At 71.3% G+C, this 111,039-nt stretch carries 108 protein-coding genes, 1 tRNA gene, 1 other RNA gene and 1 pseudogene (2 of these 111 cut by a window edge); 71 read left to right on the top strand and 40 right to left on the bottom strand.

The annotated features are described in order from the left end of the window. Positions 1-317, bottom strand: partial view of an aminopeptidase N gene (pepN, locus tag HGN31_RS03510; RefSeq protein ID WP_168782344.1) — the beginning only. It extends 2,245 nt beyond the left edge of the window; the window shows 317 of its 2,562 coding nt (coding positions 1-317); it begins with the start codon at positions 315-317; the stop codon falls past the left edge of the window. A gap of 168 nt (positions 318-485) precedes the next feature. Here pepN and HGN31_RS16280 point away from each other — a divergent pair, with 168 nt between their 5' ends. The 5 genes from HGN31_RS16280 (at position 486) to HGN31_RS03485 (ending at position 5,251) form a co-directional block, all read left to right on the top strand. After that, a complete protein-coding gene (locus HGN31_RS16280; RefSeq protein WP_156114346.1) occupies positions 486-1,043 on the top strand; it encodes a hypothetical protein in 558 nt (185 codons plus the stop codon). 216 nt (positions 1,044-1,259) lie between these two features. Then, entirely contained in the window at positions 1,260-2,834 is a 1,575-nt protein-coding gene (locus tag HGN31_RS03500; protein WP_168782343.1) for a Re/Si-specific NAD(P)(+) transhydrogenase subunit alpha, read from the top strand. Between the two features lie 15 nt (positions 2,835-2,849). Further along, on the top strand, positions 2,850-4,370 hold the full coding sequence (locus tag HGN31_RS03495; RefSeq protein ID WP_081969133.1) for an NAD(P)(+) transhydrogenase (Re/Si-specific) subunit beta: 1,521 nt from the start codon (positions 2,850-2,852) through the stop codon (positions 4,368-4,370). Positions 4,371-4,488: 118 nt separating this feature from the next. Further along, on the top strand, positions 4,489-4,863 hold the full coding sequence (locus HGN31_RS03490) for a MerR family transcriptional regulator (RefSeq protein ID WP_036701442.1): 375 nt from the start codon (positions 4,489-4,491) through the stop codon (positions 4,861-4,863). After that, positions 4,844-5,251, top strand: coding sequence for a carboxymuconolactone decarboxylase family protein (locus tag HGN31_RS03485; RefSeq protein WP_168782342.1), 408 nt, complete (start codon positions 4,844-4,846; stop codon positions 5,249-5,251). Before HGN31_RS03490 ends, HGN31_RS03485 begins: the two co-directional genes overlap by 20 nt. A gap of 18 nt (positions 5,252-5,269) precedes the next feature. On the opposite strand, the gene HGN31_RS03480 is transcribed toward HGN31_RS03485, so the two are convergent. Continuing rightward, the gene (locus HGN31_RS03480) at positions 5,270-5,779 is read right to left on the bottom strand and encodes a L,D-transpeptidase family protein (protein WP_036701437.1); all 510 of its coding nucleotides are present in this window, start codon (positions 5,777-5,779) and stop codon (positions 5,270-5,272) included. Between the two features lie 160 nt (positions 5,780-5,939). On the opposite strand from HGN31_RS03480, the gene HGN31_RS03475 reads away from it, so the two are divergent. Both HGN31_RS03475 and HGN31_RS03470 read left to right on the top strand, forming a co-directional pair. Further along, entirely contained in the window at positions 5,940-7,268 is a 1,329-nt protein-coding gene (locus HGN31_RS03475) for a DUF3422 family protein (RefSeq protein ID WP_168782341.1), read from the top strand. Positions 7,269-7,406: 138 nt separating this feature from the next. Beyond that, positions 7,407-7,760: an arsenate reductase family protein gene (locus HGN31_RS03470; RefSeq protein WP_211096326.1), complete on the top strand. Its 354-nt coding sequence runs from the start codon at positions 7,407-7,409 to the stop codon at positions 7,758-7,760. A gap of 20 nt (positions 7,761-7,780) precedes the next feature. On the opposite strand, the gene HGN31_RS03465 is transcribed toward HGN31_RS03470, so the two are convergent. From HGN31_RS03465 to sciP, 4 genes are all read right to left on the bottom strand, one after another. Beyond that, the gene (locus tag HGN31_RS03465) at positions 7,781-8,398 is read right to left on the bottom strand and encodes a YitT family protein (RefSeq protein WP_244961122.1); all 618 of its coding nucleotides are present in this window, start codon (positions 8,396-8,398) and stop codon (positions 7,781-7,783) included. A 70-nt stretch (positions 8,399-8,468) separates the two neighbouring features. After that, complete coding sequence (locus tag HGN31_RS03460; protein WP_168782340.1) at positions 8,469-9,413, bottom strand: nucleoside hydrolase; 945 nt, start codon at positions 9,411-9,413, stop codon at positions 8,469-8,471. 630 nt (positions 9,414-10,043) lie between these two features. Beyond that, the gene (ctrA, locus tag HGN31_RS03455) at positions 10,044-10,757 is read right to left on the bottom strand and encodes a response regulator transcription factor CtrA (RefSeq protein WP_036705087.1); all 714 of its coding nucleotides are present in this window, start codon (positions 10,755-10,757) and stop codon (positions 10,044-10,046) included. Between the two features lie 96 nt (positions 10,758-10,853). After that, on the bottom strand, positions 10,854-11,129 hold the full coding sequence (gene sciP, locus HGN31_RS03450; RefSeq protein WP_036705088.1) for a CtrA inhibitor SciP: 276 nt from the start codon (positions 11,127-11,129) through the stop codon (positions 10,854-10,856). Positions 11,130-11,300: 171 nt separating this feature from the next. Here sciP and mnmA point away from each other — a divergent pair, with 171 nt between their 5' ends. Both mnmA and HGN31_RS03440 read left to right on the top strand, forming a co-directional pair. Further along, the gene (mnmA, locus tag HGN31_RS03445) at positions 11,301-12,482 is read left to right on the top strand and encodes a tRNA 2-thiouridine(34) synthase MnmA (RefSeq protein ID WP_244961121.1); all 1,182 of its coding nucleotides are present in this window, start codon (positions 11,301-11,303) and stop codon (positions 12,480-12,482) included. After that, on the top strand, positions 12,479-13,024 hold the full coding sequence (locus tag HGN31_RS03440) for a glutathione peroxidase (protein ID WP_036710465.1): 546 nt from the start codon (positions 12,479-12,481) through the stop codon (positions 13,022-13,024). The genes mnmA and HGN31_RS03440 overlap by 4 nt, the downstream gene beginning before the upstream one ends. A gap of 195 nt (positions 13,025-13,219) precedes the next feature. Here the strand turns inward: HGN31_RS03440 and HGN31_RS03435 are convergent, their stop codons facing one another. Continuing rightward, entirely contained in the window at positions 13,220-13,627 is a 408-nt protein-coding gene (locus HGN31_RS03435; RefSeq protein ID WP_036710463.1) for a SufE family protein, read from the bottom strand. Between the two features lie 136 nt (positions 13,628-13,763). Between HGN31_RS03435 and HGN31_RS03430 the strand changes: the two genes are divergently transcribed. Then, positions 13,764-14,258, top strand: coding sequence for a hypothetical protein (locus tag HGN31_RS03430; protein WP_168782338.1), 495 nt, complete (start codon positions 13,764-13,766; stop codon positions 14,256-14,258). A gap of 46 nt (positions 14,259-14,304) precedes the next feature. Here HGN31_RS03430 and HGN31_RS03425 read toward each other — a convergent pair whose 3' ends face one another. The 5 genes from HGN31_RS03425 to HGN31_RS03405 all read right to left on the bottom strand — a co-directional run bounded on the left by HGN31_RS03425 (position 14,305) and on the right by HGN31_RS03405 (position 18,931). Then, a complete protein-coding gene (locus HGN31_RS03425; protein ID WP_036705091.1) occupies positions 14,305-14,850 on the bottom strand; it encodes a GNAT family N-acetyltransferase in 546 nt (181 codons plus the stop codon). Between the two features lie 155 nt (positions 14,851-15,005). Beyond that, positions 15,006-15,275, bottom strand: coding sequence for a 50S ribosomal protein L27 (gene rpmA / locus HGN31_RS03420; protein WP_036705093.1), 270 nt, complete (start codon positions 15,273-15,275; stop codon positions 15,006-15,008). Between the two features lie 3 nt (positions 15,276-15,278). Further along, the gene (rplU, locus tag HGN31_RS03415; RefSeq protein ID WP_036705094.1) at positions 15,279-15,797 is read right to left on the bottom strand and encodes a 50S ribosomal protein L21; all 519 of its coding nucleotides are present in this window, start codon (positions 15,795-15,797) and stop codon (positions 15,279-15,281) included. 214 nt (positions 15,798-16,011) lie between these two features. After that, positions 16,012-17,838: an ABC-F family ATP-binding cassette domain-containing protein gene (locus HGN31_RS03410; protein ID WP_168782337.1), complete on the bottom strand. Its 1,827-nt coding sequence runs from the start codon at positions 17,836-17,838 to the stop codon at positions 16,012-16,014. Between the two features lie 61 nt (positions 17,839-17,899). Further along, complete coding sequence (locus tag HGN31_RS03405) at positions 17,900-18,931, bottom strand: serine hydrolase domain-containing protein (protein WP_168782336.1); 1,032 nt, start codon at positions 18,929-18,931, stop codon at positions 17,900-17,902. Between the two features lie 120 nt (positions 18,932-19,051). Here HGN31_RS03405 and HGN31_RS03400 point away from each other — a divergent pair, with 120 nt between their 5' ends. The 4 genes from HGN31_RS03400 (at position 19,052) to HGN31_RS16640 (ending at position 24,866) form a co-directional block, all read left to right on the top strand. Next, complete coding sequence (locus tag HGN31_RS03400; protein ID WP_168782335.1) at positions 19,052-20,068, top strand: Fe(3+) ABC transporter substrate-binding protein; 1,017 nt, start codon at positions 19,052-19,054, stop codon at positions 20,066-20,068. A 156-nt stretch (positions 20,069-20,224) separates the two neighbouring features. Continuing rightward, a complete protein-coding gene (gene ligA / locus HGN31_RS03395) occupies positions 20,225-22,456 on the top strand; it encodes an NAD-dependent DNA ligase LigA (RefSeq protein ID WP_168782334.1) in 2,232 nt (743 codons plus the stop codon). Continuing rightward, on the top strand, positions 22,432-24,645 hold the full coding sequence (gene recG, locus HGN31_RS03390; RefSeq protein ID WP_244961120.1) for an ATP-dependent DNA helicase RecG: 2,214 nt from the start codon (positions 22,432-22,434) through the stop codon (positions 24,643-24,645). The genes ligA and recG overlap by 25 nt, the downstream gene beginning before the upstream one ends. 89 nt (positions 24,646-24,734) lie before the next feature. After that, a complete protein-coding gene (locus HGN31_RS16640; RefSeq protein ID WP_269429082.1) occupies positions 24,735-24,866 on the top strand; it encodes a hypothetical protein in 132 nt (43 codons plus the stop codon). 138 nt (positions 24,867-25,004) lie between these two features. On the opposite strand, the gene HGN31_RS03385 is transcribed toward HGN31_RS16640, so the two are convergent. Next, positions 25,005-25,460, bottom strand: a complete 456-nt coding sequence (locus tag HGN31_RS03385) for an iron-sulfur cluster assembly scaffold protein (RefSeq protein ID WP_168782333.1) — start codon at positions 25,458-25,460, stop codon at positions 25,005-25,007. A 95-nt stretch (positions 25,461-25,555) separates the two neighbouring features. On the opposite strand from HGN31_RS03385, the gene hisI reads away from it, so the two are divergent. Next, the gene (gene hisI / locus HGN31_RS03380; protein WP_168782332.1) at positions 25,556-25,912 is read left to right on the top strand and encodes a phosphoribosyl-AMP cyclohydrolase; all 357 of its coding nucleotides are present in this window, start codon (positions 25,556-25,558) and stop codon (positions 25,910-25,912) included. Here hisI and gluQRS read toward each other — a convergent pair. The 3 genes from gluQRS to HGN31_RS03365 all read right to left on the bottom strand — a co-directional run bounded on the left by gluQRS (position 25,858) and on the right by HGN31_RS03365 (position 28,812). Further along, the gene (gene gluQRS, locus HGN31_RS03375; protein ID WP_168783789.1) at positions 25,858-26,745 is read right to left on the bottom strand and encodes a tRNA glutamyl-Q(34) synthetase GluQRS; all 888 of its coding nucleotides are present in this window, start codon (positions 26,743-26,745) and stop codon (positions 25,858-25,860) included. The genes hisI and gluQRS overlap by 55 nt on opposite strands. Further along, on the bottom strand, positions 26,742-28,079 hold the full coding sequence (trmFO, locus tag HGN31_RS03370; RefSeq protein WP_168782331.1) for a methylenetetrahydrofolate--tRNA-(uracil(54)-C(5))-methyltransferase (FADH(2)-oxidizing) TrmFO: 1,338 nt from the start codon (positions 28,077-28,079) through the stop codon (positions 26,742-26,744). The genes gluQRS and trmFO overlap by 4 nt, the downstream gene beginning before the upstream one ends. 82 nt (positions 28,080-28,161) lie before the next feature. Next, complete coding sequence (locus HGN31_RS03365; RefSeq protein ID WP_168782330.1) at positions 28,162-28,812, bottom strand: 50S ribosomal protein L25/general stress protein Ctc; 651 nt, start codon at positions 28,810-28,812, stop codon at positions 28,162-28,164. A gap of 196 nt (positions 28,813-29,008) precedes the next feature. Here HGN31_RS03365 and HGN31_RS03360 point away from each other — a divergent pair, with 196 nt between their 5' ends. Continuing rightward, positions 29,009-29,845: an alpha/beta fold hydrolase gene (locus HGN31_RS03360; RefSeq protein ID WP_168782329.1), complete on the top strand. Its 837-nt coding sequence runs from the start codon at positions 29,009-29,011 to the stop codon at positions 29,843-29,845. Here HGN31_RS03360 and HGN31_RS03355 read toward each other — a convergent pair. Beyond that, positions 29,836-30,999 (bottom strand): alpha-hydroxy acid oxidase, encoded by a 1,164-nt coding sequence (locus HGN31_RS03355; protein WP_168782328.1) that lies wholly within the window; start codon positions 30,997-30,999, stop codon positions 29,836-29,838. The two genes, HGN31_RS03360 and HGN31_RS03355, sit on opposite strands and share 10 nt — an antisense overlap. Positions 31,000-31,040: 41 nt before the next feature. After that, a complete protein-coding gene (locus tag HGN31_RS03350; RefSeq protein WP_168782327.1) occupies positions 31,041-31,568 on the bottom strand; it encodes a hypothetical protein in 528 nt (175 codons plus the stop codon). Between the two features lie 330 nt (positions 31,569-31,898). Here HGN31_RS03350 and HGN31_RS03345 point away from each other — a divergent pair, with 330 nt between their 5' ends. The 10 genes from HGN31_RS03345 to ribD all read left to right on the top strand — a co-directional run bounded on the left by HGN31_RS03345 (position 31,899) and on the right by ribD (position 41,514). After that, entirely contained in the window at positions 31,899-32,498 is a 600-nt protein-coding gene (locus HGN31_RS03345) for a TetR/AcrR family transcriptional regulator (RefSeq protein WP_036708884.1), read from the top strand. Positions 32,499-32,589: 91 nt separating this feature from the next. Continuing rightward, positions 32,590-34,479 carry a DNA primase gene (gene dnaG, locus HGN31_RS03340; protein WP_168782326.1) on the top strand — a complete coding sequence of 630 codons (1,890 nt, stop codon included), beginning with the start codon at positions 32,590-32,592 and terminating at the stop codon, positions 34,477-34,479. A 147-nt stretch (positions 34,480-34,626) separates the two neighbouring features. Next, on the top strand, positions 34,627-36,615 hold the full coding sequence (rpoD, locus tag HGN31_RS03335; RefSeq protein ID WP_168782325.1) for an RNA polymerase sigma factor RpoD: 1,989 nt from the start codon (positions 34,627-34,629) through the stop codon (positions 36,613-36,615). A gap of 10 nt (positions 36,616-36,625) precedes the next feature. After that, positions 36,626-36,985: a hypothetical protein gene (locus HGN31_RS03330; RefSeq protein ID WP_168782324.1), complete on the top strand. Its 360-nt coding sequence runs from the start codon at positions 36,626-36,628 to the stop codon at positions 36,983-36,985. 129 nt (positions 36,986-37,114) lie between these two features. Beyond that, positions 37,115-37,522, top strand: coding sequence for a BLUF domain-containing protein (locus HGN31_RS03325; RefSeq protein WP_168782323.1), 408 nt, complete (start codon positions 37,115-37,117; stop codon positions 37,520-37,522). A gap of 125 nt (positions 37,523-37,647) precedes the next feature. After that, positions 37,648-39,060: a DNA recombination protein RmuC gene (locus HGN31_RS03320; RefSeq protein WP_244961118.1), complete on the top strand. Its 1,413-nt coding sequence runs from the start codon at positions 37,648-37,650 to the stop codon at positions 39,058-39,060. 48 nt (positions 39,061-39,108) lie between these two features. Next, positions 39,109-39,474 carry a hypothetical protein gene (locus HGN31_RS03315; protein WP_168782322.1) on the top strand — a complete coding sequence of 122 codons (366 nt, stop codon included), beginning with the start codon at positions 39,109-39,111 and terminating at the stop codon, positions 39,472-39,474. Continuing rightward, the gene (locus tag HGN31_RS03310; RefSeq protein WP_168783787.1) at positions 39,471-39,890 is read left to right on the top strand and encodes a secondary thiamine-phosphate synthase enzyme YjbQ; all 420 of its coding nucleotides are present in this window, start codon (positions 39,471-39,473) and stop codon (positions 39,888-39,890) included. Before HGN31_RS03315 ends, HGN31_RS03310 begins: the two co-directional genes overlap by 4 nt. Before the next feature lie 110 nt (positions 39,891-40,000). Beyond that, positions 40,001-40,465 (top strand): transcriptional regulator NrdR, encoded by a 465-nt coding sequence (nrdR, locus tag HGN31_RS03305; RefSeq protein ID WP_036703784.1) that lies wholly within the window; start codon positions 40,001-40,003, stop codon positions 40,463-40,465. 65 nt (positions 40,466-40,530) lie between these two features. Then, positions 40,531-41,514 carry a bifunctional diaminohydroxyphosphoribosylaminopyrimidine deaminase/5-amino-6-(5-phosphoribosylamino)uracil reductase RibD gene (gene ribD, locus HGN31_RS03300; protein WP_168783786.1) on the top strand — a complete coding sequence of 328 codons (984 nt, stop codon included), beginning with the start codon at positions 40,531-40,533 and terminating at the stop codon, positions 41,512-41,514. Positions 41,515-41,628: 114 nt separating this feature from the next. Here the strand turns inward: ribD and HGN31_RS16415 are convergent, their stop codons facing one another. The 3 genes and pseudogenes from HGN31_RS16415 to HGN31_RS03285 form a co-directional block, all read right to left on the bottom strand. Continuing rightward, entirely contained in the window at positions 41,629-43,935 is a 2,307-nt protein-coding gene (locus tag HGN31_RS16415; protein ID WP_244961116.1) for a capsular polysaccharide biosynthesis protein, read from the bottom strand. After that, positions 43,925-45,100, bottom strand: a complete 1,176-nt coding sequence (locus HGN31_RS03290; RefSeq protein ID WP_081962617.1) for a polysaccharide biosynthesis/export family protein — start codon at positions 45,098-45,100, stop codon at positions 43,925-43,927. The genes HGN31_RS16415 and HGN31_RS03290 overlap by 11 nt, the downstream gene beginning before the upstream one ends. 93 nt (positions 45,101-45,193) lie before the next feature. Beyond that, a pseudogene (locus HGN31_RS03285) lies at positions 45,194-46,482 on the bottom strand (capsule biosynthesis protein). Between the two features lie 386 nt (positions 46,483-46,868). Between HGN31_RS03285 and HGN31_RS03280 the strand changes: the two are divergent. From HGN31_RS03280 to HGN31_RS03255, 6 genes are all read left to right on the top strand, one after another. Continuing rightward, complete coding sequence (locus HGN31_RS03280) at positions 46,869-47,462, top strand: riboflavin synthase (protein ID WP_168782321.1); 594 nt, start codon at positions 46,869-46,871, stop codon at positions 47,460-47,462. Between the two features lie 224 nt (positions 47,463-47,686). Next, positions 47,687-48,808, top strand: coding sequence for a 3,4-dihydroxy-2-butanone-4-phosphate synthase (ribB, locus tag HGN31_RS03275; RefSeq protein WP_036708896.1), 1,122 nt, complete (start codon positions 47,687-47,689; stop codon positions 48,806-48,808). Beyond that, the gene (locus HGN31_RS03270) at positions 48,808-49,377 is read left to right on the top strand and encodes a 6,7-dimethyl-8-ribityllumazine synthase (protein WP_168782320.1); all 570 of its coding nucleotides are present in this window, start codon (positions 48,808-48,810) and stop codon (positions 49,375-49,377) included. The genes ribB and HGN31_RS03270 overlap by 1 nt, the downstream gene beginning before the upstream one ends. Next, the gene (nusB, locus tag HGN31_RS03265; RefSeq protein WP_168782319.1) at positions 49,374-49,844 is read left to right on the top strand and encodes a transcription antitermination factor NusB; all 471 of its coding nucleotides are present in this window, start codon (positions 49,374-49,376) and stop codon (positions 49,842-49,844) included. The genes HGN31_RS03270 and nusB overlap by 4 nt, the downstream gene beginning before the upstream one ends. A gap of 119 nt (positions 49,845-49,963) precedes the next feature. Next, entirely contained in the window at positions 49,964-50,278 is a 315-nt protein-coding gene (locus tag HGN31_RS03260) for a hypothetical protein (protein ID WP_036704240.1), read from the top strand. 343 nt (positions 50,279-50,621) lie between these two features. Next, positions 50,622-51,575 (top strand): DUF481 domain-containing protein, encoded by a 954-nt coding sequence (locus tag HGN31_RS03255; RefSeq protein ID WP_036704238.1) that lies wholly within the window; start codon positions 50,622-50,624, stop codon positions 51,573-51,575. Positions 51,576-51,696: 121 nt separating this feature from the next. Here the strand turns inward: HGN31_RS03255 and ssrS are convergent. After that, positions 51,697-51,855: non-coding RNA, 6S RNA (gene ssrS / locus HGN31_RS03250), on the bottom strand. Between the two features lie 109 nt (positions 51,856-51,964). Here ssrS and HGN31_RS03245 point away from each other — a divergent pair. Then, positions 51,965-52,441, top strand: a complete 477-nt coding sequence (locus HGN31_RS03245) for an MmcB family DNA repair protein (protein ID WP_168782318.1) — start codon at positions 51,965-51,967, stop codon at positions 52,439-52,441. A 4-nt stretch (positions 52,442-52,445) separates the two neighbouring features. Here HGN31_RS03245 and HGN31_RS03240 read toward each other — a convergent pair whose 3' ends face one another. Beyond that, positions 52,446-52,676: a DUF6324 family protein gene (locus HGN31_RS03240; RefSeq protein ID WP_036708899.1), complete on the bottom strand. Its 231-nt coding sequence runs from the start codon at positions 52,674-52,676 to the stop codon at positions 52,446-52,448. Between the two features lie 151 nt (positions 52,677-52,827). Between HGN31_RS03240 and HGN31_RS03235 the strand changes: the two genes are divergently transcribed. Then, positions 52,828-52,904, top strand: a tRNA-His gene (locus HGN31_RS03235). Positions 52,905-52,927: 23 nt separating this feature from the next. Here the strand turns inward: HGN31_RS03235 and HGN31_RS03230 are convergent. After that, the gene (locus HGN31_RS03230) at positions 52,928-54,439 is read right to left on the bottom strand and encodes a phospholipase D-like domain-containing protein (protein ID WP_168782317.1); all 1,512 of its coding nucleotides are present in this window, start codon (positions 54,437-54,439) and stop codon (positions 52,928-52,930) included. A gap of 130 nt (positions 54,440-54,569) precedes the next feature. On the opposite strand from HGN31_RS03230, the gene aroQ reads away from it, so the two are divergent. The 6 genes from aroQ (at position 54,570) to HGN31_RS03200 (ending at position 59,333) form a co-directional block, all read left to right on the top strand. Continuing rightward, the gene (gene aroQ / locus HGN31_RS03225; RefSeq protein ID WP_036708903.1) at positions 54,570-55,013 is read left to right on the top strand and encodes a type II 3-dehydroquinate dehydratase; all 444 of its coding nucleotides are present in this window, start codon (positions 54,570-54,572) and stop codon (positions 55,011-55,013) included. Further along, on the top strand, positions 55,010-55,774 hold the full coding sequence (locus HGN31_RS03220) for a LamB/YcsF family protein (protein WP_168782316.1): 765 nt from the start codon (positions 55,010-55,012) through the stop codon (positions 55,772-55,774). The genes aroQ and HGN31_RS03220 overlap by 4 nt, the downstream gene beginning before the upstream one ends. 7 nt (positions 55,775-55,781) lie before the next feature. Further along, complete coding sequence (locus tag HGN31_RS03215; RefSeq protein ID WP_168782315.1) at positions 55,782-56,477, top strand: 5-oxoprolinase subunit B family protein; 696 nt, start codon at positions 55,782-55,784, stop codon at positions 56,475-56,477. Then, positions 56,470-57,441, top strand: coding sequence for a 5-oxoprolinase subunit C family protein (locus HGN31_RS03210; RefSeq protein WP_168782314.1), 972 nt, complete (start codon positions 56,470-56,472; stop codon positions 57,439-57,441). Before HGN31_RS03215 ends, HGN31_RS03210 begins: the two co-directional genes overlap by 8 nt. Positions 57,442-57,535: 94 nt before the next feature. Beyond that, positions 57,536-58,546: an NAD-dependent epimerase/dehydratase family protein gene (locus HGN31_RS03205; protein ID WP_168782313.1), complete on the top strand. Its 1,011-nt coding sequence runs from the start codon at positions 57,536-57,538 to the stop codon at positions 58,544-58,546. Between the two features lie 10 nt (positions 58,547-58,556). After that, positions 58,557-59,333 carry an alpha/beta hydrolase family protein gene (locus HGN31_RS03200; RefSeq protein WP_168782312.1) on the top strand — a complete coding sequence of 259 codons (777 nt, stop codon included), beginning with the start codon at positions 58,557-58,559 and terminating at the stop codon, positions 59,331-59,333. Positions 59,334-59,340: 7 nt separating this feature from the next. Here the strand turns inward: HGN31_RS03200 and HGN31_RS03195 are convergent, their stop codons facing one another. Beyond that, positions 59,341-61,044 (bottom strand): hypothetical protein, encoded by a 1,704-nt coding sequence (locus HGN31_RS03195; protein WP_168782311.1) that lies wholly within the window; start codon positions 61,042-61,044, stop codon positions 59,341-59,343. Further along, on the bottom strand, positions 61,041-62,057 hold the full coding sequence (locus tag HGN31_RS03190; protein ID WP_168782310.1) for an alpha/beta hydrolase family protein: 1,017 nt from the start codon (positions 62,055-62,057) through the stop codon (positions 61,041-61,043). Before HGN31_RS03190 ends, HGN31_RS03195 begins: the two co-directional genes overlap by 4 nt. Positions 62,058-62,433: 376 nt before the next feature. Between HGN31_RS03190 and HGN31_RS03185 the strand changes: the two genes are divergently transcribed. Next, the gene (locus tag HGN31_RS03185; RefSeq protein WP_168782309.1) at positions 62,434-64,425 is read left to right on the top strand and encodes a calcium-binding protein; all 1,992 of its coding nucleotides are present in this window, start codon (positions 62,434-62,436) and stop codon (positions 64,423-64,425) included. Here the strand turns inward: HGN31_RS03185 and HGN31_RS03180 are convergent. The 4 genes from HGN31_RS03180 to HGN31_RS03165 form a co-directional block, all read right to left on the bottom strand. Next, a complete protein-coding gene (locus tag HGN31_RS03180) occupies positions 64,422-66,464 on the bottom strand; it encodes a glycosyltransferase family 2 protein (protein ID WP_052176625.1) in 2,043 nt (680 codons plus the stop codon). The genes HGN31_RS03185 and HGN31_RS03180 overlap by 4 nt on opposite strands. Further along, complete coding sequence (locus tag HGN31_RS03175; protein ID WP_052176626.1) at positions 66,464-67,360, bottom strand: glycosyltransferase family 2 protein; 897 nt, start codon at positions 67,358-67,360, stop codon at positions 66,464-66,466. The genes HGN31_RS03180 and HGN31_RS03175 overlap by 1 nt, the downstream gene beginning before the upstream one ends. A 31-nt stretch (positions 67,361-67,391) precedes the next feature. Continuing rightward, positions 67,392-68,942, bottom strand: a complete 1,551-nt coding sequence (locus HGN31_RS03170; RefSeq protein ID WP_168782308.1) for a glycosyltransferase family 32 protein — start codon at positions 68,940-68,942, stop codon at positions 67,392-67,394. 95 nt (positions 68,943-69,037) lie between these two features. Further along, positions 69,038-69,781 (bottom strand): CatB-related O-acetyltransferase, encoded by a 744-nt coding sequence (locus tag HGN31_RS03165; RefSeq protein ID WP_168782307.1) that lies wholly within the window; start codon positions 69,779-69,781, stop codon positions 69,038-69,040. 161 nt (positions 69,782-69,942) lie between these two features. Between HGN31_RS03165 and HGN31_RS03160 the strand changes: the two genes are divergently transcribed. Genes HGN31_RS03160 through HGN31_RS03145 form a run of 4 tightly spaced genes read left to right on the top strand, consistent with a single transcriptional unit; the run spans position 69,943 to position 75,446 of the window. Then, positions 69,943-71,478: a hypothetical protein gene (locus tag HGN31_RS03160; protein ID WP_168782306.1), complete on the top strand. Its 1,536-nt coding sequence runs from the start codon at positions 69,943-69,945 to the stop codon at positions 71,476-71,478. After that, entirely contained in the window at positions 71,471-72,241 is a 771-nt protein-coding gene (locus tag HGN31_RS03155; protein WP_168782305.1) for a hypothetical protein, read from the top strand. Before HGN31_RS03160 ends, HGN31_RS03155 begins: the two co-directional genes overlap by 8 nt. Next, the gene (locus HGN31_RS03150) at positions 72,241-74,562 is read left to right on the top strand and encodes a sulfatase-like hydrolase/transferase (RefSeq protein WP_168782304.1); all 2,322 of its coding nucleotides are present in this window, start codon (positions 72,241-72,243) and stop codon (positions 74,560-74,562) included. Before HGN31_RS03155 ends, HGN31_RS03150 begins: the two co-directional genes overlap by 1 nt. Continuing rightward, entirely contained in the window at positions 74,559-75,446 is an 888-nt protein-coding gene (locus HGN31_RS03145) for a glycosyltransferase family protein (protein ID WP_168782303.1), read from the top strand. The genes HGN31_RS03150 and HGN31_RS03145 overlap by 4 nt, the downstream gene beginning before the upstream one ends. A 122-nt stretch (positions 75,447-75,568) precedes the next feature. Here HGN31_RS03145 and HGN31_RS03140 read toward each other — a convergent pair whose 3' ends face one another. The 3 genes from HGN31_RS03140 to HGN31_RS03130 all read right to left on the bottom strand — a co-directional run bounded on the left by HGN31_RS03140 (position 75,569) and on the right by HGN31_RS03130 (position 79,456). Further along, entirely contained in the window at positions 75,569-77,377 is a 1,809-nt protein-coding gene (locus HGN31_RS03140; RefSeq protein WP_244961114.1) for a glycosyltransferase family 2 protein, read from the bottom strand. A 64-nt stretch (positions 77,378-77,441) separates the two neighbouring features. Continuing rightward, positions 77,442-78,260: a hypothetical protein gene (locus tag HGN31_RS03135; RefSeq protein ID WP_168782302.1), complete on the bottom strand. Its 819-nt coding sequence runs from the start codon at positions 78,258-78,260 to the stop codon at positions 77,442-77,444. Positions 78,261-78,409: 149 nt separating this feature from the next. After that, positions 78,410-79,456, bottom strand: a complete 1,047-nt coding sequence (locus HGN31_RS03130) for a glycosyltransferase family 2 protein (protein WP_168782301.1) — start codon at positions 79,454-79,456, stop codon at positions 78,410-78,412. A gap of 259 nt (positions 79,457-79,715) precedes the next feature. On the opposite strand from HGN31_RS03130, the gene HGN31_RS03125 reads away from it, so the two are divergent. From HGN31_RS03125 to HGN31_RS03110, 4 genes are read left to right on the top strand one after another with little or no spacing between them, the layout of a single operon-like run. Next, the gene (locus tag HGN31_RS03125) at positions 79,716-81,008 is read left to right on the top strand and encodes an adenylosuccinate synthase (RefSeq protein WP_036734443.1); all 1,293 of its coding nucleotides are present in this window, start codon (positions 79,716-79,718) and stop codon (positions 81,006-81,008) included. Positions 81,009-81,012: 4 nt separating this feature from the next. Then, the gene (locus HGN31_RS03120; protein ID WP_168782300.1) at positions 81,013-81,651 is read left to right on the top strand and encodes an NAD(P)H-dependent oxidoreductase; all 639 of its coding nucleotides are present in this window, start codon (positions 81,013-81,015) and stop codon (positions 81,649-81,651) included. Next, the gene (locus HGN31_RS03115; protein ID WP_036712147.1) at positions 81,648-81,866 is read left to right on the top strand and encodes a DUF2842 domain-containing protein; all 219 of its coding nucleotides are present in this window, start codon (positions 81,648-81,650) and stop codon (positions 81,864-81,866) included. Before HGN31_RS03120 ends, HGN31_RS03115 begins: the two co-directional genes overlap by 4 nt. Next, entirely contained in the window at positions 81,863-82,522 is a 660-nt protein-coding gene (locus HGN31_RS03110) for a thiamine diphosphokinase (protein WP_168782299.1), read from the top strand. Before HGN31_RS03115 ends, HGN31_RS03110 begins: the two co-directional genes overlap by 4 nt. A 52-nt stretch (positions 82,523-82,574) precedes the next feature. Here the strand turns inward: HGN31_RS03110 and HGN31_RS03105 are convergent, their stop codons facing one another. The 3 genes from HGN31_RS03105 to HGN31_RS03095 form a co-directional block, all read right to left on the bottom strand. Beyond that, positions 82,575-83,609 carry an ABC transporter permease gene (locus HGN31_RS03105; RefSeq protein ID WP_168782298.1) on the bottom strand — a complete coding sequence of 345 codons (1,035 nt, stop codon included), beginning with the start codon at positions 83,607-83,609 and terminating at the stop codon, positions 82,575-82,577. Beyond that, the gene (locus tag HGN31_RS03100; protein ID WP_036699563.1) at positions 83,602-84,609 is read right to left on the bottom strand and encodes an ABC transporter permease; all 1,008 of its coding nucleotides are present in this window, start codon (positions 84,607-84,609) and stop codon (positions 83,602-83,604) included. The genes HGN31_RS03105 and HGN31_RS03100 overlap by 8 nt, the downstream gene beginning before the upstream one ends. A 69-nt stretch (positions 84,610-84,678) precedes the next feature. After that, positions 84,679-86,379, bottom strand: a complete 1,701-nt coding sequence (locus HGN31_RS03095; RefSeq protein ID WP_036699566.1) for a peptide ABC transporter substrate-binding protein — start codon at positions 86,377-86,379, stop codon at positions 84,679-84,681. 386 nt (positions 86,380-86,765) lie between these two features. On the opposite strand from HGN31_RS03095, the gene HGN31_RS03090 reads away from it, so the two are divergent. Beyond that, positions 86,766-88,637, top strand: coding sequence for an ABC transporter ATP-binding protein (locus tag HGN31_RS03090; protein ID WP_168782297.1), 1,872 nt, complete (start codon positions 86,766-86,768; stop codon positions 88,635-88,637). Here HGN31_RS03090 and HGN31_RS03085 read toward each other — a convergent pair. Beyond that, positions 88,634-89,245 carry an AbiU2 domain-containing protein gene (locus HGN31_RS03085; RefSeq protein ID WP_168782296.1) on the bottom strand — a complete coding sequence of 204 codons (612 nt, stop codon included), beginning with the start codon at positions 89,243-89,245 and terminating at the stop codon, positions 88,634-88,636. The genes HGN31_RS03090 and HGN31_RS03085 overlap by 4 nt on opposite strands. 98 nt (positions 89,246-89,343) lie before the next feature. On the opposite strand from HGN31_RS03085, the gene HGN31_RS03080 reads away from it, so the two are divergent. Together HGN31_RS03080 and HGN31_RS03075 are read left to right on the top strand one after the other, a co-directional pair. Beyond that, positions 89,344-90,510 carry a M20 aminoacylase family protein gene (locus HGN31_RS03080; RefSeq protein WP_043130649.1) on the top strand — a complete coding sequence of 389 codons (1,167 nt, stop codon included), beginning with the start codon at positions 89,344-89,346 and terminating at the stop codon, positions 90,508-90,510. 29 nt (positions 90,511-90,539) lie between these two features. Beyond that, on the top strand, positions 90,540-90,902 hold the full coding sequence (locus tag HGN31_RS03075) for a hypothetical protein (RefSeq protein WP_168782295.1): 363 nt from the start codon (positions 90,540-90,542) through the stop codon (positions 90,900-90,902). A 21-nt stretch (positions 90,903-90,923) separates the two neighbouring features. Here the strand turns inward: HGN31_RS03075 and HGN31_RS03070 are convergent, their stop codons facing one another. Further along, complete coding sequence (locus tag HGN31_RS03070; protein ID WP_168782294.1) at positions 90,924-91,460, bottom strand: hypothetical protein; 537 nt, start codon at positions 91,458-91,460, stop codon at positions 90,924-90,926. A 159-nt stretch (positions 91,461-91,619) separates the two neighbouring features. Here HGN31_RS03070 and moaA point away from each other — a divergent pair, with 159 nt between their 5' ends. Then, complete coding sequence (gene moaA / locus HGN31_RS03065; protein WP_168782293.1) at positions 91,620-92,636, top strand: GTP 3',8-cyclase MoaA; 1,017 nt, start codon at positions 91,620-91,622, stop codon at positions 92,634-92,636. Positions 92,637-92,641: 5 nt separating this feature from the next. Here moaA and HGN31_RS03060 read toward each other — a convergent pair whose 3' ends face one another. Then, positions 92,642-93,121, bottom strand: a complete 480-nt coding sequence (locus tag HGN31_RS03060) for a hypothetical protein (protein WP_168782292.1) — start codon at positions 93,119-93,121, stop codon at positions 92,642-92,644. A 248-nt stretch (positions 93,122-93,369) separates the two neighbouring features. After that, complete coding sequence (locus tag HGN31_RS03055; protein ID WP_168782291.1) at positions 93,370-94,968, bottom strand: bifunctional metallophosphatase/5'-nucleotidase; 1,599 nt, start codon at positions 94,966-94,968, stop codon at positions 93,370-93,372. 209 nt (positions 94,969-95,177) lie between these two features. Here HGN31_RS03055 and uvrA point away from each other — a divergent pair, with 209 nt between their 5' ends. The 18 genes from uvrA to nuoI all read left to right on the top strand — a co-directional run. Continuing rightward, positions 95,178-98,081 (top strand): excinuclease ABC subunit UvrA, encoded by a 2,904-nt coding sequence (gene uvrA, locus HGN31_RS03050; protein WP_168782290.1) that lies wholly within the window; start codon positions 95,178-95,180, stop codon positions 98,079-98,081. Beyond that, entirely contained in the window at positions 98,078-98,845 is a 768-nt protein-coding gene (locus HGN31_RS03045) for an alpha/beta fold hydrolase (protein ID WP_036731009.1), read from the top strand. Before uvrA ends, HGN31_RS03045 begins: the two co-directional genes overlap by 4 nt. Positions 98,846-98,862: 17 nt before the next feature. Continuing rightward, entirely contained in the window at positions 98,863-99,204 is a 342-nt protein-coding gene (locus tag HGN31_RS03040; protein ID WP_036707122.1) for a hypothetical protein, read from the top strand. Between the two features lie 244 nt (positions 99,205-99,448). Then, a complete protein-coding gene (locus HGN31_RS03035; RefSeq protein WP_036699587.1) occupies positions 99,449-99,814 on the top strand; it encodes an NADH-quinone oxidoreductase subunit A in 366 nt (121 codons plus the stop codon). After that, the gene (locus HGN31_RS03030) at positions 99,805-100,338 is read left to right on the top strand and encodes a NuoB/complex I 20 kDa subunit family protein (RefSeq protein WP_172645167.1); all 534 of its coding nucleotides are present in this window, start codon (positions 99,805-99,807) and stop codon (positions 100,336-100,338) included. Before HGN31_RS03035 ends, HGN31_RS03030 begins: the two co-directional genes overlap by 10 nt. Positions 100,339-100,341: 3 nt before the next feature. Then, positions 100,342-100,989: an NADH-quinone oxidoreductase subunit C gene (locus HGN31_RS03025; RefSeq protein ID WP_052171604.1), complete on the top strand. Its 648-nt coding sequence runs from the start codon at positions 100,342-100,344 to the stop codon at positions 100,987-100,989. After that, the gene (locus HGN31_RS03020; RefSeq protein ID WP_168782289.1) at positions 100,986-102,227 is read left to right on the top strand and encodes an NADH-quinone oxidoreductase subunit D; all 1,242 of its coding nucleotides are present in this window, start codon (positions 100,986-100,988) and stop codon (positions 102,225-102,227) included. The genes HGN31_RS03025 and HGN31_RS03020 overlap by 4 nt, the downstream gene beginning before the upstream one ends. A 112-nt stretch (positions 102,228-102,339) precedes the next feature. After that, on the top strand, positions 102,340-103,215 hold the full coding sequence (nuoE, locus tag HGN31_RS03015; RefSeq protein ID WP_168782288.1) for an NADH-quinone oxidoreductase subunit NuoE: 876 nt from the start codon (positions 102,340-102,342) through the stop codon (positions 103,213-103,215). Between the two features lie 27 nt (positions 103,216-103,242). After that, positions 103,243-104,115, top strand: a complete 873-nt coding sequence (locus HGN31_RS16275) for a hypothetical protein (RefSeq protein WP_211096325.1) — start codon at positions 103,243-103,245, stop codon at positions 104,113-104,115. Further along, on the top strand, positions 104,112-104,423 hold the full coding sequence (locus HGN31_RS03005; protein WP_168782287.1) for a DUF5337 domain-containing protein: 312 nt from the start codon (positions 104,112-104,114) through the stop codon (positions 104,421-104,423). Before HGN31_RS16275 ends, HGN31_RS03005 begins: the two co-directional genes overlap by 4 nt. 12 nt (positions 104,424-104,435) lie before the next feature. Then, the gene (gene nuoF / locus HGN31_RS03000) at positions 104,436-105,731 is read left to right on the top strand and encodes an NADH-quinone oxidoreductase subunit NuoF (RefSeq protein ID WP_036699595.1); all 1,296 of its coding nucleotides are present in this window, start codon (positions 104,436-104,438) and stop codon (positions 105,729-105,731) included. 110 nt (positions 105,732-105,841) lie between these two features. Continuing rightward, the gene (locus HGN31_RS02995) at positions 105,842-106,252 is read left to right on the top strand and encodes a DUF5333 domain-containing protein (protein ID WP_036699597.1); all 411 of its coding nucleotides are present in this window, start codon (positions 105,842-105,844) and stop codon (positions 106,250-106,252) included. Positions 106,253-106,257: 5 nt separating this feature from the next. Continuing rightward, positions 106,258-106,713, top strand: coding sequence for a hypothetical protein (locus HGN31_RS02990; protein ID WP_139305957.1), 456 nt, complete (start codon positions 106,258-106,260; stop codon positions 106,711-106,713). Positions 106,714-106,819: 106 nt separating this feature from the next. Beyond that, complete coding sequence (gene nuoG / locus HGN31_RS02985) at positions 106,820-108,841, top strand: NADH-quinone oxidoreductase subunit NuoG (RefSeq protein WP_036707129.1); 2,022 nt, start codon at positions 106,820-106,822, stop codon at positions 108,839-108,841. A 5-nt stretch (positions 108,842-108,846) separates the two neighbouring features. Further along, a complete protein-coding gene (locus HGN31_RS02980; protein ID WP_036707130.1) occupies positions 108,847-109,635 on the top strand; it encodes a hypothetical protein in 789 nt (262 codons plus the stop codon). An 18-nt stretch (positions 109,636-109,653) separates the two neighbouring features. Further along, on the top strand, positions 109,654-110,718 hold the full coding sequence (gene nuoH / locus HGN31_RS02975; protein WP_052171606.1) for an NADH-quinone oxidoreductase subunit NuoH: 1,065 nt from the start codon (positions 109,654-109,656) through the stop codon (positions 110,716-110,718). Between the two features lie 2 nt (positions 110,719-110,720). Next, positions 110,721-110,897, top strand: coding sequence for a hypothetical protein (locus HGN31_RS02970; RefSeq protein WP_168782286.1), 177 nt, complete (start codon positions 110,721-110,723; stop codon positions 110,895-110,897). Between the two features lies 1 nt (position 110,898). Further along, positions 110,899-111,039: the 5' portion of an NADH-quinone oxidoreductase subunit NuoI gene (nuoI, locus tag HGN31_RS02965; RefSeq protein WP_036699605.1), read on the top strand. 351 nt of this gene lie beyond the right edge of the window; 141 of the gene's 492 nt are visible here — the first part of the coding sequence; its start codon is at positions 110,899-110,901; its stop codon lies off the right edge, out of view.

The following is a 111,039-nucleotide window of genomic DNA, read 5'->3' as shown; positions in this document are numbered from 1 at the left end:
GTGGTGTTGGCCTCGGGGTCGATCTCGACGGTGGCCGACAGGGTGAACGGCCCCTCGGGCAGCGCCGCGGCGGCGATGGTCATCGTCTCGTCGGCGAGCGCCAGGGCCGTCTCGGGGACCGGCGTGCCGTCGATCGCGACCGCGATCGTCCGCAGCCCGGCCCCGCCGTCGAGGGTCAGATCGCCGGCGGAAACCCGCTCGAGCCGCAATTCGGACTGCACCCGCGTGCCCCGCGGGGCCAGCGTCACGTCGAGCCGCGTTTCGTGCAGGCGGAAGGGCCAGGGGCGGTATTCACTGAGGAATCGGGTCTGGGACATCTCGGGCCTTGCTGACTGCATACGGTGCGGGGAAAAATGTTGAGGCAGCGGAACTTGTGCTTGTGGCGTGTGTTAAGCGCAGGATAAGCGGGTCGCAAGCCGGGCCTAATTCCCCTCGGGGTGGCCGCAGGCGGTCCGACGATCGACCGATTTACTATGGAGACCATCATGGCCAACTACGATCCGAACGATCCGCGCCGCACCGACGCGACCGACCCCCACCGCCCGGTGGATCCGAGCGGTCGCAGCACCGTCGTGACCGAAACCTATGTCGAGCCGGTCGAGAAGAAAGCCTCGCCGCTGCCGCTGATCATCGGCATCCTGCTGGCGCTGGCGCTCGCCTGGTGGCTGCTGTCGACGTTCATGGGCGGTGACCGCACCACGACCACGACCGACACCACCACGACCAGCACCACCACGGCGCCGGCGACCACGACCACCACCACGCCGACGACCACCACGACCGAGCCGGCGACCACCTCGTCGAGCACGACCGCCCCGGTGACCACCACCGAGCCGGCGACCACCGCGCCCGCGACGACCACCACCACCACCGAGCCGGCGACCACCGCCCCGGCGACCGGCGCGGCGACGACCGAGACCACCACGACCGAGACCACGACGACCGCCCCGGTGACCGACACGGCCACCACCCCGGCGACCGACTCGGCCACCACCTCGACCACGACCACCACGCCGGTGACCACCCCGGCCCCGTCGAACTGATCGGTTCGACCGCCGGCCTGACACCTCGGGCCAGACTGACCGCCGCGCAGCCTCTGCGCGGCGGTTTCCGTTTGCGCCGCCCAGCACGGTGAGCGCGGGACCGCAGCCCGCACTGACGTCCCGTCCTGCCCCGCGAAAGCCTGACAAAACCTTGTGATCCCGCGCCCGCCGATGATAATGCGACCCGGATTGCGGCCTGCGGGGAGAGGAAAACCGGTGAAGATCGGCGCGTTGAAGGAAACATTCGACGGCGAGGCGCGGGTGGCGATCACGCCCTCCTCGGCCGGCCATCTGCAGAAGCTGGGCCACGCGGTCCACGTCCAGTCCGGGGCCGGCGCACGGGCCGGGTTCTCGGACGCGGCCTATGAGCGGGCGGGCGTGACGGTGCATCCGACCGCCGCCGCGCTTCTGGGCGCGGTCGACGTGGTGGCCAAGGTCCGCCCGCCGACCGAGGCGGAAATGGCACAGATGCGCGAGGGGCAGACGCTCATCTCGTTCTTCTACCCGGGCCAGAACCCCGAGCTGCTCGAGGCGGCGCGCGACCGCGGCGTGAACGCCATCGCCATGGACATGGTGCCCCGCATCAGCCGGGCGCAGAAGATGGACGCGCTGTCCTCGATGGCCAACATCGCGGGCTACCGCGCGGTGATCGAGGCGGCGAACAACTTCGGCCGCTTCTTCACCGGCCAGGTCACGGCCGCGGGCAAGGTGCCGCCAGCCAAGGTGCTGATCGTCGGCGCCGGCGTCGCGGGGCTGGCCGCCATCGGCGCGGCCACCAGCCTCGGCGCGCAGGTCTATGCCTTCGACGTCCGCCCCGAGGTCGCCGAGCAGATCGAATCGATGGGCGCCGAGTTCGTCTATCTCGACTTCAAGGAGCAGGCGCAGGACGGGGCCGCGACCGGCGGCTATGCCGCCCCCTCGAGCCCCGAGTTCCGCGAGGCGCAGCTTGCGCGCTTCCGCGAGCTGGCGCCCGAGATGGACATCGTCATCACCACCGCGCTGATCCCCGGCCGGCCCGCGCCGAAGCTGTGGACCGAGGACATGGTCGCGGCGATGAAGCCCGGCAGCGTCATCGTGGACCTCGCCGCCGAGCGTGGCGGCAACTGCGAGCTGACCGTGCCGGACGAGAAGATCGTGACCGAGAACGGCGTCACGATCATTGGCTACACCGACTTCCCCTCGCGCATGGGTGCGCAGGCGTCCGAGCTTTACGGCAACAACGTCCGCCACATGATGGCCGACCTCACGCCCGCCAAGGACGGCGCGCTGGTCCACAACATGGAGGACGACGTGATCCGCGGCGCCACGGTGACGCGCGACCACGACGTGACCTGGCCGCCACCGCCCCCCAAGGTGCAGGCGATCGCGGTGCAGAAGCCGAAGGAAAAGGCCCGCGAGCTGACGCCCGAGGAGCGGCGCGCCAACGAGCTGGCCGAGTTCAAGCGCCAGACCCGCAGCCAGGTCGGGATGCTCGTCACCGGCGGCGTGCTGATGCTGCTGGTGGGTCTGTTCGCGCCCGCGAGCTTCCTGTCGCATTTCATCGTCTTCGTGCTGGCCTGCTTCGTGGGCTTCAGCGTGATCTGGAACGTGGCGCACTCGCTGCACACGCCGCTCATGGCGATCACCAATGCGATCTCGTCGATCGTGATCCTCGGCGCGCTGCTGCAGATCGGGTCGGGCTCGGCCTGGGTCGTCATCCTCGCGGCGCTCGCGGTGCTGATGACCGGCGTCAACATCTTCGGCGGCTTCCTGGTCACGCGCCGGATGCTCGCCATGTTCCAGAAGTCGTAAGGGTAGGGTGAGCGCATGGAAACCACTGTGATCACCACTGAGCCCGGCCTCGCCCCCGTCGTGTCGCACGGCGCGGGCGTCCTCGACGCGGTTCCGGTCTTCGGCTTCACCACCGCCGCCTATGTCGTGGCCGCGGTCCTCTTCATCCTCGCGCTGGGCGGGCTGTCGGGCCAGGAAAGCGCCAAGCGCGCGATCTGGTACGGGATCGTCGGCATGGCGCTGGCGGTGCTGGCCACGCTGTTCGGGCCCGGCCTCGGGCACTGGTGGCTGTCGCTCATCATGATCGCCATCGGCGGCGGGGTGGGCTACGTGCTCGCCACCCGCGTGCAGATGACCGAGATGCCGCAACTGGTCGCCGCGATGCACAGCCTCGTGGGCCTTGCCGCGGTGTTCATCGGGCTCAACGCGCAGATCGAGCTGGGCCGGGTCCTGCACGCCCGCCTGAGCGGGCTGACCGAGTTCTTCCACGGCTTCGCCGCCGTCCTCGCCCACAAGACCCCGGCCGAGATCGCCATGCTCAAGGTCGAGGTCGCGCTTGGCGTGTTCATCGGCGCGGTGACCTTTACCGGCTCGGTCGTGGCCTACGGCAAGCTGGCCGGCAAGGTGGACGGCAAGCCGAAGAAGCTGCCCGGCGGGCACATGCTGAACGCGGGCGCGGCGGCGTTGTCGCTGCTGCTGACCATCCTCTACGTTGCCGGCGTCGGCCCGGCGATGCTGTGGCTGCTGCTCTTGACCGTGATCGCGGGCTTCATCGGCTGGCACCTGATCATGGGGATCGGCGGGGCGGACATGCCGGTGGTCGTCTCGATGCTGAACAGCTACTCGGGCTGGGCGGCGGCTATGATCGGCTTCACGCTCTCGAACGACCTGCTCATCGTGGTGGGCGCGCTGGTCGGCTCGTCGGGTGCGATCCTCAGCTACATCATGTGCAAGGCGATGAACCGCTCGTTCATCAGCGTGATCCTCGGCGGCTTCGGCGGCGAGACGGGCCCGGCGATGGAGATCGAGGGCGAGCAGATCGCCATCGACGCCGAGGGCGTGGCCGCAGCGCTGAACGAGGCCGACAGCGTCATCATCGTGCCGGGCTATGGCATGGCGGTGGCCCAGGCCCAGCAGTCGGTCAGCGAGCTGACCCGCAAGCTGCGCGCCGCCGGCAAGAACGTGCGCTTCGCCATCCACCCGGTCGCCGGCCGCCTGCCCGGGCACATGAACGTGCTGCTAGCCGAGGCCAAGGTGCCCTATGACATCGTGCTCGAGATGGACGAGATCAACGAGGACTTCCCCTCGACCGACGTGGCGATCGTCATCGGCTCGAACGACATCGTGAACCCGGCGGCGCAGGAAGACCCGAACTCGCCCATCGCCGGGATGCCGGTGCTCGAGGTGTGGAAGGCCAAGCAGGTGTTCGTCAGCAAGCGCGGTCAGGGCACCGGCTACTCGGGCATCGAGAACCCGCTGTTCTACAAGGAGAACACGCGGATGTTCTACGGCGATGCCAAGAAATCGCTCGACGCGCTGCTGCCGATGATCGACTGACCGGACCCCCGGTCCCGTGACCTCAAACCCCCGCCCGACCCGGCGGGGGTTTTTTTCATGCTTGAGCTGGAGTGCGCTCCAGCCGCTAGAACCCCTCTCGTCCCATCGGAGGCAGGCCATGAAGATCGGCGAACTGGCGCGGCAGACCGGGCTCAGCGTGGACACGCTGCGCTTCTACGAGCGGATCGGCCTGATCCAGCGCCCGGCCCGCGACGGGGGCGGGCGGCGCGACTATGACCCGGCGGTGCTGGACTGGATCGCCTTCCTCGCCCGGCTGGCGGCGACGGGGATGCGGCAGGCCGACCGGGTCCGCTACGCCGCGCTGCGCCGGCAGGGCGACGCGACCCTTGCCGCCCGCCGGGCGATGATCGAGGCGCACCGCACGGCCATTGCCGCGCGCGTGGACGAACTCAACGCGGCGCTGGCGCTGATGGACGACAAGATCGAGACCTATCGCCGCATGGAGGCAGAGCATGACCGACCGACATCTTGAGGCAGGCGCCGCGGTGGCCGCCCGGCTGAACCCGACGCTGCACGAGGCGCTGTCCGCCCGCTATGACGGGCTGCTGCCGGGGATGGCCGACAGCCTGATCGAATGGGCCTACGGTCACCACTACGCCCGCCCCGGGCTGGACCTGAAGACCCGACAGCTCTGCACCGTGGCGGCGCTGGCGGCGATGGGCGGCGGGACCGCGCCGCAGCTTCGGGTCAACGTCGCCCATGCGCTGGCGGCGGGGGCCTCGCGCACCGAGATCACCGAGGCGATCTGGCAGATGGCGGTCTATGGCGGGATGCCGGCGGCGATCAACGGCCTGAACGCCGCGGTCGAGGTGTTTGCCGCGGCCGACGAAGCCGCCGCGGCGCAAGGCGGGGCGGGGTGAGGCGGGGCCTGCCCGCCCTCAGGGGTTGATTTGGATCGGCGTGCCGTCGCGGACCATCGCATAGATGTCCTCGGCCTCGGCGTCCGTCACCGCGATGCAGCCCGCCGTCCAGTCCCGGCGGATGCGCGACAGCGCCCGCCCCTCGGGCCCCTGGCCGTGGATGAAGATGTCGCCCCCCGCCTGCTGCCCCAGCGCAGCCGCATAGGCGCTGTCCACCGGGTTCGGATACGAGATCCCGATCGACAGGTGGTAGCGACTGTCGGGGTTGCGGCGGTCGATGTAATAGAGCCCCTCGGGCGTCTTGCCGTCTCCCGAGAACTGCTTGTGGCCCCGCGGCTCGTTCCCCAGCCCGACGTTGTAGGACTTGATCACCGTGTTGCCCGACAGGAACAGCATCTGCCGGGCCGACTTGTTCACCACGATCTGGGTGACAGGCGGGCCGCTGTAGCTTTTGAACTTGCTCGGCGCGCAGGACGCGACGAGCGCCAGCAGCAGACCCGCCGTGATGAGCTGGAGGAGACGTGACATGACGGATTCCCTGATTCTGGCCCAACCCTGCCGAATGGCTGGCCCCGGTGCAACCGGCCCGGGCATCACATCCCGCTGACAGGAGGGCCGCCGGCGAAGCCCCACCCCCCGCCCAAGGGACGGCTTGCGCGCCGCCGCCATTCTCGCGTGAGATGCGGCCATGAGCCAGGACGCTTCCCCCATCGACACGTCGCTCGACCACCCGCTGCGGTTCGAGATGGTCAACGAGCTGCACGCCCGCCCCTCGCCGCGGCTGACCGCGCCGTGCAAGGTCGTCTACCTCGCCTTCAAGGAACCGCGCGACGCCGCCAACCGCGACCGCGCGCAGGACTTCGCTCATCTGGCCGAGCTGGCGCGCCGCCACGGCGCCCCCGCGCCGCAGCCCGGCATCGGCCACTACGCCGCCGTCATGGGCCGCCACGAGCTGCGGTGGGAGGGGCATACCGAGTTCGTCAGCTACACGAGCTTCACCCCCGGCCGCCCGGTCCGCCCCTTCGACCCCGGCATGGCCGAGCTGTTCCCGACCGAGTGGCAGGCCCGCGCGCCGGGCAAGCGCCTCGTCGCGGCGCTGATCGACGTTGAGCCGTTCCCCGACACCGACGCGGCGCTGGCCGAGCGGCTGGACGAATGGTTCGTCGTGGACGGGCTGACGGCGGTGCAGGTGCTCGACGGGGCGGCGGTGATCGCCACCGACTTCCGCATCGACGCGGCGGGCTGGATGCGCTTTGCCGTCTTTGCCCGCGAGGGCGTGGGGCCGGGGCGGCTCGGGCGCGTGGTGCAGCGGCTCACCGAGCTTGAGACCTATCGCGCCATGGCGATGCTGGGCTTTCCCCGGGCGCGGTCGCTCAGCGCCACGCTCAATGCGCTCGACACCCAGATGGCGGCGCTGGTCGAGGGCTTGGGCGACGACGCCCGCCCGGCCGAGGCGGTGCTGCAGGACCTTCTCGCGCTGTCGGCCCGGCTCGAGACCGCGGCCACGCAGCACAATTTCCGCTTCGGCGCCACCCGGGCATACGAGGCGATCGTCCACGACCGCATCGCCGCCCTGCGCGAGAAGCGGTTTCAGGGCCGCCAGACGCTGACCGAGTTCATGTCGCGCCGCTTCGAGCCGGCGATGCGCACCGCGCGCTCGGCCGAGGCGCGACTGGTGGCAATGCTCGACCGGGCGGCGCGGGCGGGCGAGTTGCTGCGCACCCGTGTCGACGTGCAGCGCAGCGAACAGAACCAGGAGATCCTGTCGCGGATGGACCGCCGGGCCGACCTGCAGCTGCGCCTGCAGCACACGGTCGAGGGGCTGTCGGTGGTGGCGATCAGCTATTACGCCGTCGGGCTGCTCGGCTATGCCGCGGCGCCGCTGGCGCACGCGGCGGGGATCGACAAGACGCTGCTCGTCTCGGCGCTGACGCCGCTGGTGGTCGTCGCGGTGTGGCTGGGAATGCGTCGGGTGCGGGCGCGCCTGCACGATGCGGCGGGGCACGGCGATCTCTGACGGGGTTGCGCTGCCCCCCGCGCCGCGGGCAGTCTGCGGCCGACCGTTCCAGAGGAGAGTTCCCATGCGCCTTGCCCTGTCCCTCGCCGCGCTGCTGGCGCTTGCCGGCTGCGGCGTGCCGTTCGTGCCGTTCATCTGATGGCCGAGGACGCGCGGCGGCTGACGCTTTACGGGCTTTCGCATTGCTCGACCTGCCAGAAGGCGCAGGCGGACCTAAAGGCCGCGGGTTGGGAGGTGGCGTTCCGCGACGTGGCGGCCGAGCCGCTCTCCGAGGCCGAGCGGGCGCGGCTGGTCGATGAGTTCAGCGACAAGCTGGTGAACCGCGCGAGCCTGACGTGGCGGGGGATGTCCGAGGCCGAGCGGTCGATGGCGCCGGTGGCGATGCTCGGCACGAAACCCTCGGTCATGAAGCGCCCGGCGATCGTCGCGGGCGAGGCGCGGCTGCTCGGCTGGACGGCGAACGTCAAGCGGGCGCTGGGCGTGCCGGCCTGAGCCGGGGGCGCGGGGCGCGATCAGACGATGTAGCGGTCGCGGCGGTGGTTGATCGCGATCACGAGGTTCAGCACCGCCGCGCCGAGCGCCGACCAGGCCACCCGCTCCCACGGCATGAGGGCGAGGGCGGCGGCGAAGACGAGCGCGTCGCAGCCCATCTGCACCCAGCCGGCCTTGATCCCGAAGCGGTCCTGCACGTCGAGCGCCACGGCCCCGATGCCGCCGAGGCTCGCCCGGTGGCGGAAGAGCGCGAGCAGCGCCGCCCCGCAGACGAGCCCCGCGAGCACCGCGGCGGCCCCGGGGTGGATCGCCTGGAAGCCGATCAGCCGGGGCAGGGCGAGGCTGGTCGCCACCATGATCAGCACCGCCGCGACCGTCCGGCGCAGGAACCCCGCGCCGAGGCGGCGGTAGCCGAAGCCGTAGAAGGGCAGGCTGAGGGCGAGGTAGACCGGCCCGAACGGAACCCCGGTCGCCTGCGCGACGAGCAGCGCCAGACCGGCGAGCTGGCCGGTGATGAGCCCGGCCGAGGCCAGCAGATGCGCGCCGAACGCGGCCATGACCCCGCCGAAGAGGATGCCCTGGGCATCCTCGGCGCGGCTGTGGGGATGGGCGATGGCGGCGGGCGAGGTGGCGCTCATGGCCCGCGCGATGCCCCATCGGCGCGCGGTTGTCCAGCCGGGGGGCGAGGCTGCCCCGCCGGGCGTTCCCTCAGCCGCGGGCGTCGAGCCGCCCGATCCGCTCGGTCAGCAGGTCGAAGAACCGGGGCGCGTCGAGGTCGCGGATGAAGAGCGCGTTCGCCGGCCGCCCGGACACGCCCCACCAGTCGGCGACGGTCATGCCGCGGGTGAAGCGGCCCTCGGTCTCGATCTCGACGTTGATCCGACGGCCCGAGAACAGCTCGGGCGCGATGAGATAGGCGACCGCGCAGGGGTCGTGCAGCGGCGCCCCGTCGTGGCCGTATTTCGCCCGGTCGTAGCGCTCGAAGAAATCCGTCCAGCTCGCCACGACCTCGCCCACCCGGCCGCTCGCGCGCATCCCCTCGACCCAGGCGCGGCTGGTGAGCGCGCGGTGGGTGACGTCGAGGGGCACGACGACGAGATCGGCGCCGGCGGCGAAGACCTCGGCCGCGGCGAGGGGGTCGACGAAGATGTTGAACTCGGCCGCCGGGGTGACGTTGCCGACCTCGAAATAGGCCCCGCCCATCATGACGATGCGGCCGACGCGGGCGATGACGTCGGGTGCCTGCCGAAAGGCCGCGGCGATATTGGTGAGCGGGCCGATCGGGACGAGGGTGACGGTGCCCGCAGGTTCCCGGCGCAGCGTCTCGACGAGGAAATCGACGGCGTGGCGGTCCTGCACCGGCATGGTCGGCTCGGGCAGGGTGATCCCGTCGAGGCCGGTCGCGCCGTGGACGTTCTCGGCGGTGACGAGCCGCCCCTCGAGCGGCGCGTCGCAGCCGGCGTAGACGGGGAGGTCGGGGCGCCCGGCCAGCTCGCAGATCGCGCGGGCGTTCCGCAGCGTGAGCGGCAGCGGCACGTTGCCCGCCACCGCCGTGATCCCCAGCACCTCGAGCTCGGGCGAGGCGAGCGCCAGCAGGATCGCCACGGCGTCGTCCTGGCCGGGGTCGGTGTCGATGATGATCTTCTGCGCCATGCGGGGGTGGTCCTGTCGGTGGTGCCGTCGTGTCGGCGGCGCGGGCAGCATGGCGTGATGGGGCGGCGGGGGAAAGGGGGGGCGGGGGAAGGGTGTGGCTGAAGGCGCCGGGCAAGGGGGTGTCGCGCGGTGCGGAGGATCGGGTTGGAGGCTTACCCGCGAAGGGGAACCGAGCACACCATGCGCAAAGCGCGCCCTCTCGTAAGAGGCGCTCACCTCAACCGGGCCGCGCACCCGCGCTCTCTTGCGAAAACCCCGCCCGTCCGGCGCCCACCGCGAATGGCCGCGACCCCGCGCCCTGCAGGGGGATCCCCACCGTCCGGCGGTCATCGCGACCGGGCAGTCCCCCCGTGCCGTGCTGCGGATACCCCGCCTGTGCGGCGCTTATGGCGACCGGGGCGCGCTCGTCACGCACCGCTGCACAATGTCCCGCCGGTCCGGCGGTCACCGCGACCGGCCGTGCCCTGCGCCTTGCGGCAGAGAGCTCCGCCTGTCCGGCGGTCGCTGCGACCGGGCCAACCCTCGCGCTCTGCTGCGGAAAGCGCGGCCTCCGGCCACGCGGCGCTCAAGCCCCGAGGCCAACCTCCACCGAATCCGCTCCCACCCGCGCGGAAGCCCTCGCGCGCGCGCTCACGCCCCCATCGCCATCCGCTCGGCGTGCACGGACTCCTGCGGGTCGCGCAGGACGTAGCCGCGGCCCCAGACCGTCTCGATGTGGCTGTCGCCCTTGAGCGCTTCGGACAGTTTCTTGCGCAGCTTGCAGATGAACACGTCGATGATCTTGAGTTCGGGCTCGTCCATGCCCCCGTAGAGGTGGTTCAGGAACATCTCCTTGGTCAGCGTCGTGCCCTTGCGCAGGCTCAGCAGCTCGAGGATCTGGTATTCCTTCCCGGTCAGGTTGACCGGCTTGCCGTCCACCTCGACCGAGCGGGCGTCGATGTTCACCACCATCTTGCCGGTGCGGATCACCGCCTGGCTGTGGCCCTTGGAGCGACGGATGATCGCTTGGATGCGCGCCACAAGCTCTTCGCGGTGGAACGGCTTGGTCATGTAGTCGTCGGCGCCGAAGCCGAAGCCGCGCAGCTTGATCTCGGTATCGTCCGAGCCGGTGAGGATCAGGATCGGGGTGTCGATCCGCGAGACGCGGATCTGGCGCAGCACGTCGAGCCCGTTCATGTCCGGCAGGTCGAGGTCGAGCAGGATCAGGTCGTAGTCGTAGAGCTTGGCCAGATCGACGCCTTCCTCGCCCATGTCGGTCAGATAGACGTTGAAATTGGCATGGTTCAGCATCAGCTCGATGCTGCGCGCCGTCGTCGGGTCGTCCTCGACCAGCAAGATTCGCATTTCCGTCCCCTTTCGGTGCCCTCTCTTTCCCGGCACCCTGCCCGAGGAATCGTTAATTTACGGTTAGCAGGTCAACAGAAATCTACCGCAGGTTGATCAATCCGGCGATTTGCGGCGGATGGCCTTGACCTTGAGCGCCGCCGCCCCCTCGCGCGCCACGGCGGCGATCCAGCAGTCGAGCTCCTCTTCGGTCAGGGCGTAGCGGTCGCTCGCCTCGTCGCGGCTGAGCAGCCCGTGTTCCACCGCCTGCACCACCACCGCCTTGCGCCGCGCCACCCAGCGGTCGGTGGTGCGTGGCAGGTCCGCGCGGCTGAGGATCGAGCCGTCGGGGAGGGTCACGGTGCGCGGGCCGGGGGTTTTGCGGACGAACATGGCGGGCCTTTCGGATCGGGTCGTGAGGCGTTTCTGACACGGGCGCCGTTAAGGCCGGGTGAAGAACGGCCGTGGGGTTCGGTTGAAAAGCCGGGCATTTTCGCTATATCCACCAGTTGGTGCGGCCCGCGCGGGCGCGTGCCCGATCTGCCGACAGCCCGGACCATCCCCGTGACCAGCCTTTCCCCGCGCCCCCCGGCGCCGCATCTCAATTCCCTGGGCTTCGCCCGCCCGCCCGCCGAGACGCGGGTGGTGGTGGCGATGTCGGGCGGGGTGGACAGCTCGGTCGTGGCCGCGATGCTCAAGGCCGAGGGCTACGACGTCATCGGCGTCACGCTGCAGCTTTACGATCACGGCGCGGCGCTGAGGAAGAAGGGCGCGTGCTGCGCCGGGCAGGACATCCACGACGCCCGCCGCGTGGCCGAGCGCATCGGCATCCCGCACTACGTGCTCGATTACGAGAACAAGTTCCGCGAATCGGTGATCGAGGAGTTCGCCGACGCCTATCTCGCGGGCGCCACGCCGGTTCCCTGCATCCGCTGCAACGAGCGGGTGAAGTTCCGCGACCTGCTGCAGACGGCGCGCGAGCTCGACGCCGACTGCATGGCGACCGGCCACTATATCCGCCGGTTCGAGGGGGCCGCAGGCGCCGAGCTGCACATGGCCGCAGACCCCGCGCGCGACCAGAGCTATTTCCTGTTCTCGACCACGCAGGAGCAGCTCGAGTTCCTGCGCTTTCCGCTCGGCGGCCTCGCCAGCAAGGCCGAGACGCGGGCGCTGGCGCAACAGTTCGGGCTGGTGGTGGCCGACAAGCCCGACAGCCAGGACATCTGCTTCGTGCCCGAGGGCAACTATGCCGCGGTGATCGAGAAGCTGCGTCCGGGCGCGGCCGAGCCGGGCGACATCGTCGATCGCGAGGGCCGGGTGCTCGGCCGGCACCGGGGCGTGATCCACTATACCATCGGCCAGCGCCGGGGGCTCGGGATCGGGGGGCTGGGCGACCCGCTCTATGTCGTGCGGCTGGACGCCGAGACGCGGCAGGTCGTAGTCGGGCCGAAGGCGGCGCTCGCCACGCGGCTTGTGCCCGTGGCCGAGGTGAACTGGATCGGCGGCGGCGCGCTCGGCGACGTGGCCGAGCGCGAGATCATGGTGCGCATCCGCTCGACCCGGCCGCCCGCGCCGGCGATCCTGCGCCCGACCGGGCCGACCACCGCGACGGTGGAACTCGCCACTGCCGAAGAGGGGGTCAGCCCCGGGCAGGCCTGCGTCTTCTACGCCGCCGAGGGCACGCGCGTGCTGGGCGGCGGCTGGATCACCATCACCGAAACCCGCAGATCGGAGAGCCGCGGATGAGCGAGATCGGACGGATCGACCTGACCATGAACGACGGCAGCCATGGCTCGCTGGACGACTGGCGGGGCAAGGTGGTGCTGCTGGTGAACGTCGCCTCGAAATGCGGGCTGACGGGGCAGTACGAGGGGCTCGAGGCGCTCTATCGCGCGCGCAAGGACGACGGGCTCGTGGTGCTGGGCGTGCCCTCGAACGACTTCAAGGAGCAGGAGCCGGGGACGGACGCCGAGGTGCTGGCGTTCTGCCAGGGCACCTACGGGGTGACCTTCCCGCTGGCCGCCAAGACCCCGGTGAGCGGCGTGGCGCGGCATCCGTTGTATGCGGCGCTGATCGCGGCCGAGCCTGCGGCCGAGGGCGAGGGGCCATGGCGCGAGAAGCTCGCGGGCTACGGGATTACCGCGAACCCTGCGCCTGAAGTGCAGTGGAATTTCGAGAAGTTCCTGATCGGCCGGAACGGGCGCGTGGTCGGGCGGTTCGCGCCGGACGTAGCGGCGGATGACCCGCGGCTGACGGCGGCGATCGACCGGGCGCTAGCCGAAGCCTGAGGGCAGGAGGGGGCGGTGCCCCCTTTGGCCTTTCTGGGCTTTCTGGGCTTTTGTCCCGAAATAACTCAGCGCGACGGGATTCGAGGTGTCTGGAAGCCCCTGTATTCCCGAGTGAAGAAGGGCACGAACAGAGCGCCCGCGGCGTCCGCTCGGGGTGGCAACCGTTCCGCGCAGGGGCGCGAGCAACGTCCCCCCTCAGGCGGCCGCGGCGCTCTCCCGGATCCGGGCCACCATCGCGCGCACCCCGTTCGAGCGTTGTGCCGACAGATGCTCGTCCAAGCCCAGCCGCGCCAGCTCGGCGGCGGCATCGATGCGGGTGACCTCGGCCACGGGCACCCCGGCGTAGAGCGCGTGCAGCACCGCGATCAGCCCGCGCACGATCAGCGCATCGCTGTCGCCCTGAAAGTCGAAGCGCCCGGCCTCGATGCGCGGCAGGATCCAGACCTGGCTCGCGCAGCCCTCGACCTTGGTCGCCGGCACCTGCAGGGCGGGGTCCATCGGCGGCATGGCGCGGCCCAGCTCGATCAGGTGGCGGTAGCGGTCCTCCCAGTCGTCGAGGAACTCGAAGGTCTCGGCAATCTCCTCGAAGGCGGCGGTGGCCATGGGCGGTCCTTTCGCTGGTTCCGGGCTGTTAGCGCGCGGCGGCGCCAAGGTCAAAGCGGCGGCCAAGCTTTCCCTTGAGGCGCGACGGTCCGATCGCCTAAGACTGGCGCGACGCTGAACATGAAAAGGCCGCGCGATGACCCGTCCCCTCTGGATCCTCTGTCTTTGCGCGGTGCTGGCGGGATGCGGCGACAGCAGCCTCAACCCGATGCGGTGGTTCGACCGCGGCGGCGCCCCGCGCGGGCCGCAGACGCTCGAGCCGCGCGGCGGCTATGCCGACACCGACCAGCGGCTGCCGGTCCCGCAGGTCCTCTCGGCCCGGTGGGAGCCGACGGTCGAGGGGCGGCTGCTGGTGGTGACCGCCATAGCGCCGACCAAGGGCTGGTGGGACGTGGCGCTGGTGACCGAGACGCCGCAGCCGGCGGGCCGGGTGCGGCCCGGGCCGGACGGGGTGCTGCGGCTGAAGCTGGTCGGCGCGCCGCCCCTGGCCGAGGACACCGCGGCGCGGATGCCGGCCCAGCCGGGGGCGGACACGCTGACCGTGGCGTTTCCGCTGAGCAACGCGGCGCTGGAGTGGATCGAATCGGTCACGATCAGCGCCGGGCTGAACGGGATCTCGCTCAAGGTCTGAAGCAGGGCGCCTTGCCGGCGGGGCGGGGCGGCGGGGCCGCCCGCGCTCAGGCCATCTGGCGCAGATAGGTCCAGGTGGGCACCCGGGCGTTGCGGGCGACTGACCAGCTTTCGGCGTCGCCGAGATAGGCGAAGCCCGCGTTGGTCAGCACCTTGGCCGAGCCGGGGTTGTCCTGAAACGCCTCGGCAAAGAGGGTGCGCGAGCCGTGCGGGTTGGCGTTGACCAGCGCCTGTACGGCCTCGGTCGCCAGCCCCGTGTTCCAGAAGCCCGAGCCGATCCAGAACCCGAGTTCGGACTGCTCGGGCTCGATCCGGGTCAGCGAGACCACGCCCAGCAGCTCGCCCAGGCCGGATTCGCTCGCGTCGATCGCCCACACGTCCTCGTGGCGGTCGGGCGACATGGCGCGGGCGACGTATTGGGCCGCGGCCCCGGGGGGCAGGGGGTGGGGGATGGCGCGGGTGCCGCAGGCCACCCGTCGGTCCGAACTGTAATGCTGGATCGGTCCCTCGTCCGAGACGCGCAGCGGGCGCAGCAGGAAACGCTCGGCCCGGATCTCGGGCTGGGTGGTGCCGATCAGCACAGCCTGGGTCATGGGGATCCTCCGGGGGGTGGCGTCCGCCACGGCGGGGCGGCGGACGCGGGCGCGCGGTTGCGTGAGGGAATGGTGACCCGCGACGAACGCCATGCCGGAAAGCGCAAGGGGGACCGGCGCTGCCGATCCCCCTTGTCTGGCGTTCGTCGGCGGAGTTACTCGGCGGCCGGCGCGGCGGCCTGGACCGAGATGTAGGTGCGGCCCTTGAGGCCCTTGCGGAACGTCACGGTGCCTTCGGTCAGGGCGAACAGCGTGTGGTCGCGGCCCATGCCGACGTTCTCGCCCGGCCACCACTGGGTGCCGCGCTGACGCACGATGATGTTGCCCGGGATGGCTGACTGGCCGCCGAACAGCTTGACGCCGAGGCGCCGGCCGGCCGAGTCGCGGCCGTTGCGGGACGAGCCGCCTGCTTTCTTGTGTGCCATGGCTTACGCCTCCGTGCTTTCAGCGGCGGCCGTCTTGCGGGCGCGCTTGGGTTTCTCGGCCGTCTCGGCCGACTTCTCGCCCGCCTCGCCGGTCGCCACGCGGGCGGCCATCTCGGCCTGGTCGGATTTGTTCATCGCATAGCGGTCGTCGCCCTTGACGCGCGGGCCGTTGCCCGAGCGCGCGCCGACGGCGGCCTTGACGTCCGACGAGTCGGCGCCCGATTCGAGCAGGTCGGTGACGCGCAGCAGGGTGAGCTGCTGGCGGTGCCCACGGGTGCGCTGCGACGAGTGCTTGCGGCGGCGCTTGTGGAAGGTGATGACCTTGTCAGCCTTGATGGTGTCGATGACCTCGGCCACGACGCCGGCGCCGGCGACGAGCGGCGCCCCGATGGTGCCGCCGATCATCAGGATATCGTTGAACTGGACCTTGTCGCCGGGCTCGGCGGCCAGTTTCTCGACGCGCAGCACGTCACCGGATTGAACCCGGTACTGCTTGCCGCCCGTCTTGAGGACTGCGAACATGATGTCGTCTTTCGTCTCTGCCGCGCCCTGTGGCCCCGGTTACCCGGCGTTCGGCGGGGTTGCCCCCTTGCCTCGGACAGCGCACCCCGTGGGGGGTGATTGTGAAAAATGAATGGCCGGCCAAGGCGGGTGCCCGGCCGGTCCGCGGTTATATGGCGGATGACGGCGCGCGAGTCAACGTCCATCCCGCATCGGGCCCGCATCCGGCGGCGCGTCAGCCCTCGGCGCGGTCGGCCAGATCCAGCCATTCCTCTTCGGCCGCGGCCAGCGCCGCCTGGCGCTCGGCCAGCCCTTCCGAGGCCTTGGCGAACTTGGCCGGCGCGGTCTGGAACAGGTCGGGCTGCGACAGGAACTCGGACAGCTTGCCGATCTCGGCCTCGAGCCGTTCCATCACCGCCGGCAGCGCCTCGAGCCGGTGACGCTCGCTGAAGGTCAGGCCGTTGCGCGACGCCGAAGCAGCCGTCGGGGCAGGCGACGCCGGGCGGGCCGGGGCCGGGGCGGGGGCCGCCGTGGGGGCAGGGGCGGGCGCGTCCTCGCCCCGCTGGGCGCGGTAGTCGGTCCAGCCGCCGGCATAGATCACCGCGCGGCCGTCCCCCTCCATCGCCACGGTGGTGTCGGCCACGCGGTCGATGAAGTCGCGGTCGTGGCTGACCAGCAGCACCGTCCCGTCATATTCGCCGAGGATGTCCTGCAGCAGGTCCAGCGTCTCGATGTCGAGGTCGTTCGTAGGTTCGTCCAGCACCAGCAGGTTCGAGGGCCGGGCCATGATCCGCGCCAGCAGCAGCCGCGCCTTTTCCCCGCCCGACAGGCTGCCGACCGGCGCCCGGGCCTGGGCGTCGTCGAAGAGGAAATCCTTGAGATAGGCCACGACGTGCCGCGGCTGGCCGCGCACCATGACCTGATCCGAGCGCCCCGAGACGCGCATCTCGGGGTCGTTGGTCAGCGCCTCCCACAGGGTCTGGGTGTCGTCGATGGCGGCGCGGGCCTGGTCGAAGACCGCGATCTCGAGGTTGGTGCCGTGCGTCACCGTGCCGGTGTCGGGGGCGGTCTCGCCGGTCAGCATCTTGATGAGCGTGGTCTTGCCGGCCCCGTTCGGGCCGACGAAGGCCACCCGGTCGCCGCGCATGACCCGCAGGTCGAAGGGCCGCAGGATCACCCGGTCGCCGAACTGCTTGCTGATCGCCTGCGCCTCGATCACCCGCTTGCCCGACTGGGTGCCGGCGTCAAGCGCCATCGCCGCCGTCCCCTGCCGGCGGATCTGCGACGCGCGTTCGGCTCTGAGCGCAGCCAGCGCGCGGACCCGGCCCTGATTGCGCTTGCGACGCGCGCTGATCCCCTCGACCGCCCAGCGGGCCTCGGCCTTGATCTTGCGGTCGAGCTTGTGGCGGGCCTCGTCCTCGGCCGCCCAGGTCGTCTCGCGCCAGTCCTCGAAGGCCTCGAACCCCTTGTCCTGACGCCGCACCTCGCCGCGGTCGATCCACAACGTCGCGCGGGTCAGGCGGCGCAGAAAGGCGCGGTCGTGGCTGATGAGCACGAAGGCCGCGCGCGTCTCGGAAAGCTGCTGTTCCAGCCAGCCGATCGCCTGGATGTCGAGGTGGTTGGTCGGCTCGTCGAGCAACATCAGCTCCGGCGCCTCGGCCAGAAGCCGGGCGAGCGCCGCCCGCCGCCGCTCGCCGCCCGAGGCGGTGGCGACGGGGCGGGCGGGGTCGAAACCCAGCCCCTCGGCGGCGGCGGCGACGCGCCAGTCCTCGCCCTCGCCCAAGGCCGCGGCGGCGAATTCGCCCAGCGTGGCGAAGCCCGACAGGTCCGGGTCCTGCTCCATATAGCCGACGCGTGTGCCGGCGGGGACGATGACCTCGCCCCGGTCCGGTTCGACCAGACCGGCCATGACTTTCATCAGCGTGGACTTACCCGACCCGTTGCGGCCGACCAGCGCGACGCGGTCGCCCTCCTGGACGGTCAGAGAGAGGTCGTCGAACACCGGGGTGCCGCCGAAGGTCAGCGAGATGCCGGTGAGTTGCAGAAGCGGAGCGCGGGCCATGGCCGGGGCGGTTATCCCGCGCGCCGCCAGCCGTCAACGCGGCGCGGGCGGTCGGGGTCGCTCATGCCGCCACCAGCCGCGCGGCGAGATCGTGCAGCGCGCTGCGATAGCCCGTGCGCGCCGAGGGCTGGTCGGGGTCCGAGGTGATCGCCACCGCCGCCGCCGGCGCGCCGCCCGCGGGCGGGAACACATAGATCATCTGCCCGCCGTAGCCCCAGCCATAGCGCACCGGCCGCCCCATGCCAAAGCGGCCGACCCGGCCGATGAACCAGCCGTAGCCGTAGGATTCGCCCGAGAAGATCGAGTTGGTCCGCGGCGTCCAGCTCTCCCCGATCCAGCTTGGCGGGATCACCCCGGCCCCGCCCCGCGCATAGGCGGTGCCGAAGGCCAGGAGCGAGCGGGTGGACATCGCCATCTCGTTGCCGCCGAGATAGATGCCTTGCGGGTCCTGCTCCCACCCGGTGATGGCGAATCCGGGGATCGCGCCCAGCCAGTCGCGGGCCAGCGCCAGCGTCGAGCGGCCGCTCGCGTGGGTCAGGATCGCCGAGACGAGATGCGACGAGGCGGTGGAATAGAGCATCCGCCCGCCCGGCTCGGCCTCGAACGGCGCGGCGAGCGCGGTGCGGACCCAGTTCCCGCTGCTGACCCAGCGGCCGTAGTTCGGCCCCGACTGGCGGCCCAGCCCCGCCTGCATCGACAGAAGGTTGCCGACCGTCACGCGGGCCAGCCGCGGGTCGGGATCGGGGGGCAGGTCGGCAGGGGGCAGCAGCGCCACGATGGGCTGATCGGCGCCGGCGATGACGCCGCGGGCGATGGCGATCCCGGCCAGCGCCGAGATTACCGACTTCGAGGCCGACTTGATGTTGGTCGGCCGGTCGGGGGTGAAGCCGTGGTAGCCGCGGGCGGCGATCTCGCGCCCGCCGTCCGGCCCGTCGCGCCAGACGGCGATGGCGCGCAGCTGGGTCAGCGTGGCGGCCTCGGCCAGCGTGGCGTAGAGCGTCGCGTCCGCGGCCCGCGCGAGCGAGGGGGCAGCGGTGAAGGCCGCGGCGGCTGCGATGAACCGGCGGCGGTCGGGGCGGGGGGATGTGGTCATGGCAAGGATATGGGCACGCGCGCGGGGCGAAACAATCCGGCCTAGCGAAACGATAAGGTATTGACCCGTGGCGGCGGCTGTTCCATTCAGCTTCCGAGTAACCGACATAAGGACTCGGATATGAACCGCCTGCTGATCACCGCGCTTGCCGGCACCACCGCGCTTCCCCTCGCCGCCGGGGCCGCGGCCGCCGCCGAGGTCAACATCTACTCGCACCGCCAGCCCGAGCTGATCCAGCCGCTGCTGGACGCGTTCACCAAGCAGACCGGCATCCCGGTCAACATCGCCTTCGTGGACAAGGGCATGGTCGAGAAGCTCAAGGCCGAGGGCGACCGCTCGCCCGCCGACCTGATCCTGACCGTGGACGTGGCGCGGCTGGGGCAGGTCAAGGACGCGGGCGTGACTCAGCCGGTCGAGGATGCGGCGCTGGACGCGGCCATCCCCGAGAGCCTGCGCGACAAGGATCACCAGTGGTACGGCCTGACCACCCGCGCGCGGATCGTCTATGCCAGCAAGGACCGCGTGGCCGACGGCGAGGTGACGACCTATGAGGATCTGGCCGATCCGAAGTGGAAGGGCCGCATCTGCACCCGGCCGTTCACCGACGACTACAACGTGGCGCTGACCGCCGCCTATCTCGCCCACCACGGCGAGGCCGACACGGTGAAATGGCTCGAGGGCGTGAAGTCGAACCTCGCCAAGAAGCCCGAGGGCAACGACCGCGGCCAGGTCAAGTCGATCTGGGCCAAGGAGTGCGACATCAGCCTGGGCAACACCTACTACATGGGCCAGATGCTCGCCGATCCCGAGCAGAAGGACTGGGCCGAGTCGGTCCGCATCGTGTTCCCGAAGTTCGAGAACGGCGGCACGCACGTGAACGTCTCGGGCGTGGCGATGACGAAATCGGCGCCGAACAAGGACGCCGCGCTGAAGCTGATGGAGTTCCTCGCCAGCGACGAGGCGCAGAAGATCTATGCCGAGACCAACAACGAGTTCCCGATCAAGGCCGGGGTCGAGCGGTCCGAGCTGGTCAAGAGCTGGGGCGAGTTCACCCCGGACAGCGTCGATCTGACCGAGATCAGCCGCCTGCGGCCCGACGCGCTGAAGCTGATCCAGCAGGTTGACGTGGACGGCTGAGCCGGTCCCACCGTTGACCGATCCGGCCCGCGCCCTGACCGGCGCGGGCCTTTTCGTGTCCGGGCCGCAGCGCCGCGCCGGCCGACTGGACCGGGGCCCCAGGCGCGGTTAGACCTTCTCGCGGTGCCGCCCTGTCCGCGGCCGGACGAGGACGAGATGGCGGAGCGGCGCACGGCAGCAGATGGGGTGAGCGGCCTTGAGCCCGCGGCAGAGGCCGCCGCGCTGCGGGCCGAGCTGGAGGCGGCGAACCTCGCCTATCACCGCGACGACGCGCCGCTGATGGACGACGCGGCCTATGACGCCAGGAAGCGCCGGCTGGCCGAACTGGAGGCGGCGCACCCCGACCTGGCGCGCGAGGACAGCCCGACCGGGCAGGTGGGTGCGGCGCCCGCGGACAAGTTCGCCAAGGTCCGCCACGCCCAGCGGGTGCTGTCGCTCGAGAACGCCTTTGCGCCCGACGACGTGGGCGAGTTCCTGTCCCGCATCCGCAGCTTCCTGAACCTCAGCCCCGACGCGCCGCTGGCGCTGACCGCCGAGCCGAAGATCGACGGGCTGTCGCTCTCGCTGCGCTACGAGGGCGGGCGGCTGGTCCACGCCGCGACCCGCGGCGACGGCACCACCGGCGAGAACGTCACCGCCAATGCGCTGACGATCAAGGACATTCCCCAGCGCCTCGACGGCGCGCCCGAGGTTCTCGAGGTGCGTGGCGAGGTCTACATGAGCCACGCCGACTTCGCCGCGCTGAACGCCGAGGGCGCCGAGCGGGTGTTCGCCAACCCGCGGAACGCCGCCGCCGGCTCGCTGCGGCAACTCGATCCGGCCGTGACGGCGCGCCGCCCGCTCAGGTTCTTCGCCTATGGCTGGGGCGAGGTTTCGGCGCCGCTGGCCGACACCCAGTCCGGCGCCATCGCCCGGCTGGCGGCGCTGGGCTTTCCCACGACCGCGCCGCGGCTCTGCCACACGCTCGACGAGCTGCTCGGGTTCTGGGCCGGGACCGAGCAGGCGCGCGCGACGCTCGGCTTCGACATCGACGGGGTAGTCTACAAGGTCGACGACCTCGCGCTGCAGCAGCGGCTGGGGTTCCGCGCCACGACGCCGCGCTGGGCGCTCGCCCACAAGTTCCCGGCCGAGCTGGCCTGGACCCGGCTCGCCGGGATCGACATCCAGGTGGGGCGCACAGGGGCGCTGTCGCCAGTGGCGCGGCTCGATCCGGTGACGGTGGGGGGCGTCGTCGTCTCGAACGCCACGCTGCACAACGAGGATTACATCGCCGGACGCGACAGCCGCGGGGCGCCGATCCGCGACGGCCGCGACATCCGCGCGGGCGACTGGGTGCAGGTCTACCGCGCCGGCGATGTGATCCCCAAGGTCGCCGACGTGGACCTGACCCGGCGCACCAACCCCGCGCCGTTCGCCTTCCCCGAGACCTGCCCGGACTGCGGCAGCGACGCCATCCGCGAGCCGGGGGATTCGGTGCGCCGCTGCACCGGGGGGCTCGGCTGCCCGGCGCAGGCCATCGAGAAGCTGCGCCATTTCGTCTCGCGCGCGGCCTTCGACATCGAGGGGCTGGGGGCCAAGCAGGTCGAGGCGTTCTATGCCGACCCCGAGCTGGCGGTGCGCGAGCCCGCGGACATCTTCACCCTCGCCACGCGGGGCGAGGGCCGGCTTGCCGCGCGCGACGGCTGGGGGCCGCGCTCGGCCGACAACCTGTTCGCGGCGATCGAGGCGCGGCGCCACGTGCCGCTCGCCCGGCTGATCTTCGCACTCGGCATCCGTCATGTGGGCGAGGTGGCGGCGGGGACGCTCGCCCGCCACTACGGGACGTGGGACGCGTTCCGCGACGCGGTGGACGCCGCCGCCCCCGCCGCCGCCCGCCACCGCGCGGCCGAGGAGGCCGTGGCCGCCGAACGCGCCGCGGCGCAGGCCGAGGGCCGCCGCGCCGCGCTTGCCGCCGTCCGCAAGGCGGTGTGGGACGCCGCACCCTTGCCCGAAGGGGCGCAGGCCGCGTGGAGCGAGCTGGTCGGCATCGACGGCTTCGGCGCGGTCGCCGCCGAGGCGCTGACGGCGGCCTTCTCGGCCCCGGCCGAGCGCGGGGCCATCGACCGGCTGCTCGCGCATCTGACCGTCGAGCCCGCGGCGGCGCCGCAGACCGCGGGCAGCGCCATCGCCGGGCTGACGGTGGTGTTCACCGGCACGCTGGAACGGATGACGCGGGCCGAGGCCAAGGCGCGTGCCGAGGCGCTGGGCGCCAAGGTGGCGGGCAGCGTCTCGAGCAAGACCGACCTGCTGGTCGCCGGTCCCGGCGCGGGCTCCAAGGCCACCCGCGCCGCCGAGCTGGGCGTGCGGGTGATCGACGAGGACGAATGGCTGGCGCTCGCGCAGGGATGAGCGGCGGCGAGGTCCCCCGCGCCCCCGGGGGCGATCCTGCGGACGCCGAAGGCGAGGGGCCGACCGGCGCCGCGCCGCCCACGCCCCGGCCGCCGCCCAAGGGCCGCCCGCCGATCCTCTTCCCGCTCTTCGCCTCGGCCGAGACGCTGCCCGGCATCGGGCCGCGCGCCGCCGAGGCGCTGGCGACGCTCGCCATCACCCGGCCCCGCGACCTGATCTTTCACCTGCCCTCGGCCGGCATCCCGCGCCGCAGCGTGGCCCGGATCGCCGACCTGCGCCCGCCCGAGATCGCCACCCTGACCGTCCGGGTCGAGCGTCACGCGCCCCCCTCGGCCAAGGGACGGCCGTGGCGGGTGATCTGCACCGACGCGACGGGCGGCGCGGGCGACCTCACGCTGGTCTTCTTTCACGCCCGCGCCGCGTGGGTCGAGGCGCAGCTGCCGCCGGGCGCGGTGCGGGTCGTCTCGGGCAAGGTCGAGCTCTTCGACGGGCTGGCGCAGATGGTGCACCCTGACCACATCCTGATGCCCTCGGACCCGGCGCCGGCGGCGTTCGAGCCGGTCTATCCTCTCGCCGGCGGCCTGACCCAGCGGACCGTCGGCAAGGGCGTCGCGGCCGCGCTCGAGCGGGTGCCGCCGCTGGCCGAGTGGATCGAGCCGTCGCTGAAGGCGCGCGAGGGCTGGCCGGACTGGGCCGACGCGCTTGCCACGGCGCACGCGCCGGGGGGGATGGGGGATCTCGCCGCCGGGGCCCCAGCGCGGGCGCGGCTCGCCTATGACGAGCTGCTGGCCCATCAGGTCACGCTGGCGCTGGTCCGCCGGGCCCGGCGGCGGGCGGCGGGGCGGGTGACGCAGGGCGACGGGCGGCTCGCCGCGCGGGTGCTCGCCGCGCTGCCCTATGCCCCGACCGCGGCCCAGACCCGCGCGGTGGCCGAGATCGCCGCCGACATGGCCCAGCCGCACCGCATGAACCGGCTGCTGCAGGGCGACGTGGGGTCCGGCAAGACGCTGGTCGCGCTGCTGGCGCTGATGCAGGCGGTCGAGGCGGGCGGGCAGGGGGTGCTGATGGCCCCGACCGAGATCCTCGCCCGCCAGCATCTTGCGGCGCTGGCCCCGCTGGCCGAGGCGGCGGGGGTGCGGCTCGCGCTGCTCACCGGGCGCGACAAGGGCGAGGCGCGGGCCGGGCGGCTCGCCGATATTGCGGCGGGGCGCATCGACATCCTCGTCGGCACCCACGCGGTGTTCCAGCCGGGCGTCACCTTCCCCGACCTGCGCCTTGCGGTGATCGACGAGCAGCACCGCTTCGGCGTGGCCCAGCGGCTCGAACTCGCGGCCAAGGGGCTGCGGCCTGACATGCTGGTGATGACCGCGACGCCGATCCCGCGCAGCCTCGCGCTGGCGCAATACGGCGACATGGACCTGTCGGTGCTGGACGAAAAGCCGCCGGGGCGGCAGCCGATCACCACCACCGCGGTCCCCGACACGCGGCTTGAGGCTGTGGTCGCGCGGCTGGCCGACGCGATGGATCGCGGCGCGCGCGCCTATTGGGTCTGCCCGCTGGTCGAGGAAAGCGAGCAGGTGGACCTGACCGCCGCCGAGGACCGCTATCGCGCGCTCGCCGCCCGCTTCGGCGACCGGGTGCGGCTGGTCCACGGCCAGATGCCGCCCGAGGCGCGGGACGCCGCGATGGCCGACTTTGCCGCCGGGCGGGCGCAGCTTCTGGTGGCGACGACGGTGATCGAGGTCGGCGTCAACGTCCCCGAGGCCACGATCATGGTGATCGAGCGGGCCGAAAGCTTCGGCCTTGCCCAGCTTCACCAGCTGCGTGGCCGGGTCGGGCGGGGGACCGGCGCCTCGAGCTGCCTGCTGCTCTATCACGAGCCGCTGGCCGAATCGGGGCGGCGGCGGCTCCAGATCCTGCGCGAGACCGAGGACGGGTTCCGCATCGCCGAGGAGGATCTGGCGATGCGCGGCGCGGGCGACGTGATCGGCACCGCGCAATCGGGCCTGCCGCGGTTCCGCATCGCCGATCTGGAACGGCAGGCGGACCTGCTGGCGCTGGCCCGGCAGGATGCGCGGCTGCTGGTCGAGACCGACCCCGAACTCGCCTCGCCCCGCGGGCAGGCGGTCCGCAACCTGCTGTGGCTGATGGAGCAGGACCGCGCCCTCGCACTGATGGCAGCCGGCTGAGCGCTCGCGTTAAAAGTTCTTAAAATGTTCTTTACCGAATCGGCGGAACATGAGAACAAAATGGCAACCGTTAACGAGAGGTACCCGTGATGAGACCGACCGTGAAGCCGACCCGTACGCTGCCCGACCTGCCCGATGCCCTGGCCGACATGCTGGGGGTCGCCGCGATCGGCGTGGCCACCCTCACCGTGCTGTGGCTGCCCGCGCTGGCGGGTGTGTGAGGTCATGCAAGCTCGCTGACAGCTTGCCCTGTTCTGTTCTGCCCCGCGTCACCCCGAACGATCCGCCTGATCGTCGCCGGAGTCCCCCGGCCTCATGGTAGCGCGCAACTGGCCGGCCCTGGCAGGGGCCGGTCTTTTTCATTCCCGGGTGTCACCCGCGGCCGCGGCCTCTTCGGCCGCCCCGGCCGCCGCCTGCCAGGCGAGCAGGATCGAGGCGTGGCGGTTGGGAAACTCGCGCGCCGCCAGCAGCGCCTCGGCGCCGTCGAAGGGCGGCGGGGGCGGGGCGGCGGCCTCGGCCAGCATGGCCCGCAGCGCGTCGCGGGCGCGGGCGAGCTCGGCCGGGGTGCGGCCCATGACCGCGCCCCCCAGCACCGCCGCCGAGGCCTGACCCAGCGCGCAGGCCCGCACCTCCTGCGCGAAGCCCACGACCCGCCCATCGGCCAGCACCACGTCCGCCGTCACGGTCGACCCGCATTGCGGCGAGCGGAAGCTGGCGCTGCCCTGTGGCGCGTCGAGGCGGCCGAGATGCGGGATGTCGGCCGCCAGCGCCAGCAGGCGGCGCGAATAGAGCGCCATCAGATCGTCGTCGGCCATGCGGTGGTCCCCCTGTCTGCGGTTCCCCTGTCCCGGCGGCTTTCCCCGGCCGGTGCTGCGGTCTAGATAGGCACGCGGCCGCGAAAGGAAAACCGATGTTCGACCCCGCCACGCTGCGCTACGACGCCAACGGCCTGATCCCCGCCATCGCCCAGGACCATGCGACGGGCGAGGTGCTGATGCTCGCCTGGATGAACGCCGAATCCGTGGCCCGGACGCTGGCCGAGGGGCGCGCGGTCTACTGGTCGCGCTCGCGGCAGGCGTTCTGGGTCAAGGGCGAGACCTCGGGCCACACCCAGCGGCTGGTCGAGATGCGGCTCGACTGCGACCGCGACTGCCTGCTTTTGCTGGTCGATCAGGTCGGCCCGGCCTGCCACACCAACCGCCGCTCGTGCTTCTACACCGCCGTGCGCGAGGGCGCCGAGGTCGAGCTGTCCAGGCCGATCATCTGACGGATGTCGTCCGGGCTCCGCCCCTCGGCACGGTAGAGCGCGAGCGCGCGGGCGTCGTCGCGCTTGGCGAGGCGGCGGCCGGCCTCGTCGCGGATCAGCCGGTGGTGCAGATAATCGGGCTGCGGCAGGTCCAGCAGCGCCTGCAGCAGGGCGTGGATGTAGGTGGCGTCGAACAGGTCCTTGCCGCGCGTCACCAGCGTGATCCCCTGCGCCGCGTCGTCCACCACCACCGACAGGTGATAGCTCGTCCCCATCCCGCGCCGGGCCAGCACCACGTCGCCGATCCCCGCCACCATGTCGGCCACCGCGAGGCGGTGCGTGGTCCCCGGCAGCACCGCGCGGTCGTGAAAGCCGATGCCGTCCGTGCCGAGCCGGGCGAGCGCCGCACCCATGTTGAGCCTTATGGCGTCGTCGGGCCCGGCGTCCGACATCGGCCGCCCCCGGCAGGTGCCGGGATAGACCGGGCCGTCGGGGCCGATCACCGCGCCCTCCTGCGGGGCCGAGAGCGCCGCGGCGATGTCGGCCCGGCGGCAGCGGCAGGGGTAGGTGAGGCCCATGTCCGCGAGGCGGTCGAGCGCGGCGCGGTAGGCGGGCAGCCGCTCGGACTGGCGCATGACCGGGGTGGGCCAGTCGAGGCCGAGCCAGCGCAGGTCGGTCTCGATCGCGGCCTCCCATTCGGGGCGGCAACGGGCGCGGTCAATGTCCTCGATGCGCAGCAGGAACCGCCCGGGCGCCGCATGGGCGGCGGCGGTCAGGGCGGCGAAGGCATGGCCGAGATGCAGCGGCCCGGTGGGCGAGGGGGCAAAGCGCGTGACCTCGCCCCCGGGGGTCATGCGGTGGTCAGCCACGCGGTGAAGTCCTGCTTGGCGCGCTCGGTGTAGGCCGGGTAGCGGTCCTTGCGGCCGCGCCGCCCGCCCCTGGCCTCGACCGGCGGGAACAGGCCGAAGTTGACGTTCATCGGCTGGAAGCTCCTGGCCTCGGCGCCGCCGGTGATGTGGTGCACGAGCGCGCCCATGGCAGTCGTCTGCGGCGGCGGCCCGAGATCGCGCCCCAGCGCCTCGGCCGCGGCCATCCGCCCGGCGAGCAGGCCCATCGCGGCGCTCTCGACATAGCCCTCGACCCCCGTGACCTGGCCTGCGAAGCGCAGGTGGGGGTGGGCGCGCAGCCGCAGCCGGTCGTCGATCAGCGTCGGCGAATTGAGGAACGTGTTGCGGTGGATGCCGCCCAGCCGGGCGAAGCTGGCGTTCTCCAGCCCCGGGATCATGCGGAACACCTGGGTCTGTGCGCCGTATTTCATCTTCGTCTGGAAGCCCACGATATTATACAGCGTTCCCAGCGCGTTATCCCGGCGAAGCTGAACCACCGCGTAAGGTTTCTCGCCCGGCTTGTGGGCGTTGGTCAGGCCCACCGGCTTCATCGGCCCGTGGCGCAGCGTCTCGCGCCCGCGCTCGGCCATGACCTCGATGGGCAGGCAGCCGTCGAAATATCCGGCGGTTTCGCCCTCGTGGAACTCGGTCTTTTCGGCGGCGAGGAGCGCGTCGATGAATGCCTCGTAGTCGTCGCTGGTCATCGGGCAGTTGAGATAGGCGGTGCGCTCGTCCTCGGTCTCGCCCTTGTCATAGCGCGACTGCCGCCACGCCACGCTCATGTCCACCGTGTCGGCGTGGACGATGGGCGCGATCGCGTCGAAGAAGGCGAGCGCATCGGCCCCGGTCTCGGCCCGGATCGCCGCGCCGAGGGCGGGCGAGGTCAGCGGGCCGGTGGCGAAGATCCAGCGGCCATCCGGGGGCAGCGCGTCGACCTCGCCCGGCTGGAACGAGACCAGCGGCTCGGCCCTGAGCGCGGCGGTGACGGCGGCCGAGAAGGCGTCGCGGTCCACCGCCAGCGCGCCGCCCGCGGGCAGGCGGTGGCGGTCGGCCATGGCCATGATCAGCCCGTCCGCGGCCCGCATCTCCCAATGCAGCTGCCCCACGGCGTTGTTCACGTCGTCGTCCGAGCGGAAGCTGTTCGAGCACACCATCTCGGCGCAGTCGCCGGTGCGGTGGGCGAAGGTGCCAACCTCGGGGCGCATCTCATGGATCACCACGGGGACGCCCGCGCGGGTGATCTGCCAGGCGGCCTCGGACCCGGCCATGCCGGCGCCGACGATATGGATGGGATCGCTCATGGGATGGACCTAGCAGCGCGGGGCGTCATGCAAAAGGGCGGCGCCGCGGCGCCGCCCCCTTCATGCCACCCGAGGGGTGGGATCAGTTCTCGACCGGGCCGATGTCGGGGCCCATCTCGGTGGTGGGCACCGTCTCGGAGGCCGCATCGTCTTCCGACCGCAGGCCCGAGGGCGCGGCGATGTTGGCGATGACGAAGTTGCGGTCGATGGTCGGCTTGGCGCCGGCGGGCAGCTGCACATCGTTGATGTGGATCACGTCGCCGATCTTCTTGCCGGTCAGGTCCACGGTGATGTGGTCGGGGATGTCCGACGCGGTCACCACCAGCTCGACTTCGGGGCGCACCACGACCAGCGTGCCGCCGCGCTTGAGGCCGGGCGAGTCCTCGTGGTTCTCGAAGGTGACGTGGATGAACAGGTTCACCCGCGTGTTCCGGTGCAGGCGCATCAGGTCGATGTGGGTCGGCAGGTCCTTGACCACGTCGCGCTGGACGCCGCGGCAGATGACGCGCACGTCCTCTTGCCCCTCGACCTTGAGGTTCCAGAGCGTCGACATGAACCGCCCGGCGCGCAGCTTGGTCAGCAGGGGGTTGAAGTCGAGCTGGATCGGCATCGGGTCTTTCCCGTCGCCGTAAACGATACCGGGCACCTTGCCTTCGCGGCGAGCTTGGCGGGCGGCCCCCTTGCCTGTCCCCGCGCGTGCCTCGGCCACCAGATCAGGGATCTCTTTGGCCATTGCTGTATTCCTCTTGCATTGCATGAACCGGCCGCCTCCAAGGGTGTCTTGGCCGGAAGCGGGGCCTATAGCGCAGGCCGGGCGGATTGAAAAGCGGCAACATCTCGGTGCGGGACGGCGAGGGTGGCCCCGGGGGAAACCGCGGCCCGGCGGGGGCGTTGGCTCGGCGAACCGACCAACGCGAAAGGGGAACGTCATGGCCTGGATCGAGACCGACGACGGGGTGGGGCTCTACACCAAGGACTGGGGGCAGGGACAGCCGGTTGTGCTGATCCACGGCTGGCCGCTCTCGGCCGATTCGTGGGAACATCAGGCCCGCGCGCTCGTCAAGGCGGGCTACCGCGTGGTCAGCTATGACCGCCGCGGCTTCGGCCGCTCGGACCAGCCGTTCGAGGGCTACGACTACGATACGCTCGCCGACGACCTGTCCGCGGTGATGGACGCGCTCGAGCTCGAGAACGCCACGCTCGTCGGCTTTTCGATGGGCGGCGGCGAAGTCGCCCGCTACATGAGCCGGCACGAGGGCAAGGGCGTCGCGCGGGTGGCGTTCCTCGCCTCGGTGGCGCCGGGGCTGCTCAAGTCCGCCGACAACCCCGACGGCGCGACGCCCGAGGTGCTCGACCAGATGAAGGCGGGGATGACGCAGGACCGCCCGGCGTTCTTCCAGAGCTTCCTCAAGGACTTCTACGGCGTGGGCACGTTCCGCCGCCCGGTCAGCCAGGCGGTCGTGGACTGGAGCTGGGGGATGGCGATGCAGGCGAGCCCGCTCGCCACCACCGCCTGCGTCGATGCCTTCGGCACCACCGACTTCACCGCCGACGTGGCCGCGATCACCTGCCCCGTGCTGATCATGCACGGCACCGCGGACGGGGCGGTGCCGCACACCGCTGCCGGATTGCGGCTGTCGAAGATGCTGCCGCAGGCGCGCTACATCGAACTCGACGGCGCCCCGCACGGCATCCTTGCGACCAACGCCGACGAGGTGAACGCGGCGCTGCTCGACTTCCTCGCGGAAGGCCAGGCTCAGGCGTAGTCCGTGGCCCAGTTGGCCGGCACCATGACATTGTGCCGGCCGACCTGCTTGATGTCGCGCTCGCCGCACAGCGCCATGGTGGTGTCCAGCTCCTTGCGGATCACCTCGAGCGCGGCGGTCACGCCTTTTTCGCCCATCGCCCCGAGCCCGTGGATGAAGGCCCGCCCGATCCACGTCGCATGGGCGCCGAGCGCAAGCGCCTTGAGCACGTCCTGCCCCGAGCGGATGCCCGAATCGAGGTGGATCTCGACCTGGTCGCCGACCGCCGCCACGATCTCGGGCAGCACCCGGATCGAGCTCAGCGCGCCGTCGAGCTGCCGCCCGCCGTGGTTCGACACCACGATGGCATCGGCGCCGAAATCGGCGGCGATGCGCGCGTCCTCGGCGTCAAGGATGCCCTTGAGGATCAGCTTGCCGCCCCAGAGATCGCGGATGCGGGCGATCTTCGTCCAGTCGAGCTGCGGGTCGAACTGCTCGGCGGTCCAGCTGGACAGGTTGGCGGTGTCGGTCACCCCCTTGGCGTGGCCGACGATGTTGCCGAAGAACCGCCGCTTGGTGCGCAGCATCTCGAGCCCCCAGCCCCACCGGGTCGCCAGATCGGCGATCGACGAGGGGGTCAGCTTCGGCGGCGCGCTGAGCCCGTTCTTGAGGTCCTTGTGCCGCTGCCCGAGGATCTGCAGGTCGAGCGTCAGCACCAGCGCCGAGCAGCCGGCGGCCTTGGCGCGGCCGATGATGCCTTCCAGAAACTCCTGATCCTTCATCACGTAAAGCTGGAACATGAAGGGTTTTTCGGTGTGCGCGGCCACGTCCTCGATCGAGCAGATCGACATGGTCGAAAGGCAGAAGGGCACGCCGAACTTCTCGGCCGCCCGCGCCGCCTTGATCTCGCCATCGGCCCGCTGCATCCCGGTCAGCCCCACGGGGGCGAGGCCCACCGGCATGGTGACGGGCAGCCCGACCATGTCCGAGGCCAAGGTGCGGCCCGACATGTCCACCGCCACCTTCTGGCGCAGGCGGATCTGGGCGAAGTCGGTGGTGTTCTCGCGGAAGGTTTGCTCGGTGTAGCTGCCCGACTCGGCGTAGTCGTAGAACATCCGCGGCGTGTGCGCCTTGTGCAGGCGCTTGAGGTCCTCGATGCAGGTGATGACGGGCATGGGCGAGGGCCTCCGGCTGGGGTGTTACGTTGCGTCGCGGTCTATCCGGGGTTGCAGCGCGCGGCAACGGGATCGGTCGTGCCGGGCGGACAGGGGGGCAGGGGGGCCGGGGTTGCGCCCACCGGCTGCTCCGAGAGCGCGCGGGCCCGCTCGCGCAGGGCGCGGACGCGGGCGGCGGTCTCGGGGTCTGCGGCTGGGTCGGTGGTGGCATCCGGCGCGGGGGCCGGGGCGTACGTGGTAGGCGACGCGCTCGCCGTACCCTGCGGCAGCTCTGTCGCGGCCAGCACCCCGGCCCGGCGCCGCAGCGCCGCGGCGCGGTCGCCGAGCGAGCCGGCGTCCGTTACCGGCCGGCGGGCCGCGTCGGCGCGGGCGGCCGCCTCGGCCCGGCGGGCGTCGAGCGCGGCCCCCACGGCGGCGGGGTCCGAGGCCGCCTCGGCGGCATGGGCGGGGATGGCGGGGGGCTGGTTCAGCTCGCTCAACGGCATGAGCCGGGGGTATTCGGCGGCATCCGGCTCGGCGCAGGCGGCCAGCAGCGGCAGGGCGAGGCAACAGGCGAGCGGGCGCAGCATCCGGCGAGGATAGCGCCGGGGCGGCCCGTGCGGAAGCCCCGGGGGTGAGGTGGGGGGGGGCGCGCCGTGCTGGTGTCGGACGTTCCATCGCGCAGGGCGCCATCATCGGTTTCGGACGTCATCGCGCGGCGCGCCCCGCCTCTGCCCCGCGCTTGCGCGCTCCGCCTCGCCGCGCTGGGAGAGCGCAGGCGGCCAGCCGGGTCACCCCTCATAGGCGGTTCCCATCGTCCCGAAGGACGACTGGGCCGCAGCCGGGGCAGCCCACCACCAACCCCCACACCCCGCCAGCCCAACCTTTCCCCACCCGCCGCTTTTCGCTACACCGCCGGGATGGCCCGCACCCAAGGCTCCCGCGCCGAGATCACCGGCCCGCTCGTCCGTCAGGCCGCGCGGCGGCTGTTTGCACGGCACGGCTACGGGGCGGTGACGATGCGCCAGATCGCCGCCGCCGTGGGGGTGCAGGCGGGCGCGCTCTACGCCTATACGCCCGACAAGCAGGCGCTGCTCGCGGACCTTTTGCGCGAGCATATGGAACTGCTGCTCGCCGCCTGGGCCGACAGCCATGACCACAGCCCCGACCGCAGCGCGCTGGAACGGCTCGAGCGGTTCGTGCGCTTTCACATCGCCTATTCGCTCGACCACCCCGACGAGGTGTTCCTGAGCTACATGGAACTGCGCAGCCTCACGCCCGAGAACCACGCCGCCATCGCCGCGCTGCGCGGCCGCTACGAGGACGCGCTGACCGGCATCCTGCGGGCCGGGGCGGTGTCGGGCGAGATGCGGCTCGACGATCCGCGGCTGGCGGCGATGGCGCTGATCGCCATGCTGACCGGGGTGACGAACTGGTACCGCGAGGGCGGGCGTCTGGACCGTGCGGCGCTCGCCGACCATTACTGGAGGCTTGCCCGCGGGGCGGTCGGCGCGGGATGATGGGCCCGCACCCACAACCTCAACTGCCCCCGCACCCACAACCTCACCTGCACCCGCACCCGCCCCTGGCCCTGCGCCCGAGACCGCCCGAATGAGCCTGCCGCCCGGATTCCTCGACGACTTGCGCGCCCGCGTCCCGATCAGCCGGATCGTGGGCCGGCGGGTGACGTGGGACCTGCGCAAGTCGAACCAGGCCAAGGGGGACTGGTGGGCGCCCTGTCCGTTCCATTCGGAAAAGACCGCGTCCTTCCACGTCGATGACCAGAAGGGCTTCTATTACTGCTTCGGCTGCCACGCCAAGGGCGACGCGGTGGGGTTCCTGCGCGAGGCCGAGGGGATGGGCTTCCTCGACGCCGTGGCGGTGCTGGCGTCCGAGGCCGGGGTGCCGATGCCCGAGCGCTCGCCGCGCGAGCAGGCGCAGACCGACCGCCGGGCCGAGCTGGTCGAGGTCATGGACCGCGCCCTGCGCTGGTTCCGCCTGCAGCTTCAGACCGGGGCGGGGGCGGCGGCGCGCGACTACCTCGCCGGGCGCGGGCTCGACGCGGGCACGCTCGACCGCTTCGAGATCGGCTTTGCCCCCGATCTGCGGCAGGGGCTGCTGCGGCACCTGACCGAGGCCGGCGTCCCCGAGGCGCAGGCGGTGGCGGCGGGGCTGGCGATCAAGCCCGACGACCGGGGCGCCGCCTATGACCGCTTCCGCGGCCGGATCATCTTTCCGATCCGCGACGCCCGCGGGCGCTGCATCTCGTTCGGCGGCCGGGCGATGGACCCGAACGCGCGGGCGAAATACCTCAACGGCCCCGAAACCGACCTCTTCGACAAGGGCCGCACGCTCTACAACCTCGGGCCCGCCCGCAGCGCCGTCGCCAAGGGCCAGCCGCTGGTGGTGGCCGAGGGCTACATGGACGTGATCGCGCTGGTGCGCGCGGGGATCGAGGGCGCTGTGGCGCCGCTCGGCACCGCCATCACCGAGGAACAACTGCGGCTGATGTGGCGCGTCTCGCCCGAGCCGGTGATCGCGCTCGACGGCGATGCGGCGGGGCTCAGGGCGGCGATGCGGCTCATCGACCTCGCGCTGCCGCTGACCGGGCCGGGGCAGGCGCTGCGCTTTGCGCTGCTTCCGCCGGGGCAGGACCCCGACGACCTGATCCGGGCCGGCGGGCCGGGGGCGATGCGCGCGGTGATCGAGGCCGCGCAGCCGCTCGTGGACCTGCTCTGGCGGCGCGAGACCGAGGGGCGCAGCTTCGACAGCCCCGAGCGCAAGGCGGCGCTCGACCGGGCGCTGGCGGCGGCGGTGGCGCTGATCCCCGACCCGGCGACGCGCGAGCACACCACCGCCGAGATCAAGCGCAAGCGCTGGGCGCTCTTCGCCCCCGCCCGCAGCCCCGGCGGCCGCTTCCAGCGCCGCGGCGAGCCGCCGCCGCCGCTGCCGCAGACCCGCGCCTCGACCCTGGTGGCGGCGGACCCCGGCGAGGGGCTGATCGAGGCGATGGTGCTCGCGCTCTGCGCCGCCCGCCCCGACCTCGTGGCCGAGGTCGAGGCGCGGCTGGAACGGCTCGAGCCCCCGGACCCGGGCCGCGCGGCGCTGGTCCACGACCTGCTCGCCGGGGCCGCCAGCGCCGCCGGGCGCGCCGCCCTTGACGCGATCATGGCCGATCCCCATGTCCGCTCGGCCCCTGCCATCGCCCACCCGGCCGAACACCCCGACGCCGCGCGGGCCATGCTGCTGAACGCGCTCGACCGGATCGAGGCCCACCGTGCCGCCCGCGACGAGATCGCCCGCGCCGAGGCCGAGATGGAGGGGCTGGTGGACGAGGGGCTGACCTGGCGGGTGAGCCAGTCGGCCCGCGCGCGCCAGCAGGCCGACCACCCCGACCTCGGGGGCGACAGCGGGGTGATGGGCGACCAGCGCGCGCTCGAGGAACAATTCGCGGCGGTGCGCGCCCAGGCCGAGGCGCTGATGCGCAACCGCCGCCGCTGAACGCCCCGCCCCGGCGGGCGCGAATCACAGGACCGAATCACCGCCGGGCCCGGCTTTGACCGGGCCCGGCGATTCGACTAGAACCGCCGGAAGGCCCGGCCTGATTCGGGCGCTGTTCCGAATCGCTCGCAAGAAGGACACGCCCGCATGGCCAAGGACGACGACGACAAGCCGGACGCCAAGGACGACGACCATTCGCTCGACATGAGCCAGGCCGCGGTCAAGCGCATGATCGCCGAGGCGCGCGAGCGCGGCTACATCACCTACGACCAGCTCAACACCGTCCTGCCGCCGGAACAGGTCTCGTCCGAGCAGATCGAGGACGTGATGTCGATGCTCTCGGAAATGGGCATCAACGTCATCGAGGACGAGGAGGCCGAAGAGGGCGAGCAGGGCGGCGCCGTGGTCCCCGCCTCGACCTCGCGCGAGGTTGCCGTCGCCACCACCGAGACCGAAAAGCTCGACCGCACCGACGACCCGGTGCGGATGTATCTGCGCGAGATGGGCTCGGTCGAGCTGCTCAGCCGCGAGGGCGAGATCGCCATCGCCAAGCGCATCGAGGCCGGCCGCAACACCATGATCGCCGGGCTCTGCGAGAGCCCGCTGACCTTCAAGGCCATCACCATGTGGCGGCAGGAGCTTCTGAACGAGGACATCCTGCTGCGCGACGTGATCGACCTCGAGACGACCTTCGGCCGCGCCATGGGCGACGAGGGCGAGGGCGACGCCGACCTGCCGGTGGACCTGCCGCTGGGCGAGACCGCGACCGAGACCGCCAAGCCCCAGTGGAGCGAGGGCGAGGTCGATGCCGACGGCAATCCGATGCGCCGCGACGACGCCGACGACGAGGACGACGAGGGCCAGAACCTGTCGCTCGCCGCGATGGAGGCAAGCCTCAAGCCGCGCGTCCTCGAGACGCTCGAGGCGATCGCGCGCGACTATGAGCAGCTGGCCGACATGCAGGACCAGCGGATGTCGGCGACGCTGAACGAGGACGAGAGCTTCTCGGCCCGCGACGAGGCCGCCTATCAGAAGCTGCGCTCCGAGATCGTCGGGCTGGTGAACGAGCTGCACCTGCACAACAACCGCATCGAGGCGCTGGTCGACCAGATCTACGGGATCAACCGCTCGATCGTGACCATCGACAGCGGCATGGTGAAGCTGGCCGACGCCGCCCGGATCAACCGGCGCGAGTTCATCGAGGCCTATCGCGGGTCCGAGCTGGACCCCGGCTGGATCGACCGGATGCGCGGCAACAAGGGCCGCGGCTGGCAGGCGCTGTTCGACAAGAACCTCGCCGGTGTCGAGAAGCTGCGCCACGACATGGCCCGCGTGGGCCAGCACGTCGGCGTGGACATCGAGGAGTTCCGCCGGATCGTGAACCAGGTCCAGCGCGGCGAGAAAGAGGCCCGCCAGGCCAAGAAGGAGATGGTCGAGGCGAACCTGCGGCTGGTGATCTCGATCGCCAAGAAATACACGAACCGCGGCCTGCAGTTCCTTGATCTCATTCAGGAAGGCAACATCGGCCTGATGAAGGCCGTGGACAAGTTCGAGTATCGGCGCGGCTACAAGTTCTCGACCTACGCGACCTGGTGGATCCGGCAGGCGATCACCCGCTCGATCGCCGATCAGGCCCGGACCATCCGCATCCCGGTCCACATGATCGAGACGATCAACAAGCTGGTCCGCACCTCGCGCCAGATGCTGCACGAGATCGGACGCGAGCCGACCCCCGAAGAGCTGGCCGAAAAGCTGCAGATGCCGCTCGAGAAGGTCCGCAAGGTGATGAAGATCGCCAAGGAGCCGATCAGCCTCGAAACCCCGATCGGGGACGAGGAGGACAGCCAGCTCGGCGATTTCATCGAGGACAAGAACGCCGTCCTGCCGCTCGACTCTGCCATTCAGGAGAACCTGAAGGAGACGACGACGCGGGTTCTGGCCAGCCTGACCCCGCGCGAAGAGCGGGTGCTGCGGATGCGCTTCGGCATCGGCATGAACACCGACCACACGCTGGAAGAGGTCGGCCAGCAGTTCAGCGTCACGCGCGAGCGCATCCGGCAGATCGAGGCCAAGGCGCTGCGGAAGCTCAAGCACCCGTCGCGGTCGCGCAAGCTGCGCTCGTTCCTCGATCAGTGAGGTCGGGGCGATGAGCGACGACTGGCTGGCGGCGGCCGAGGGCGTCTCGGACGGGGCGCGGGCGGCGTGGCGCGAGGTCGTCACCTGTCCGCTGCCCGAGGGCTTCTCGCGCGAGCTGACGAGCAAGGGGTTCATCGCCCACGACCTGCGCTTCCGGCGCGGCGAGGACTGGATGTTCTCGGCGGTGCTGAACGAGGGCTGGGTGCTCTGGTACGTCCGCCGCCCGGCGATCCGCGCGGGGCTGGTCGAGCCGCAGGCGATGCTGGCGCGCTTCCCCGACGCCCGCCTCAAGCCCGACGGAGAGCTGGCGTTGCGCCTGCACGACGGCGCAGCGGCGGCGGCGCTGACCGGCTGGTGCCTGCCGGCCTGACGCCGCGTCCCGTGCCGCGACGCAGGGGAAGGCATCAAATGTTGAGCCCCTCCCCATCTTCTTTCGCTGGGCCGGATCGTCTATCGCTGATCCTTGCGGGATCTCTCCGCCATATCAGGAGGATCCCCCATGCCGATCAGCTTCGTGCTCTACCGCAGCGAGACCCGGATGCCGCCGAACAGCGAGGCCTCGCGCCAGCTGCTCGAGACCGCGCGGCGGGTCAACGCCGAGCTGGACCTGACCGGCTTCCTGCATCACGAGGACGGGTTCTTCTACCAGTGGCTCGAGGGGGCGGCCGAACCGCTCGCCATGATCTGCGGGCGGATGGAGCGTGACCCGCGCCACACGAACCTGACCTATCTCTGGCGCGGGACGCAGGACCGGCGGCAGTTCGGCGGCTGGCGGATGGGCTATTCGACCTCGAGCGACAGTTCGCTGCTGACGTGGCTGGCCAACGACCCGGTGGCGCAGCGCGAAACCCGCGCCTACGCCAACACAATTCTGTCGTTCCTGCAGCACCGCCACGCCGGTCTCTGACAGGCGCTTGCGATTCGGGACCGAATCGCGAACACTGTCGGCAAACGGCGGCGGGTGCAAAACCTGCGCGCGAGGGCAGGGGCGGGTCGGCGGATGGACGACGGAACTGACGGGCAGGGCAGGGCGTGACCCGGGCCGAGGCGTGGCTCGCGTGGGCGGGTGACGGCTGGGCCGCGACTTGGCTGGCGGTGGCGGCCGGTGGCCTCGTGCTCGCCGTGCTTTGGGCCATGGCGCAGGGGCGCGGCCGGCGGCGGGCCGAGGCGGTGCTGACGCAGGCCCGCATCGCCGCGGCGGCGGCCGAGGCGCGGGCCGCCGCGCAGGGCGCCCGCCTCTCCGAGTTGACGGAAGAGCGAGACAACCTCGCCGACGCCCTTCACCGCGCCCGGCAGGAGAGCGCGGCGCTCGAACGGGCGCTCGACGCGGCCCGGCTGACCGCCGCCCGCGACGCCGAGATTGCCGCGCACGAGGCGCAGACGCTGCGCGCGCTGCGCGCCGAGATGGCCGACCAGTTCCGCCTGATGGCCGACGAGAGCCTGCGCCGGCAGGGCGCCGACCTCGAACGCGCCCACGCCGAGCGGCTGGCCGCGCTGCTGACCCCCTTCCGCGAGCAGGTGGCGCGGTTCCAGGACGAGGTGCAGGCGGGCCAGCGCGCGGGCGAGGCCGCGCAGGCGGCGCTGCGCACCCACATCGAGGGGCTGCACCAGCGCTCTGAGCAGATCGGCCGCGATGCGGTGGCGCTGACCCGCGCGCTCAGGGGCGACAAGCAGCGGCAGGGGGCGTGGGGCGAGATGATCCTCGCCCAGGTGCTCGACGCCGCGGGGCTGGTTTCGGGGCAGCACTACCGCACCCAGACCGGCACCACGGATGCCGAGGGGCGCCGCTGGCGGCCCGACGTCGTGGTGACGATGCCGGGCGGGCGGTCGCTGGTGATCGACGCTAAATGCTCGCTCAACGCCTATGCCGACGCGGCGGGGGCCGAGGACGACGCCACCCGCACCGCCGCCCTGCGCCGCCATGTCGCCGCGATCCGCGCCCATGTGGCCGAGCTCTCGTCCCGCGCGTACCAGTCGCTCGACGCCGAGGGGGTGGATTACGTCCTGATGTTCCTGCCGGTCGAGGGCGCCTTCGCCGAGGCGCTGCGGGTCGAGCCACGGCTGACCGCCGAGGCGCTCGAGCGGCGGGTCGGGATCGCCACCCCCTCGACGCTGATGCTGGCGCTGAAGACCGTCGAGCACCTCTGGACCGTCGAGCGGCGCGAGCGCGGTGCGGCCGAGATCGCCGCCCGCGCCGGGATGCTCTACGACAAGCTCGCGGGCGTGGTGGCGGCGCTGGACGAGGCGGGCGGCGCGCTTGACGCCGCTGCCCGCGCCCATGCGGCGGCGGTGGGGCGGCTCTCGCGCGGGCCGGGCAACGTCGTGCGGCAGGCCGAACTGCTGCGCGAACTCGGCGCGCGGACGACCCGGCGGATCGAGCTGGCGCATGACCGCGACGAGGGCGGGGCCGGGGCCGCCCGCGACCCGGAACTCGCCGCCGAGTAGGGAACCTCGCGCCCCCGCGCACATTGGGTCCTAGACACAGGAGGACCCATGACCGACACGACCCAGCCCGCGACCGCCCTGACCGACTTCCAGAAATCCGTGCTGATCGCGCTGGTGCGAAGCCGCCTGTCCGGCGACGGGCCGCATTATCTCACCTACGACGACCTCGCGCAGCAGCTCGGCAGCGCCGCGCAGCCGGTCGCGGGCGCGCTGACGGCGGTCGGGAACTGGCTGCGTGCCCACGCGCTGCCTGATCTGGGCAGCATCGTCATCTCGTCCGAGAATGCCGCGAAGCACGTGATGCTCCCCGCCGACGAGGCGCTTTCGTCCTATGGCGGCGAGGCCGGCGCGCGGGCCGAGGCCGACCGGGTGCGGGACTTCGACTGGCAAGGCTGGCTCGACGCGGGACGCTGACCCTGATCGAGGTCCGCACGGCGGGGCCCGGCAGCCATGAGATCACCGGCCGGATCGGGGACTGGCTGACGGGGATCGGTGCCGCGGATGGCATTCTGACGGCTTTCGTGCGGCACACATCCTGTTCCCTGCTGGTGCAGGAGAACGCCGACCCCGACGTGCAGCGCGACCTGCTCGCCTGGCTCGATCGGCTGGTGCCGCCCGCCACCGACCCGGCGATGGCGTTCCTGACCCATACCCTCGAGGGGCCGGACGACATGCCTGCCCATCTCAAGGCTGCGCTCCTCCCGGTCAGCCTCTCGATCCCGGTCGAGCGCGGCCGGCTGCTGCTCGGACGCTGGCAGGGGGTTTTCCTCGTCGAGCATCGCCGCGCCCCGCATCGGCGCGAGGTCGCGCTGGCGTTCCAGCCGCTATAGCTTTCCCGCCACAGCCGGCAAAACCGCATCTTGTGGCCCGAATCAGGCGCTACCCAAAGCCTCGCGCTCATGTATAGTCGCGGCGTCTGGCAACGACCGAGGGTCCATCCATGCGCTGTCCGTTCTGCGGAAACGTCGATACGCAGGTCAAGGACTCGCGCCCGGCCGAGGATAACGTCGCCATCCGCCGCCGCCGCTTCTGCCCCGCCTGCGGCGGGCGCTTCACCACCTACGAACGGGTGCAGCTGCGCGATCTGGTGGTCATCAAGTCGAGCGGCCGGCGCGAGGATTTCGACCGCGACAAGCTCGCGCGCTCGATCCGCATCGCCATGCAGAAGCGCCCGGTCGAGGCCGAGCGGCTCGACCAGCTGATCTCGGGCATCGTCCGCCGCCTCGAAAGCATGGGCGAGACCGACATCTCCTCGAAGGTGATCGGCGAGATCGTGATGGAGACGCTGGCCCGCATCGACACCGTGGGCTACGTCCGTTTTGCGAGCGTCTACAAGAACTTCCAGGCCGCGGACGACTTTGACCGTTTCGTCAGCGAGCTGCGGCCGAACACCCCCGACGAGTGAGCGCGGCCAGTCCCCTGCGGGACGGACGCGAAGGCCCGATGCGCGATCCGACCGACCTTGCCCACATGGACCACGCCCTGCGGCTGGCGGCGCGGGGCCTAGGCAACGTGTGGCCCAACCCTGCGGTCGGATGCGTGATCGTCAACGCCGGCCGCGTCGTCGGCCGCGGCTGGACCCAGCCGGGCGGGCGTCCGCACGCCGAGCGCATGGCGCTCGACCAGGCCGGGGCGGCGGCGCGCGGGTCCACGGCCTATGTCACGCTCGAGCCCTGCGCCCATCACGGCCGCACCCCGCCCTGCGCCGAGGCGCTGGTGCAGGCCGGCGTCGCGCGGGTGGTGTCGAGCCTCACGGATCCCGATCCGCGGGTCGCCGGTCGCGGCCACGCGATCCTGCGCGCGGCGGGCGTCGAGGTGGTCGAGGGGGTCCGCGCCGAGGCCGCGGCGGCGCTGCAGCGCGGGTTCCTGACGCGGGTCACGCAGGGGCGGCCGATGGTGACGCTGAAGCTCGCCACCAGCTTCGACGGCCGCATCGCCACGGCGGCGGGCGAAAGCCGCTGGATCACTGGCCCGGCCGCGCGCCGCCATGTCCACCTGCTGCGGCTGACCCATGACGCGGTGATGGTGGGGGCGGGGACGGCGCGGGCCGACCGCCCGGCGCTGAACGTGGGCGGCTTCGGCGCGGTGCGCCAGCCGGTGCGGGTGGTGATCGCGGGCGCCCCGATCCCGGCGCTGCCGCCTGAGGATGACGCGCACGGCCCGCTGTGGGTGCTGCCCGGCCCGCTGCCCGAGGCGCTGGCCGAGCTGGGTCGCCGCGGGATCACGCGGGTGTTCTGCGAGGGCGGCGGGCAGCTCGCGGCGGCGCTGCTGGCGGCGGGGCTGGTCGACGAGCTCGCGGGCTATACGGCGGGGGTGGTGCTGGGCGCCGACGGCCGGGCGGCGGTGGGGCCGCTGGGGCTCGGCGCGCTGGCCGACGCCCCGCGCTTCCGGCTGGTCGAGACGCGGGCGCTGGGCGGGGACGTCTTCCACCGCTGGGTCCGCGACCTCATGTGAGGCGGACTTAACTGCGGATTCACCCGTCGCGGGCAGTCTCGGGCCATGACGCGATTCGCAGGGATAGGGTGGCTGGCGAGGGTCTGGCGCTGGGTAGCGGTGGTGGCCGCCCGGCTAGCGCCAGAGCCAGCTGTGCCCGGCCAGCGCCCCCTGGACCTTGGCGAGCAACCGCAGCCGCCGGTCCTGCGGGGCCACGGCGTCGTCGGCCAGCCGGTCCAGCGCGACCTCGACAGGGCAGGGCAGGCCGCTGACCGGATCGCGGTAGCGCGGATAGGCGATCAGCGCCGCGTGGACGAGCGTCGGCAGATCGACCCGCGCCCGCCGCCGCGCGGGCACCGGGCCGAGATCGCAGGTCAGCCCCCACCCGGCGTAGAACGGCGCGCCGAGGGTGGTGACCGGCTTGCCGCGCAGCAGCGCCTCGAACCCCAGCGTCGAAGTGATGGTCCAGACCGTATCCACCGCGTCGATCAGCTCCGCCGCGGGCGCATGGGCCGCGGTTACATCGGCCAGCCCGGCGAGGTCGGGCGCGGCGATGCCGCCGGGGCGCAGCCCGGCCTCGACATCCGGGTGCGGCTTCCAGACGATCAGCGCCTGCGGGTTCTCGGCCCGGACGCGGCGCAGCAGGGAGAGATTGGTGCGCTCAGCCCCCGCGCCGAGCCGGATCGAGGCGTCGTCCTCGACCTGTCCCGGCACGAGGATGCGCACGCGACCGTCACTTGGCAGCTCAGGCAGGGCGCCTGCGAGGTTGTACTTGGTGACCCCAGCGGCCCGCAGCCGGTCGATCAGCGCCGCGGCGCGCGCCGACCCGCCCGGCGGCAGCGGGGTCGCGATCAGCCGCTCGAGCCGGCTTTCGCGGGTCGGGTCGTAGTAGATCCCGAGGTCGTCAGCGACCAGCGACAGCGGCGGCACGAGGGCCGCGCCAAGGCCGCGCGAGCGCAGGAAGCCGTCCTCGACGCGAGCGAGAGTAGCGCGGAAGCTGGGTGGGGCTGGCGGGATACCGGCTGGCGCAGCGCCGGTGCTGGTAGCACGGGGATGAGAGACCTGTTGGATATCGGGGGTGGTGACGGGTTCGCCCGGCTCAAGCAGCGGGACCGAGGGGTGCAGCATGTGGTCCGCTGTCCCCCCCGTGCGCGGCATCCGCCGCGGTTTTGGGCCGGGTGGATGTGGGGCACCGGCCTCAACCGCCCGCCTCGCCGACGCCTGCTCCGCTGCCCGCGTCATTTGGGGCGATGGCGGGCTCGCAGTCTGCCCCTCCCGCGCCACCTCATCCGCCCGGATGGCCCAGACCAGCGTCACCTTGTCCGACGGCCGGCGGGTGAAGCGAACGCCCGCGCCTTCGCCGAACATCGCGGCGATGGCGGGCCGCTTCCAGAGCCGCATCCCGTAGGCCAGATGCCCGTCGCGGTCGAAGGCATAGGCGCGCGCCTCGGCCTCGATCTGCCGCAGCGCCCCCTCGAAATCCGTCAGCCGGTCGCGGCAGGGGTCGTACCAGACCGGCGCGAGCAGGTGGCTCGCGGCAAAGAGCGTCTCGACCGTCGCGCGGCCCCTGCGGCGGGGCAGCGGCGTCTCGTCGTCGCTGAGCCCCCAGCCGGCGTAGAACGGCTGTCCGAAAAGCCGGGGCCGGTGACCGGCCAGCAGCGCCTCGTAACCCATCTGCGAACTGACGGCGTAGACGGCGCGCGCGTTGGCGACCAGCGCCCATGGCGACACGGGGCTGGCGTCGAGCGTCTCGCCCCCGCGCAGGTCGCACGCGCCGAGGTGGCCGGGACGGTGACCCGCCGCCGTCTCGGGGTGGCTGCGCACCACGACCCGGGCGCCGGGATGTTCGTCCCGCGCCGCGGTGAGCATCCGCAGGAACGTCTCGCGCCCCGCCCCCGTCAGCGAGGCGTCGCCGCGTGTCTGGTCGACCACGAGGACATAGCCCGGCGCCGGTGCCGGCGTGCCGGGGCGGTGGGCGTTGTACTTGGAAAGCCCCGCCGCCTGCAGGCGGGCGAGGGCCTCGCGTGCCTCGGCCGCGCGCGCCGCAGCCTCGGGCGAGGCGGCAAGCGTCTCGATCCACGAGGGGGTGGCGGGGTCGAAATGCAGCCCCTCGGGGTCGATCAGCAGCCCGATGGGGCCGCGCCGCCCGATCCGCGAGCGGTCGCGGCCGGGCAGGACCGAGCGCAGGAACGCATCCTCGACCGTTACCACCGGAACGCCTGTCCGCGCCGCGAGCGCCCGGCCGCGCCAGGCGGTCGGGCTTGCCCCCCACACCCCCACGGCGTCACCGGGGCCGGGACGGCCCACGGCCAGTTGCCATCCCGCGAGCGCGAGGATGCGGCGGACGCGGGGGCCGGTGAAGAACCCCGCGTTCAGAACGAAGAGACGCCGCGGCGGGGGGGCCGCGGCGTCGTCAGGCTCCGGTTCCGGCTCAGTTGGCAAGCGATTCGAGCGACCGCGCGCTACCCGCCGCGCCGGTGATGGCGCCGAGGGTCTTCTGCCACTGCACATAGGGCGCCTCGGTCACATAGACCGTGTCGCCGTCGCGGATCATGAAGTCGCGGGCGAGGAACAACCCGTTCGGCCGCGTCAGGTCGAGCACATAGGCCATCCGCTGGTCGCCGTAGACGTCCTGGCCCAGAACCCGGCGGGCGACCGACATCGGCTCGTCGCGCAGGATGAAGACGCCGGTCGGGTCGGCCAGGTTGGTGCTGAGGCCGCCGACCATGGCGATCGCCTCCATCGCGCTGATCTCTTCGGACCCGAGCGGCACCTTGGTCTGGCCGCCGAGCGCGCCCATCGCGGTGAAGCTGCGCTGGTCCTCTTCGACCAGGATCACGTCGCCGGGGCGCAGCGCCACGTCGTAGCGCGGGTTGGCGTAGAGGTCGCGCAGCCACACCTTGCCGGTGTTGCGGCCGCGCTTGACGGTGACGACCGCCACCTCGGCGTCGATGGTCACGCCGCCGGCGCGCGCGAGCATCGCCGAGAGGGTGCGGGTCGGCCGCTCGATCGGGAACACCCCCTGACCGCCGACCTTGCCCATCACCGACACGGTCGCGCCGTCGCCCGCCACGCGGGTCACGGTCACCTGCGGGTCGGGCGTCTGCTGCTCGAGCCGCGAGGTGATGATCTGGCGCAGACGGTCGGGCGAGTTCCCCGCCGCCTTCACCCGCCCGGCATAGGGCACGAAGATATAGCCGGCGCTGTCCACCTGAAGCTGCTGCAGGTTGGTGTTCGACTGCCCGAGCGAGGCGAGCAGCCCGTCGTCGACGTTTTCCCAGATCGTCAGGCCGAGCACGTCGCCCGGCCGGATCTCGTCGGCACCGACCGAGGCGGCCGAGGTGAAGTCCGACCCGAAGCCATAGGCGGGGGTGAAGTTCGCCGCCCGCGCCACGTGGTCGTTGACGTAGATGATGTGGGTGTTGCCGCCGCGTTCGACGGCGCCCTGGAAGATCTCGTTCTTGTTGGGTCCCGAGCGCGGCAGCCCGCAGCCCGCCAGCAGCGCCACCGAGACGAGCGCGGTGGCCAGCACGGTCAGGCGCCTGCGGGGCGCGCCGGCTCGAGGGGTAAAGCTCAGGTCAACCACGAAAACGTCTCCTGTCCACATGGGCGGCATGGCGCCGCCTCGTCGTTGCCGGCGACACTATCGCGTCGCGGAGGTCAATTCCATCCGCCTCTGCCGTCCGGCATGGGCGGGGCATCATTCATCAGCCATCTGTTGCCGGTTCGCCGCGCGCCCGCTTTCCAGCGCCGCATACGGGTCGTCGGGGTCGAGCATCATGTCCACCACCAGCCGCAGCGCGTGGGCGCGCGAGAGCGCCGCATAGAACCCCCCGGCACCTGGCAGGTGTCCATCAGGTAGTTGCGGTAGTGCTTGTAGAGCCGCCGGTCGGGCGGGTCGGGGTGGCGCAGGAAATCCTCGAGCGGCTGGTCCGAGACGAGGCCCGGCTTGCAGTAGACCGCCCGCCCCATCGCCTTGACCGGCAGGCCGCGCCACAGCGCCTGCTGGGCGGCGGTCGAGTTGATCGTGACCACCGCACGGGCCTGCGAGAGCAGCCCGGCGAGCTTGCCGCCCTGCACGAGGTGCACCCGGTGGGCGATGCCGAGCTTGCCCGCCTGCTCGCGGATCACCTGATCGAGGGCCGCGCGCCCATCCTCGAGCGGGTGCGACTTGAAGACGATGTGGTGATGGCCGGGCGCGGCGCGGGCAAAGGCGGTCAGCACCTCGGCGGTGAACTCGGCCATGCGGCGATAGGGCGAGTGGGCGAGAAAGCTCGAATCATGTTCGAGCTGCATCAGCACCAGCGCATAGGGGAAGCCGCGCGACTGGATGCGCCGCGCCTGCACCCGGCGGCGCAGCGCATGGACCGGCGAGAGCAGCAGCCGGCGCAGGTTCAGCCGGAACTCGCGCCCCAGCGGCACCTCGCGGTGCGAGGCGAAGCCGGGATAGCGGCGGTTCGCGGTCAGCACGAGGAAATGATAGAGCGCGCCGTAGAACTTGTGCTCGCGCATGTCGCCCCAATGCGCGGGCGGGCGGTTCACGTCGTCGCCGAAGTCGCGCTGCGCCGCAATCATCCGGTCGAGCCCGATCTGCATCAGCGCCGAATGGCCGTTCGAGCCGCCGCGCTCGTAGCTGATCCAGTAGGGGCGCAAGTAGCCCTCTTCGAAGACGTGCAGGACGAGGCCGCGATCGGCCGCCGCCGCCCGCGCGGCGGCGTGGATGGGGCGCACGTCGCCGTACAGCACGATGTCGGTCACCCCGAGCCGGTCGATCAGCGCGTCGAGATGGGCCGGCCAGTCCTCGGGGCTGTCGCGATGGGGGATGTAGTGGTCGTGGTCGCGCCAAAAGAACGCATCCCCGGCGTTGAAGCCCACGCGCCACACCTGCGCCCCGCTGTCGCGGAGCAGCCGGCCGAGCCGGTCGAAGAACGGCCCGTGCGGGCCTTGCAGCAGCAGGAACACCCGCTGGCCCGCGGGCTGCGCCGCCACGGGGGCGGGGGCCGGGACCGCGGACGCCGGCTCGACCCCGGGGCGCGGGGCAGGGGCGCGGGCAGGGTCGGCCCCCGCGCGCGGCGCGAAGAAGCTGGCGGTCATGCGCGCAACCAGGAAAAGCGGCGTGAAACAGAAACTCGAATCGTCATGCCCCCGCGGGCCGAAAGAGGCGCGTCGTGCCGGCAAGGATCATGCCGCAGGGCGGGACGGGTCAAGGTGACGTTTTGCACAATTGGACTGAACCGCCCCCGCCGCAGCCGGCGTCCGGCGGCTCAGGGTCCGGCACGGCGCCCGCGGCCCCTTGTCTCCGGCCCCCTCCGACCCCATCGTCTGGACGCCCCGTGCCGTTGCGGGCGCGCGGGGTGCGAGCGAAGGACTGCGTCATGTTTACCGGAATCATCACCGACATCGGCCGCGTCGTGGACGCCGAGGCCCGCGGCGACCTGCGCGCCCGCATCGCCACGACGTATGACCTGTCCACGGTCGACCTGGGGGCCTCGATCGCCTGCGACGGCGTCTGCCTGACGGTCGTGGACAAGGGCCCCGACTGGTTCGCGGTCGATGTGTCGGCCGAAACGCTCGACAAGACCAATATCGGCGCCCAAGGCTGGACCCCGGACCAGCGCCTGAACCTCGAGCGGGCGCTGCGGGTCGGGGACGAACTCGGCGGGCACATCGTCTCGGGTCACGTGGACGGAGTGGCGCGGATCGTCGCCGCCCGCCCCGAGGGCGACAGCCTGCGCCTGACGCTCGAGGCGCCGGCGCATCTGGCGCGGTTCATCGCGCCGAAAGGCTCGGTCGCGCTGAACGGCACCTCGCTCACGGTGAACGAGGTCGAGGGCAACCGCTTCGGCGTCAACCTGATCCCCCACACCCAGTCGGTCACGACCTGGGGCGGGGTGCGCGAGGGCGATCTCGTGAACCTCGAGATCGACACGCTGGCGCGCTATGTGGCGCGGCTGGCCGAGGCGGGGTGATCCTGCCCGCACCGCGCGGGTGGCGGGCGTCGCCGGGTATCCGGGCCAGAGAGAAGCGGGCGCAACCGCGCCGCGGCGCCCTTCCGTTGCGTCAGCGGCGCATCGGGGCGGTCCGCGCCGGTCTGGCGTCACGGCCTTTCCCCCGGCGCGCCCTTTCACCCGCCTTGTTCCTGCGCTAAGTCGCGCGGATGCAGCACGCCCCACCAACGGCCGCGGACAGAGCCATGCAGTATGAACAGCCCGGACCCGTCGAGCGGGACTGGTCCGATGCCATCTCGGGCATCGAGGAGATCATCGAGGACGCCCGCAACGGCCGGATGTTCGTGCTGGTCGATCACGAGGACCGCGAGAACGAGGGCGACCTCGTCATCCCCGCGCAGATGGCGACGCCCGACGCGATCAACTTCATGGCCACCCACGGGCGCGGGCTGATCTGCCTGGCGCTGCCCGCGGCGCGCATCGACGCGCTCGGGCTGCCGCTGATGAGCCCCAAGAACTCCTCGCGCCACGAGACGGCCTTCACGCTGTCGATCGAGGCGCGCGAGGGGGTGACGACCGGCATCTCGGCCCATGACCGGGCGCGCACCGTCTCGGTCGCCATCGACCCGACCAAGGGCGCGGCCGACATCGCCACGCCGGGCCATGTTTTCCCGCTGCGCGCCCGCGACGGCGGGGTGCTGGTCCGCGCCGGCCACACCGAGGCGGCCGTGGACATCGCCCGCCTCGCCGGGCTGAACCCCGCAGGCGTCATCTGCGAGATCATGCGCGACGACGGCAGCATGGCGCGGTTGCCGGACCTCGTGGCCTTCGCCCAGAAGCACGGGCTGAAGATCGGCACCATCAGCGACCTGATCGCCTATCGTCGCCGCCACGACAATCTGATCGCCGAGCGTGACCAGCGCACCGTCACCGCCCATGGCGGCGAGTGGACCATGCGTGTCTTCGCCGACGAGACCCAAGGCGCCGAGCACATCGTGCTGAGCATGGGCGACCTGACCGCCCCCGGCCCGGTGCTGGTGCGGATGCACGCGCTCGACCCCCTGCACGACGTGCTGGGCGTGAGCCGCGAGCGGGCGGGCGACCTGCCTGCCGCGATGCGCCTGATCGCCGCCGAGGGGCGCGGCGTGGTGGTGCTGCTGCGCGACCTCTCGCCGCTGTTGCCGCGGCCGGGCGAGGCCTCGCCGCACACGCTGCGCCAGTACGGGCTCGGGGCGCAGATCCTCTCGGCGCTGGGGCTGTCGGACCTGGTGCTGCTCACCAACTCGGCGCCGCTGAAGGTCGTGGGGCTCGACGCCTATGGCCTGACGATCCAGTCCACCCGCCCGATTCCGCAGGACGCAAGCTGATGGCCGCGCTGACCGAACACTCCACCCTGCCGCTGCCGCGGTTCGATGCGCCGGTGCGGCTGCTGATCGTCGTGGCGCCCTATTACCGGGCCATCGCCGACGCGCTGATCGCCGGCGCGCGCCGCACCGCCGAGGCGGCGGGCGCCAGCGTCGATCTGGTCGAGGTGCCCGGCGCGCTCGAAATCCCGGCCGCCGTGGCGATGGCCGGGCGGCTGGCGAACTACGACGGGTTCGTGGCGCTCGGCTGCGTGATCCGCGGCGAGACGACGCATTACGACACGGTCTGCAATGACAGCTCGCGCGGGCTGACGCTGCTCGGCCTGCAGGGGCTCTGCCTCGGCAACGGCATCCTGACCGTCGAGACGATGGAGCAGGCGGTGGTCCGCGCCGACCCCGAGGGACAGGACAAGGGCGGCGGGGCGGCCGCCGCGGCGCTGCACCTGATCGCGCTGCAACGCCGCTGGGCGGGCGCGGGACGCGCCGGCGCACCGGGGCGCGACGACCGGCCGGACGTGATCCGGCTGGCCGGCGCGCTCGACGGCGTGTCGGACGCGGAGGGACGGGCATGAGCCGGCCGAGCGGGTCCGAACGCCGGGCACTCAGCGGCGCGGCGCGGCTTTACGCCGTGCAGGCGCTCTTTCAGATGGAGGCCGCCGACCAGTCCGCCGACCGCGTCGCGCGCGAGTTCCGCGACTGGCGGATCGCCACCGAGTACGAAGAGGGCACGACGCCCGAGGCCGACGAGACGCTGTTCGCGGCGATCCTCGACGCTGTGGTCGAGCGGCAGGCCCGGATCGACCAGATGACCGACCGGGCGCTGGTGGCGAAATGGCCGATCGCGCGCATCGACCCGGTGCTGCGGGCGCTGTTTCGGGCCGCGGGGGCCGAGCTGGTCACCGGCCTGACCCCGCCGCGGGTGGTGATCTCGGAATACGTGGCCATCGCCGACGCCTTCTTCCCCGACGGGCGCGAGATCCGCTTCGTCAATGCGGTGCTCGACCAGATGGCGCGCGAGGCGCAGCCGGACACGTTCTGACGCTGGCCGGGGGCGCGACGCCCCCGCGCCTTGCTCCGCGCCCCGCCCCGCGCCTTGCGTTGCCGGGTGACAGCGCCGCGGGCGGGGTATAGGCTGGGCTTCAGCCAAGGAGCCGCGCCATGCCCGAACTCGTGCATCTCTACATCCGCAACATCCTGCTGGGCGGGGTGCTTGCGCTGGTCTTCACCGTCGCGCTGGTGGCGCTGGACGTCGCCGGGCTGCGCCACCTGACGCTCGAGACCTCGGGCGGCTGGCTCGCGCTGGTGATGCTGGTCGTGTTCAACACCATCCTCTTCGCGGGCGTGCAGTTCGGCATCGCGGTCATGCGCATGGCCGAGCCCGAGGACGGCCCGCGCGGCGGCACCCGCGCCCCGGTCGTGCGGGGCGAGCCGGTGCGCGTCAGCGCCACGGCCGGCGGTCGCGCGCACCGCTGAGCTACGGCCGCGGGGCGGCGACGGCCGGCTCCGGTACGTCCCTTCCGGGTTGTGTGGGTTTTGCAACAGTTTTGCACGGTCATGCCTTTTGCGGCTCGCAATCGTGAGCAGAGCGTGAGCCGGCCACTCCCTTTCCGCGTCACGATTTCTTCAACCATTGCATGCCTCAAGCGAGCCATGAGATTTTTGCCGTAGCTTGGGCGCCTCGGTTTCCTCACCTGCCTTCACGTTCCCGTGAACCGCATCCGGTCCCGCGCGAAGGTTCAATCCCCCGGCCCGCGTCCCTACCTCACTCTCACAAGCGGTCGCACCGGCGACCCTGACTTTGGAATGAGAGGATGACATGACCAAGTTTGCCCTGTTCACCAGCGCCTCCGCCCTTGCCGTGATGCTGGGCGCCCCGGCCTTCGCGCAGACGGAAATCTCGACCGGCGCCAACGTCGCTGGCGTGACCCAGGTCGATGACCGCATCACCGACGTCGAAGACGCCGTCCGTGACGACTTCGCCCGGTCGAACGACCCGGCCCGCTTCGGCCCGGCCGACCGCCGCACCGGCACCTTCGGCTCGGTTGCGCTGACCTATGCCGGCCGCACCGGCAACACCGAGAACCAGGACTTCAACCTCGCTGGCCGCCTGTCGCACAACCAGGGCCCGTTCCAGCAGTCGGTCGGCATCCTGCTCGAGTACAGCGAAGATGACAACGGCGAGACCGACACCAAGAAGACCTCGGTCATCTACGACGGCAACTACTACTTCAACGACCAGTTCTACGCCTTCGCGCTCGGCCGCGTGACCACCGACGGTCTCGCCGACGACTACGACGACCTGAACCTGGCGGACGACGACGATCTCGCGACCTACCGCGACATGGACCGCCGTCTGAAGCGTGATGCGTTCCTGGGCTTCGGTCCCGGCTACCGCATCATCAACAACGACACGACCGCGTGGCGCGTGCAGGCTGGTGTGGGCATCCGCTACACCCAGACCGTCAACACCGTGAACGACGACGGTTCGCTGCGTGCGCGCACCTCGGACAACCTGGATTCGAACACCGGGACCGGCTACATCGTGTCGTCGCGCTTCTACCACAAGTTCAACGACCAGATGTTCCTGACCAACGACACGGACTATCTGACCTCGGAAGACTCGCCCGCGACGGCGACCAACGAGCTGGGTCTGAACTTCAAGATGTCGGACGCCTTCTCGACCCGCGTGTCCTACAAGACCGAGTACGTCGAGGATCGTGCGATCCGCACCGACAACACCCTGGGTGTGTCGCTGGTGTACGGCTTCTGATCGGCTTCCCTCTGATCGAAGCTCTCTGGGGAAGGGGCGGCCGCGAGGCTGCCCCTTTTTCCATGCGCAGGCGGCGGGTGCCGCGTGGCGCTTGGGACGGGATGACGAGGGGGGAAGGGTGGCGGGAACCGCAGCAACCGTGCCGACACAGGTTTTCCCGAAAGCCTGGAGTACCAGGTGGGCGCCGGGTAACGTGACCAGGGCCACGCCAGAGCCAGCTCCCATCGAGAAATTATAGGCCAGTGGAAAAAATGGCCGATCACGAGAAGAGCAGAAACCCGCCAAGGGGATAGCTAGGGATCGGCGCGGGGTTCCGCAAGACCGACCGCGTGCCACCGTGCCGCGGCGGCGCGCTTGCAGGATGTTTCCGGTTCGTTCATGCTTGGGGGATGAAGGACGCGCCCGATCCCGCCCCGATCCCCGACCTGCCGCCGATGCCCGGTCAGCGGCTGGCGCGCGGCGTCGCGCGGATGCTCGTCGGCATGGGCCACGCGCCGCTCTGCGAGTTCGTGCCCGCGGGCGGGCTGCGGGTGGACGTGATCTCGGTCGCGCCCTCGGGCGAGATCTGGGTGATCGAGTGCAAGAGCTGCCGCGCCGACTTTGCCGCCGACCACAAGTGGCAGGGCTACCTCGACTGGTGCGACCGCTTCTTTTGGGCCACCGACTGCGAGTTTCCGACCGAGCTTCTGCCCGACGGCTCGGGGCTGATCGTCGCGGATGCCTATGGGGCCGAGATGACCCGGATGGCGCCCGAGGCCCGGCTCGCGCCCGCGCGCCGGGCGCGAATCCTGCGCGACATCGCCCGGGTCGCGGCCTGCCGGCTCATCCGCAGCACCGACCCCGACGCCTTCGCCGAGATCGGCTGAGCGGTCAGCGGCGGGCGGGCGGCTTGCCCTTGCGGCCCGCGCCCTTGCCGGCGCCGATCTCGCGCGCGGCCTCGACCGCGGCGAGCAGTTCCTCGGCGATCTCGGCCGCCTCGTCCGGCTCGAAGTCGAGCGGCAGGTCGATGCCGTCGCCCTCCACATAGATGCGGACCATGCCGAGGTCGGTCGGCCCGATCTGAAGGTTGGCGGCCAGGTCGCTTTCGCTGTTGATGCCCATCGCGGCGATCCCTTCTCAGTGGCGCATCTGTGGCGCGGTTGCCTTCGGTCTAGCGGCGCGGGTCGCCCCTCACAAGCCGCAGGGTTCGGTGGCGGAACGCGGCACGAAGCCCTTGCATCGCCGCGCGCGGGGGGCTATCCCGTCGCCCTGTGCCGCCTTAGCTCAGTTGGTCAGAGCGCTGGATTGTGGATCCAGAGGTCCCCCGTTCAAGCCGGGGAGGCGGTACCATCTCCCCCCCCTTCTCCTAGTGTTCACGCGCGGTCGCCGTCCCGCCGTTGGCCGGCACGCCGCCACAGCACGATCCCCGCGACGGCGGCGAGCCCGAGCGCCAGCCCCACGTGGCGGCCGTTGATTCCGAGCCGCGCCTCGGCGCTGCGCCGATAGCGCGGGTCGAAGAACCGCGTCCGCGACAGGAAGGCGCCGAGCACGCCGGGGTCGCGCGGCTCGATGGGCCGCAGCCGACCCTCGGTGTTCAGGGCCTCGAGCGCGGCGATCATGCCGCCCGCGGCGCGGACCTCGTCTGGCGTGCGGCCCAGCAGCTCGGCCAGCCGCTCGTCGCGGATGGCAGCGATGCGGGCGCGCTCGGCGTCGGTGGTCGCCAGCAGCGCCACGTCGGCCTCGGTATCGAAGCCCATCGAGCGGCGGTCGAGGTTCGACGAGCCGACCTTGAGCAGCCGGTCGTCGGCGATCAGCAGCTTGGCGTGGACATAGACCGCCTCGCCGCCTGCGTTGACGGGATAGAGCAGGCGGAAGCGCCCGTGCCGGTCCACCGCCTGCAGCTTGCGCATCAACATGCTGCGGGTGACGTGCATCGCGGCGTCCTCGACGGCGTTCTGGGCGGCGTCGGGGTTGATGACCACCACCTCGGGCCCGTCCGGCTCGGCCAGCCGGGCGGCAATGGCGGCGGCGATGCCGTCGGCCGCGAAATACTGCGATTCGAGGTAGATCGTCCTCTCCGCGGCCCGGATCGCGTCGAGGTGCAGCTGCTCGATCTCGGTCACGATGGGCGTGTCGTGCTCGGGCGGCTGGGTGCGGGCGATGGCGACCTCGCCCCCCTCAAAATCCGGGGTCACGCCGGGGGGCCACAGGGCCTCGGCGTCGGCGCCCCGGGCGGTCTCGTTCATCGGGCCGTCGTCGGCCCGGTCCCACCGGGCGCGCGCGAGTTCGCCCAGTGCCACGGCCGCCGGGCCCGTCATCACCGCCGACATGTCATGCCACGGCTGCGCAATCTCGCCCGAGCGCAGCTGGCGGCGCGGGTCGCCCGCCGCGTGCTCGGGGGTGTCCCAGCGCCCGGCGGTCACGTCGATCCCGCCGCAGAACGCCAGCGCGTCGTCGATCACCACGATCTTCTGGTGATGGCAGGCCCCGATGGGGTGGCGCCCGTCGAAGGCGAGGTGGATGTTCTCGGGCGACAGGATCCAAGTCCGCAGCGCCGGCAGCAGCCGCCCCGGCGCGATCAGCGCCCCGCCGCTCCACTTCAGCAGATAGATGTCGAGGTTCGGCCGCCGCTCGACCAGCGCCTCCAGGAAGGGGCCCACGGCATTGGGCAGCCCGTCCGGGGCGTTCCCGTCCGCGTCGCTCTCGCCCGGCAGCATCTCGAGCTCGAAGTCGAAGTCCCAGCCGATCATCACCGCCATCTCGCGCGCTTCGCTCAGCGCGTGGCGCAGGGCGCGGAAATAGTCGTTGCCGTCCACGATCAGCGCGAAGCGGTCGGCGCGGGCGGTCTGCCAGCAGTTGCGGTCGGGGGAGAATTGGAAATCCATGCAAAACCATCCGGGTGGGGTCGGGCTCAACCCCCGCACCCGCGCCCGGTTCCGGGCGGGTTCCGGGCGGGCGAGGGGGTTGACCCGCCCCGGCCCGTCGCGCCCTATGGGCGGCGAAAGGCAGGCCCTGATGCGCAAGATTGTCGAGATCCTGAACGGACCCAACCTGAACCTGCTGGGCCAGCGCCAGCCCGAGATCTACGGCCACGAGACGCTTGCCGACGTCGAGGCCGCCTGCACCGCGCTCGCCACCGAACTGGGCCTCGCGGCGCGCTTCCGGCAGTCGAACCACGAGGGCGCGCTGATCGACTGGATCCACGCCGCGCGCGATGACGCCGCGGCGATCGTCATCAACCCCGCCGCCTTCACCCACACCTCGGTCGCCATCCTCGACGCGCTCAAGGCCTTTGACGGGCCGGTGATCGAGGTCCACATCTCGAACGTCCACCAGCGCGAGGCCTTTCGCCACCACTCCTACGTCAGCCTGCGGGCCGATGGCGTGATCGCGGGCTGCGGGACGCAGGGCTATCTGCTGGCGCTGCGTCGGGTGGCGCAGCTGGTCGGGGGGGCATGATGCGCATCGACCTCAACTCGGACCTGGGCGAGAGCTTCGGCCCCTGGGCCATGGGCGACGACCCGGCGATGCTGGACATCGTGACCAGCGCCAACGTCGCCGCCGGCGGCCATGCGAGCGACCCCGAGACGATGTTCCGCACCCTTGGCCTCGCCGCCGCGCGCGGCGTGGTGGTGGGGGCGCACCCCGGCTATCCCGACCGCGAGGGGTTCGGCCGCCGGGTGATCCCGATGCCGCCGGCCGAGATCGGGCGCATGGTCGCGGCCCAGGTCGGGGCGCTGTCGGCGCTGGCGCAGATGGCCGGGACGGAGGTGCGCTATGTCAAGCCGCACGGCGCGCTCGGCAACCTCGCCGCCGCCGACGCCGAGGTGGCCCGCGCCATCGCCGCGGCCGTGGGCGCGCTCGCGCCGCGCCTCGCGCTGCTCGCCATCTCGGGGACGGCGCTGGAGCACGCGGCCCGCGCCGCGGGGGTCGAGGTGTTCTCTGAGATCTTCGCCGACCGCGCCTATCTGGCGGACGGACAGCTCGTCCCGCGCAGCCGTCCCGGCGCGGTGCTGCACGACCCCGACGCCATCGCCGACCGGCTGGTGCGGTTCCTCGACTCCCGCGAGATGCCGGTCCTCGACGGGGGCACGGTGCGGCTCGACGCGCATTCGATCTGCGTCCACGGCGACACGCCCGGCGCCGTCGCCATCGCCCGGGCGGTGCGCGACCGGCTGACCGGCGCGGGCGTGACGCTCGCCCCGTTCCTGACCGCCTGACGCCGCCATGGGGTTTCCGCGCTACGTTCCGGTCGCCGACCACGCGCTGCTGATCGAGTTCGGGGCCGAGATCGACGACGCGGTGACCGACCGCGTCCACGCCCTCGACCGGGCGCTCGCCGCCGACCCGCCGCCGGGCCTGCGCGAGACGGTGCCGGCCTTCGTCAGCCTGCTCGTCGATTTCGACCCGCTCGAGACCGACCACGCGGCGGTGGCCCGCGCCGTCGAGGCCGCGCTCGCCCGCCCCGCCCCCGCGGCCCAGGCACCCGCGACCCACGTGGTGGAGGTCTGCTACGACGGCGATCTGGCCCCCGACCTGCCCGAGGTCGCGGCAAGGACCGGGCTTTCAACCGAAGCGGTGATCGCCGCCCATCTGGGCGGCCGCTACCGGGTGGGCATGTTCGGCTTCGCCCCCGGCTACGCCTATCTGTCGGGGACGCCCGAGGCGATCCGCCTGCCGCGCAAGGCGGCCCCGGTGCGCGGCGTGTCCACCGGCAGCGTCATCATCGCCGGCGCCCAGTGCATCGTCACCACGCTGACCATGCCCGCCGGCTGGTGGCGCATCGGCCGCTCGCCGACGCGCATCCTGCTGGACGACCCGGCACGGCCGTTCCTCTTCGACGCGGGCGACCTGATCGAGATGCGCCGCATCGACCGCGCGACCTATGACCGGCGAATGGCCGAGGGGGGCGCGGATGGCTGAGGCCCGCTTCCGCATCGCCTTTGCCGGCCCCCATGTCGCGGTGCAGGACGGCGGCCGGCCGGGGCTGATGCGCTTCGGCGTCACCCGCTCGGGGCCGATGGACCGGCTGGCCCATGCCGCCGCCAACCGGGCGCTGGGCCGCCCGGCCGACGCGCCCGCCGTCGAGGTCTCGCTCGGCGGCCTGACGCTCGACTGCCTCGAGGGGGCAGTGACCGTGGCCGTCGCCGGGGGCGGGTTCGTCGTCGCCCACGACGGGCGGCGGCACGGCTCGTGGGTGGTGCTGCGGCTGTCCGCGGGCGAGCGGTTGCAGATCCGCCCCGGCCACTGGGGCAGCTGGTGCTATCTCGCCTTCGCCGGGACACTGGCCCATGCGACATGGCTGGGAAGTGCCGCGACCCACACCATGTCCGGCCGCGGCGGCGGGCTGCTGTCCACCGGGGGCGAGTTGGTGGTCACCGACCCCGATCCCGCCGCCGCCCCCCACGGCCCGCTGCGCTGCCCGGTCTTCGCCCGGCCGCTGGCCCGCGCCGCCGTGGTGCCCGGACCGCAGGACCACGAGTTCCTGCCCGACGCGCTGCCGACGCTGCTCGGGGCCGAGTGGCGGGTCTCCTCGGCCTATGACCGGATGGGGATGCGGCTCGAGGGGCCGCCGCTGGCGCTGGGCGATGCGCTCTCAATCCCGTCGCAGGCGATCGTCGCGGGCTCGCTGCAGGTCTCGGGCGACGGGGTGCCGACGCTGCTGATGCGCGACCACCAGACGACCGGCGGCTATCCCAAGATCGCCACCGTGCTCGACTGCGACCTCGACCGGGTGGCGCAGCTGCGCCCGCGCGACACGCTGCGCCTCGCGGCCGTGAGCCCCGACGAGGCGATCCGCCGCGCCCGCGCCGCCGCCAGCCTGCGCAGCGCGTGGCTCGACCGGCTGGGGGCCGAGGACCGGCCCGGCAGTGACGCCGACCGCTGAACGCGGGAAAAATCGCCCCGCGCCCGGGCCCGCCCCTTGCCCAATCGTCCATCCCGGCCCATCACCGGAACCGCCCCTGATCGGAGTTCACCCGTTGCAGACCGTTCTCGTCACCGGCGCCGCCGGGTTCATCGGCTTTCACCTTTCGCGCCTGCTGCTGGCCGAGGGGGTCCGCGTCGTCGGGCTGGACAGCCACAATGACTACTACGACCCCGCGCTCAAGGCCGCGCGCGAGGCGCAGCTGATCGCGCAGCCCGGCTACGAGGCCGTGCGCGGCAAGGTCGAGACGCCCGGCCTGCTGGCCGATCTCATGGCCCGGACGCAGCCCGAGATCGTCGTCCACCTCGCCGCGCAGGCCGGGGTGCGCTACTCGATCGAGAACCCGCGCGCCTATGTCGAGGCGAACCTCGACGGCAGCTTCGAGCTGCTCGAGGCCGCCCGCGCCCACCCGCCGCGGCACCTGCTCATGGCCTCGACGAGCTCGGTCTATGGCGCCAACACCGAGATGCCGTACCGCGAGACCGACAAGGTCGACACCCAGATGTCGTTCTACGCGGCGACCAAGAAGGCCAACGAGGCGATGGCCCACAGCTACGCCCATCTCTTCGGCCTGCCGGTGACGATGTTCCGGTTCTTCACCGTCTACGGCCCCTGGGGGCGGCCCGACATGGCGCCCTATCTGTTCACCAGCGCGATCCTCGCGGGGCGGCCGATCCGGGTGTTCAACCACGGCGAGATGCAGCGCGACTTCACCTATGTCGCGGACCTCGTGCAGGGCATCCGACTGCTGATGGACGCGGTGCCGCCTGCGCCGGGCGGTGCGGCGCCCGCCGAGGGCGACAGCCTCTCGCCCGTCGCGCCGTTCCGCGTGGTCAACATCGGCAACGGCGACAGCGTGCCGCTGATGGACTTCATCGCCGCCATCGAGCGCGCGGCCGGGCGCGAGGCGGTGATGGATTTCCAGCCGATGCAGCCGGGCGACGTGCCCGCGACCTGGGCCGACAACAGCCTGCTGCGCCGCCTGACCGGCTACGCCCCCCGCACCTCGGTCGAGGACGGGGTGCGCGACTACGTGGCGTGGTTCCGCGCGTATTACGGCGGGTGAGGCGACCTCGGTGATCGAACTGCCCTTCGCGCCGGGTCTGGGGCTGGACCTGTCCCTTCCCGCAGGACCGGTGCGCGGGCTCGTCGCCTACGCCCACGGCGGCAGCTTCGAGGGCGGATCGCGGCGGGACCGGCTCGCCGCGCATCTGCCGGACCTCTTCCTGCCGCGCGGGATCGCCTTCGCCTCGATCTCGTATCGGCTGCGAGGGCAACCTGCGTTTTCCGACCTGGACCAGGCCGATGTCGCAGCAAATGCGATGCACCGGGCGGCTGAGTTCTACCCCGAGCTTCGCTCGGGCTTGCTCGGACCCTACCTCTACCGTGCCGTTCAGGATTTTCAACGCGCCCTTGACGGCCTGCGCCAGTGCAGTGCCGCGGACGCGCTCGAGCTCGCGCCGGTGGTGACGATGGGATTTTCTGCCGGCGGACTGGCCGCGATGGGGGTCGCTTACGGGCTCGACGGACTGCCAACGGCCCCGCACCCCCCGGCCGGCGCCGTGGCGATCTCGGCCCTTCCCCCACAGCCTTGGCGAATTTCCAAGCCTTGCGTTCCCGGATGGGTGCTGACAGCCCGCGGAGACGCGGTATTCCCGCGCGCCGCCGCCGCCCGCGCCGCGGCGGCGCTGTCTGACGCCGAGGCTCCGGTTGCCTTCAGCATGGTGCCTTACGGCCAGCACAACCGACCGATCCGCGAGCTGACCGATGGGCGCCGGGCGTGCGGCACACGCTGGGACGCCCTGCTGCTCGAACGGGTCGAGGCGCTGCTCACAACCGAAGACCGGACCTAATCGGGCTCTATGATAGCTCGGCGACCCCGTGCCGCATCGCCCGGCGCAGCAGGTCGCCGTCGATCCCCAACTCGTCGCGATGCCGGGTCGCCGCCTCCATGAGCGAGGCGTAGGGGCTGGGCGAAGCGGCGAGGATCGCGTCCACCGCGGCCTCCCACCCGTGGATCAGAAGCTGGCGCGCGCCGTGGTAGTGGATGACCCGGGTGCTGTCAGAAGCCATGCGCGTCGTGCAGTTCCAGTCCGGCGAGAGCCAGCGCACCTGCGGCGCCTCGGGCCGGGCGAGCGCTGCGGGGATCGAGATCGTGTCGAGCCACGGCCGCTTGTTGGGCACATTGTCCGCGGCGTCGATCCGCCGGGCGCTGTCGTGCCAGAGCCGCCCGAAATCGCCGGCCCCGTCGCGGCGGTCGAACATCACCAGCCCGGCGTTGAACACCGGATAGGACGACTGCCCGCCGAGCAGCCGGACCTGCCTGTCCGGCGGCGGCTGGTCCACCGCGGCATACATCGCGGCCCAGTCGTCGGGCCGGCTGCTCCAGCCGTTCACGGTGTCGATGCAGGCCGACATCATGCCGGGCACCGCCTCGTCGAGAAACAGCGACGGGCGGACGAGGATCATGTCGGTGTCCATGAACAGCGCCCAGCCGGGCGCCGCCACGGTCGCGGCGGCGATCAGCTTGTTGCCGGCCGGATATCCATCGGCAAAGTCGTTGTGCAGCGGCTCGATGGACACGCCGTTGGCGGCGAGGAAGGCGCGCGACTCGGGGTGCAGCCCGTCGATCCGGTCGTCGCGGCAGAAACCGGTCAGCCGCATCCGGTCGCGCCCGTTGACGATGAGCGAGGCGACCAGCAGATGCGCCTGGAACTCGAGCGGTCCGGGCTCGACCATGAAGAACACGGTCAGCGGGGGCGTCTCGGGGGAGGGCGCCGCCGCGGTAGGGAGGGCGGGTGCTCGACCCGGGGTAGGGGGTTGGGGGTCAGGCGCTTCGGCCATCGTCGCGGGCCGCGGGACGCGGCGCAGGGCGTCGGGGTTGGCGCCGAAGTCGCGCAGCAGCGTCGTCACGATCTCGGCTGGGTCGGTGCCCGGCTCGACGGCCCGCAGCCGGATCGCGGCACCCGGCAGCGCTGCGGCGAGTGCCGCGGCGATCCCCTCGGGGCTTGCCGCCGCGGGGTCGAACCCGGCCGCGAAGCGCTCCAGGTCGGCCTCGAGATGCCCGCCGCCCGCCCCTTCGGCGTGAAGCGCCGCCATGAGACCCGCGCCCGCCGGCGCACTCAGGATCAGCGTCACCCGCGACGGCTCGATCCCGGCCAGCAGCGCCGGCAGGATCTCGTCGGCGCGGGGGTAGAGCGGCCGCGGCCCGGACGAGGGCGGCCGCAGGTAGGGCTGATACCCCAGCGCCTGGTCATGGCTCAGGACGACGCTGTGCGCCCCCGCCGCGGCGGCCTTTTCCATCACCTCGGCATTGATCCGTGCCACATCGGCCGCCAGCGCCGCGCGGCGCGCCTGCGGCCGGTCACCCTCGATCGACCAGAGCAGCCGCCGCTGTGCCTTGAGCATCTCGGGGAAGCCGAGATTGGCGATCGTCACGCCGGCCTTCGCCAGCCGCCCGCCGTTCCCGGCCAGCGTCGCAGCCAGCCAGCCGCCCGTCACATCGATCAGCGGAACGTGCAGGACGAGGCGCGGGAGGCGCTGGGGCAGAGGGGTTTCGATCATCGGGCCCCACCCCCATCCCCCAGCTTCGCCACCGCCACAGCCTTCGCCTCGGTGGCGAAGCGGTAGCGGTCGATCTCGAGCAGGCGGTCGGCCACGGCGATCACCTCGCGCGGGCTGCGGCGACGGGCGACCTCGGACATGAACTGGCGCGACCATTTGCGCACCGTGCGGCGCGCCCGCATCGCCTGCCAGAACGCCGCGCCGACCGGCCGCCCTGCCGCGACGTCGGCCAGTAGCGGCGGCAGCGCGCCGCATTTCAGCACCACCCGCACCGCCTCGTGCGTGGCGTGGGCCACGCGCAGCCGCTCGGTCGCCGGTCCCGCCAGCCGGTCGGCGTGCAGCCGGTCCTCGGGCACAAGCGGGTCATAAAGCAGCACCAGCCGCGCCAGCCCTGGCGCCGCCTCGGCCGCGTCGAGGAACCGCGGCGTGGTCCAGTCGCTGTTCTTCACCGCCCAGCCGAAGCGCGCCTCGAAGGGCACGATCGCCCGGTTCATCGTCGATTGCGGCGACAGCGCGATCACCGCCGACCCCGGCACCAGCGAGGCGAGGTTGATCGCCCCGAACCCGCCCATCGACGCGCCGAGGAAGATCACCCGCTCGAATCCCGCAAAGAACCCCTGCGCGGCCAGCCCCTCGATCAGCGGGGCCGCGTCGGGGTTGCGGAACCAGTCCTTGGCCATCGACTGGACGCCAAGCACCGAATAGCCGAGCGGCAGCAGCCGGTGGGCGAGCCAGGCGGGGCGGGGCAACGGCTCCTCGACCGTGGCGAGGTTGTCGAGCGACACGACGAGGACCTCTCCGCCGGGCTGGTACCACAGCGCCGCGCGCAGGGCGACGACGCGGAAGGCGCGGTCGGGCCGCGCCTCGGCCAGCGTCACGAGCGGCGGCAGCGCGAGGGCCTGCGGCCCGTCGGCCGCGGGCAGCTCGGCTTCGGCGTCCGCCGCGTCCGGGCGGGGGGCGGGCTCGTCGGGTCCGGGGACCGGGGCAGGAGGCTCGGGAGGGGCGGCGGGCACGGCGGGTCGGGCTTTCGGGTGGTCTGTCCAGCCGTGCCTAGCAACATCGGCCTGGTCTTGCCAGTCCGGGGCGGCACGGCGGGTGAGGGCCAAGCGGCGCGCAGATCGTGCTGGCGCTGGCCACGTCAGCGGGGGACCCAGAGCGCCCTGCCGCGCCTGCCACGACCATGGGCCTCCCGCCCGCCGCGCTGGCTCGCCCGAGGCCGCGCCGGTCGCATCGCCCTGCGGGGCGCGCGTTGCTCGAGCGCGCAACACCACCGAACGGTGCGTCCCCCTTGCGCAACACCGCGCCGCGGCCCCTATTGTCCGGGGCGGACACCCGCGCCGCGTCGGCGGGCCACATCCCGCCGGCGCCGCCTTTCGGCAAGGACAGCACATGATCGACTGGAATTCGCAGACCGCCGACTACGCCATCGTGGCGCTCGAGAACTCGCGCACCGGCGGCACCGAGGTGGCCGAGGGCCGCCCCGCCTTCCGCGCCGACCAGTTCATCGGGATGCGCTCCGAGGCCGAGATCGGCAAGTATCTCGACGCGACCGCCGCCTATCTGCCGCTGGCCAACAGCTTCCGCATGCAGGTCAACGCCAAGTCGCTGCACCCCGACGTCCCCGGCTCGGACATGGTGGCGGCGGCGCTGAGGGCGGTCGCGGCGCGCGGCTACGGCATCATCCTCGTCTACACCGACCCGGTGTTTCACGGCGACCGGCCCAAGGACGACGCCTATTGGGCCGCCAACGTCAGCGTCCTCGACGGCCGCCCGATCGAGCTGGACGGCGAGGTCGTCTCGCGCCGCAACCGCCGGGCGCTCTACAGCTGGGGGGCGGCGTCGCCCGAATACGACCCGGTCGATTACCTGCGCGACGGCTGGGGGGCGGTGCTCGACTGGCTGGACGCCAACCCCGAGGTCAAGGCGCAGGTGCGCGGCTACGAGCTGGTGAACGAGCCCGGGCGCGTCTACACCGACGCAAACAATCCGACCGAGATGCGCGCCTATGCCGAGGCGATGGTCGAGGTCTGGGGTGCGCACAAGAACCGCTGGACCACCGGCGCCTCGTCCGCCCCCGCCCGCATCCTCGTCGACATCGCGGGCGGCGGCTCGGGGCGGGTGGGGGCGCTCGACCGCGTGGCGCCGGGGCGGGCCGAGAGCGCGCTCGACCTGATCCGGGGGCGCATCGGCGCGCCGCTGGTCTGGTCGGTCCACACCTTCACCGACACCTCGCTCGAGGAGTTCCGCAGCCCCGACAGCCACACCGGGCTGGTCAAGCTTGCCGGCGACGACATCCTGATCACCGAGACGCAGTTCGACGGCGACTTCCAGCTCATGGGGGCCGAGAGCGGCCCGCTGCGCGACCTCGCCACCCGATACGGGGTCGCAGGCCGGCCGGGCGTGGCGCTCGAGCCCGCGGATTTCTATGCGAACGGCCGCGCGCGCCTCGCCCCTTGGATGGGGTGGGAGCTGCTGGACCCGATCCTCGGCAGCCGCAATTACTGGGGCGCGCGCGAAAAGCCGTGGTACGGCGCGGCGGGCATCGGCAGCGGCTTCTGGACCCCCGTCGGGTTCGACGCCTCGATGTTCGTGGGCTACTCGGGCAAGAACGTCGAGATCGCCCGCGACATCACCGCCTTCGCCAACCTGATGTGGAGCGCGGGTGATCCGCCGCGGGTCGCGCCGCTGCCCGAGGGGACGGGGTGCGGGGCGGTGGACGTCTGCATCGCCGACGCCGAGGCGATGGTCGCGCGCCGCCCGCATCTCGCCCCGCGGATCGGCGCGGGCTCGGACGGGCCGGACGTGATCGCCGGGGTGGACAGCCCCGAAACCGAGGGCGGGCGGCGCTACTTCCGCCAGGGCGGGAAGGAGCAGTTCGCCGGCCAGACCCGCGAGGACGCCGACTTCCCCTCGAACGGCGACATGGCCTATGGGCGCGGCGGCGACGACCGCATCACGCTCGCAGGCGGCGATGACTTCGGCTTCGGCGGGCCGGGCGCAGACCAGATCGACGGCGGCTCCGGCCACGACGTGCTGCTGGGCGGGGATGGCGACGACAGCATCGGGGGCGGCGAGGGCGACGACGTGGTCGAGGGCGGGGCGGGCAACGACACGCTGTCGGGCGGCCCGGGGGTGAACCTGATCAAGGGCGACGCGGGCGACGACGTGATGATCGCGGGGCCGGGGGTGGACTGGTTCTATCTCGACGCCGCGGGCGACGGGCAGGACACCATCCAGGGCTTCACGTGGGGCACCGACCGGCTGGTGGTGGCCGACCCCTTCACCGGCGACGACAAGCGTCGGGTCGAGACGTTGAACACCTCAGCCCCGCTGACCGAGCACGCTTACGCGCCCGGCGGCACCGTGGTCTTCGTCCCCTAGAACAGGGTGGCGAAACGTTCGGGCAGGCGGTAGAGGCCCCGCGACTTCACCGGGCCGAAGAACCAGTTCCCGGTCGAGGCCGCCTGCTGCCGCCCCGCCTGCATCCGCTCGACCACCTCGGGAAACTCGGCCTGCTCGGCCTCGGGGGTCATGGCGCGCAGCCGCTCGAACCCGGCGGTGCCCTGCGCCCAGGTGCTGGACGAGGCGCCCGCCGGGGTGCCGGTCTTGCCGGCGATGAACGCCTGCCGGTCCTTGAGCCGCGCGGTCGAGATCGCGTCGTCCATGTAGCGCAGGTGAAACAGCCAGAGTTGCGGGTCGAGCCGCACATCGGCGATGTTGGACCCGTGCCCGCCGACCGAGAACTTGATCCGGCGCCGGATCAGACACGGCTTGGCGTAGTTCGAGTTGATGCGGAAGTTGCGCCGCACCGACAGGATCGGCCGGTCCGCGGTGATCGGCTCGGGCTCGGTCGCGGGCGTGTGGACGATCTCGACCGCGAAGGGCGAGATCACCGGCGCCGCCAGCCCGCGCGCGAACAGCCCGTCGAGATAGGCGGTCAGGTTGAGCCCGGTCGCGGGATCCGGCGCCACCAGCTCGTCCACGTCGTTGCAGAGCACCCAGTTGTAATAGAGCGTGAGGCCGCTGGCGAAGTCCGACAGCGCCGCCCAGCGCCGCCGGTCGAACCCCGAGAGGTCGTCGCCGCGCGGCAGCGGCACGATGTTCGTCCCCGCCGCGATCCGGTCGATCCCGGCATCCTCGCCATGCCGCAGGACATAGAGGTTCTCGCGCCCCGCGAGCGGCGCGTAGTAATCGACCCAGCGCTGCAGAAAGACATGGTCGCCGCGGACCATGGTGACACAGGCGAGCCGGGCGCGTGACGGGTCGGGGGATTGTCGCCGCGGGGCGCGCGCGGGGACCGGCGACGCAGCGGGCGGCACCACGGTCGCGGTGTCCACCGTCTGGCCCTCCGCCGCCGGCGCGGTGATCTGCTTCGGTTCTGGTGCGCTTTCGGGCGCCGCGTCCGCGACCCCCTCAGGTTCCCGCGCCGCAGCGGCCTCAACCGCGCCCTCGCCGTCCTGCGACGCGACCGGCGCCCCCGGTGCCGCCTCGGTCCCGCGCGTCTCGGCCCGTTCCAGCGGCGCGATCCCCGGCGGCAGCGCCGCGCCGAAGATCCAGCGGACCCGGCGCACGCCGACGGTCTGCGCCAGAAGCTGGTCGGGCAGCGTGCCCAGCCCCGCGTCCTTCAGCACCTCGCGCTTGCGGTAATGCAGGATCGTCGCCCGGTCCTCGGGCAGCGGCTTGCCGCGCAGGATGCCGCCGATCGAGTAGTTGTAGCGCTCGTCGAGCAGCGCCCATTGCATTCCCGCCCGCAGCATCGCGATCGGCATCGACATCTGGTCCAGATACGGCCGCTTGTTCTCGACGTCCTCCAGCGCGTCGATGCGCTGCGCCGTCTCCATCCAGACCTCGGCGAAGCGGCGGCGGTCGGGGCTGCGGTGGCGCTCGTCGATGACCAGCAGGCCGGCGTTGAAATAGGGCGCGACCTCCTCGCGCTGGTCGCGGGTCATGGTGATGCGCTCTTCGGGAACCTCCATCCCGAAGGCGCCGTAGAGCCGCGGCCAGATCGACTGGTCCGACCAGCGCATCGAGGTCGAGGGCACCACCCCCACCGCGCCCGCGCGCACCAGCTCCTCGACCCCGCAGGGCGCGATCACCAGCATGTCGCTGTCCAGAAACGCCGCGTAATCGGTGTCCTTGGGGTCGAGCGCGGCGAGGATTTTGTTGCCGTGCGGATAGGGCGGATCGAACCGCCCCTCGGTCTCGATCGGCCGGATCTCGCAGTTGAGCCGCCGCAGCACCTCGACGGCGGCGGCGTCCATCTCGCCCCAGCGCGGCGCCGGGCAATAGCCGATCAGCCGCACCTCGGGCGGCATGTGCACCCGGATCGAGGCCGCCAGATGGCAGGCCATGTAGAGATAGCCCGGCGGCTCGACGACGAAAAACAGCGTCAGGCTCGGCGACTGGCTTGGCGCGCCCATCAGAACACCCCGTTGAAGCGTTCGGGTAGCCGCCAGGTCCCGCCCGGCCGCCCGCCGCCCATCAGCGTGAAGGGCGGGCGCAGGATCGGCGTCTCGACCATGGCGCGGCGGAACTCGGGGTGGTCGATCGTCTCGCCCTGCGGGCGCGTGGCGGCAAGCGCCCGGAACGTTCCCTCGACCGAGTTCCAGCCCCAGTTGCCCTTCGTCATCGCCGCCTGCTCCTCAGGCGTCCTACCCTCGAGCCTGCGCGCGAGGCTCTTACGGAACCGTCCCATCGAGTAGTCCCAGTCGATGAAGCGCAAATGGAAGTTGTAAAGGTTCGGGTCGAGCGTGATCTCGGCGTGGTTGGCGCCGTGGCCGCCGGCCTTGAACTCGGTCGGGCGCGAGATCAGGCAGGGCTTCGCGTAGTTCGAGTTCAGCCGATAGCAGCGCCGCGGCCCGACGATGGGCTCGCCGGGGACGAGCGGCTCGGGCTCGATCTCGGGGATGTGCACCATCTCGACGGCAAAGCAGGTCAGCGCCGGCGGCACCCGCCGCCGCGCGGTGATCTCGGCCAGATACCCCGGCAGATCGTCGCCCGCCGCGGGGTCGAGGACGACGAACTCGTCCACGTCGTTGACCGCCACCCAGTCGAAGAACTGCGTCAGCGCCGAGCCGTGCAGCGACAGGATCTGCCAGCGCCGCTGGTTCACAGATTTCCGCAGCGCGTCATAGGGCAGGCGGATGACGTTGCAGCCCGCCGCGATGCGCGCCACGTCGGCGTTGCCGCCGTGGTTCAGGACATAGATGTGCTCGTCCGGCAGCCAGCGCCGCCAATGCGCGATCCAGCGCTCGAGAAAGAAATCCTCCTCATGGACCATGGTCAGGGCGGCCAGGGGGGCCTTGGGTCCGCTCATCGCGCCACAGTCCTCGTTGTACCGCAGCCTTTTAGCCAGCCGCAGGGGCAGGGTGCAACCATGCCGGCTCGGGCCGGTCGGTCAGCCGGAACGCGACGAGCGAGCCGAGCCGGCCGCCGTCCTCGCGCACCGCCAGCGGGCGGTAGGCCAGCCCCTGCACCCGCAGCCGGTCGTTGAACCCGGCTGCCCCGCCCCCGGGCGAAGCCGCGACCACCACCGCGTCCTCAGCCATCAGCGGCCGCGCCGCGATCAGCGTGCCGAGCGCCGACAGGTCGGTGTCGGTGAAGAGCACGAAATCGAACCCCTCGTCCCCCGCGGCGGCGCGGGTGTCGGGGCGGGCGACGAAGGCGCGCTCGTCCCCGGCGGCGGCCAGCACGCGGTCGGGGAACCGCGCGGTCAGCCAGGCGCCGGCGGCGCCGACATAGGCGGCCCGGCGGGGCGGGTCGGGGTCCTTGGGCTGCGCCCAGCCGCCCGCATCGACCGAGGCGATCCGCAGCGCCGGATTCATTCGCAGCGCGGCCGCGATCAGGTGCCCGGTGTCGTGCCCCACCACCAGCGCGCGCCGCGCCGAGGCGAGCCAGCCCAGCAGCGCCGCCCGCAGCCCGCGGTTGGCGGTCCTGAGCTTGCTTTCGGCCAGCGGGTGGTTCTGCAGGTGGCGATAGAAATGCACTCCCTGGAACCGCGCCGGCAGACCCTCGGCCGCCATCGCCGCCGCCAGCGCCTCGCCGAGGGCCTGGAAATCCGCGGTGACCTCGGGTCCGTCGAGCGTCTTCTGCGCGCTCGCCGCGGCGGCCTCGGCCGCCTCGCGCCGTGCGCTGTCGCGCTCGGGGCGCGGCGGGGCGGTCTCGCCGCCCGCGGCGGCCAGCCGCTCGAGGATCGCCGCCCGCCGGGCCTCGATCTCGTCGGCCGACAGCACCTCGTCGGACGGCCCGCCCTCGCGGTTATAGGCCCACATCGAGGTGCCCCATTTCTGCTCGGCATAGACCCGGTCGGGGCCGTCATACCACTGGTCCGGCGCGCTCTTCTGCCACGGCACGAAGTAATGCACCGGCCAGATCCGCAGCGTGTCGTCGCCCGGCGCCAGCTCCCGGATCATCCCCCAGAGGAAACGGTTCCCGGTCGAGGCCTCGGGCTTCCTCAGCTCCCACGGGGCGAGCGTCGCCAGCCGGTCGATCACCGCGCCGACGAAGGGGTTGCCCGGCTCGCAGGCGAGGATCGGGCAGACGCCGCGCCACGGGTCGCTCTCGGGGCGGTCGTGGACGGTATAGGCGCGGGCGCCGTCGAGCAGCTCGTCCACCGGGTGCAGGCAGATCGCGTCGGCATCGGCCATGAACCCGCCGTAGCGGTAGAGCAGCTCATAGCGCATCATGTCCTGCACCCCGGCCCAGGCGCCGCGCCATGCGTATTCGTTGATCAGCGCCCGCAGCCGAAACGGATGGCCGGTCAGCGTGTCGTTGCCAAAGACCGTGTAGCTCCAGTCCGGATGGGCGGCGGGCCAGCTCTCCATCCAGCGCCGCGGGGCGGGGCGGGGGCCGATCCAGATATGGGACAGGCGCCGGGGGATGGGGGGCGGGGCGGTCATGGGCGGTCCTCGAAAGGCGCGGCGGAGTGGGGCGGGGCGCAGGTGCGCGGGGGATCTGGGCAGCGGCGCGGGATGCGACCCCGCGCGGTATCCCGTCAGGCCCCGGCTGCGTCAACTCCCGTGATGGTGCCGTCCTTCAGGTGCCGTGCCAAAGGGCGATAATCGTAGGGCTTCGCCTGCCAGCCCGCCCGCGCGGCCTCGGCCTCGGCGACGAACGCCTCGGGCCGGTCGAAGGGCAGGTCGATGATCGAGGCGGGCTCAGCCTCCCACCAGGCCAGCGCGGCGAGGCGGCGGCTCACCTCGGGGTCGAGGCGGGGCCGGATCACCCGCGCCGGGACGCCGCCGACGATGGCATAGGGCGGCACGTCGCGGGTCACGACCGCACCCGCGGCGATCACCGCCCCGTCGCCGACATGGATGCCGCCCTTCATGAGCACGTCCTGCCCGATCCAGACGTCATGGCCGATGGTGACCGGCGCCGACCCCCGCCCGGCAAAGCGCAGCGGCGCCTGCGGCTCGGGCATCCGACAGCGGGCGCGCGTCCGGGGCGCGTAGAACCGCGGGCTGGTCGAAACCCAGTCGTGCGGATGGTTATCACCCATCACCCGGACGTTCTCGGCGATCGAACAGTAGCGGCCGATCCGGGTGCAGGGGAACCACGAGTGCGAATAGCTGTAGGCCCCGAGCGGCATGAGCCGCCCGCCCGGATGCTGGCCGAAGCGCTCGAACGCCGCCTGCGCGTGCTCGAGCCGCGTCCCGTTGCGCAGCTGCGGCCAGGCGATCAACCCGCTCTCGCCCGCCCGGCGCGTATCGGTGACGATCCACTCCTGATTAGCCATTCCGTCCGTCCTTTCCGCAGCCCACCCGGCCGCCGTCCCCTCCGCCGCCCCAACCGCGCCCGCAGCCACGCCGCGGCTGGCATCAGCCGGCGTTTATCCCTACTGTGCCGCGCGAACCAGAGACCCCCGCCACCCCCGCGCAGGCCGGAAAGGACGACCCCTTGAGCAGCACCAGCGATCATCCCGGCTTTCCCGTCCGCCAGGGGGTGCTGGTGCGGGCGCGGAACGGCGACCTGATCCGCTATGATGCGACCGGGGTCACGCTGCGCCTGTCGGACCGGGTGATCGAGGATATCCGCCAGCGCCTCGGCGCCGCCCCCGTGGCGGCCGGTGGCGCGGCCGCGCCCGCCAGCGCGGGCGACCTCGCCGCGGCCGAGGCGGCGCTCGAGGCGGTGGACGCCTGGGACATCCGCATCGAGGGCGAGTGGCTGCGCTTCTCCGCCCGGCTGCCCGGCCGGCAGGGCGCGCGCGGCTTCCGCAAGCGCCTGCCCCGCCCCGAGGGCGGCAGCACCGGCGGGATCATCGCCGACGCACCCGGCCCGCTCATGGGCATCCTCGGCCTCGGCGGGGCGCGGGCGGCGCTGGCCTCGGCCGAGCGGCCCGGCTTTCCCTTCCACGTCCTCGGGGCCGACGACGACATCGGCGCGGTCGGCCAGTCCGGCGTCGATGCGGCCGCCGAAACCGACGGGCTGGACCAACTGCGCGAGGTGACGCACGAGGCGCTGGTCGCCGACGCCTGCCTCGGCTGGCAGATCGAGAAGCACGGCCCCCTGCCGCTCTTCGTCGCCCGGGCCGAGACCGACCGCGCCGCCAGCGCCGCGGAACTCGCCCAGGGGCCCGCCTTCGACAACCTGATGATCGCCGCCGCCAACCTGCGCCGCGCCGCCACCGCGCTGGGCAAGGAGCCGCGGATCTTCTGCGTTTCGCTCGACTTCGCGCTCGAGGAGCTGTCGGGCAGCGCCACCGCCTACCGCGACGCGATGATCGCCCTGATGGCGCGGATCGAGGCGGGGCTGGCCGCGCAGGGCTACGACCGGCCGCTCTTCGTCACCCGCCTCGACGCCGGCGCCCCCGGCCGCGCCACCGAGGCGCAGGTCGCCGGCCAGTGGGAGCTCGCCTGGAACCACGGCGACCACCGGCTGATCACCTCGGCCCCGGGCTACATGTTCGAGACCGACGCCTACGACCGCCCGACCGAAGCCGCCCGCCGGCGCATGGCCGAGATGACCGCCGCCGCCGTCACCGCCGCCACCCCCCGCCCGCGCGAGCCGGACCCGCTGACCGACGGCTGGCGCTGCCCGATCTTCCACCTCGCCGAGATCGAGGCCGATGCGGAGGGCGCCCCGGTGATCCGCATGATCGCGCAGGCGCTGGCGCCGCTGGTCCTTGATGCGGCCGAGGCGCCGGGGGGCGGGCATCCGGTCGGCTTCACCCTGCGCGGGGCCACGAACGGGGCGCGGATCACCGGCGTCTCGCTCGACCCCGCCGACCCGCAGACCGTGCGCCTGCACCTCGACCGCGCGCCCGAGGGCGAGGCGGTCAGCGTCGCCTATGCCTGGGGCGCGCCCGATGCGGACGCGGGCCAGGCGGTGCGCGACGGGTGGGAGCTCGCCGCCGCGGATGGCGGCACGCTGCACCGCTGGGCGCTGCCCTGCGTGCTGCCGGTCCACCCCGGCCGGGGGGCGCGCCATGACTGACGCCGCCCCGATCCAGATCGACCGCGACCTGCCCGAGGCGATCCTCGCCGACGCCCCCGCCGCCGCCGTGGCGGCGCTGGTCCGGGCCTCCGGCGGCGTCTGGCTGCGCGGCCGCCCCGAGGACTTCCCGCGCACCCCCGACGGCGCCCCCGCCGGCTGGTCAACCGGCGATGACCGCCGCGCGGTCCCGACCGACCCCGCCGAGGGGCAGGTGATCGTCGCCGAGGCCGAGGGGCAGGCGGGCCTCGTCTGCCGCACCGGGCTGCACGGCGGGATGGTGCTCGAGGGCCTCGCCCCCGGCCGCGCGATCACGCTCGCGGTGGTGTGGCATCCGCACCGGACCGAGCCCGCGCGCACGCTCCTCTGCCTCAACCCCAGCGCCGCGGGCGGGGCCTATCTCTTCCTCTCGCACGGCGAGGACGGGTTCACCCTCAAGGACACCGCCGAGCAGGCGGTGCTGACCGTCCCCGACGCCCGCCGCGACGGCGCCCCCGCGCGGATGCTGGTCGTCAGCGCCGGGCCCTCGGGCCTCGCGCTCTGGCAGGACGGCGGCGCCGTCGTCCGCGCGTCGGCCGAGATGGACCCGCTGCCCGCCCGCGCCGATCTCTTCATCGGCTGCCGCAGCCAGCGCCGCGGCCTCGCCAAGACTCTCGGCGCCAGCCTCATCCGCGAGGTCATCGTCCTGCCCGGCCAGCAGGCGCTGTCGGACGAGACCGGCCCGGCGCTCGCCGCGCTCGCCGCGCATTTCCGCTGGGGCCTCTGATGGCGTTCCGGCCCGAGCGGCTCGCCGAGGGGAACCTCTGCGTCATCTGGGTCGACGACATGATCGACGTCTGGACCTGGCGCGAGGCCTTCGGGCTGCGCATCGAGACGCCGAACCTCGACGCGATGATGGCCCGGGCGGTGCGCTTTTCGAACGCCTACGCGACCGTGCCGCTCTGCGCCCCCTGCCGGGCCGAGATCGCCACCGGGATCTCGCCGTTCCGCAGCGGGCTGGTGGACCTCAACCGCTTCTGGCGCGACGTGATGCGCCCCGAGAAGGCCTGGGCGCACGACCTGCGCCGGGCGGGCTGGCACAACTTCACCACCGGCAAGGTGGATGCCAACTACAAGCCGATGCCCGCGGCCTACCGGCGGATGCTGTTTCACGAAGACCTGCCGGCGGCCGACGATTCCAACCGGCTGCGGGTCAAGGAATACCTCGACCGCGGCCCCGGCATTCGCGGCGTCAACCACCCCGACGACGACGGGGCGCAGGACGACCGCTTCTACGACTGGACGGTGGCCGAAAACGCCATCCGTTTCCTCGACCGCGCCGACCCCTCCCGGCGCAACCTGATCCAGCTCGGCTTCAAGCACCCGCATTACAACCTGGAATCGCCCGACCGCTTCTACGCCCAGTACGACCCGGCGGCGATCGTCTGGCCGTCCTCGGCCGCGCCCGAGGACTACTTCGGCCCCCAGCCCGGCTTTGCCGTCTATGAGGCCGCCTATATCGCCAACGGCCGTTGGACGCCGGAGAAATCCGGCGACGAGGCCTGGCGGCAGGTGGTGCGCGCCTATTTCGCCGCGACCAGCCACGCCGACCACGAGATCGGCCGCTTCATGCGCGCGCTCGAGGCCTCGCCGCTCGGGCGCGACACCACGGTGGTGTTCCTGTCGGACAACGGCTTCAACCTCGGCACCCACGACAGCTTCCACAAGATGAGCCAGTGGGACAGCGCGGCCCACGTCCCGCTGGCGATCTGGCACGCGGAGCTCGAGGGACGCACGGTCGACCTGCCGGTCTCGCTGCACAACCTGCCCAAGACGCTGATGCAGCTCGCGGGCCTGCCGCCGCGCCCCGACTGGACCTCGGGGCAGAGCCTTCTGCCGCTGATCGACCCTGTGTTCGGGACGTATGATCGCAGCAAATCCCCGGTCACCAGCGTCTTCGGCACGCTGTCGGTGCGCCCCTCGACCGAGGGGCTGACGCATCTGCGCTATTTCCGCTACCCGAACGGGGAAGAGCACGTCTACGACCTCGCCGCCGACCCCGGCGAGACGACCAACATCGCCGCCACCGCGCCGGTCGAGACGCTGCGCGCCGAGCTGGTGGCGGGTGCGCTCGACCTCGGGCTCGACCTGCGCGGGTTCGAGAACCCGGCCCGCGGGGTCAACGCCATGATGGCCGTGGACGGCAGCGTGGTGATGGCCGGCGGGCGCGGCGACACCGACTACTGGGCCTACGGCCCCGCCGCCGAGCGCATCCGCGAGACCCGCGACGGCGGCATGGACACGCTGTGGTTCATGGCCGGGCCGGACGACTACGTCCTGCACTGCCCGCCCTATGTCGAGCGCATCCGCATCGCCACGGTGCTGACCCGCAAGGAAACCGACCTGACCGAGGGCAAGGTGCTGCGCATCGTCGCCCACCCCTCGAGCCCGATCCACTTCGAGACCTCGGAACGGGTCGAGGTCGACGTGACCGGCTCGGACGGCGACGACATCATGCTGGGTCCGAAATACGGCGGCGCGACCTTCCATGGCGGGGCGGGCAACGACCTGCTGAAAGCCATCGCCACGCTGCCCTCGAGCCACCACCGCTTCTATGGCGGCGCCGGGTCGGACACGCTGATGGGCGGGCCGGGGGCGGACACGCTCGACGGCGGCACCGGCGACGACGTGATCCACGGGCGGCGCGGGCGCAACACGATCTTCGGCGGCCACGGCAACGACCTGATCACCGACGGCGACGGCAGCTCGCGCATCGACACCGGCCCGGGCCGCAACCGCGTGGCGCTGGGCTCAGGCGACGACGAGGTGTTCGTCGGCACCGGCGTCAACCTCATCTCGCCCGGCCCGGGCAACGTCCGCTTCACCATCGGCTACGGCGGGGTGACGGTGATCGAGACCTGGCGCCCCGGCCAGATCTACGACCTGACCGCCTGGCCCGCGCCCCCCGCGCTGACCGACTGCGGCGCGGGCGTGGTGCGGCTGAACCTCGGGCTGTCGTGGGTCGAGCTACGCGAGGTCGGCGACCCGGCCGCGGTCGCGGGGCAGGTGGTCGGGCCCGAGGGGCCAGCGAAGGAGCGCAGGGGATGAAGATCGCGGCTGTCACCCATGTCCGGAACGACGACTTCTACCTCGGGAAATGGGTCGATCATTACGGTCAGCTGCTGGGGCGCGAAAACCTCCACATCCTGCTCGACGGGTCCGACTGGCAGTCGGGCGTCGATCTGACCGGCACCAATGTCACGGTCGTCGAGCGCCAGATCACCCGCATGAACCGGGTCCGCATCGACCGCCGCATGGCCCGCCTTCAGCACGAGGCGATGGCGCGGCTCTTCGGCGAACTTGGGGTCGACGCGGTGATCAAGGGCGACGTTGACGAGCTGATCGTGCCCCACGCGGGCCGCTCGATCAGCGAGGCGGCGGCGCAGGTGCGCGAGGCGGGGGTGGTCTATTCGCTGGGCGTGGACGTGGTCCACAACACCGCCGCCGAGCCGCCGCTCGACCCCGCCCGCCCGGTCATGTCGCAGCGCCATTACGGCGTCATCAGCCAAAGCTACTGCAAGGTGAACCTCGTCGGGCGCGAGGCCTTCGCCGCAGGTGTCACGGTCAACGCCGGCGGCCACCGGGCCAGCGCCTGGCCCGTGCACGTCAGCACCGGCTACACCATGCTGCACCTCGGCTTCTGCGACCGCGGTTTGTGGGAGGAGCGCACCCTCCCGCGCCTCGCCGCGGACCGGGAGGGGGCCTTCAAGGCCTATTTCGACGACCGGGTGCGGATCTACGACGGGCTCGCGGCCATCACCGAGTTCCACGACCTCGACAGGGCCGCCGCCCGCGCCGCGGCGGAGCTGAGCTTCGACGCCGCGGGCAACCGCCTGACCGCGGCCAGCAAGTTCAGCGGCGGCAACCTGCGGGTGTTCGACAGCGCCGACTATGCGGTGCGGCTGGACGACCGCTTCGAGGGCGTGTTCTAGCACCCTTACGCGACTTCAAACGGGCGGCAAGCTCTTGCAGCCTTCGCCCGCCCGTCATCCCTGTCCAGATATCCCCGCCGGAGGCACCACAGCGTCAGCCGCCCACGCGGCGGCCAACCGCTTCAGCGCCGGCGCCAGACGAGCGATCCGCCCTCGGCCTGCGCCACCTCCTCCTCGAACCCCACGGCGGCGAGCGCGGGGCCATACTCCGCCCGCATCCGGTCGCGGTCTGCGGCGCTCTCGAACGGCAGGACGATCCGCCGCACCGTTTCGAGCGGCGCCGCCGCCAGCATCGCCGGCGTCACCCCGGCGGCGGGCGAGACCCGCAGCGCGTCGGGCCGGAAGTCGCGCAGATAGGCCGCGAGCCCCGCCGCCGCCGCCGCCGTGTCGCCCGGCAGCCGCAACGGCCCCGAGACCACCCGCAGCCGCGCCGTCTCGTCCAGCCCGTTGCGGCGCTGGATCGCCTGCGCCGCCGCGGCCACCCCGGCGCGCGTCTCGTGACACATCGCCACGAGCGCCGGGTCGGCCTTCAACGCCTTGAGCACCGGCAGCCCCACCCCCGCGCCGAGGTCAAGCACCCGCGCCGCCCCGCCGATCTGCGCCACGATGTTGCGCGCCGCGCGGCGGTCGAACTTGCCCGCGAGGATCGCCATCACCGCCTCGCCCGAGAACACCTGCGGGTCGGCGGGCAGCAGGATCTCCTGGTTCGCCACCCACTCGACCGCGCCCTCGGGCGAGGGGGCCGCGGTCCCGGCCAGATAGGCGTCCGCGGCGGGGGCGGGCGCGGCCGCCCTGTCGCCGGCCTCGGCCCGGCGCGCGGCCACCTCGTCGGCGGTGCGCCGCTCGACCCGGCTCATCATCGCGGCGATCTTGGCCGGGTCGCGGGCCTGCGGGGGCTTGGCCTCCACATCCGTGATCGGCACCCGCCCGGCCTCGATCAGCGAGGCCCTGAGCCCCTGATAGGCCGCCGTCTCGCGCAGCTCGCCCAGCCGCGCCTCGACGCGGGCGAGCGCCGCCTCGTGCAGCCGCGCAAGCTCGGGGTCGGTCAGCAGCGCCGCCATGATCCGCGCCCGCTCGGGGGCATGGCGCAGGATGCGGCGATCCTCGACCTCGTTGCGGTCCTGAAGCGACCAGTAGTCGGCGTTGTACTTGTCCTTCTTGTTGTTCACGTTGCCGCGCAGCCGCCGGATCGCATAGGCGTCGATCGACTTGACGGCGTAGTGGTTCATCTGCGCCCAGTCATAGCCCAGCGTCCGCCGGATCGACCGCCAGCCGCGGAACTTGAAGTAATCCTCCATCGGCTGGCCCGAGCCGTTGAGCCAGCGCACCGTGTCCGGGAACCCGTCCTCGAGGTGCTTGTTGCGGATCGAGGGCCGGTGGATGCCGAGCTTCCAGTACTCGGGGTCGAAGCGGAACAGCGTCTTGACCCCCCAGCCCTTGTTCCAGAGCGGCGGCGCGGCCCGCGTGTACTGCTCGGTCACCGGCGCCCGCGACCAGTCCGTGACCCCGTTCGAGCCGAAGATGCGCCAGGTCACGACGATCCCGTTGGCGCCCCTGGCCACGGCGTCGTCGAGCATCCCCGCGACCGTCCCCGAGGGGTGGTTCACCGACAGGAACTCGTCGGCGTCGAACACCATCACCCAGTCCGCCGCCGCCACCAGCGGCTCGTCCTGCGCGTAATTCAGCGCCGAGGGCTGCGGCTTGACCCCCTCGGGGATGGCGTTCTCGCGGTGATGGGCGAGCCCCAGCGCCTCGAGCCGCTGCAGCATCTCGACGGTGCCGTCGGTGCAGTCGTTGGTGTACACCAGAAGATCGGTGAACCCGACCGCGAGGTGATGGGCCACCCACTCGAGAAGATAGGGCGCCTCGTCCTTCATCATCGACACGGCGAGGATGGTGCCGTGGGGGGAGGTGGGTTTGACGGTCAGCACGTCCGTTCCCTCAGCGTCGTCGTCACGGCAGGCTGTGCGGGCACGCCGGCCCGAGGGCGGCGGCTCACGCCTCGAGCGCGCCGGCCGGGTCGATCCCCACCTGCTCGCACATCCGCGCCGCGTAGCTGTTCGCCAGCGGCGGGTTCTTGCGCCAGTAGGGTTTGGTCCCGTTCGTGTAGAGATGCACCGAAACGGTCTGGTCGGTGAAATGCCCCTCGACCCGGCCGTAGGGGTCGAAGAACACGTCGTTGAGCTGGAACGGCACCGGGTAGAGCACGTCCGGCGTCATCGCCCGCGCGATGTCCCCGGTCTGCTGCGCGAACCAGGTGAACGCCTGCGGCCCGAACGCCGTCCGCTCGGTCTTGTAGATCGCCGCGGCGTGCGTCAGCCCCCCCTTCTCGGTCAGCTTGTCCATCTGCCGGCGCTGCTTGCGGCTCCACCAGGCGGGATAGTCGGGCAGGTTGTCGTAATAGTCGATCAGCCGGTCCATCAGCTCGCACTGCTGCGGCAGGCCGACCACGCCGCAGTTCAGCGCCCCGCGCATCCCGTGGCCTGCGAACACATAGTCCCATTCGTCGGGAAAGGGCTTGTGGCAGAAGGCGTCGCAGTCGATCCACAGCGCCCCGGTTTGCGCGATCATCTTGTAGCGGAAGACGTTCGACAGGAACGAGGCCGAGGTCGCCTCGACCAGGTCCATGTCCAGCGCCATGATCTCGGACGCGGGGCGGATCACCACCCCCTCGGGCGCATTGTCCACCGCGTCGGTGCAGTAGAGCGTGACCGGATGCCCGTGATCGAGATGCGACTTGAGGCAGAGCTGGTTGAGGTAGTGCAGCTTCTCTCCGATCCACAGCGAGGCGACGGGGCGGCGGGTCTGGGTCATCTGATCCTCGGGGTGACGGCGGACGGGGGCGGCAGGTCGTCGGCGGCGGGCGCCGCGCAACGGTCGGGCGTCTTTTAGCCGTCCGGCGCGGGCCTTTCCAGAGGCGGTGGGCCGTCCCGGGGGCAGCGGCGCCGAACCTGCGCCGTGCCTCACCCCTCGTCGGCGCGGCCCTTCGGGTCCGGCTGGGCGTGGCGGCGCAGCTCGCACAGCGCGAGCTGCTGCTCCATCGGCAGCACCGGGGTGTCGGGGACCTGCACGAGATGCGAGTAGAGCAGGAAGCTCTCATGCGCGCGCAAGAGCGCCGCGATCCGGGCGCGGCGGTGGGCAATGCCGGCGTCGTGCAGCCGCGCCACCTCGGGGTCGGCCCGCAGCGCGGCGATCCCCGCCTCGATGCCGGGCAGGTGGCGCTGGATCGACAGGTCCTCGACGGCGTTGAAGTTGCGCTCGACCCAATAGGCGAGGTCGATGGCCATGTCGCTGCGGTTCGGCCGGCCGCGCCGGGTCTTGACGAGGAAGCTCTCGGCCGACCCCAGCGCATAATGGTTGACCTGCGCGAGCGCGTATTTCGGCTCGGTCGAGATGGTGAACGACCCGAACCGCCGCCGCACCCGCGCGCCGTTGCCGTCCACCCAGGCCGCGCCGATCGCCGCCCCCGCCTTGCCCTGCGGCAGGTGGACGCCGAGCCGCCGCACGTCGGGGGTGACGCGGAACAGCGTCTTGACCTGGCTCGCCCTCAGCGGCCAGATCATCCGGTCGGGCGCGGCCCGGCGGAACTGGGAGGTCACCGGCGCCGGATCGAACCGCAGGATGCCGCCCGAGCCGAACATCCGCCAGGTGACCACGAAGCCCTCGGCCTCGGGCACGGCGGCGAAGAGGTCGTCCAGCCGCCCGTCGCCCGCGTGGATCACGAGGAACTCGTCCACGTCCGCGACCATCGCCCAGTCGGCGGCGCGGAACAGCGGGTGGTCCTTGGCCCGCGTCAGCGCCTGCCACTGGATCGCCTTCTTGCCCTGGCGCGGGTTCGGGACATGGGTGACGATCCCCAGCGCCGCCAGCCGGTCCAGCAGCGCGTCGGTCCCGTCGGTGCAGTCGTTCGAGTAGATCAGGAAATCGGTGAAGCCGATCAGCCGGTGATAGGCGATCCATTCGAGCACGAAGGGCGCCTCGTCGCGCATCGTCGAGATCATCAGCCGCATGAGCGCCCCTCGGTCACGGCCCCCGGCCGGCGCCGCAGACTAGCGCGGGGCGGGGCGCGCGGCCAGTCTCGCGCGGCCAATCTCACCCAGCCCGGCGCAGCCCGGATCGTTCGCATGAACCGTGCATGAACGCTGCATGAACCTTGCACGAACATCGGACGCCTCGTGCATCGCCCTGTGCCGACCGTGCCGAATCCCTGCTTTCACGCGGGCGGCGCCGCCGCTATACCGCCTGCGGACCGGACGAAAGGACTCGCGGATGGCGAACGTGGTGGTGGTCGGCGCCCAGTGGGGCGACGAGGGCAAGGGCAAGATCGTCGATTGGCTGAGCGAGCGCGCCGACGTGATCGCCCGGTTCCAGGGCGGCCACAACGCCGGGCATACGCTCGTCATCGGCAACCAGGTGTTCAAGCTGTCGCTGCTGCCCTCGGGGATCGTGCGGCAGGGCAAGCTCGCCGTGATCGGCAACGGGGTCGTGCTCGACCCCTGGGCGCTATTCTCGGAAATCGACAAGCTTTCCGGCCAAGGCGTTCAGATCTCCACGGAAAACCTCGTCATCGCCGAGAACACGCCGCTGATCCTGCCGCTGCACCAGGACCTCGACCGGCTGCGCGAGGAGGCCGCGGGCGCGGCCAAGATCGGCACCACCGGCCGCGGCATCGGCCCGGCCTATGAGGACAAGGTCGGCCGCCGCACCATCCGCGTGGCCGATCTGGGCGACGAGGAGACGCTCGACAGCCGCCTCGACCGGCTGCTTGCCCACCACGATGCGCTGCGGGCGGGGCTGGGGGCCACGCCCATCGACCGCGCCGAACTCAAGGCGAAACTGCTCGAGATCGCGCCGAAGCTTCTGCCCTATGCGCAGCCGGTGTGGCGGATCATGGCGGACGCCCGCAAATCCGGCAAACGCATCCTCTTCGAGGGCGCGCAAGGCTCGCTGCTCGACATCGACTTCGGCACCTATCCCTATGTCACCTCGTCGACCACCATGTCCGGCATGGCGGCCTCGGGCACCGGCATGGGGCCCGGCGCGATCGGCTATGTGCTTGGAATCGTGAAGGCTTACACCACCCGTGTCGGCTCGGGCCCGTTCCCGACCGAGCTCGAGGACGAGATCGGCCAGCGGCTGGGCGAGCGTGGGCGCGAGTTCGGCACCGTCACCGGCCGCAAGCGCCGCTGCGGCTGGTTCGACGCGGCGCTGGTGCGCCAGACCTGCGCCATCTCGGGCGTGAACGGCATCGCGCTGACCAAGCTCGACGTGCTCGACGGGTTCGAGACGCTGAAGATCTGCACCGGCTACACGGTGGACGGGCGGCACTACGACTACCTCCCCACCGCGGCCGCGCTGCAGGCCCGCGCCGAGCCGGTCTATGAGGAAATCGAGGGCTGGTCGCAGTCGACCGAGGGCGCGCGCAGCTGGGCCGACCTGCCGGCGGCCGCGATCAAGTACGTCCGCCGCATCGAGGAGCTGATCCAGTGCCCGGTCGCGCTGCTCTCGACCAGCCCCGAGCGCGACGACACCATCCTCGTCACCGACCCCTTCGCGGATTGAGCCGATGCGGGTCCTGATCCTCGACGGCCACCCGGACGAGAACCGCCTGACGGGCGCGCTGCTCGACGCCTACGAGGCCGCGCTGCCCCCCGGCACCTCGGTCGCGCGGCTCGCCGTCCGCGATCTCGACTTCGATCCCAACCTGCGCGAGGGCTACGACGCCGTGCAGGAGTGGGAGCCGGACCTGCACCTCGTCTGGCAGGCGATCCTCGGCGCCGATCACGTCGTGCTGGGCTTCCCGCTGTGGTGGGGGGCCGAGCCGTCGCGGACCAAGGGGCTGTGGGACCGGCTGCTGGTGCCGACCAAGGCCTTCCAGGTCGAAGAGGGGGCGCTGCTGCAGGACCCGCTGCTGCGCGGGCGCTCGGCCGATCTGGTGGTGACGATGGACACCCCGCCGGCCGTCTATCGCTGGCTGATGCGCGACCCGGTGGGCCAGCGGATCGGCTGGCAGGTGTTCGGCTACTGCGGCATCGACCCGGTGCGGCGCTATTACTTCGGCATGGTCCGCGACGGCGGCGCCGAGCGGAACTTCGACCGCTGGGCGGCGCGGCTGGGCCATGCGGCGCGGACGGCGCACCGGCTGCGGCGGCGCGACGTCGCGCGCGAACAGGCGCTCGAGGCCGAGGCGGAGCAGTCGTCATGAACCTCGCGCAACGCAAACGCTGGTCGCTGGTACTGCTGCTCGTGTGGCTGCCGCTCTACCTCGCCTTCGCGTGGTGGCTGCTGGCGTGGGTCTCGGACCAGTTCGGCGGGCGGCCGCCGGCGTGGCTGGAACTGCCGCTCTACCTCGTGCTGGCCTTCGCCTGGGCGATCCCCTTCCGGCGGGTGTTCTCGGGCATCGGCCGAGGCGACGAATGAGCCACGCGCCCGCCCTCTCGGTGGCCGAGGGGGTGACGCTGATCGGTGGTGGCGAGGTCGGGCCGCAGGCCCTCGCCGCGGCCCTGGCGCTGGCCCCGGTCGTGGCGGCGGCCGACAGCGGGGCCGATGCGGCGCTGGCGCGGGGGCTGCTGCCGCGGGCGGTGATCGGCGATCTCGACAGCCTCTCGGACGACGCCCGCGCCCGGCTCGCCCCGGTGCTGCACCACGTCCCCGAGCAGGACACCACCGACTTCGAGAAGGCCCTGGCGCGCATCGCAGCGCCCTTCGTCCTCGCCGTGGGCTTCGCCGGGCCGCGGCTCGATCACGCGCTGGCGGCGCTGAACATCCTCGCCCGCCGCGTCGGCCCGCCGACGGTGCTGCTGACCGAGGCGGACGCCGTGCTTTGCTGCCCCCCGCGCGTGACGGCCGACCTGCCGACGGGCACACGGCTCTCGCTCTTCCCGATGGGCCCGGCGCGGGCCGAGGCCCAAGGGCTGCGCTGGCCGGTCGAGGGGATCGGCTTCGCCCCCGGCGGCCGCATCGGCACCTCGAACGAGATCACCGGCCCGCTGCGGCTCTCCGTTCAGGGCGAGATGCTGCTGATCCTCCCGCTCGCGGAACTGGAAACGGCGCGGACCATCGCCCGCGCCGCCTGAGTTCTCGCTTGCGCAAATATCCCGGGGTCCGGGGCAGCGCCCCGGTCCGGCCTCACCGCCCGCGTATCCGCGGGTCCATCGCGTCGCGCAGGCCGTCGCCGATGTAGTTCACGGTCAGCACCGTCAGCGAGATCAGCAGCCCCGGCAGGACCACCCGCATCGGATAGGTCTGCATCTGCGGGATCGCGTCGAACAGCAGCCGCCCCCAGGTCGGGAAGTCCGGCGGGAAGCCGAGCCCCAGGAAGGACAGCGCCGATTCGGTGATGATGGCGCTAGCGATCCCCAGCGTCGCGGCGACCATGATCGGCGACAGCACGTTGGGCAGGATGTGGCGCATCACCATCCGGCGGTTCGGCGTGCCGATCGACCGGGCGGCGAGAATGAACTCGCGCTCTTTCAGGCCCAGCACGTCGCCGCGCACGATCCGCGCCGCCTGCATCCACGAAGTCGCGCCGATGGCGACGACGATCAGCAGGAACGTCCCGGTTCCGGTGCCGAGGTTCTTCGACAGCGGCTCGCGGAACAGCGTCACCATCAGCAGCAGCAGCGGCAGCAGCGGCAGCGCGAGGAACAGCTCGATCAGCCGCGACAGCGGCGCGTCCAGCCGGCGGTAGTAGCCGGCGAGGATGCCGATCAGGCTGCCGAGCGTGACCGCGATGACCATCGCCGTCATGCTCACCGCGATCGAGGTCTGGCCGCCCGCCATCAGCCGCGAGAGCGTGTCGCGCCCGAGCTGGTCGGTGCCCAGCGGGTGCGCCCAGCTCGGCCCGGTGTTGCGGTTGCGGATGTCCACGAAGGTCGGGTCGATGGTCCAGATCCACGGGCCGACCAGCACGAACAGCAGGATCGCCACGAACAGCACCAGCGCGATCATCGCGCCGGTGTGGCTGCGGAACTGCGCCCAGACGTCGCGCCACTGGCTGCGCGTCGCCGGGGTCGCGGGCGTCGCGCTGACCGGATCGTCGGGCGGCAGGGTCGAGGCCGCCGGCGCCGCCGCGTTGGACGCGGTCTCGCGCAGCAGCTCGGCGCGGTCGCGGGCGGGCTCGGCCGCCCGGGCGGCGGCGGTGGAGGGGGTGGGCTCAGTCATAGCGGATCCGCGGGTCGAGGATGCCATAGAGCAGATCGGCGATCAGCGTGAACACCACGATCAGGATGGCAAAGATGAAGGTGAGCGTCAGCACCATCGGGATGTCGTTCGCGTGGATGGCCGAGATCAGCAACTGCCCCAGACCGTTCACGCGGAACACCTGCTCGGTGATGATGGCGCCGCCGAAGACCGCCGGCAGCCCCAGCGCGATCACGGTCACGACCGGGATCAGGCTGTTGCGCAGCACGTGCTTGAGGACCACGGTCTTTTCCGAAAGCCCCTTGGCGCGGGCGGTGCGGACATAGTCCTGGCGCAGGTTGTCGAGCATCGAGGCACGCATGAAGCGGCTGATCTGCGCGGCGTTGTAGAGTGCCAGCACCGTCACCGGCATGATCATCTGCCGCACCTGCTGCCAGAAGCTCGCCCAGTCCGTCACCCGCAGCGTGGTGTCATAGACCGAGGGGAACCACTGCAGGTTCACCGCGAAGATGATGATGAGCACCACCCCGGTGAAGAAGGTCGGCATCGAGAACCCGACCATCGAGACGAACGTGCCGAGCTGGTCGAACCACGAATATTGCTTGTAGGCCGAGATGATTCCGATCGGGATCGCGATCAGCACGCCCACGAGGTAGCTGAAGCCGACGACGATCAGCGTCTGCGGGATGCGCTGGGCGATCACGTCGAACACCGGCACGCGCGACTGGAAGCTGATGATGCGCTGCTGCCCCTCGACGATCGAGGTGCCGAAAGCCTGGTCGATCCAGTGCATCGGCTCGATCCAGAAGAACTGCTTCAGCCACAGCACGTAGCGGATGTACCACGCCTGGCCGAGGCCGAGCGCCTCGCGCATCCGCTCTTTCACCTCGGGCGGGACGGTCAGGGGGACGTCGCCCAAGGGGTCGCCGGGCGACAGCTCGAGCAGAAGGAAGATCACCAGCGAGATGAACAGGAGAGTCGGGATCGCGAGCAGCAATCGCCGCAAAGCATAGGTCAGCATGAGCCTGCCCCGGAACGAAAGGGGCCGCCCCGCCTCGGGGGCAGGGCGGCCGGGTTGATGGGGATGGGCTTACTTCACCCGGGTCCAGTCCTGGACGTTCCACATCTCGGTGTCCCAGACGTTCATGATCACGCCGCCGAGCGTGTTCGACTTGGCCGAGAACCGGCCGCGGTCGATCAGCGGCAGGGTCACGTTCGATTCGACCGTGATCATGTTGTTCAGATCCTTGGCCAGCTGGGCGCGCTTGGCGGGGTCGATCTCGACCACCATCTGCTTGACCTTCTCGTCATAGGCCGGGTCGCAGTAGCGGTTGTAGTTCTCACCCTGCCACTGGTTCGCCGGCGACGGCGCCTTCTCGCAGGTCCACTGCGCGAGGTAGGGCTGCGGGTCGGTGCCGTCGAAGTTGTTGGCGTACATCTGCACGTCGGCATAGAACTTCTGCAGCGTGTCGGGCGAGCCCGCGTCGGCGCCGAAGAACACCGAACCGTCGACCTGCTTCAGCTCGGTCTCGATCCCGATCTCGGACCACCACTGCTTGATGATCGACTGGAATTCCTGCCGGACCGGGTTCACCGAGGTCTGGAACAGGATCTTCATCTTCTTGCCGTCCTTCTCGCGGATGCCGTCGGCACCCGGGACCCAGCCGGCCTCGTCGAGCAGCTTCTTGGCGCCCTCGATGTCCTGCTTGAAGCAGCTGTCGTTCTTGGCGGCGTACATCTCGGGCGCGGGCACGAGGTCGCAGCTCGGGCGGCCGGCGTCGCCGTAGCCGATGTCCACCAGCGCCTGCCGGTCAAGCGCCATCGACAGCGCCTTGCGGACCTTGGGGTCGCTCAGGAACGGGTGCGGGTGCTTGGTGGTCGAGCGCTCGTCGGCCGGCAGGTCCGAGGACGGGTCGGTCTGGTTCAGCTCGATCCGCTCGACCAGGGTGCCGAAGTCCACGATGAACTCGCCCTTGCCGCCGGCCTTCATCTGCTCTTGCACTTCGGGGTTCACCTGGGTGTTCCAGGCATAGTCGAACTCGCCCGTCTCCATCACCGCGCGGGTGGCCGACTCGGCGTCGCCGCCGCCCTTGACCATCGCGGTCGCGAACGCGGGCTTGGCGGGGTCGCGGTAGTTGGGGTTCGCTTCCAGCATCACCACGTCGTTCACCTTGAAGTCGGTGACGCGGAACGGGCCGGTGCCGATCGGCTTGGTGTTCTGCTCGGTGCAGGTCGAGGCAGCGGTGCCGAGGCAGTTCTGGAACTGCGCCTTTTGCAGGATCGGCGAGGTGGCGCCGACGAAGGCGCTGAACGGGTTGGGCTGCGGGCCCTCGAAGGTGACCTTGACGGTCAGCGGGTCCACGACCTCGACGGTCTTGACGCCCTCATAGCGCGACAGCTGCGCGCAGCCCCCCTCGGGGTGCATGCAGTAGTCGGCGGTGAACTTGACGTCCTCGGCGGTGAAGTCGGTGCCGTCCGACCACTTGAGGTCCGGTTTGATCTTCCAGGTGATCGAGGTCATGTCCTCGGAGATGCCGCCATTCTCGCGCGAGGGGATCTCGGCGGCGAGGCGCGGGAAGATGTTGCCCTTCTCGTCGAAGCCGGCCAGCGGCTCGAGCACCATCGAGCCGACCTCGATGTCCTTGGTGCCGCCCGACATGTAGCCGTTCATGGTCGAGACGGCCTGCGAATAGAGGATGTTCACCTGGCCGTCCGCGCCGCGCTCGGCGTGGGCGGCGGTGGCCAGCGCCATCGTCGCTGCGGCGCCCATCATCAGGGTGGTCAGTTTCATGCAAAGTCTCCCGTGTTGGTTTGGGCCGCGGGGCCTCTTTTTTGACGGCGCGCCGGTCCGACGGCCGGCGCGTCTCGCTGCCTTTCGGCGGGCGCGCCCTCGGAATGGACGCAGTTTCATCGCCGCTCAGGCCGAATTGCAAGGGCAAAGATCGCGGCCCCGTGAGGGCGACGCGGGGTCGCCAACGCATGGCATCGGCCCGGCGCAGGCGGGGCAGGGCGGGCGGGGGCGGGCCGGCCGCGCGCCGTCCCGCACCGCCCCGCCGCCCCGCGCGCCCCCACGTCCGGGGGGCCGCCCTGCGCGCCAAGGCTTGCAAACGCCGACCGCCGGCGGCAACTTTCGCCAATTCGACGGCCCGCCAGAGGCCGCGCCTCAGGGAGACTGCCATGCTCGACACTCCGCGCAACCGCCACGGCGCCGGACCTGCGGCGCAGGACGCGCCGCTCGTCTCGATCGACGGGCTGAGGGTCAGCTTCCAGACCCGCGAGGGCCGCGTGACCGGGGTCGAGGAGATCGGCTTCGACATCCGCCCCGGCGAATGCGTCTGCGTGGTGGGGGAATCGGGGTCGGGCAAGTCGGTCACTTCGCTCTCGCTGATGCGGCTGGTGGAATACGGCGGCGGCCGGATCGACGGCGGGGTGATGCTGTTCGACGCGGGCGGGGCGAAGCCCGTCGATCTGGCGCGCCAGTCCGACGCCGCCATGCGCCGCATCCGCGGCGACAAGATCGGGATGATCTTCCAGGAGCCGATGACCTCGCTCAACCCGGTCTTCACCGTGGGCGACCAGCTAAGCGAATCGCTGATCGTGCATCGGGGGATGACCAAGGCACAGGCCAAGGCCCGCGCGCTCGCGCTGCTGCGCGAGGTGCGCATCCCCGAGCCCGAGCGGCGGCTGAACCAGTATCCGCACGAACTCTCGGGCGGGATGCGCCAGCGCGTCGTGATCGCCATGGCGATGGCCTGCGAGCCGCGGCTTCTGATCTGCGACGAGCCGACGACCGCGCTCGACGTGACGATCCAGGCCGAGATCCTCGCCCTCATCAACCGGCTGAAGCGCGAAAAGCAGATGGCGGTGCTGTTCATCACCCATGACATGGCGGTGGTGGCGCAGATGGCCGACCGCGTAGTGGTGATGTTCCGCGGCAACAAGGTCGAGGAGGGGCCGGTCGAGCAGATCTTCGAGGCCCCGCAGGAGGATTACACCAAGGCGCTGCTGGCCGCCGTCCCGCGCCTGGGCGAGATGGCGGGCACCGACGCGCCGATCCCGCTGCGGCTGATGCGGGCCGGGCAGGTGGTCGAGCCGCGCCCGATCGTGGTCGAGAACCCGCAGCCGCTGCTCGAGGTGCGCGACCTCTGCACCCGCTTCGTCGTCAAGGGCGGGCTTCTGCGCCGCACCGTGGCGCAGGTTCACGCGGTCGAGGACGTGTCCTTCACACTGAACGCCGGCGAGACGCTGTCGCTGGTCGGCGAATCGGGCTGCGGCAAGTCCACCGCCGGACGCTCGATCCTGCGGCTGGTCGAGCCGACCTCGGGGTCGGTGCATCTCGGCGGCACCGATGTTCTGGCGCTCAGCCCCTCGCAACTGCGGCGGGCGCGGCAGGACATGCAGATGATCTTCCAGGACCCGTTTGCCTCGCTCGACCCGCAGATGAAGCTGTATGACCAGCTCGAGGAACCGATGCTGAACTATGGCATCGGGTCAAAGTCGGAACGCCAGGACCGGATCGCGGGGCTGTTCGACCGGGTGGAACTGCCGCGCAGCTTCATGCGCCGCTATCCGCACGAGATGTCCGGCGGCCAGCGCCAGCGCATCGCCATCGCCCGCGCCCTGGCGCTGCGGCCGAAACTCATCATCGCCGACGAGGCGGTGTCGGCGCTGGACGTGTCGGTGCAGGCGCAGGTGCTGAACCTGCTGATGGAGCTGCAGCAGGACATGGGCATTTCGATGCTCTTCATCAGCCACGACATGGCCGTGGTCGAGCGCGTCAGCCACCATGTCGCGGTGATGTATCTGGGCCGGATCGTCGAGATCGGCACCCGCCGGCAGGTCTTCGAGAACCCGCAGCACAGCTATACCCGCCAGCTCATGTCGGCGGTCCCGGTGGCCGATCCGCGGCAGAAGAAGATCAGCGAGGACCTGAACTTCAAGCCGATCCCGTCACCGATCCACCCGGTCGGCCACGTCCCGCCGCGCTCGGTCTACCGCGAGGTCGCGCCGGGGCACCGGGTGCTGGTCCAGCCGGTGACCCACGGCTAGGCCGGGCCGGGGGATTGGCAAACGATCTGGTTAGCCAGAATCTTCCACGCGGATCTGCAGACCTCTTCCGTCTTGCGCATATTGTGGACCAAGTGCTCATTTCCGCCTGTTAGAGCGGAGTTAAGTTCGTCGATGAGTGAGAGAGTGTCTGCCGAAAACACTAATATCTCACTGTAGGTGAATCCTTCGTCCACAACCCCCAAGCGCTCGCGGTCGCGGCTGTTAGGTGCACGGTGTGCCAGCCATTCGGTACGCATAACCAGCACCCGCTTCAGAGTTTCCGAAGCGCTAAGTCTGTCGAAGCTCGCCTTTAAGCCCACGCTGCGGCCCTTGTCTGAGGCGTCAAGTCTGGGTTGGAGGTCGGGCATCATTTTAGGTAGCGAAATGACGTCCCTGCTTTGGTCCCAGATGCGGGCGACCAGCGTTGCGAGATGCATCTCACAGGCCCGTCGCGTAATGTGCAGCGCGTGATTAGCTGGTTCGCTCTGCATGATCTGGTGCCAGTCTTCATTTCCGATGACCGAGCGCAGCCAGCCGGTCAAACGAGCTTGATCCTTGCAAATGTCATTCAGTGCCGACAGTGCGGGGAAGGAAGAAGGCTGCTCCATACTTTGCTCCAAAGTGGCGAGTGGTCGATTATCACGTCACGCTGGGCTTCCAAACGGTACGTCCCTTTCCTATCCTCCTTGGATCAAGGAGACACGCCATGCCCGTCAAGAACCGCTTCGCCGAGATGCTGCCCGAGATCACCGCCTGGCGGCGCGAGTTCCACGAGAACCCCGAGCTGCTCTACGAGGTGCACCGCACCGCCGGCCGCGTGGCCGAGTTGCTGCGCGAGTTCGGGGTCGATGAGGTGGTCGAAGGGATCGGCCGCACCGGCGTCGTCGGCGTGATCCGCGGCAAGACCGACACGAGCGGCCGGGTCATCGGCCTGCGCGCCGACATGGACGCCCTGCCGATCGTCGAGCAGACCGGCGCCGCCTACGCCTCGAAGACCCCGGGCGTCATGCACGCCTGCGGCCATGACGGCCACACCGCGATGCTGCTGGGCGCGGCGAAATACCTCGCCGAGACGCGCAACTTCGACGGCACCGCGGTGGTGATCTTCCAGCCCGCCGAAGAGGGCGGCGGCGGCGGGCTGGCCATGATCGAGGACGGGCTCGCCGAGCGCTGGGGCATCCAGGAGTTCTACGGGATGCACAACATGCCCGGCATCCCGGTCGGCACCTTCGCCATCCGCGAGGGCGGCATCATGGCCGCCGCCGACCAGTTCGAGATCACCGTGACCGGCAAGGGCGGCCACGCCGCCAAGCCGCACGAGGGGATCGACCCGGTGCTGGTCAGCGCCCACATCATCACCGCGCTGCAGTCTATCGTCTCGCGCAACGTCGATCCGCTGAAGAACGGGGTGGTGTCGGCCACGGTCGTGCAGACCGACTCGACCGCCTACAACGTGATCCCGCAGGTGGTGCGGCTGAAGGGCACGGCCCGCAGCCTCGATCCCCACGTCCGCGACCAGCTGCAGGAGGGGATCACCCGCGTCGCGACGAGCGTGGCGACGGCGTTCGGCGCCGTGGCCGAGGTCGCCTATAACCGCGGCTATCCGGTGACGGTGAACCACCCCGACGAGACCGGCCATGCCATCGAGGTGGCGCGGATGATCTCGGCCGACGTCGACACCGACGTCGCTCCGATGATGGGGGGCGAGGATTTCAGCTACATGCTCGAGGCGCGGCCGGGGGCGTATATCTTCGTCGGCAATGGCGACACGGCGATGGTCCACCATCCGGCCTACGACTTCGACGACGACGCGATCCCGTTCGGGTCGAGCTGGTTTGCGGGCATGGTCGAGGCGCGGATGCCGGCGGCCTGAGGCGGCCCCGTGCCGGGCCGCGCCTGACGGTGGCCGACCGCCTGCCTGCGGCGCTCGCCGCGGAACTCGAGGCGCTGGGCCTCGGCGCGGGCTTCGTCCCGCCCGAGGCCGTGGCCGCCTCCGCTAGCGGCGGCCTTGCCCTGCGCGCCCGGCACGGGCGTGGCGGGACCGACGTCGGGGTGGCGCGGGCCGAGGCGCTGGCGGCCCGCCGTCCCCACTCCGCGCGCGAGATGCGGGTGATCGCCGGTTGGTTCGCCCGCTTCGCCTATCTGCGCGGCGGGCGCGGCTGGGACGATGCGGCCAGCCCTTCGACCGGCCGCATCGCGTGGGAATTATGGGGCGGCGACGCCGGCCGCGACTGGGTCGAGCGGCTGCGCCCCGAGTGGAGCTGACCGCCGCCCCCTCCGTGCGGGTCAGGCGCTGAAGACCTCGACGGTCGGCAGGTCGGTCAGGCCGATCCCGAGCGTGGTCAGCGCGGGCAGCGAGACCTGGCTGCCGGCCGAGGCGGGGCCGCCGAGCGGGATCAGGTCCACGTTCACCGACTTGCCGTTGGCCGGGTTGACGATCCGCCCCTTGCCGGCGGCCTTGACCAGCGGCGTGCGCATCCAGAACCCGCCCTGCGTCGCGTCGCCGAGCGAGGCGACCGTGGTGCCGAGCCGCCCGCCTTTGGCGGCAGGCGCGGTGGCCGCGGCCTTTTCGGCCGCCGAGGCGTCCAGCTGGGCCACGCTGCGCGAGCCGGCCGGGCGCTGCAGCGTGCCCACCGTCAGCGTGTCGGGGATGGTGCCGGTGCGCGCCTCGGCGGCGGCCGCGGCGGCCGCATCGCCCGCGGTGGCGCCGACGGTCGCGCCGGTGGTGCGCGGCGCGGGCGTGGGCGTCGGGTCGGTCATGGTCGTCTGGCAGGCCGCGAGGGCCAGCGCGGGAAGGATCAGGGCAAGGCGGGCGATGGTCATGGTCGGACGTCCCTCGGTGTCGGGGCCGCGCCCGTCGCGCGACCCTCGCTATTGAGTCAACGTGGCCGCAGGGCGCGCGCCTGTCCACGCACCAGCGCGTGTGCTGGGCGTTTTTCCGCCGTTCTTGTGTGGCTGGCGCCACGGCCCTATGTTGGCGGCATGGCCGAAACCACCCCGCTGATCGACCCCTTCGCCCGGCCCATCACCTATCTGCGGGTGTCGGTCACCGACCGCTGCGATTTCCGCTGCACCTACTGCATGGCCGAGCACATGCAGTTTCTGCCCAAGGCCGAGCTGCTGACGCTGGAAGAACTCGAGCGGCTCTGCGGCGCCTTCGTCGATCTGGGCGTCCGCAAGCTGCGGATCACCGGCGGCGAGCCGCTGGTGCGGCGCAACATCCTGTCGTTCTTCGAGGCGATGGCCGGGCGGCTGGGCAGCGGGCCGGGGCAAGGGCTCGACGAGCTCACCCTGACCACCAACGGCAGCCAGCTCGCCCGCTTCGCCGCGCCGCTGGCGGCGCTGGGGGTGCGGCGGGTGAACGTCTCGCTCGACACGCTCGACCCCGACCGCTTCGCCGCGATCACCCGCTGGGGGCGGCTGCCGCAGGTCCTCGACGGCATCTGCGCCGCTCAGGACGCGGGGCTGCGGGTCAAGATCAACACCGTGGCGCTCAAGGGCTTCAACGAGGACGAGCTGTTCACGCTGGTGGACTGGTGCGCCGCCGAGGGCCACGACCTGACCTTCATCGAGGTCATGCCGATGGGCGAGATGGGCGACGAGCTGCGGCTCGACCAGTACTGGGCGCTGTCGGACCTGCGCGCCCGGCTGGCCGAGCGGCTGACGCTGACGCCCCTGGCCGAGCGCACCGGCGGCCCGGCCCGATATGTCCGGGTCGAGGAGACGGGGGCGAAGATCGGCTTCATCACCCCGCTCACGCATAACTTCTGCGAAAGCTGCAACCGGGTGCGGGTGACCTGCACGGGTGAGCTGTTCATGTGCCTCGGGCAAGAGGACCGCGCCGACCTGCGCGCGCCGCTGCGCGCGAGCCTGGACGAGGCGCCGCTCAAGGCCGCGATCCGCGCCGCCATCTCCCGCAAGCCCAAGGGGCACGACTTCGATTACTCCCGCGGGGTCGCCGGCACCATGAGCCGCCACATGAGCCACACCGGCGGCTGAGGCCGTCACCGGATCTCGACCGAGACCACGTCCTTGACATACCGCGCCCCGCGCCCGTCGCCGGGGGATACGGCGCGGACGCCATCCGGCGTGGGCTGGCCGTCGACCGTGAGCGACAGCAGCACCGGGCGGTTGCCGAAGTCCGGCATCAGCTCGCCCATCGAGAACGCGACCGCATGGCCGTCACGCCCCGTCACGATCACCGACTGCCGCAACGCGGGCTTGGGGTCGGCCGGCGCGAGGCCCAGCCGCCCGAGCACAGCCCAGAGGTGCGGGCCGCTGTAATGCTCGGCGCGCGGCCCCTTGGAGGTCTCGTAGCGTACGTCCACCTCTTCGACCGGCAGGCCGGCGAGGGTGTCCGCGGTGATGGCGGCGCTGGTCGCCTGCGCGTCCGCCGCGAGCGTCGGTTGCGGGGTCTCGGCAAGGCCGAGTGTCGCGGGCAGGGCGAAGAGCGCAAGGGCGCAAACGACAGACAGACGCGACATCGGCACGCCTCGAATCGGTTATGTTCGGGCAAACATAACCAGCGCGCCGGTCGTGGCGCAAGCGCATCGGCCGCACGCCGCATCGGCGGCGCGACAGCGATCTGAAATAAGAGGATGATGTTAGCGCGGAGGTTCTGCGCCGTGGCGCCTTTCGGCCACGCGCTACGCTCCTCCGCTTCTGTCTAGCCCAAATACCCCGGCCCGGAGTCGGACGCCCCGCGGATCACCGTCCGCGGGGCGCTCGCGCGTCATTTCACGGTGATCCGCCCGTCCACCGCCGGTTTGAAACCGGCGCCCTGCTGGGCCAGCCACTCGGCCAGAACGTCGGCCAGATCGGGGCCGAAGTCATAGGCGTTGGCCGCGTCCGCGAACATCTTGTAGCCGTCGCCGCCGCCCCGGACGTAGTTGTTGGTCACGACCTTATAGGTCGCAGCCGGGTCGATCGGCGCCCAGCCGTCGCCCGACTTCACCTCGACCGCGCTGATCCGGTGGCCGGCCTCGGCCTTGGGATCGAGGGTGTATTTCAGCCCCGCCACCTGGGCAAAGCGGCCCGCGGCGTCCTCGTACTGGCTGGCGCCGTTCTCGAGCGCCTTGACCAGCGTCTCGCCCGTCGCCTCGAAGGTGGCCAGCGTGTTCTGGAACGGCAGCACCGAATAGACCTCGCCCATCGTCACCGGCCCGGCGTCGATCGAGGCGCGCAGGCCGCCGCCGTTCTGGATGGCGATGGTGACGCCCTGGCCGGCGACGCGGGCGAGCATCGCCTCGGCCACGACGTTGCCCATTTCGCATTCCTTCGCCCGGCAGCTTTCGCGTGCGCCGTCGATGGGGGCGGCGATCTCCGCCACCTGGCGCTGGCGCAGCTCGTCGATGGGGCCGGCCATCTCCTTGACGCGGGCGGCGATGGCCTCGTCCTCGGGCAGCGACTGGTCGAGCAGGATCGGCGCGCCCTCGGCCTTGGTCAGCTTGCCCGCGTCGTCGAAGGTCAGGGTCAGGTGGCCCAGGTACTTGCCGTAGGCATAGGCGGTCGCCACCGGCACCTCGGCGCCGTCCGCGCCCTTGACCATGGTGGGATAGGCGCCCGCCGCCCCCTCCATGTCGCCCAGCAGCGTGTGCGAGTGCCCGCCGATCACCGCGTCGAGCCCCGGCACCTGCGCCGCATAGTCGAGGTCGCGGTGATACCCCACGTGGGTCAGCGCGATGACCTTGGTCACCCCGGCCTCCTTCAGCGCGGCCACGTCGCCCTTGAGGCTCTCCATGTCGTCCTTGAAGATCACCGCCGGTCCCGGCGCCGCCGTCTCGGGCGTGTCCATCGCCAGCGTCGAGACCAGCCCGATCTTTTCGCCGCCCACCTCGAGCGTCAGCGTGTCCTGCAGCTTGCCCTTGAGCTGGTTCGACTGCGACACGTCGAGGTTGCCCGACATCACCGGGAACTTCGCCCCGTCGAGCAGGATAAGCGCGCCGTCCGGGCCGTCGTCGAACTCGTGGTTGCCGAGCGCCATCGCGTCGTAACCGATCGCATTCATGAACTCGACCGTGTCCTTGCCCTTGTAGGTCGTGTAGAACAGCGAGCCCTGGTACTGGTCGCCCGCGTCCAGCACGATCACGTTGCCGCCCGCCGCCTTGATCTCGTCGCGCTTGGCGGCGATGGCCGCGGCCATCCGGGCGACGCCGCCGAAGCATTCCTTCTTCTCGAGCGTCTCGGCGTCGCAGGTCGAATCGTACGTGTTGATCGGCTCGATGCGGCTGTGAAAGTCGTTGCTGTGCAGGATATGCAGGACGTACTCGGCCTGCGCCGCACCGACGCTGAGGGCGAGGCAGCCGGCCGAGGCCAGGAGAATGCGTTTCATCGGGGTCCCTTTTTCGCTGGTCTGTCGCGGGTGGTGGGACCAGAAGAACACGACCCCCCGGTGACAGTCCAGTTGCGAACGCCCGCCGCCCGCGACCCTTTCCCCGCGCCCGAGTTCGCGCTATGTTCCGGGTGTTGGGCGTTGGCCGCCCGGGTTGCGTTCCGCCATCCCGTGCCTATCTCATGCGCTTGTCCCCGATTGAGGTCCGTATGGAACAGAAGTTCATCGAGGTTCGCGGCGCGCGCGAACACAACCTCAAGGGCGTGGACATGGACATTCCGCGCGACAGCCTGGTGGTGATCACCGGGCTGAGCGGGTCGGGCAAGTCCAGCCTTGCCTTCGACACCATCTACGCCGAGGGCCAGCGCCGCTACGTCGAGAGCCTGTCGGCCTATGCGCGGCAGTTCCTCGACATGATGGGCAAGCCGGACGTGGACCATATCTCGGGCCTCTCGCCGGCGATCTCGATCGAGCAGAAGACGACCTCGAAGAACCCGCGCTCGACGGTCGGGACGGTCACGGAAATCTACGACTATCTGCGGCTTTTGTTCGCGCGCGCCGGCACGCCCTATTCGCCGGCGACCGGCCTGCCGATCGAGGCGCAGCAGGTGCAGGACATGGTGGACCGGGTGCTGGCGATGCCCGAGGGCACGCGCGCCTATCTGCTCGCCCCGATGATCCGCGACCGCAAGGGCGCCTATGAGAAGGAGCTGCTGGACCTCCGCAAGCGCGGCTTCCAGCGGGTCCGCATCGACGGGGCGTTCCACGAGCTCGACGCGCCGCCGGCGCTGGACAAGAAGCTGCGCCACGACATCGACGTGGTGGTGGACCGGATCGTGGTGCGCGGCGACATCGCCACGCGACTGGCCGACAGCTTCCGCACCGCGCTGGACCTCGCCAACGGGATCGCGGTGCTGGAAACCGCGCCGGCCGAGGGCGAGGGCGAGCCCGAGCGCATCACCTTCAGCGAGAAATTCGCCTGCCCGGTCAGCGGCTTCACCATCGCCGAGATCGAGCCGCGGCTGTTTTCCTTCAATGCCCCCTATGGCGCCTGCCCGGCCTGCGACGGTCTGGGGGTGGAGCTTTTCTTCGACGAGCGGCTGATCGTCCCCGACACCGGCCTGTCGGTGGCGCAGGGGGCCATCGCGCCTTGGGCCAAGTCCAAGTCGGCCTATCTGACCCAGACGATCAACGCGCTCGCCAAGCACTACGGGTTCGACCGCAAGACGCCGTGGCGCGACCTGTCGGACGAGACCCGCAACCTGTTCATGCACGGCTCGGGCAAGGACGAGATCCGCTTCCGCTTCGACGACGCCGGGCGGGTCTATGAGGTCAGCCGCACCTTCGAGGGCGTGATCCCGAACATGGAGCGGCGCTACCGCGAGACCGACAGCGCCTGGTCGCGCGAAGAGATGGAGCGCTATCAGAACAACCGCCCCTGCCATGTCTGCAACGGCTGGCGGTTGAAGCCCGAGGCGCTAGCGGTGAAGATCGCCGGCACGCATATCGGGCAGGTCACCGACCTCTCGATCCGGGAGGCGCTGGCCTGGGTCGAGGCGGCGCCGGAGAGCCTGACGGCGCAGAAGAACGAGATCGCCCGCGCCATCCTCAAGGAGATCCGCGAGCGGCTGGGGTTCCTCGTCAACGTGGGGCTGGACTACCTGACGCTCAGCCGGGCCGCCGGGACGCTCTCGGGCGGCGAAAGCCAGCGCATCCGGCTGGCCAGCCAGATCGGCAGCGGGCTGACCGGGGTGCTGTATGTGCTGGATGAGCCCTCCATCGGCCTGCACCAGCGCGACAACGACCGGCTGCTCGATGCGTTGAAGGGGCTGCGCGATCAGGGCAACTCGGTGATCGTGGTCGAGCATGACGAAGACGCGATCCGCCACGCCGACTATGTCTTCGACATGGGGCCGGGGGCGGGGGCGCATGGCGGGCAGGTGGTCGCCAAGGGGACGCCGGCCGAGATCGAGGCCAACCCCGAGAGCCTGACCGGCCAGTATCTCGCCGGGGCGCGCGAGATCCCGGTGCCGGCCGAGCGCCGCAAGGGCAACGGCAAGAAGGTCGTGGTCGAGGGTGCGACCGGCAACAACCTCAAGGACGTGACGGTGGGCTTCCCGCTCGGCACCTTCACCTGCATCACCGGCGTCTCGGGTGGCGGCAAGTCCACGCTGACCATCGAGACGCTGTTCAAGACCGCCTCGATGCGGCTGAACGGGGCCCGCCAGACCCCGGCGCCCGCGCGGGCGATCAAGGGGCTGGAACATCTCGACAAGGTCATCGACATCGACCAGCGCCCCATCGGCCGCACCCCGCGGTCGAACCCGGCGACCTATACCGGCGCCTACACCCATATCCGCGACTGGTTCGCCGGGCTGCCCGAGTCCAAGGCGCGCGGCTACAAGCCCGGGCGCTTCAGCTTCAACGTCAAGGGCGGCCGCTGCGAGGCGTGCCAGGGCGACGGGGTCATCAAGATCGAGATGCACTTCCTGCCCGACGTCTACGTCACCTGCGAGACCTGCAAGGGCAAGCGCTACAACCGCGAGACGCTCGAGGTCGAGTTCAAGGGCAAGTCCATCGCCGACGTGCTGGACATGACGATCGAGGACGCGCAGGCCTTCTTCAAGGCGGTGCCCTCGATCCGGTCCAAGATGGACGCGCTGCTCGAGGTGGGCCTGGGCTACGTCAAGGTCGGCCAGCAGGCCACGACGCTCTCGGGCGGCGAGGCGCAGCGGGTGAAGCTCGCCAAGGAACTGGCGCGGGCCTCGACGGGCAAGACGCTCTATATCCTCGACGAGCCGACGACGGGGCTGCATTTCGACGACACCCGCAAGCTGCTCGAGGTGCTGCATTCCCTCGTCGATCAGGGCAACACGGTGGTGGTGATCGAGCACAACCTCGACGTCATCAAGACCGCCGACTGGATCATCGACATCGGCCCCGAGGGCGGCGACGGCGGCGGCGAGATCGTGGCTGAGGGCACGCCCGAAGAGGTCGCGGGGATCGAGGCGAGCCACACCGGGCGCTATCTCGCCCCTATGCTGGCGGCGGCCGAGGGTCGGCGGGTGGCGACCGCGAAGCCCGCGGCGAGAAAGCGCAAGTCGGCGGCATGACCCCCGACCGGCGGATGATCGAGACGCCGGCTGGCCGGATCGCGGCGGCGCTCTGGCCGGGGCAGGGCGACCGCGCGCCGTTGGTCCTGTTTCACGATTCGCTGGGCAGCGTCAGCCTGTGGCGGGATTTTCCCGGTCGGCTGGCGGCGGCCACAGGGCGGGGCGTCATCGCCTATGACCGGCTCGGTTTCGGCGACTCGGACCCGGCCACGGGGCGGCTCGCGCCGGATTTCGTCGCCACCGAGGCGACGCAGGGCTTCGAGGCAGTGCGGGCGGCGCTGGGGATCGGGCGCTTCGTCGCGCTGGGTCACAGCGTCGGCGGCGGCATGGCGGTCTGCGCCGCGGCGGCCTGGCCCGAGGACTGCGTGGCGGTCATCTCGATCTCGGCCCAGCATCGCAACGACGACCGCATCCGCGACGGCATCCGCGCTGCCAAGGCGGGGTTCGCGGCGCCCGGCGCGCTCGACCGGCTGGCGCGGCACCACGGCGACAAGGCGCGCTGGGTGCTCGACAGCTGGACCGAGACGTGGCTTTCGCCCGCGTTCGCCGAGTTCACCCTCGCCCCCTGCCGCGCCGCGGTGCGGTGCCCCGTGCTGGCCCTGCACGGCGCGGCCGACGAATACGGCACCCCCGATCACGCACGCGCCATCGCCGGGCCCGACGGGGTGCTTGACGTGATGCCGGGGCTTGGCCATTTCCCCCACCGCGAGGCCGAGGCCGCCGTGGTGGACCGCATCGCGGGCTTTCTCGCCCCGCTGCCCTGACGCCGAAAGGACACGATATGACCGCCGAGATACCGCAATTCCCCCGCACCGACGATGGCGCCGGCTGGGCGTGGGGCCTCGACGGCGAGACGCCGGCCGAGGTCTGGGAACGCTTCTCGCCCGCCTACGAGGCGCAGGCCGAGCGGGTGATGCGCGCCGTCGCCGCGCGCGGGCTGACGCCCTCGATCGACGGGGCGGGCAGCGAGGATGGCGAGTTCATCGCCGGGCAGGACCGGGCGGGGAACTATGTGCTGCTGGTCCACCTCGAGGAGCCCGCCTCGGCCCGCGAGATCGCGGCGCTGGACGAGCCCGGACTGCAGGCGTGGCTGGACGAGACGATGGACGGCCGGCTCGAGTGACCGACTGACGCACGGGGCAGGGCGCGCGCCTTGCCCGAGGGGCGCGGCGGGCGCGCGGCGCGCCCCCGGCGCGGCTCGGGGCTGCGTCCCGAATGGGTGCGGCGAAAATGCCGCGCACCGGCGCCTCCGACCCCCCGTAAACCCCGGCGCATCGCATTGACCCTTTGCGGCGGCGCAGCTAAACCCGATCGCAGCCAAGCCACTCGCACGGGCGTGACCGTCGCGATGTCAGGGAGCGTCATCCGTGGACTATCTGCTGTCCGAATACCTGCCGATCCTCGTCTTTCTGGGGATGGCCTCGGCGCTGGCGATCATCCTCGTGCTCGCCGCCTGGATCGTCGCGGTGCGCAATCCCGACCCCGAGAAGGTCTCGGCCTACGAGTGCGGCTTCAACGCCTTCGACGACGCCCGGATGAAGTTCGACGTGCGCTTCTACCTCGTGTCGATCCTGTTCATCATCTTCGACCTCGAAGTGGCCTTCCTGTTCCCGTGGGCGGTCAGCTTCCCGACGCTCTCGGACGTGGCCTTCTGGTCGATGATGCTGTTCCTCGGCGTGCTGACCATCGGATTCGCCTATGAATGGCGGAAGGGGGCCTTGGAATGGGCGTGATGACGGGTGCCAATACCGCCGGGGCCGACCGCGAGTTCGCCACCGCCGAGCTGAACCGCGAGCTGCAGGACAAGGGGTTCCTGCTGACCACGACCGAGGACATCATCAACTGGGCGCGCAACGGCTCGCTGCACTGGATGACCTTCGGTCTGGCCTGCTGCGCGGTCGAGATGATGCAGACCTCGATGCCGCGCTATGACCTCGAGCGCTTCGGGACCGCGCCGCGCGCCTCGCCCCGGCAGTCGGACCTGATGATCGTCGCGGGCACGCTGACCAACAAGATGGCCCCGGCGCTGCGCAAGGTCTATGACCAGATGCCCGAGCCGCGCTACGTGATCTCGATGGGGTCCTGCGCCAACGGCGGCGGCTACTACCACTACAGCTACAGCGTGGTGCGCGGCTGCGACCGGATCGTGCCGGTGGACATCTACGTGCCCGGCTGCCCGCCCACCGCCGAGGCGCTGCTCTACGGGATCCTGCAACTCCAGCGGCGCATCCGCCGCACCGGCACGCTGGTGAGGTAAGTCATGGCCGTCTATCCCGATCCGCAGGCGCTGGCCGAGCTGGGCGAGCTTCTGGCCGCGCGGCATGGCAACGAGATCCTGTCGGCCGACGTGGCCTTCGGCGAGCTGACGCTGACCATCCACGCCAAGGGCATCGTGGGGCTGGTCAAGGCGCTGATCGACAACCCGGCGGCGCGGTTCGCGACCCTCGTCGACATCACCGCGGTGGACCACCCCGACCGGGCGGCGCGCTTCGACGTGGTCTGGCACCTGCTCTCGATGCATACCAACCAGCGCATCCGGCTCAAGGCCGCGGTGCGCGAGGACGAGCTGGTGCCCTCGCTCGTGTCGGTGATCCCCTCGGCCAACTGGTTCGAGCGCGAGGTCTTCGACATGTTCGGGATCGCCTTCTCAGGCCACCCCGACCTGCGCCGCATCCTGACCGACTACGGCTTTCAGGGTCACCCGCTGCGCAAGGACTTCCCCACCACCGGCTATGTCGAGGTGCGCTGGGACGACAGCGAGAAGCGCGTGGTCTATGAGCCGGTGAAGCTGACGCAGGAATACCGGCAGTTCGACTTCCTCTCGCCGTGGGAGGGGGCCAAGTACGTCCTGCCTGGCGACGAGAAGGCCCCGGCCACGACCGGCGTGACCGCGGAGGGCAAGAAATGATGGACGGCGATTTCCGCGACAACCACTATGACGACGGTTCGGTCGATGCCGTGACCGGCGAGCAGCGGCTGCGCAACTTCAACATCAACTTCGGCCCGCAACACCCGGCAGCGCATGGCGTTCTGCGCATGGTGCTCGAGCTGGACGGCGAGGTGGTCGAGCGCGCCGACCCGCATATCGGCCTGCTGCACCGCGGCACCGAGAAGCTGATGGAAAGCCGCACCTACCTGCAGAACCTGCCCTATCTGGACCGGCTGGATTACGTCGCCCCGATGAACCAGGAGCACGCCTGGTGCCTGGCGATCGAGCGGCTGACCGGCACCGTGGTGCCGCGCCGCGCCAGCCTGATCCGGGTGCTGTTCTGCGAGATCGGGCGCATCCTCAATCACCTGCTGGGCCTGACCACCGGGGCGCTGGACGTCGGCGCGCTGACCCCGCCGCTGTGGGGCTTCGAGGCCCGCGAAGAGCTGATGGTGTTCTACGAGCGCGCCTCGGGCGCGCGGCTGCACGCCGCCTATTTCCGCCCCGGCGGGGTCCATCAGGACCTGCCGCCGGCGCTGCTGGACGATATCGAGGCGTGGTGCGCGCGCTTCCCGCGGCTGGTCGACGACCTCGGCACACTGCTGACCGAGAACCGCATCTTCAAGCAGCGGCTGGTCGATATCGGCATCGTCACCGAACAGGACGCGCTGGATTGGGGGTATTCCGGGATCATGGCCCGTGGCTCGGGCCTCGCCTGGGACCTGCGCCGCAGCCAGCCCTATGAATGCTACGACGAGTTCGAGTTCGAGGTGCCGGTCGGCACCAACGGCGACTGCTACGACCGCTATCTCTGCCGCGTCGAGGAGATGCGGCAGTCCTGCAAGATCATGCAGCAGGCGGTGGCCAAGCTCAGGGCCGAGCCTGCGGGCGACGTGCTCGCGCGCGGCAAGCTGACGCCGCCGCGGCGCGCCGACATGAAGCGCGACATGGAAAGCCTCATCCACCACTTCAAGCTCTATACCGAGGGCTTCAAGGTCCCGGCGGGCGAGGTCTATGCCGCGGTCGAGGCGCCGAAGGGCGAGTTCGGCGTCTATCTGGTCAGCGACGGCACCAACAAGCCCTATCGCGCCAAGCTGCGCGCGCCGGGCTTCCTGCATCTTCAGTCGATGGACTGGATGGCGGGGGGGCACCTGCTCTCGGACGTCCCCGCCATCATTGCCACGATGGACATCGTGTTCGGCGAGGTGGACCGGTGATCGACCCCGCCGCCCTCACCGCCTCGGCCGCCACGGCCTCGACCGCCCTCGGGCAGCATCCGGCCGTGGTGCTCTGCCTTGCCGCCATCCTCGTTCTGGGAAGCCTCGCCTGATGCTGCGCCGCCTGTCTCTCGTCCAGCCGGACTCGTTCGCCTTCACGCCCGAGAACCTGGCGTGGGCCAAGGCGCAGATGACCAAGTACCCCGAGGGTCGCCAGCAGTCGGCGGTGATCCCGGTGCTGTGGCGCGCGCAGGAGCAGGAGGGCTGGCTCTCGCGGCCGGCCATCGAGGCCTGCGCCGACCTGCTGGGGATGCCCTATATCCGGGTGCTCGAGGTCGCCACATTCTACTTCATGTTCCAGCTGCATCCCGTTGGCCGGATTGCACATATCCAGATCTGCGGGACCACCACCTGCATGATCTGCGGGGCGGGTGAGCTGATCGACGTGTGCCGCGCGCGGGTCGCGCCGGCGCCGCACACCGTCTCGGCCGACGGCAATTTCAGCTGGGAAGAGGTCGAGTGCCTCGGCGCCTGCTCGAACGCGCCGATGGCCCAGATCGGCAAGGATTACTACGAAGACCTGACCGCCGAGAAGCTCTCGGCGCTGCTCGACGCGCTGGCCGCGGGGCAGGTGCCGGTGCCGGGGCCGCAGAACGGCCGGTTCTCGTCCGAGCCGCTGGGCGGGCCGGTGGCGCTGAAGGCGACCGAGAAGGCCGAAGAGCTGAACGCCTCGGCGACGCTGGCGGTCAAGCTGCGCGACACGGTCAAGCGGATCGACGGGTCGGAAGTGCCGATCCTGACCCCGTGGCGGCGCCGGCCCGAGCAGGCCGACCCCGACGCCCCGCAGGTGGAGCCGACGCCCTCGGCCGGGCGTCCGGCCGACAAGACCGGGGTGACGGTGCAGGAGGCCGCCGCGACCTCGCCCGGCAAGCCCCAGTCGAAGGGCGAGCCCGCCGGGCAGCCCGCCGATGCGAAGGATACCCACTGACCTGACCCGAACCTCAAGGACGCCCCGATGACCGACTGCGCGCGCAAATGCTGGATCTTCGCCGCCCTCATGGGGCTGGTGGTCTGGCTGATGGCGATGGGCCACGGCGGCGCGGGGGTGTTCGGCGGCCTGTTCCTGGCGTTCGTCACCGCCTGGCTGCTCGGCGGCCTGCTGGTGCTGCTGTTCTGCGGCAGCGAGGTCGAGGCGTATGAGCCCGAGCCGCTGCGCGTGGCCGAGCCCCTGTCCGAGGCCGACCTGGCCGAGGCCGCGGCCGCCCGTCAGGCCCGCTTCGGCCAGGTCGAGATCACCCGCGCGGCGCGCCCCGAGGGGATGGGCCGGGCGCCGCAGGGCGCCACGACCGACGCGCGGCAGGCGGTGACCTTCGAGCCCTCGGCCGAGGTGGCGCGCGAAGAGCGGGTGGCCGACGAGGCCCCGGCGCCGATCGAACTCGGCGCGCCGGCCGGGGCGAGCACCGATCCGCGTCAGGCTGTGACCTTCGAGGGCGGGGACCGTCCGGCCGAAGGCGGTGCGGCGCAGGACATCGAGGCGCGGCGCGATGATGCAGCGGGGGACCGTGAGTCGGCGTCCGCGCCGGTCGCGGAGGTTCGGCCAGTGGGCGAGGTGCAGCCCGCCACTACGGATACCTCGGCAGACCGCGACGACCTCGGCCGGATCCTCGGGATCGGGCCGGTGCTGACCGAGTGGCTGAACGACAACGGCGTGACCCGCTTCGCGCAGATCGCCGCCTGGACCGATCAGGACGTGCTGGAGTGGGGCGAACGCCTCGGCCGCAATGGCGGGCGGATCGAGCGGGACGACTGGGTCGGGCAGGCGCGCATCCTTGCGGCCGGCGGCGAAACCGAGCATTCCCGCCGCGTGGACCGGGGCGAGGCGACATGACGGCGCAGCACCCTTCCCATGACGCGGCGCAGATGCGCCTCGCCGGCGGCGTGATGGCCGCGGCGATGGTGCTATGGCTCGCGGCGAACTGGGCGGGGCAGCGCTTCGGCTGGGCGCCGGAGTATGCGTTCCTAGCCGATCTGGCGGCGATCGGGGCGCTGGTCTGGGCGCTTCTGGTGACGTGGCGGGTCTGGCGGCGCGGGCGCGCCGCAGAAGTCGCACCGAGGACCGGCCCGGCGCCGGCACAGGACAAACGGCGCGCCGGCGGCGCGGCGGCACCGCGTGGCTCACGCCCGCGCAAAGGATAGGACGACGACGCGATGCTGAGCGATCAGGACCGGATCTTCACCAACCTCTACGGGATGGGCGACCGCAGCCTCAAGGGCGCGCGGGCGCGCGGCCATTGGGACGGCACCGCCGAGATCATCGCCCGCGGCCGCGACGGGATCATCGACGAGATGAAGAAATCCGGCCTGCGCGGCCGCGGCGGCGCCGGCTTCCCCACGGGCATGAAGTGGTCCTTCATGCCCAAGGAAAGCGACGGGCGGCCCGCCTATCTGGTCATCAACGCCGACGAATCCGAGCCCGCGACCTGCAAGGACCGCGAGATCATGCGCCACGATCCGCACACGCTGATCGAGGGCGCGCTGATCGCCAGCTTCGCCATGGGCGCGCACGCAGCCTATATCTATATCCGCGGCGAATACATCCGCGAGCGCGAGGCGCTGCAGGCGGCCATCGACGAATGCTATGACGCGGGCCTTCTGGGCAAGAACGCCGCCAAGTCGGGCTGGGATTTCGACCTGTTCCTGCACCACGGCGCCGGCGCCTATATCTGCGGCGAGGAAACCGCGCTTCTCGAAAGCCTCGAGGGCAAGAAGGGGATGCCGCGGATGAAGCCGCCGTTCCCGGCCGGCGCGGGCCTCTATGGCTGCCCGACGACGGTGAACAACGTCGAATCCATCGCCGTCGTCCCGACCATCCTGCGCCGCGGCGCCGAGTGGTTCGCCGGTTTCGGCCGCCCGAACAACGCGGGCGTCAAGCTCTTCGGCCTGACCGGGCACGTCAACACGCCCTGCGTCGTCGAAGAGGCGATGTCGATCCCGATGCGCGAGCTGATCGAGAAGCACGGCGGCGGCATCCGCGGCGGCTGGTCGAACCTCAAGGCGATCATCCCCGGCGGGGCCTCGTGCCCGGTGCTGCCGGCGCATCTGTGCGAGGATGCGATCATGGACTTCGACGGGATGCGCGAGCTCAAGTCGAGCTTCGGCACCGCCTGCATGATCGTCATGGACAACTCGGTCGACATCGTGAAGGCGATCTGGCGGCTGAGCTACTTCTTCAAGCACGAGAGCTGCGGCCAGTGCACGCCCTGCCGCGAGGGCACCGGCTGGATGATGCGGGTCATGGACCGGCTGGTCCGCGGCGAGGCCGAGATCGAAGAGATCGACATGCTGCTGGACGTGACCAAGCAGGTCGAGGGGCACACGATCTGCGCCCTGGGCGACGCGGCCGCCTGGCCGATCCAGGGGCTGATCCGGCATTTCCGCGAAGAGATCGAGGACCGCATCAAGGCCAAGCGGACCGGGCGCATGGGGGCGATGGCGGCGGAATGAGCGGCGCGGTCGATCCTCGGCAGGCCGATCACGGGCGGTTGACGCGGGCTTGCGGCGAAACCGCGCGCCGGCGACCCTATATTGCAGGCATCTGCAAGAAGGATGTGCCCATGAAACGCCTCAGGACCGGACTGCTCGCGCTGACCGCGCTGGCGACGCTCGCCTCGCCCGCGGCGGCGCTCGAGCCGCTGTCGAAAGAGAAATACATCAACGACCGGCTGATCGCGGCGCGCGTCGCCGACCGTATCCGGCGCGAATGCCCGTCGATCGACGGGCGGATCGTGCTCGCCTACAGCCAGGCGCGGGCGCTGCAGCGCTATGCGCTCGACAAGGGCTACAGCAAGGCGCAGATTGACGCCTTCCTCGACGACAAGGCCGAGAAGCAGCGCATCTATGCGGTGGCCGAGGACTACCTCGCCCGCAACGGCGCGAAGAAGGGCAACGCCGAGAGCTTCTGCGCCATCGGCCGGGCCGAGATCGCGGGGCGGACCGTCAGCGGTTCGCTGTTGGTGGCGAAATGAAACAGGTGATCCGCTGGATCGGCATGGGCATCGTCGCCGCTGCGGCGTTGACGATGGTATTTGCCGACATGGTGCTGGCCCAGCCCGCGCAGGCGCCGGCCCAGACCCACGTCGTGGACTATCAGGTGCGGCTCGACCTCTTCTCGCCGCTCGACGTGCGCTGCCGGGGCACCTCGCCCGAGGGGCAGGTGCGGGCCGGGCGCGACCTGATGGGGCGCGACCTCGTGACGCTGCACGGCCCCTATGCGGGGATGCAGATCCTGTGCGAACGACCCGGCGCGGGCCGGTTCCTGATCGACGCGCGGCCCGACCCGCGCGACCCGCTGGCCGTGCAGGTGGACGCCATTCTGCTGTTCCGCGAGGGGCAGCAGGTGCCGCTGATGCTGGTCGAATCGCCCGGCCAGCGGGGCGGCCCGCTGCCGGTGCGGGGGAATGTACAGAGGCTCGCGGCCGGCAACTGAGCCGACCGCGGGACGGACGACCGGCGGCGCGCGACGGTGACAGGCGACCGGACGACGCGCCGCGGATGAGACCTTGCCGGATCGGCATGACGAGGAAGACAGGCAGATGAGCGACACCCGCACGATCAAGATCGACGACCGGCTGATCGAGGTCGATCCGAACCTCACGCTCATCCAGGCCTGCGAGCAGGCCGGGATCGAGGTCCCGCGCTTCTGCTATCACGAGCGGCTGTCGATCGCCGGCAACTGCCGGATGTGCCTCGTCGAGGTGGTGGGGGGACCGCCCAAGCCCGCGGCAAGCTGCGCGATGCAGGTCAAGGACCTGCGCCCCGGCCCGGACGGCGCGCCGTCCGAGATCCGCACCAACTCGCCGATGGTCCGCAAGGCCCGCGAGGGGGTGATGGAGTTCCTGCTCATCAACCACCCGCTCGATTGCCCGATCTGCGACCAGGGCGGCGAGTGCGACCTGCAGGACCAGGCGATGGCTTACGGCGTCGACTTCAGCCGCTACCGCGAGCCGAAGCGGGCGGCCGACGACCTGAACCTCGGGCCGCTGGTCGAGACGCACATGACCCGCTGCATCTCGTGCACCCGCTGCGTGCGCTTCACCACCGAGGTGGCGGGGATCACCCAGATGGGCCAGACCGGCCGCGGCGAGGACAGCGAGATCACCTCGTACCTCGGCCTCACGCTCGATTCGAACCTGCAGGGCAACATCATCGACCTGTGCCCGGTGGGGGCGCTGGTCTCGAAACCCTACGCCTTCACCGCCCGCCCGTGGGAGCTGACCAAGACCGAGTCGATCGACGTCATGGACGCGCTGGGGTCGAACATCCGCATCGACACCAAGGGCCGCGAGGTCATGCGCATCCTGCCGCGCAACAACGACGGCGTGAACGAAGAGTGGATCAGCGACAAGACCCGGTTCGTCTGGGACGGGCTGCGCCGGCAGCGGCTGGACCGGCCCTATGTCCGCGAGAACGGGCGCCTGCGTCCCGCGACCTGGGACGAGGCGCTGACGGTCGCCGCGCAGGCGATGAAGGGCCGCAAGGTCGCCGGCCTGATCGGTGATCTGGCCCCGGTCGAGGCGGTGTTCGCGCTGAAGCAACTGATCGAGGGGATCGGCGGCACCGTCGAGTGCCGCACCGATGGCGCCCGTCTGCCGGCCGGGAACCGCGCCGGCTACGTCGGCACGGCGAGCATCGCCGACATCGACCGGGCCGAGATGATCCAGCTCATCGGCACCGACCCGCGGACCGAGGCGCCGGTGCTCAACGCCCGCATCCGCCGCGCCTGGGCGCGGGGTGCGCAGGTCGGGCTGGTCGGCCCGGCGGTGGACCTGACCTACGATTATGCCCATGTCGGCAGTGACCGTGCGGCGCTCGAAAGCCTGTCCTCGCGCGAGATCTCGGACGAGACGCGCGGCAAGGAGACGCTGGTGATCGTCGGCCAGGGCGCGCTGCGCGAGGCGGACGGGGCGGCGGTGCTGGGCCACGCCATGCGGCTGGCCGAGAACTCGAACTCGAAGCTGCTGATCCTGCACACGGCGGCCAGCCGGGTGGGGGCGATGGACGTGGGCGCCGTGACCGAGGGCGGTCTTGCGGCCGCCGTCGAGGGGGCCGAGGTGATCTACAGCCTCGGCGCCGACGAGGTGGACGTGGCACCGGGCGCCTTCGTCATCTACCAGGGCAGCCACGGCGACCGCGGCGCGCACCGGGCCGACGTGATCCTGCCCGGCGCCTGCTACACCGAGGAGAACGGGCTTTTCGTGAACACCGAAGGCCGTCCCCAGCTGGCCATGCGGGCGAACTTCGCCCCCGGCGAGGCCAAGGAGAACTGGGCGATCCTGCGGGCGCTCTCGGCCCGTCTGGGCAAGACCCAGCCTTGGGACAGCCTTGCCCAGCTGCGCCGGGCGCTGATCGACGCGGTGCCGCATCTGGCGCAGATCGACGAGGTGCCGGCGAACGTCTGGCAGCCGGTCGAGGCCGGGCCGCTCGGCCGGGCCGATTTCCGCGGCGCGGTGGGCGATTTCTACCTCTCGAACCCGATTGCCCGCGCCTCGGCGCTGATGGGCGAGCTGTCGGCGATGGCCATGGCCCGGCGGGCCACGGCTCTGGCGGCGGAGTAACCCCCGTGCGCGGCGGGCTGTCCCTTCTGGTGGCGGTCGCGGTCTCGGTCGGGGCGCTGAGCGGCTGCGGCCAGCGCGAGTCGGGCGGTCAGGGGCTGGCGACGCCGCCCCGCGCCAAGCCGGACGAGGTCAAGGTCAAGATCGTCGATCGCAGCATCGCGGGCACCAAGCTGAGCCGGGCCCGCGTCTCGACCAAGTCGGGCGACATCCTGATCCTCGAGCACGACGGCTCGGTGACCGAAGTGGCGCTCGACAGCCCCGCCGGGCAGGAGGCGTTCCAGGTCACCGAGGCGGAACTCGAGGCGCTGAATGTCAATCTCGGTCTCAAGCTGAAGCCGGCGGACGTGGCGAATTTCGACGTCGTTGCGCCTGAAAAGCCACGCCTGCCGACGGCGCAGGAAAAGGCGCTCGAGGAATTCGCCGCCCGCACCCGGCCGGCGCTGCCCGCCTTTCCCAAGGGCTTCAAGGCCGACCCGCAGGATTTCGTGGCCGCGCGCGTCCAGCCGCTGGCCGGGGACCGGCGCGGCGACCTGGTCGAGGTCAGCGCGAACCTCAGGCCGGGGGTGGACGCCGATGTGGCGTTCGCCTATGCCACCTGCGCGTTGGCCGGGTGGGCCAAGGGCCAGAACAAGCCGTTCGGCCGGCACATCCGCACCTTGCAGGAACGGCGCGACGGCAAGCTGGTCGTCGGGTCGGTCTTTACGCTGTCGGACACGCGGCCCATGGGCTTGCGGGTCATGGAAACACAAGACACCCTGCGCGCCTGCAGGGACAGCGGCATTCCGGCCGCATGACGAGGGGGCACGTTCCGCATGGCTGACTTTCTGGCGTCCCCGCTCGGCATTGCCGTGATCCTGCTCGCGCAGGGTCTGGGAATCATCGCCTTCGTGATGATTTCGCTGCTGTTCCTCGTCTACGGCGACCGCAAGATCTGGGCCGCGGTGCAGATGCGCCGGGGTCCGAACGTGGTCGGCCCCTGGGGCCTGCTGCAGTCGGTGGCCGACGCGCTGAAATACGTCGTCAAGGAAATCGTCGTCCCGGCGGGGTCGGACAAGTTCGTCTTCTTCCTCGCGCCCTTCCTGTCGATGATGCTGGCGCTGTTCGCCTGGGTGGTGATCCCTTTCGCCCCCGGCTGGGTGATGGCCAACATCAACGTGGGCGTGCTGTTCATCTTCGCGGTCTCCTCGCTCGAGGTGTACGGCGTGATCATGGGCGGATGGGCCTCGAACTCGAAATACCCGTTCCTGGCCTCGCTGCGGTCGGCGGCGCAGATGATCTCGTACGAGGTGTCGCTGGGGCTGATCATCATCGGGGTGATCATCTCGGCCGGCACGATGAACCTCAGCGGCATCGTCGAGAGCCAGCGCGGCGCCTACGGGATGTTCAACTGGTACTGGCTGCCGCATCTGCCGATGCTGGTGCTGTTCTTCGTCTCGGCGCTGGCCGAGACGAACCGCCCGCCCTTCGATCTGTCCGAGGCCGAATCCGAGCTCGTGGCCGGGCACATGGTCGAATACTCCTCGACCCCCTACCTGCTCTACATGGCGGGCGAGTACATCGCGATCTTCCTGATGTGCGCGCTGATCTCGATCCTGTTCTTCGGCGGCTGGCTGTCGCCCATCCCGGGGCTGCCCGACGGGGCGCTGTGGATGGTCCTGAAGATGTGGGTCTGGTTCTTCATGTTCGCGATGGTGAAGGCCATCGTGCCGCGCTACCGCTACGACCAGCTGATGCGGATCGGCTGGAAGGTCTTCCTGCCCCTGTCGCTGTTCTGGGTCGTTCTGGTCGCCTTCCTGGCCCGGTTCGACGTGCTGGGCGGGGCCTGGGCGCGCTGGGATCATCTGGTGCCGATCGGCACCACCATTGTGGGGGGCTGACCATGGCCGCACATGAGCTTGCCGCAGCACTGGCCGCGGCGTCCGAAACCGACAAGGCGACGCTGGCGCAATACGTGCTGCACGCGCTCGAGCGCGCGGGCGTCCCGCACGACTCGGCCGCCAAGCGGCTGATCGTCGGCGCGATGGACCGCTATGCCGACGAGGAGGGGAACGTCTGAGATGGCCCTCGATCTGGTCCGCGCCACCAAATACTTCCTCATGTGGGACTTCATCAAAGGCTTCGGCGTGGGGATGAAGTATTTCTTCGCCCCCAAGGCGACGCTGAACTACCCGCACGAGAAGGGCCCGCTCTCGCCACGC

The organism is Paracoccus sanguinis, from assembly GCF_012689545.1.
Taxonomy (GTDB): Bacteria; Pseudomonadota; Alphaproteobacteria; order Rhodobacterales; family Rhodobacteraceae; genus Paracoccus; species Paracoccus panacisoli.
The sequence above is the reverse complement of the archived record's forward strand: the minus strand, read 5'-3'. Positions and strand labels throughout refer to the sequence as shown.

Excerpts from the sequence above, each read along its gene's own strand:
- trmFO (WP_168782331.1), bottom strand. The coding sequence starts at position 28,079 with ATGAGCGATCCCATCCATATCGTCGGCGCCGGCATGGCCGGGTCCGAG.
- HGN31_RS03095 (WP_036699566.1), bottom strand. The coding sequence starts at position 86,379 with ATGAAACTGACCACCCTGATGATGGGCGCCGCAGCGACGATGGCGCTG.
- HGN31_RS16280 (WP_156114346.1), top strand. The coding sequence starts at position 486 with ATGGCCAACTACGATCCGAACGATCCGCGCCGCACCGACGCGACCGAC.
- nrdR (WP_036703784.1), top strand. The coding sequence starts at position 40,001 with ATGCGCTGTCCGTTCTGCGGAAACGTCGATACGCAGGTCAAGGACTCG.
- HGN31_RS03080 (WP_043130649.1), top strand. The coding sequence starts at position 89,344 with ATGCCCGTCAAGAACCGCTTCGCCGAGATGCTGCCCGAGATCACCGCC.
- ligA (WP_168782334.1), top strand. The coding sequence starts at position 20,225 with ATGGCGGAGCGGCGCACGGCAGCAGATGGGGTGAGCGGCCTTGAGCCC.
- HGN31_RS03210 (WP_168782314.1), top strand. The coding sequence starts at position 56,470 with ATGGCTGAGGCCCGCTTCCGCATCGCCTTTGCCGGCCCCCATGTCGCG.
- HGN31_RS03315 (WP_168782322.1), top strand. The coding sequence starts at position 39,109 with ATGACCGACACGACCCAGCCCGCGACCGCCCTGACCGACTTCCAGAAA.
- HGN31_RS03385 (WP_168782333.1), bottom strand. The coding sequence starts at position 25,460 with ATGGCCGACGACGATCTGATGGCGCTCTATTCGCGCCGCCTGCTGGCG.
- HGN31_RS03465 (WP_244961122.1), bottom strand. The coding sequence starts at position 8,398 with ATGAGCGCCACCTCGCCCGCCGCCATCGCCCATCCCCACAGCCGCGCC.
- HGN31_RS03215 (WP_168782315.1), top strand. The coding sequence starts at position 55,782 with ATGGGGTTTCCGCGCTACGTTCCGGTCGCCGACCACGCGCTGCTGATC.
- HGN31_RS03020 (WP_168782289.1), top strand. The coding sequence starts at position 100,986 with ATGATGGACGGCGATTTCCGCGACAACCACTATGACGACGGTTCGGTC.
- HGN31_RS03325 (WP_168782323.1), top strand. The coding sequence starts at position 37,115 with ATGCCGATCAGCTTCGTGCTCTACCGCAGCGAGACCCGGATGCCGCCG.
- HGN31_RS03410 (WP_168782337.1), bottom strand. The coding sequence starts at position 17,838 with ATGGCCCGCGCTCCGCTTCTGCAACTCACCGGCATCTCGCTGACCTTC.
- aroQ (WP_036708903.1), top strand. The coding sequence starts at position 54,570 with ATGCGCAAGATTGTCGAGATCCTGAACGGACCCAACCTGAACCTGCTG.
- HGN31_RS03180 (WP_052176625.1), bottom strand. The coding sequence starts at position 66,464 with ATGGGCGCGCCAAGCCAGTCGCCGAGCCTGACGCTGTTTTTCGTCGTC.
- HGN31_RS03005 (WP_168782287.1), top strand. The coding sequence starts at position 104,112 with ATGACGGCGCAGCACCCTTCCCATGACGCGGCGCAGATGCGCCTCGCC.
- HGN31_RS03025 (WP_052171604.1), top strand. The coding sequence starts at position 100,342 with ATGGCCGTCTATCCCGATCCGCAGGCGCTGGCCGAGCTGGGCGAGCTT.
- HGN31_RS03125 (WP_036734443.1), top strand. The coding sequence starts at position 79,716 with ATGGCGAACGTGGTGGTGGTCGGCGCCCAGTGGGGCGACGAGGGCAAG.
- HGN31_RS16640 (WP_269429082.1), top strand. The coding sequence starts at position 24,735 with ATGAGACCGACCGTGAAGCCGACCCGTACGCTGCCCGACCTGCCCGAT.
- HGN31_RS03475 (WP_168782341.1), top strand. The coding sequence starts at position 5,940 with ATGAGCCAGGACGCTTCCCCCATCGACACGTCGCTCGACCACCCGCTG.
- HGN31_RS03195 (WP_168782311.1), bottom strand. The coding sequence starts at position 61,044 with ATGATCGAAACCCCTCTGCCCCAGCGCCTCCCGCGCCTCGTCCTGCAC.
- uvrA (WP_168782290.1), top strand. The coding sequence starts at position 95,178 with ATGGAACAGAAGTTCATCGAGGTTCGCGGCGCGCGCGAACACAACCTC.
- HGN31_RS03260 (WP_036704240.1), top strand. The coding sequence starts at position 49,964 with ATGCCCGAACTCGTGCATCTCTACATCCGCAACATCCTGCTGGGCGGG.
- HGN31_RS03255 (WP_036704238.1), top strand. The coding sequence starts at position 50,622 with ATGACCAAGTTTGCCCTGTTCACCAGCGCCTCCGCCCTTGCCGTGATG.
- HGN31_RS03345 (WP_036708884.1), top strand. The coding sequence starts at position 31,899 with ATGGCCCGCACCCAAGGCTCCCGCGCCGAGATCACCGGCCCGCTCGTC.
- HGN31_RS03270 (WP_168782320.1), top strand. The coding sequence starts at position 48,808 with ATGGCCGCGCTGACCGAACACTCCACCCTGCCGCTGCCGCGGTTCGAT.
- HGN31_RS16275 (WP_211096325.1), top strand. The coding sequence starts at position 103,243 with ATGACCGACTGCGCGCGCAAATGCTGGATCTTCGCCGCCCTCATGGGG.
- HGN31_RS03060 (WP_168782292.1), bottom strand. The coding sequence starts at position 93,121 with ATGTCGCGTCTGTCTGTCGTTTGCGCCCTTGCGCTCTTCGCCCTGCCC.
- sciP (WP_036705088.1), bottom strand. The coding sequence starts at position 11,129 with ATGTTCGTCCGCAAAACCCCCGGCCCGCGCACCGTGACCCTCCCCGAC.
- HGN31_RS03230 (WP_168782317.1), bottom strand. The coding sequence starts at position 54,439 with ATGGATTTCCAATTCTCCCCCGACCGCAACTGCTGGCAGACCGCCCGC.
- HGN31_RS03085 (WP_168782296.1), bottom strand. The coding sequence starts at position 89,245 with ATGGAGCAGCCTTCTTCCTTCCCCGCACTGTCGGCACTGAATGACATT.
- HGN31_RS03405 (WP_168782336.1), bottom strand. The coding sequence starts at position 18,931 with ATGACCACATCCCCCCGCCCCGACCGCCGCCGGTTCATCGCAGCCGCC.
- moaA (WP_168782293.1), top strand. The coding sequence starts at position 91,620 with ATGGCCGAAACCACCCCGCTGATCGACCCCTTCGCCCGGCCCATCACC.
- HGN31_RS03045 (WP_036731009.1), top strand. The coding sequence starts at position 98,078 with ATGACCCCCGACCGGCGGATGATCGAGACGCCGGCTGGCCGGATCGCG.
- rplU (WP_036705094.1), bottom strand. The coding sequence starts at position 15,797 with ATGTTCGCAGTCCTCAAGACGGGCGGCAAGCAGTACCGGGTTCAATCC.
- HGN31_RS03290 (WP_081962617.1), bottom strand. The coding sequence starts at position 45,100 with ATGTGGACAGGAGACGTTTTCGTGGTTGACCTGAGCTTTACCCCTCGA.
- HGN31_RS03430 (WP_168782338.1), top strand. The coding sequence starts at position 13,764 with ATGACCCGTCCCCTCTGGATCCTCTGTCTTTGCGCGGTGCTGGCGGGA.
- HGN31_RS03155 (WP_168782305.1), top strand. The coding sequence starts at position 71,471 with ATGACTGACGCCGCCCCGATCCAGATCGACCGCGACCTGCCCGAGGCG.
- HGN31_RS03120 (WP_168782300.1), top strand. The coding sequence starts at position 81,013 with ATGCGGGTCCTGATCCTCGACGGCCACCCGGACGAGAACCGCCTGACG.
- HGN31_RS03240 (WP_036708899.1), bottom strand. The coding sequence starts at position 52,676 with ATGGGCATCAACAGCGAAAGCGACCTGGCCGCCAACCTTCAGATCGGG.
- ctrA (WP_036705087.1), bottom strand. The coding sequence starts at position 10,757 with ATGCGAATCTTGCTGGTCGAGGACGACCCGACGACGGCGCGCAGCATC.
- HGN31_RS02970 (WP_168782286.1), top strand. The coding sequence starts at position 110,721 with ATGGCCGCACATGAGCTTGCCGCAGCACTGGCCGCGGCGTCCGAAACC.
- ribD (WP_168783786.1), top strand. The coding sequence starts at position 40,531 with ATGGACCACGCCCTGCGGCTGGCGGCGCGGGGCCTAGGCAACGTGTGG.
- HGN31_RS03135 (WP_168782302.1), bottom strand. The coding sequence starts at position 78,260 with ATGACCCAGACCCGCCGCCCCGTCGCCTCGCTGTGGATCGGAGAGAAG.
- HGN31_RS03145 (WP_168782303.1), top strand. The coding sequence starts at position 74,559 with ATGAAGATCGCGGCTGTCACCCATGTCCGGAACGACGACTTCTACCTC.
- HGN31_RS03480 (WP_036701437.1), bottom strand. The coding sequence starts at position 5,779 with ATGTCACGTCTCCTCCAGCTCATCACGGCGGGTCTGCTGCTGGCGCTC.
- HGN31_RS03330 (WP_168782324.1), top strand. The coding sequence starts at position 36,626 with ATGAGCGACGACTGGCTGGCGGCGGCCGAGGGCGTCTCGGACGGGGCG.
- HGN31_RS03220 (WP_168782316.1), top strand. The coding sequence starts at position 55,010 with ATGATGCGCATCGACCTCAACTCGGACCTGGGCGAGAGCTTCGGCCCC.
- HGN31_RS03440 (WP_036710465.1), top strand. The coding sequence starts at position 12,479 with ATGAGCGAGATCGGACGGATCGACCTGACCATGAACGACGGCAGCCAT.
- HGN31_RS03485 (WP_168782342.1), top strand. The coding sequence starts at position 4,844 with ATGACCGACCGACATCTTGAGGCAGGCGCCGCGGTGGCCGCCCGGCTG.
- HGN31_RS03425 (WP_036705091.1), bottom strand. The coding sequence starts at position 14,850 with ATGACCCAGGCTGTGCTGATCGGCACCACCCAGCCCGAGATCCGGGCC.
- hisI (WP_168782332.1), top strand. The coding sequence starts at position 25,556 with ATGTTCGACCCCGCCACGCTGCGCTACGACGCCAACGGCCTGATCCCC.
- HGN31_RS02995 (WP_036699597.1), top strand. The coding sequence starts at position 105,842 with ATGAAACGCCTCAGGACCGGACTGCTCGCGCTGACCGCGCTGGCGACG.
- HGN31_RS03105 (WP_168782298.1), bottom strand. The coding sequence starts at position 83,609 with ATGACTGAGCCCACCCCCTCCACCGCCGCCGCCCGGGCGGCCGAGCCC.
- HGN31_RS03170 (WP_168782308.1), bottom strand. The coding sequence starts at position 68,942 with ATGACCGCCCCGCCCCCCATCCCCCGGCGCCTGTCCCATATCTGGATC.
- HGN31_RS03115 (WP_036712147.1), top strand. The coding sequence starts at position 81,648 with ATGAACCTCGCGCAACGCAAACGCTGGTCGCTGGTACTGCTGCTCGTG.
- gluQRS (WP_168783789.1), bottom strand. The coding sequence starts at position 26,745 with ATGACCCCCGGGGGCGAGGTCACGCGCTTTGCCCCCTCGCCCACCGGG.
- HGN31_RS03090 (WP_168782297.1), top strand. The coding sequence starts at position 86,766 with ATGCTCGACACTCCGCGCAACCGCCACGGCGCCGGACCTGCGGCGCAG.
- HGN31_RS03130 (WP_168782301.1), bottom strand. The coding sequence starts at position 79,456 with ATGCGGCTGATGATCTCGACGATGCGCGACGAGGCGCCCTTCGTGCTC.
- rpmA (WP_036705093.1), bottom strand. The coding sequence starts at position 15,275 with ATGGCACACAAGAAAGCAGGCGGCTCGTCCCGCAACGGCCGCGACTCG.
- HGN31_RS03100 (WP_036699563.1), bottom strand. The coding sequence starts at position 84,609 with ATGCTGACCTATGCTTTGCGGCGATTGCTGCTCGCGATCCCGACTCTC.
- nuoF (WP_036699595.1), top strand. The coding sequence starts at position 104,436 with ATGCTGAGCGATCAGGACCGGATCTTCACCAACCTCTACGGGATGGGC.
- ribB (WP_036708896.1), top strand. The coding sequence starts at position 47,687 with ATGCAGTATGAACAGCCCGGACCCGTCGAGCGGGACTGGTCCGATGCC.
- recG (WP_244961120.1), top strand. The coding sequence starts at position 22,432 with ATGGCTGGCGCTCGCGCAGGGATGAGCGGCGGCGAGGTCCCCCGCGCC.
- HGN31_RS03150 (WP_168782304.1), top strand. The coding sequence starts at position 72,241 with ATGGCGTTCCGGCCCGAGCGGCTCGCCGAGGGGAACCTCTGCGTCATC.
- HGN31_RS03360 (WP_168782329.1), top strand. The coding sequence starts at position 29,009 with ATGGCCTGGATCGAGACCGACGACGGGGTGGGGCTCTACACCAAGGAC.
- HGN31_RS03280 (WP_168782321.1), top strand. The coding sequence starts at position 46,869 with ATGTTTACCGGAATCATCACCGACATCGGCCGCGTCGTGGACGCCGAG.
- HGN31_RS03165 (WP_168782307.1), bottom strand. The coding sequence starts at position 69,781 with ATGGCTAATCAGGAGTGGATCGTCACCGATACGCGCCGGGCGGGCGAG.
- HGN31_RS03245 (WP_168782318.1), top strand. The coding sequence starts at position 51,965 with ATGAAGGACGCGCCCGATCCCGCCCCGATCCCCGACCTGCCGCCGATG.
- HGN31_RS03175 (WP_052176626.1), bottom strand. The coding sequence starts at position 67,360 with ATGAGCGGACCCAAGGCCCCCCTGGCCGCCCTGACCATGGTCCATGAG.
- HGN31_RS03070 (WP_168782294.1), bottom strand. The coding sequence starts at position 91,460 with ATGACCATCGCCCGCCTTGCCCTGATCCTTCCCGCGCTGGCCCTCGCG.
- HGN31_RS03055 (WP_168782291.1), bottom strand. The coding sequence starts at position 94,968 with ATGAAACGCATTCTCCTGGCCTCGGCCGGCTGCCTCGCCCTCAGCGTC.
- HGN31_RS03040 (WP_036707122.1), top strand. The coding sequence starts at position 98,863 with ATGACCGCCGAGATACCGCAATTCCCCCGCACCGACGATGGCGCCGGC.
- HGN31_RS03490 (WP_036701442.1), top strand. The coding sequence starts at position 4,489 with ATGAAGATCGGCGAACTGGCGCGGCAGACCGGGCTCAGCGTGGACACG.
- HGN31_RS03495 (WP_081969133.1), top strand. The coding sequence starts at position 2,850 with ATGGAAACCACTGTGATCACCACTGAGCCCGGCCTCGCCCCCGTCGTG.
- nuoG (WP_036707129.1), top strand. The coding sequence starts at position 106,820 with ATGAGCGACACCCGCACGATCAAGATCGACGACCGGCTGATCGAGGTC.
- HGN31_RS03470 (WP_211096326.1), top strand. The coding sequence starts at position 7,407 with ATGGCCGAGGACGCGCGGCGGCTGACGCTTTACGGGCTTTCGCATTGC.
- nusB (WP_168782319.1), top strand. The coding sequence starts at position 49,374 with ATGAGCCGGCCGAGCGGGTCCGAACGCCGGGCACTCAGCGGCGCGGCG.
- HGN31_RS03365 (WP_168782330.1), bottom strand. The coding sequence starts at position 28,812 with ATGGCCAAAGAGATCCCTGATCTGGTGGCCGAGGCACGCGCGGGGACA.
- HGN31_RS03435 (WP_036710463.1), bottom strand. The coding sequence starts at position 13,627 with ATGGCCACCGCCGCCTTCGAGGAGATTGCCGAGACCTTCGAGTTCCTC.
- HGN31_RS03460 (WP_168782340.1), bottom strand. The coding sequence starts at position 9,413 with ATGGCGCAGAAGATCATCATCGACACCGACCCCGGCCAGGACGACGCC.
- dnaG (WP_168782326.1), top strand. The coding sequence starts at position 32,590 with ATGAGCCTGCCGCCCGGATTCCTCGACGACTTGCGCGCCCGCGTCCCG.
- nuoH (WP_052171606.1), top strand. The coding sequence starts at position 109,654 with ATGGCTGACTTTCTGGCGTCCCCGCTCGGCATTGCCGTGATCCTGCTC.
- HGN31_RS03185 (WP_168782309.1), top strand. The coding sequence starts at position 62,434 with ATGATCGACTGGAATTCGCAGACCGCCGACTACGCCATCGTGGCGCTC.
- HGN31_RS03350 (WP_168782327.1), bottom strand. The coding sequence starts at position 31,568 with ATGCTGCGCCCGCTCGCCTGTTGCCTCGCCCTGCCGCTGCTGGCCGCC.
- rpoD (WP_168782325.1), top strand. The coding sequence starts at position 34,627 with ATGGCCAAGGACGACGACGACAAGCCGGACGCCAAGGACGACGACCAT.
- HGN31_RS03400 (WP_168782335.1), top strand. The coding sequence starts at position 19,052 with ATGAACCGCCTGCTGATCACCGCGCTTGCCGGCACCACCGCGCTTCCC.
- HGN31_RS03030 (WP_172645167.1), top strand. The coding sequence starts at position 99,805 with ATGGGCGTGATGACGGGTGCCAATACCGCCGGGGCCGACCGCGAGTTC.
- HGN31_RS03355 (WP_168782328.1), bottom strand. The coding sequence starts at position 30,999 with ATGCCCGTCATCACCTGCATCGAGGACCTCAAGCGCCTGCACAAGGCG.
- HGN31_RS03110 (WP_168782299.1), top strand. The coding sequence starts at position 81,863 with ATGAGCCACGCGCCCGCCCTCTCGGTGGCCGAGGGGGTGACGCTGATC.
- nuoE (WP_168782288.1), top strand. The coding sequence starts at position 102,340 with ATGCTGCGCCGCCTGTCTCTCGTCCAGCCGGACTCGTTCGCCTTCACG.